Consider the following 81,907-nt stretch of genomic DNA (forward strand, 5'->3'; position numbering starts at 1 on the left):
ACAAGCGTCCAACACGAAACTTGCATTCTTGTAGTCTTGGGGTATGTCAGTGCGCGGGGGTCTTTTTCAAGCATGGTGTGTTTGCAGTTTTTCAGGCGAAATATGCGTTACTCAGCAATCCGGCTCGGATTGAACGCAATTGCCTTTTCACGCCTGGACAAATTGGTTCCGTCTGCTGGCGGGCGAGGCGTAGTCTTTACACTGCATCACGTTGGCCCAGACCAGACCGATAAATTTCGGCCCAATTCCTTTTTGTCCATTACACCTGAATTTCTTACAGAGACAATTCAAACGGTGCTTGAAGCTGGTTTGACGCCCGTTCACGTGCATGATTTACCGGCACTACTCGCAAATAGCTCGGATAATCGAAAGTTTGTCGCTTTCACATTCGACGATGGTTATCGAAACAACATAACGGCTGCTGCCCCAATTTTCCGTAAGTTTGGTATTCCATTTACGGTTTTTCCGACCATGGGCTTTATCGACCGAACACACACAATCTGGTGGGAAACGGCTGCGGCACTTTTAAAGAATACGCAGCAGATCAGGTTCGATTTCGGCAAAGGGTTGGAGAAAATGCGTACTGAAACGGTTGCGCAAAAATATGCTGCATTCGACCGGTTGACTACGTTCGTGCGTAACGGTGAAGAAGATGACGCTGTCCGTCGCATCAACGAACTTGCAACCACGCAGTGCAGTGTTGATCCTCGTGCCATTGTTGACGAACTGGTGATGGACTACGCACAGCTACAATCCTTGGCGAGCGATCCGCTCGTTCATATTGGCGGACACACAATCACACATGTTAATCTTCGCCGCGTGAACGAAGAGCGTCTTGCCCTCGAAATAGATGGATCGACAGCTGCAATCGAGCGCTGTGTCGGTTATCGTCCCAAATCATTCTCATATCCCTACGGATGGTGCTCGGCCGTCGGCGAGCGTGAGATAGAGATGACAGCAAAGGCTGGCTTTCTGGCCGCCGTCACGACCCGGCCAGCTGCACTGCAGCGATCAGACGCTTTGAAGCCTACCGCTATAAAGCGTATATCGCTCAATGGTAACTTTCAAAAACAGCGTTATGTCAAAGCCCTGATTTCAGGCCTTGGATTCAGGTTTCTATAGGTTCGACTTGGATTCGAGCAATTCCATGCACAAAGCCTTACTCGTGGCCGAATTATCGGGATTAGAACGCATCCCGAAAAGTGTGAAACGGTTTTCGGAAAAAGATGCGCGTTAAAACAAATATTTAGAGCGCCGATCTGATCCAATCAGATCGAAACGAGCTCTAAAAGCCAGCCAATAGCCCTTCTTGCTTGTGCGCGTATCCGCCAGACCGAGAAACGCTGGGATCATGAGCTTTACGATAGTCAGGCGCGGCACCATGTGGTTTATCCAGCACTTCGCAACGGTGCGTATTATCCGTGGGATTATCAACCGCTACAGAAGGCATCGGAGTGCTATATGGGCAATCATTGGGTTTGAATATTGTTGAACAAAATCAGTGCTTTCTGCGTTAATTCTAATAAAAAGGCTGATCAAAGATCAGCCTTTTTATTTAACGGAGAATGTCTGAAAGGCGCTTCTGTTCTTTTTCCATGCGATCAAGATTGAGACCTGCGAGCAGGTCCAGAATATGCGTCTTCATCAAGGATTCCGCTTCCTCAATCTTATGCTGCTCAATAGCATCAACAAGCGCATTATGTGCATGGCTTTCACAAGTCGTTTCCCGGCGCTGCCAATAAAGCGCGATGATCAGCGATGAGCGCGGCAACAGTTCGGCGACAAAGCCCGCCAGAATGGAATGTCCTGCAATCTCTGCAAGATCGAGGTGAAAGCGAGCCGAAAGCCTGATCGCATCGCTGTCGCGACCGGCATGAAGTGCGGCATGTTCATCATCGAGATGCTTGCGAAGCCTGGCAATGTCGTCCGCTGTTGCCACCTTGGCTGCAAGGGCTGCGACTTCGGGCTCAATCAGGGTGCGAGCCTCAAACACTTCTCGTGCTTCTTCCCGCGAGGGTTCGGCAACAAATGCGCCGCGGTTGGGTTCTAGGCGTGCAAGCCGATCATGCGATAGTGCCTGTAAGGCTGATCGCACAACTGCGCGGCTGACGGAATAGATCGTTGCCAGCTCATCTTCCGGCAGTTTGGTGCCAGGCAGCAACTGATGGCTGACGATTGCATCACGCAAGCCCTGATAAACGGAATGCCAGCGTGCCGCCCCATTATTATTGCCGTTTTCAGCCGTGTCTGGTGCGTTAGAGCCAAAAAAAATCATTTGTATCCGGATGCCAGGTTATTCAGATCACAGGACGCCCTGCAAACATGCAGGGCCTTCAGAGCTTTTCATGTACATATCGAACTCACCTCAATAATTGTCAACAAATTCGGCAATTTGATCTACAACATGGGTTCAATACATCACCTTTATGCTCAACTCACCGCCCTGGTGAATATGGTTCAAACATCCCTTCAAAGGTCTTTGTCCGCGGTGGCAGATATCCGCCTCTTTTGGATGTTTTCAAACCCAGACTTACCAGCCCTTCGCAGAGTTTGACCGCAGCCGTCACGCCATCGATCACCGGCAAACCATGTTCCTGCGATAAGGAAGCAGCGAGATCAGCCATGCCCGCACAGCCAAGCACAATCGCCTCCGCATGATCATCGCGGATCGCACGCGCTATCTCATCTGATATACGTTTTCGTGCATCAGAACCGGGAATTTCGAGTTCCAATACTGCAACATCGCTGGCTCTTACACGAGCACAACGTGTCGCCAACCCGTAGCGTACCAGATTATGCTCGATAGCGGGCACAGAGCGGGAGAGGGTGGTTACCACACTGAACTTGCCTGAAATCAGGCTCGCCATGTGGAAAGCAGCCTCACCAATGCCAATCACAGGCATTGTGCTGGCACAGCGTGCAGCATCCAATCCCGTATCGTCGAAACAAGCTATCATGCAAGCATCGGCTGACGAGTGCTTCTGCATTTCGCCGATCATGCCAGGAATTGCAAAAACCTCATCGAAGTAACCTTCTATGCTGGGTGGGCCGTCTTTGGGATTAACGGCTATGATATTGGTATCGGCCATTGCTACGCTTCGCGCGGCTTCGCCGATTTTACGCGTCATAGAAGCGGTCGTATTCGGGTTGACGACAAGTATGTCCATTTCCTCAAACCATCTTTTTTTATCGTTGTTGATGGCTTAAAGCGCGTTGCCCTTGTAATATTCACTTCGCGCTTCAAGTTATTGTTTTCAAGCAGAAATCCTGATCTCGATTTCTAAAAATTCTTTAGGCATAGTAATGCCTCAAAGCAGAATTCAAGCAGCCGTGCCTTGCCCCCACGACACGGCTGCTGATCCGGTGTCGCAACTTAGATTTCGCCCCCCAGATAAAGTTTCTTCACGCGTTCATCCGAGATGAGTTCTTCTGAATTGCCGGAGAGCACAATCTTACCGGTGGTGAGGGCATAAGCCCGCTGCGAGATACGAAGTGCCATGCGCGAGTTTTGCTCGACGAGCAGAACACTCACTTTTTCATCGCGGTTGATGGCTACAATCGAACGCGCAATATCCTGCACAAGCTTTGGTGCGACGCCGAGCGATGGTTCATCGAGAAGCAACAATTTGGGTTTTGCCATAAGCGCGCGCCCGATAACCAGCATCTGCTGTTCACCGCCACTCATAGTGCCTGCTGCCTGCGAATAGCGCTCTTTCAGACGTGGGAAGCGGCCCATCACCATTTCCAGCGTATTGGCAATTTCTGCCTTGCTGGAGCGGGTAAAGGCTCCCATCAGGAGATTGTCGCGCACGCTCATATATGGAAAGACACGGCGTCCCTCGGGCACCATCGCAATACCCATCTCAACAATCGTATCCGAACGCGTGCCATCAAGGCGACGTCCCTCAAAATAGATCTCGCCTTTGCGCAATTTGTTCAGCCCTGTAATCGCTCGCAGAATTGAGGATTTTCCAGCGCCGTTTGCACCAATGAGAGCGACGGTCTCGCCTTCATTGACCGTCAGCGAAACGCCTTTAAGGGCATAGACGTGATCATAATAGAGTTCGGCATCGTTGACTTTCAGAAGCTCTGTCATGATCAGTATCCAATCGTTTCGTCTTCTGCGCCGAGATAGGCTTCGATGACTTTCTCGTTCTCCTGAATCTCTTTGGGTGTGCCTTCCGCAATCTTCTGACCGAAATTGATGACAACGATCCGATCAGAGATATTCATGACGGCTGGCATATCATGTTCAACGAGAAGAACTGTGACACCGCGATCCCGCACGGCACGCACCATTTCCACTGCTTTGACGGTCTCATCGTGGTTCATGCCCGCAAAAGGTTCATCAAGCAGCAGGATTTTAGGCTCCGTGGCCAGTCCAATCGCAATACCAAGTGCGCGAAGATGACCATGAGGAAGGGTCTGGGCAATTTCATTGCGCTGACTGCCAAGCCCCAGAAAGTCCAGAATTTCGTCGGCAGAACGGCCAAATTCCTCCTGATCTTGTCGAGCCAGCCCCGTGCCGACATAACATCCGAGGAAACTTGCCTTGGCGCGCAGATGATGAGCGACAATCACATTGTCACGTACCGTCATGCCTTTGAAGATAGTCGTTTCCTGAAACGTGCGAACCACGCCTTTACGGGCAACAATATGTGGAGCAAGCCCCGATATACGTTCACCCTTAAAGCGCACTTCACCGGTCGTGGGTGTGATGAAGGATGCGATTAGCTTGAAAAGTGTCGACTTTCCGGCCCCGTTCGGCCCGATCACTGATAGAATTTCCTTTTCCTTGACCGAGAAGGAAACGTCGTTGACTGCCACAAGCCCGCCAAAACGCTTGGTCAGCCCTTTGACTTCGAGAAGTGCACTCATGATCTCGATCCTTTCTTGCCAGTCAGTCGAAGGCTGAGCAGGCCGTTAGGCAGGAACAGCATCAGAATGATCAACAGGCTTGAGAAGATAAGGAGCTGGAATTTTCCGGTCTGAAACAGGAAATCCCAACCGAAATAGAGGACAAAAGTGCCGATGATTGGCCCGAAAACATAGCCAAGCCCACCAAGGAAGCAGTTGAGCATGAAGTTGACGGAGTCCGTAACAGTGAAACTCGAAGGATAGATGGACTGCGAGATTGCCACAAACATCGCACCGCCAAGACCACCAAGAAAAGAGGAAATGGCATAGGCCAGTACGCGCAGATATGTAATGTTGACGCCAATTGAGGAGGCGAGTTCTTCGTTCTGTTGCAGCGACTGGCAAAGCCCGCCGATGCGCGAATGAATAAGCCGGTAAAGTCCAGCGAAGCAGAGCACCATCAGCACGACCGACACGTAATAGAAAGCTGCACGAGGGTTCTGTAGTGTTGCGAAATCCGGCAGGATAGTCACACCGAATATCGATATGCCGCCGGGCATCGGAATGCTGACCATGCCCTTCGCACCATTGGTGATTGGCAAGGCCATTGCCAGCAATCGCGCAACTTCCGTGAGCACCAGTGTGACCATAGCGAAGTAAACACCGCGAAGCCTCAGGATTGGTATGCCGATAAGGATGCTGGCGAAGGCACAGAACAGACCAGCCAATGGCAATGTCAGCCAGAAAGAAAAGCCATATTTGACCATCAGAATGGCCGAAACATAGCCCCCCATCAGCGCATAGGCGCCCTGGCCGATATTGATGCGGCCAATGTAGAAGGTAAGCCACACACCACCGCTGACGATAGATAACAAGGCCACCGAAGTCAGTGTATAATAAAGGTCGTTGCGTCCGGTTACTTCAATGAGCAGCGGAATGCCGATCAGCACGAGTGCGAGAAAGGCAACGACGCCAAGGAGTTTTGTTGTCTTTGTCATGATTGCCCCCATCAGCCCCAAGGTTTGCCCATAAGCCCATTCGGGCGGAGACTGAGGAAGACCATCAGCCCGGCAAAGATGACGAGATAGGTGATATCACCATAAGGACGCAGCACAGTGAGGCCGACCGACTCCAGCATGCCTAGGATGAAGCCGCCCGCAATTGCGCCGCTGACGACACCTGCGCCACCAATCATCACCATCATGAAAGCCTTGATGGAAATTGCTCCACCGATACCTGAATTAACACCGGTAATGGCAACCAGCAGACCACCGACGAGGCCTGCCAGCATAGCTCCCATTGCGAAGCCGATCATGGAGTAGCGGTCAACATTCACCCCCATCAGTTGCGCAGCCACGCGGTCCTGGGCGAGCGCGCGCATTGCACGGCCGGGTTTCGTAAACTGCATAAAGAGAACAAAAGCAGCGATGAAGATGACGGCGAGTGCGCCGATCAACATGCGGTCATAAGGCATTATCAGCCAATCAGAAACGAAGACACCGTTTATGATTTTTGGCACGCCGCGCTGCTTTTCGCCAAAAAGCAGAAGAATGATCGCATCGAGAAAGAAAGCGACCGCTGCCGCAAGCAGCATGGTACTTTCATCTCTCAGACTTCGCTTGATGACCGGCCTGAACAACAGCTTTTCAACCAATGCGCCGACAATCATCAATGTGACTGCAGACGCGAGCAAGGCGACGACAAACGGCAAGCCGAGCTGACCGTAGACTGTGTACGTGACGAAGCCGCCGAGCACATACATCTGGCCGTGTGCGAAATTGAGGACGTTCATCAGTGCGAAGATCAGCGTCAATCCTAACGCGATCAGTGCATATTGCGCACCGAGATATAGCCCATTCGCTATAACTTGTTCCATGAAGGCAGACTCCCCCTGCGGAGACAGGGCCAAGCCAAAGCCTCCGTGACAGTTCTTTACGGTTGGGAGGCCTGACGCGGACTATATCAACGCCGCATCAGGCTATTGCTTGAGTGCAGTTCGTTTAGAGCGCATCCTGAAAAGTGTGAAACAGTTTTCGGAAAAAGATGCGCGTTAAAACAAATATTTAGAGCGTCAATCTGATCCAATCAGATCGAAGCGCGCTCTAATCGACCTTCGCCACGAACAGCGTTTCAAACTTGCCGTCCTTGTACTCTGTCACAACCATCGGAATGCCGATCTGGCGCTTCTGGCCAAACGACGTCGTGCCAACATAAGTCAACTTCGCATCGTCCCCCTTCACGAAAGGGTTCTTTGCGGAGAATGTATCCATGGTCTTCATGAATTCTTTGACATTATCGATTGCAGCAGGATTGGCTTTGATCGTTTCGATAATATAGTCGAGCGCATAAACCTTGGTGTTGGACTCGTCATTATACTCGCCGTAGGCCTTCGTGTAGCGATCAACGAATTCCTTCATGGTGTCAGACGCGATTTCCGGCGTCGAAGCACCACCTACAGAAATGAAGCCATTCGCAAGTTCACCGGCACCTTCTTCAAGAACTTTAGCATCCTGTGCGGTTTCAGTCGAAATGAAACCTTCATAACCGAGTTCACGCGCGGCGCGGATGAGAAGTGGTGCATTGCCTGGTGCGACACCTGAAAGAACCAGAAGATCGGGCTTCTGCATGATGATAGGTGTCAAAACAGGCGTAAAATCGCGGGTGTCGTTCTGGTAGGCATCGCTGGTAGAGACGACTTCAAGGCCAAGAGCCTTGGCAGCCTCGATGCCGCTATCGCGCTGGCTCAGCGGATCGGATTCATTGGCGGCAACGAATGCGACGCTCTTAATGCCCTTATTGTCCTTGAGGTATTTATAGATGGCCGGACCGGACTGATAGTTCGCGATCATGCCCAGAACAGCGTTGGATGCTGGGGGCGTATAAAGCTCTTTCGGAAATGAATAAGGGAAGTAGATGATCCCTTTGGATTCGGCCACCGGTCGCACGGCAGCGGCACCGTCATCAACATTTGGCCCTACGACGTAATGCACACCTTCCTGAGCCATTTTTTCCATACCGGCAATGGCACGCTTGGGATCTTTCTGATCATCGAATGTGACGATGTTGATCTTGTAAGTATCATCGCCGATCTTTACGCCACCGGACTCATTAAGCCAGTCTGCACGTACCTGCATCGAACGAACGTTAGAAGTGCCCCATGCCGCAGCGGGCCCGCTGGTTACACCGACAAAACCGATTTTGAGTTCTTTGTCTGCTGCTTGGGAGGCATTGGCGGACATGAGCGCAAAAAGTGAAACGGCGCCCAGCGCCGCAGTTTTGATAACTGCGCGTCTGTTAAACATTTTTATTCCCCTTGTTTAAATCACCCCTCTCTCGTTTGATGGAGAAGAGCATGATGGATTGAACGTCACATCTAAAAAATTGTCAACAATATTAATTATCATCATAAACAAAACGGTGGCAACGTGATCACAATGCTTATTAGCAAGGGATAAAACACTTCATTTCTAATGGCTTACGTCCAACCATCGCCTGTGAAAAATACAGGCTCAGTCAGGAGACAATTTCATCCAATATTGAATCGTTGAATTCACTCTATTTGTTTGTGTAACCTATTTGTCTTCCACGAAACCGCTTCGCACTTCTGGCTCAAATGCTTTAGGGTTTGCTGGATGCGAAATGAATTGCAGTCACGTTTGATAAAAACTCCAGACCAAAGAGATCTCATGTCAATCCAGCGCGTAAGTTTCTATATTCTTCTGGCTCTGGTCACTATCGCCTTCACGTGGCTGCTTATTCCTTATTATTCTGCAGTTCTTTGGGGCGTTATCCTCGCGGTCATTTTCTATCCAGTTCAACAATGGCTGTTGCGGATTCTGCGTGGGCGACGCAATGTTGCCGCGCTGCTGTCAGTGTTGATGTGCATTTGTTTGGTGATCATTCCGACGCTTTTGATCTTTGGATCGCTGGTTCAGGAAGGCAACTCGCTCTATCAGCGACTGAGCACCCGTGAGTTCGATCTGAACAGCTACATAACCAGCATTCTGGGAGCGTTACCCGACTCCCTTGAAGAATGGATGGTCCGTTTTGAGCTTGGTAGTTTTGCGGAATGGCGTTCGCGCATTTCATCCGCCATTTTGCAAGGCAGTCAAATCTTCGCAGGCCAGTTGGTCAGCTTTGGTCAGAATACGCTTCAGTTCTTCATCAGCTTCGGCATCATGATCTATCTGCTGTTTTTCCTGTTCCGCGATGGCGCAGAGCTGGGCGCCAAAATTCGTCAGGCTATTCCTCTTACAGATGAATATACAGGCCAGATTCTGGAAAAGTTTACCGCAGTCATCCGCGCCACTGTTAAAGGCAACATCATCATAGCGCTTATTCAAGGAACGCTTGGCGGCTTGACCTTCTGGTTTCTTGGCATTGAGGCTGCATTGCTTTGGGGGGTGATGATGACGATCTTTTCGCTGCTTCCTGTTGTCGGCGCTTCTCTCGTATGGGGACCGGCAGCCATCTGGTTTATGGTCAACGGCATCTGGATAAAGGCGGCGATCCTTGTGTTCGTAGGTGTTTTCGTAATCGGCCTGATCGACAACTTCTTGCGCCCGCCGCTGGTCGGCAAAGGCACACGTATGCCCGATTTTGTCGTACTCATCTCGACGATCGGTGGCATTTCGCTGGTGGGAATTAATGGCTTTGTGGTCGGCCCGATGATCGCCGCCATGTTTATCGCTGGCTGGTCACTCCTCGCACAAGAACAGAAGAAAGAGATCGCTCCAGAGAAGCGAGCTGACTGACAAAACACTCGGGAAATGCAGGGGCTTAAAAACAAGAAAGCCCGCTGCACTGGGAGGAGGAGTGTGCAACGGGCTGATCTGGAAAGCGCGACTGGGAGGAGGAGTGTCGCGCTTCGCGTTCAGTTTCTGGGAGGAGGAGTGAAACTGAACAAGCCCAAGATAGGAGCGGGACCCGCCACTTACAAGAGGCGATGCTGCAAGGCAGTTATGCATTTATGAATAGCTTAAAAAAGAAACCGCCCCGCAGCGATATACGCGCTGGGGCGGCTCTATCCTCCTCCAAGTGGAGCCGACAATAACGGCAAGAGATCAAAAAGCAACCCCTTAATATTCAACTCTAATTTTCAGAAATTACTGAAATTAATGTAGGTGTGAACACTGCTATAAAATAGCTATGAAGTTCTACTTTCGAAGTCTTCATTACCAATCTAGCATTTAGTAATTTTTTAATTGGCATGTAAAAAATTTCACTGATCATCCCGAAGCCCTATCTTCATCCGTGAAATTAATGCTCCATTCTTTAATCGATTAAACCTGCACGACGCCTAGCATTTTACAACCAATGCATACTCCTTCTCCACATTTGCATAATTAAAGTTGACTAATAATATCATGATTAATATAGCCTCCAATTAATATGAGTCTTTTTATCATCTTAATGGCATGACGGTGAAAGCCAATTCGGGGGTTGCAATGAAAATGAAGTCGAGATGCAGCAGCTATCTGTTGGAAACAACAGTTTTGGGCGGAGCAATTGGCTTGAGTCTTCTGGCGGCGATGCCCGCTTTTGGACAAACTTTTCAGAATCAAAAAGCAGCAGAGGCGGATCAGCTGACTCAAAAGAAAGAGCAGGCACTCCAGCTCGATACAATTACCATTTCCCCAAATATTCAGAACCAGGCTGCCATTGATGCCATGGCATCCACGAGTGTCATCACGCAGCAGCAGCTTGATCGCATTCAGGCAACGACGGCCGCTGACATTTTCCGTTCGACACCCGGCGTGCATGCGTCCTTGAACGGAGACGACCCCGCGACATCGATCAATATTCGCGGTCTTCAGGAGTATGGTCGTGTTGCAGTAACGATTGACGGCGCACGTCAGGACTATTGGCGTGTCGGTCACGGCTCAGGTTCATTCTATATCGACCCGGAAATGCTTAAGCAGGTAACCGTTATTCGCGGACCTGTTTCCAATGCATACGGTTCTGGTGGTATCGGCGGTCTCGTCGCTTTTGAAACCAAGGATGCGGGTGATTTCCTGCGCGACGACGAAACCTGGGCGCTGAGCGAAAAGCTGCGTTACGAAAGTAACGGAAATGGCTGGATGACCAGCACAGTCGGCGCCTATCGCCTCAATCCGAACTTCGATGTGATTGGCAACATCAACTATCGTGATAGCGATGCCTATAAGAATGGTGACGGCGATGTCGTGCGCTGGACTGGTGAACGTGTCGTCAGTGGCCTTGGTAAAATTACAATCCGACCGGCAGACGGTCACGAGGTAAAACTCGGTTTCCAGCGCCAGAAATATAACGACATCATGACGGGCAGCAGCGGATCTACCTCCAGCACACTGTCTCGCTATAATGCTGAAACGAATGTCAGCACCTATACCGGCAACTACACCTATAAGCCTGACGATAATCCATTCTGGGATCTGTCGGTTAATGCCTATTACAGCGATACCGACAATGACCAGTATCAGGTCTGGACCAAGGCCAACATAGGCAAGACCCGTTACTACGATGTTTCGACAGCTGGTTTCCGTGCCTATAACAGTTCACGCTTTGAAACGGCGGCCATGAGCCATACGCTCACTTATGGCGTGGACTATTATAAGATGCGCGGTGAATCTGACACCGACAACTTCGGCAACGGTGAACAGCAGGCTTATGGCGGCGTTATCCAGTGGCAGGGTGATTATCAGAAGTGGCTCGAACTGATCGGTGCCCTGCGTTACGATGGCTACCGTCTCGACGGCACGACCAAGGCCACCAATGTTCTGCCTTCGGAAGATGTCAGCGTCGATGGCAATCGCGTTTCGCCGCGTTTCAGCGTCGGTGTGACGCCGTGGGATGGTGTTCAGTTTTACGGCCTTTATTCGCAAGGATATCGTGTTCCTCACATGCAGGACATGTTCAGACAGAACGGAGCGCACGGTTCAGGATATGAACCGAACCTGCTTCTCAAGCCGGAAGTGGCAACTTCGTATGAATTGGGTGTCAATCTGCGTCAGGATGGCATTCTGGACACGGGCGATCAAGTCCGTGCCAAGCTCAACTTCTTCCATACCGACGTCGAGAATTACATCAACACCGTCAAGACCGGCAGTGTGACGACGTCTGAGAATGTCGGCGATGCACGTCTGCGCGGGGTCGAGCTGGAAGGCACCTATGACAATTGGTGGGGCTACGTGAACCTCGCGGCTTCTTATACCAACGCGGAAATGAAGGATGGTGTTTACAAGGGCGAAAGCCTGAGCAACACGCCGCTCAACAATCTCAGTGCAACGTTGGGCCTGAAGGCCTTTGAAGAAAAGCTGGTTTACGGTGTCGAATATGAAAGCATCGGCAAGGTCAATCGTGCGCTTACAACGGGTGGCGTCAAAGTCTATCCGCGCGTCGATCTCGTAAACGTCTTCGCCAACTGGCAGATTACTGACAGTGTGAAGCTCGACTTCGGCGTCGATAACCTCTTCAACAAAGCCTATACCGATGCACAGACCGGTTGGGCCACAAGCACGGACATCGAGCAGGCAAAGGGGCGCACTTTTAAGGTCGCCATCACTGGTCGCATCGGCGGCTGATTTTGCAGTGGGCGAGGCGGCTATTTACGTCGCCCGCCACCTCCGATTAGAACAACAAAACTTTTCCAGAACACTCAACTTTATGCTAGTAAGATTCTGGAAAACACAGATTGAGATTAGCCGTGTCCAAGACGTCATCAGAACTGACAGCCAGGCTGACAAGCCACTCCCATATTAGCCTTCAGAAAGGCGAAGCTTATCTCCCGAACATTATTGACCGGCTGAATTCCTATCAGGCTCAGTATGATAGCCATGAAGGTCGCCATGCTTTCGGTTACGATTTCGGTCGGATAGAAATTGATGCCGCTGATAACGGTTATCGCGTTTCTCTTTTTGCTGATGAGGATATCGGCCTGCATCGTCTCAAGGACCTCGCAGCCGTCGCCATCAAGCTTTACACCAAAGAAGAAGCACCGGAGATTGTGTGGCAGGGCGACCGTGCCGGTGAACAGGTTCTGCCGCAGTTTCGGCTGATGCGCGTTTTATCGACGAGCCTTTTCACACCGCATATGTTGCGCGTGCGGCTTGCCGGAGAAGACCTGAAGCGCTTTTCACTCTTTGGAGCGATGCATGTTCGCTTGCTACTTCCGACAGAAGAGGTGCCTCAGCCAGTCTGGCCTATCATGGGACCAAATGGCCTGCCATTCTGGCCCGATGAAGCACGCAAACCGGCATCGCGTGCCTATACGATCCGCGGCCTTGATATCGATGCTGGCTGGCTTGAAATCGACTTCTATCTGCATGAAGTCGAAGGCTTGGCCTGCAAATGGGCTAAAGGCGCGCAGATCGGCGACACTGTTGGCCTGATGGGACCAGTGGGACGTCCGCTGCGCCAGGCGAGTCGTTACCTGATCGGAGCCGACGCCACCGGATTGCCAGCTATAGGACGTATGTTGGAGGAGTTTTCCCCGGACGTAACAGGCCGTGTTATCATCGCTGTCGATAGTGAGAAAGACGTACAGCCGTTGCAGCATCCGCAAGGTATTTCCGTCGACTGGATTATCGATTCAGATCAGAAGCGTGCCGCAGAAACATTGACGCAAATTCTCTGCGAAGCCGAATGGCCAGAAGGTCCGGATAGTTTCGGCTGGTTTGCGGGCGAGGCGGATCAGGCCAAGATTGTTCGACAATATTGGCGGCAGACACTCGGCAAGAGCCGAGAGAGTACACTTGTTGCCGGATATTGGCACAAGGATGCAGTGGGTTTCATGGCCGGTTAATGCAGGCTGAAGCTAGAGCGCATCCCGAAAAATGTGAAACAGTTTTCGGGCAAAGATGCGCGTTAAAATAAATATTTAGAGCGCCGATCTGATCCAATCAGATCGAAATGCGCTCTAAAACGAGCGGTTTGGGCACATTTATGTGCCTCCGCTTGATTGAAAAGTTGTTTCCAAAAAATGCTGACTTCGGAAGTCATAATAACCTTTCGCTTGCAAACGGAATGCGTTAGGCACCCTATTAATTGTGAATAGAAGGAGCTGGGCCGTGGCCGATTTGTTGAAACGCTTTGCCAGCTACTACCGACCGCATCGCGGTTTGTTTCTGCTGGACTTTTCAAGCGCTGTGGCAGCCGGTCTTCTGGAGCTTGCCTTTCCGATTGCAGTAACACTCTTCATCGACCGGCTGCTGCCAACGGGCCAACTTGGCATTATTTCACTGGCAGCCATCGGTTTGCTTGGGATCTATGTGCTCAATGCTTTCCTGCAGGTTATCGTAACCTATTGGGGCCACATGCTCGGCATCAATATCGAGACCGAGATGCGCCGCAAGGCTTTCGATCATTTGCAAAAGCTGTCCTTCGGCTTCTTCGATAATCAGAAAACTGGCCATCTGGTTGCCAGATTGACCAAGGACCTTGAAGAGATTGGCGAGGTCGCCCACCACGGACCGGAAGATCTGTTTATTGCCATCATGACACTGATCGGCGCGTTCTGTCTCATGATGTGGGTTCATGTTCCATTGGCCCTGATAACGGCTGTGATTGTGCCGCTTTGTGCCTACGTGACGCTGCGCTATGGCGGCCGCATGACAACAACATGGCACGCGCTCTATCGCCGCGTCGGTGACTTCAATGCCCGTATTGAAGAAAATGTCGGTGGTATCCGCGTTGTTCAGGCCTTCACCAATGAAGACCATGAACGCAAGCTCTTTGCCGAAAGCAACGAGAACTATCAGAAGACAAAGCTCGCCGCCTACAAGATCATGGCAGCCTCTATGTCGCTATCTTATCTCTCGATGCGCTTTGTGCAGGTCGTGGTTATGCTTGCAGGTGCCTGGTTTGTCGTGCGCGGTGAACTGACTGCGGGGGGCTTTGTCGGCTTCCTGTTGCTCGTCAACGTCTTCTTCCGCCCAATCGATAAGATCAATTCGGTTATCGAAACCTATCCGAAGGGTATTGCCGGTTTTCAACGCTATATCCAGTTTCTCGATACACGCCCTGATATTGCTGATCGTCCGAATGCAAAATCGGTTGCACGCCTCAAAGGCGATATCGAATACCGCGATGTCAGCTTTGGTTATAATTCCGAGCGACCAATCTTCGATGGCCTGAACATGACAATCAATGCGGGCGAAACAATCGCTTTTGTTGGCTCGTCGGGGGCGGGCAAGACGACGATCTGCTCGTTGTTGCCACGTTTTTACGAAGTTAACGGCGGGGCCATTCTGGTTGACGGTATGGATATTCGCGACATGACGCTGAAATCGCTGCGTTCCAACATCGGAATTGTCAGTCAGGATGTCTTTCTGTTCGCAGGAACTATCCGCGAGAATATTGCCTATGGTCGTTTGGACGCAAGTGATCAGGAAATTGCCGATGCCGCCCGCCGTGCCCGCCTCGATACAGTCATTGCTGCAATGCCAGAAGGTTATGACACGATTATCGGTGAGCGGGGCGTCAAGCTTTCCGGCGGGCAGAAGCAACGCCTCGCTATTGCGCGTATTTTCTTACGCAACCCACCGATCCTGATCCTCGATGAAGCCACCTCTGCTCTCGATACGGAAACCGAGCGCGCGATCCAGCAGTCTTTGTCGGAGCTTTCAGTTGGCCGCACGACACTGGTAATTGCACATCGCCTTGCAACCATCATCAATGCGGACCGAATTATGGTTGTCGAGGATGGCCAGATTGTCGAGCAGGGCAACCATGCCGAACTCCTGTCTGTAAAGAATGGACGCTACAAGCGCCTCCATGCGGTACAGGCAGGCTCGTCAGGCGACGGGCTGTTTTCAGCCGCCGGATGATGATTTCGGGCTTTGCCCTGAATGCATCAAGAGTTATTGTTTCCTGAAGCCATTCAGGAAACAACGTCATGACCACGATCAGCATCAAGCGGATTTATGAGGCACCACAATCCGATGACGGATTTCGTGTTTTGGTTGATCGTATATGGCCACGTGGCATGACCAAAGAGAAAGCAGCACTCGATCTTTGGGCCAAAGACATTGCTCCTTCGTCAGCGCTTCGCAAATGGTTCAACCATGATATCTCCAAATGGAGCGAGTTCGAGAACAGATATCGCAGCGAGCTGATAAACAATGAGGCCGCAATAGTTGAACTTATGCAAAAGGCGGCTCAGCGACATGTGACACTGCTTTATGGGGCCAAAGACGAGCAACACAATCAGGCTGTCGTCCTGCGAGATTTCATTCAATCTCTTTCCTAAATTATTCTCATAAGAAACATAATTATTGTCGAACAGATTGGTCACATTGAGGTCAATTCAGGCACCTTGTATTCAACAAAGATCGAAGCCTGCTGTTCGGATAGCAAATATGTCAGCAAACCTGACAGCATTTATCGGACACATCAGATCGGGAAAGTCCCGGCATTATGGTGCCTGAACATCTAGAAATTTACGGCATTCAGATGGACGTCATGCGACATGCATCAACAGACCACCTGATCGCCGCACCCCGATAAAGGCGGCAATTCAGCTTTCGGATTTATAATCCGCCCGGTTTATCCCGTGGCGCTGCATCTTATCGTAAAAGGTTTTGCGTGGGATACCGAGGGCTTCAAGCGTTTGCTGAACATCACCATTGTTCGTTGCAAGCGTCTCCCGAATAAGTGTCGCTTCATAAAGCTCAACTCGCTTTGGTAGCGTTGTTTGCTCATCGAAGACCGACACAGGTTTGGCGGGATCAGTGACGCCTAGCGAAAACCTCTCCGCGAAATGCACGAGTTCACGCACATTGCCCGGCCAGTTATGCTCCATGAGATGCCGGTGTGTGGCGGCATCAAGTGCAGGAATATCCCTATTGAAGCGCCGGGCAGCGCGCGCAAGAAAATGCGCGAAGAGCAGGGGAATATCGTCACGCCGTTCGCGCAAAGGCGGAATCGTCAGTGTGACGACATTCAAACGGTAATAAAGGTCTTCGCGAAAATCACCGCGCTGTTCGGGATTGCCAAGATCAATCTTGGCTGCCGCCACCACGCGCAGATCAACTGGCCGGATTTCGTTGGTTCCAAGTGGCGTAATCTCGCGCATTTCCAAAACACGCAGAAGCTTCACCTGTGTTGCCGCTGGCATGCTTTCAATCTCGTCAAGAAACAGCGTGCCACCACTTGCATGCTCAATGCGTCCGACCCGCTTTTTTTGAGCGCCGGTAAAGGCTCCCGGCTCATGACCGAACAATTCACTTTCGATCACCGTTTCAGGCAATGCGCCGCAGTTGAGCGCAACGAAATTGCCTTTTCGCCGTCTTCCCCAATCGTGAAGCAGTTGAGCCACAACTTCCTTGCCGCTGCCGGTTTCGCCTGCAATCAACACGTCGACATCTGTATCGGCAATATCGCGTATTGTACGGCGAAGATTTTCAATCGCAGGCGTTTGGCCTATCAACGGCATATTATTCTGTGCTTCATCGGCCATCTGACGCAGGCTGCGGTTTTCCAGAACAAGCTTGCGCCGCTCGCCAGCTCTCAGAACGCTGTGAACCAGCCTGTCAGTCGCAAACGGCTTGGCTATGAAATCATATGCGCCATCCTGGATAGCCCGAACCGCCATCGGAATGTCGCCATGACCAGTGATCAGGATAACCGGCAAATCCACATCTATTTCACGAATGCGGGCGAAAAGCTCAAGCCCATCGATCTGTGGCATACGCACATCTGTAACGATCACACCTTCGAATGAGGTGCTGATGACGGTCAGGGCTTCATTGGCACTTGCAAAATCCAACACCTCATAACCTGCAAGTTCCAGTGTCTGTCTGGTTGCGTGACGTAGTGCTTTGTCGTCATCGACGAGTATAACTGGAATATTCATCATGCTTTCTTGAATTCCACGCGGAATTGAGTGCCATCAGCGCTGCTTTTCACTGAAATCTTGCCGCCGTAATCGGTCAGAATTTCCTTGGCGATCACCAGGCCAAGCCCAAGGCCTCGTTCCTTAGATGTGTTGAACGGCGTAAAAAGATTATCCAGAATGTGTTTTGGAATGCCGGAGCCATTATCGGAAACTGTCACCACAACGCTCTTCGAGAGAGCTTTCGTACGCACTTCAATATGCCCTTCATTTCCTTTATTTTCAACAGCTTCCAGAGCATTTTGAAACAGGTTTATAAGCACTTGCTCAAGTCGAATTGAATGTCCGGTTACGCAGAGGTCAGGCGCAGGCAGTTCGATATTGAGCTGATCCATGCTGCCCGCAAACCGGCTGCGCAGTAGCACCAATGCGCCTGAAATCACTTGCGCAAGCGGCACGGGCTCTGAAGCACGATGACCTTTGCGCGCGAAAGCGCGTAAATCGCCGGTAATCGTTCCGATACGTTCCGTGAGCGATGCAATTTCCGCCAGATTATCCGCCGCCGCATCCAATCGCTTTCGATCGATGAAGGTGCGGGCATTGTCCGCATAAGCACGAATTGTCGCGACTGGCTGGTTGATCTCATGCGCTACACCTGCCGCGACTTGCCCCATGATCGCCAAACGGTTTGCATGAACGAGGTCTTGTTGCACACCTTGCAGCATGCTCTCGGTTTTATGGTGATCACTTATTTCGGATTCCAGACGATCACGCGCTGTAATGAGATCGCTGGTGCGCTCGGCCACGCGCTGCTCGAGTTCAATCTGCCTGCGTTGAGCGTCGGCAATTCGCGCGGCAACGCGCTGGCGACGACGCAACAGGATTCCAGCAACAGTGGCGATACTCGCAAGCAGAATGAAGGCAATCAGCCGTGCTTCACGTATGGCCGCTTCGACAGGCTGTCTGATGGGCGCGAGGCTATACATCAACCATGGTGTACTCGGCACATGGGAGCGAATGGCCAAAAAGTCCGTGCTACGTGCCGAGCCGGGCAGAATGGCATCGACCAGAACCATATCGTCTCCAGCCACGGGCTTTAGCGACAGTGGCAATGGCTTCAAAGGCGCATCGCCAAACTGGAGGCTATTGCGGATGGTTTCAACATTCTGAGGCTGTATTTCACCAATCGTCATGAACCGCCAGGACGGCATAGTCGTGATCAATACGATATTTCGATTATCGGTCACGAAAGTCGGGCGACCAGTTTCGTTCCAGTCGCTTTCGAGCTGATCGAACGACAGTTTCACCACAACAACGCCAAGCGGTCCATTTGGCCCATCGACACGGCGCGAAATATAAAGACCCGGACGACGGCTTACATTACCGAGTGCAAAATACTCGGCATTGGTATTTTTCAAAGCGTCGTTGAAGTAAGGACGAAACTTATAGTCGTTGCCGACAAAGCTGTCAGGCTCGCTCCAGTTGCTGGCCGATATCGCATAGCCGTGAAGGCCGACAAGATAGATCACGGCTGCTTGCGTACCTTCAGCGAGCGCCTCCAGCTTACGGTTCAGCTGATCGATAGCCACCGCACTCGGCATTGCGAGCGCATCCGCCAGTTCCTTGTCTTTGGAAAGGACCAATGGAAGTGCACGCTGTTTCTCCAGAACCGTACGGAGGAGGGCCGTGTTCAGATTAGCATCAATCCGCGTCTGTTCACCCAGCGAGAGCAAAGCGCGCTCGCGCGCAGCATCGCCAACAATCCAGAAAGCCATTGCGAAAATGCCAGCGCAAATCACGCCAAATATCCACCAAGTGCGGCGATTATTGGCGGGTGGCGAGCTTGTTTCGACTACGGAGCCGGTGACTTCTTTCATGGAGCCTATTGTGCATTATTCCACACTAACTGAAAAGATGAATGTGCGATAATTCGCACAAGTGAAAGGAAGTACTCGGCATGAAATAAAAAATATCATTATATTTCAGTATATTAATCTACGCAAAGGAAACTGGCACAGACCTTGCAATTCATGATGTGAGCGGCGGCGAGGGCCGCTGAACAAGAGGACGAAAGGCTCGGGAGGCTGGACGGGGTCCAGACAGAGCCGAACGGAGGACATCATGATTGCCGTACCGAATGGCGCTGTGGCCGAACCACGCCGCCCAATCCCGTTTTACAAGCAGCTTTATGTGCAGGTTCTGTTTGCAATTGCCGCAGGTATTCTGCTTGGACATTTCTATCCTGAGCTCGGCACGTCTTTGAAGCCTTTGGGCGATGCCTTCATCAAGCTCGTGAAGATGATTATCGCTCCGGTGATCTTCCTGACAGTTGCAACCGGCATTGCCGGCATGACCGATATAAAAAAAGTCGGGCGTGTGGCTGGTAAAGCCATGATCTACTTCCTGACATTTTCCACGCTGGCACTTATCATTGGCCTCATCGTTGCGAATGTCGTGCAACCAGGCGCCGGCATGCATATCGACCCTGCCTCGCTTGATCCAAGTGCCGTCGCAAACTACACCGAAAAGGCACATGAGCAGTCGATCACAGGCTTCCTGTCCAACATCATCCCAACCACAATCGTTGGTGCATTCGCTTCAGGCGACATCCTTCAGGTTCTGTTCTTCTCGGTCCTGTTCGGCGTATCTCTTGCCATGGTTGGCGATAAAGGCAAGCCAGTTACAGACTTTCTGCAGATGCTGACGACACCTGTTTTCAAGCTGGTTTCGATCCTGATGAAAGCTGCACCAATCGGTGCTTTCGGCGCAATGGCGTTCACAATCGGCAAATATGGCATCGGGTCGATTGCCAATCTGGCAATGCTCATCGCGACGTTCTACATCACGGCATTGTTGTTCGTGCTTGTGGTCCTGGGTGCTGTTGCCCGCTACAATGGTTTCTCGATCATTGCGCTCATTCGCTACATCAAGGAAGAGCTGCTGCTGGTTTTGGGTACATCTTCCTCGGAAGCTGCGCTGCCCAGCCTCATGGACAAAATGGAAAAGGCAGGTTGCAAGCGCTCCGTCGTTGGCCTCGTTATTCCAACTGGCTACTCATTCAACCTTGATGGCACGAATATTTACATGACGCTTGCCGCGCTCTTTATCGCGCAGGCAACGGACATTCCATTGTCCCTCACCGATCAGATTCTGCTGCTTCTGGTGGCTATGCTGAGCTCGAAGGGCGCGGCAGGTATTACTGGTGCAGGCTTCATTACGCTGGCCGCCACGCTTTCAGTTGTTCCTGCGGTTCCAGTTGCCGGTATGGCGCTAATCCTCGGTATCGACCGCTTCATGTCGGAATGTCGTGCATTGACCAATCTGGTCGGCAATGCAGTGGCAACCATCGTCGTTGCGCGTTGGGAAAACGAGCTTGATGTCGAACGCTTGAATGCAGCTATGAATGGTAAACCAATAGTCATAGAACCGGAGCCAGTGGGCGAACTGGTTTTGCAACCCGCAGAGTAATATCTCAGGCAACAGAAACGGCCCGCTTTTAGCGGGCCGTTTTGCTTTACTTATTGTCCTCTGCGGCTTTGCCTTGCGTAATCAGGCGCGCACTGTGCTGGCCTGATATGAAGGTCCAGAGCCAGCTCCAGGCAACAGCTGCGCGACTACGCGTACCGATCAGGAAAAAGATATGGGCAATCCCCCATACCCACCAGGCAATAGCGCCTTTTAGCTTGATGCGTCCCATATCAACCACAGCCGCACCCCGACCGATGGTCGCGAGATTGCCCTGATGGCGATAGCGGAATGGTGCCGGGATGGCCTTACCGGACGTGCGGCTGCGAATAACCTTCGCAACATAGGCTCCTTGTTGCTTGGCCGCCGGCGCAATACCGGGCACGGGCTTTCCATCTGGCCCTTCAACCAAAGCTGTATCGCCGATCACGAAGATGTTCTCATGGCCAGCGACAGTCAGATTGGGAAGGACACGAACCCGGCCAGCGCGGTCGCTTTCAGCCCCCAGCCACGCCGCTGCAGGTGATGCAGCAACACCAGCAGCCCAAATGGTAGTTTTGCAAGGAATGAATTCCTCACCAACAGTCACGCCATCCTCTGTGATTTCCTTGACCGGCACGCCGAGGCGAACTTCAACGCCAATCTTCTCCAAAGCATTTTGCGCGTAGTTTGATAGATCTTCCGGAAATGCTGCCAGAATACGTGGGCCCGCCTCAACGAGCAGAATGCGTGCCTGCCGCGTATCGATATTGCGGAATTCCGGCCACATGGTCTGCTTGGCCAGTTCTGCAATAATGCCCGCCAATTCCACGCCGGTCGGCCCCCCACCGACCACCGAGAATGTGAGCAAGGCCTGTTGTTTTGCAGGATCGGTTTCGCGCTCCGCACGTTCAAATGCAAGAAGCAAACGGCGGCGAATGGTCGTGGCGTCCTCCAACGCTTTCAGACCAGGAGCAACTTTTTCCCAACGATCATTGCCAAAATATGCGTGGCGCGCACCCGTTGCGAGCACCAGCGTGTCATAGGCAATCTCCTCACCGTTTTCGAGCCGCACCTTTTGGGCAGCAGTATCCACTCCGACAACCGTTCCAAGCAAGGTCGAGACATCCTTGCGATCACGAAAGAGGTGGCGGATCGGCCAGGCAATTTCAGAAGTGGCGAGAATTGTCGTCGCAACCTGATAAAGCAGTGGCTGAAAAAGATGATGATTGCGTTGATCGACGAGCGTAATGCGAACATTCGCGCCTTTCAGATCATGGATGAATTGCAGGCCGCCAAAGCCTGCGCCGACGACAAGGATATGGGGGGTATCCGGTCCGTTCATGGAAATTACACACCTGCGTTTGGCGTGATGTCGTGTCACGCTCGTCAAAAGATAGATACGCTTTGCAGACTAACGCTATCAGGTGGATGGTAAAGAGCCTAGAACATTTGAACCAAAAGTGCGAAACAGTTTTACGCCAGATAATTAGTAAATACAGATAGTTAGAAATTTTCCAACGATTCAGTCCGAAATCCAGCCGCTCTAGCGGCAAAGTGACAATAACTCCCGGCGAAACAACTCAAGGTTATAGCCGGGAAATGTGCTTTCAAGTTTTGCATGCGCTGCCATCCAGATAGGAACGGCAGAAGAAAGTACCGACTGACCTTCAGATGTCAAAACAAGCAGCCGCTCGCGGCGATCCTTCGGATTAACAATGACTTCAACCCAGCCATTACGCTGCAAGGGTTTCAGTGCTGCGGTGAGGGTGGTCTGATCCATGGCGAGAAGCTCAGCCACCGGTTTCATGGGCGGTGGGCTAGGGCGGTTGAGCGACATGAGCAATGAGAATTGTCCATTATTCAGGCCCGATGGGCGCAACTCCTCATCAAAATAGCGCGCAAGAGCACGCGCCGCACGCTGAACATGCAGACATAAACAGGTGTCACGCACAAGAAGCGTGGTTTCAAACGGGACGTCGCGAACTTCTGGCATTGCCTAGTAATGTTGATATCAATCTAATTCGTCAAGCCAGTTGGTTAGCTTCGTCACTAAAGGCACGCCTAAAAATCATCACCGTGATGCATATGGCGAAGATAGGCGAAAGCTGTCCCCGCCAGAATAGGCAGAATAACAAGCGCCATCCAGAAAATAATATTGCTCATGTTTCCCTCCCTTTTTCCGCCAGTTTAACATATCTGCCGGATAAAGGAAAAACGCATGAAATGGCAGCTTGTTCCCGAAACATATCAATTGCGAAGCTTCCGCTCGGAAGTGCTTACCCACTTTGAAAGACAGCCCATTTCGTCTTCGACCTGTAAGCGCAATCTGACCGCTTCCATCATGCTAATAATTAGAATGAAATTCCACTTCGTTGAATCGATGGATGTTTAATCACTATTGCCAGCACGCATCAGTTTGAGTAGAACTGTCATCACATCAAGAGTTGGGGCGACGCCCAACGCCAACCTGCCTTTCCGGGCAAGGTGGTACTTCCTAAAAAGGAAGGATGTGGCCAACCGGCAAATATACGGATGAAGCCACGCGCGTCTGCTCTGATACAACGAAGGACCGACGCGATATGCCTATTAAAATTCCTGACGATCTGCCCGCAACCAGTGTTCTCGAAGCCGAGGGCGTTATGGTCATGCGTGAGGCGGATGCTATCCGTCAGGATATCAGGCCGCTAAAGATTGGCCTTCTCAATCTGATGCCGAATAAAGCGACGACGGAAACGCAGATTGCGCGGTTATTGGGTGCAACCCCGCTGCAGCTCGAATTAACACTCGTACGCATTACCAATCATGTCGCACGTCATACGTCAGCCGATCATATGCTCTCCTTCTATCGTCCATGGGAAGAGGTGCGTGATGAGCGCTTTGATGGCTTTGTCATTACGGGCGCGCCGGTTGAACGCATGCCATTTGAGGAGGTCACCTATTGGGATGAAATGCAGCGCGTTTTCGACTGGACGCAGACGCATGTTCATCGCACGCTGAATATCTGCTGGGCGGCACAGGCGGCAGTGCATCATTTTCACGGCATGGGCAAATATGATCTGCCCGGTAAAGCCTCTGGCGTTTACAGCCAACAAAATTTGGCACCGTCTTCGCCCTATCTGCGTGGCTTCTCCGATGATTTTGCAATTCCGGTCTCTCGCTGGACAGAAGTGCGCAAGGAAGACATTCCAACAGATAGCAGCCTGAAGGTTCTGGTTGATAGTCCGGAGAGTGGCCTGTGCCTGTTGGAAGATCCGCAGCATCGCGCGCTGCATATGTTCAACCATGTTGAATATGATACGACATCGCTTGCAGATGAATATTTCCGGGATATCCAGCTTCAGCCCGAAACGCCGCCGCCTGCCAACTATTTTCCGAATGACGACGTAAGCCGCAAACCGCAAAATTGCTGGCGCGGCCATGCACATCTGCTTTTTGGCAACTGGATCAATGAGATGTACCAGTCTACGCCTTACGATCTCGAAAATATCGGCAAATCGTGATCCGATGAATGAGCTAATCCCCAAAAGGGGATTAGCATTCTAAACATCAGGATTGACTGGCAAAACGGTCAACCCATTTGTGCCATTGCTCTTCGCTTCCGTGGAATACGTTCAGGTCAATCTTACCATTGACACCCTGAGACAGGCCCGAGCCAGAATACTGCCAGAAAACCCAGCGACGACCTGGATAAACCTTGGATGGGTGCTGAGCCACGGCACGCAGCCAGAACGGATAATCCGTGAACGCGCCCTTGAGGTTGTCATCATAGAAATCCGGGGCCGTGTAGATAACCGGACGCTTGCCATAATGGCGTTCAAGCGCATCCATGAACACCTGCATCTTTTCGCGCACCTGTGCCGGCGATGGGCGACGCTTACAAGATGAATCGCCATTCCATTCCACATCGATCACAGGTGGAAGTGCGTCAGGATCAACGGGCACATTACGGATAAACCAATCGGCTTGCTGGCTTGCTACACGGCACCAATAGAAGAAGTGATAAGCACCACGTTTCAAGCCCGCAGCCTTTGCATCGCGCCAATTCTTGCGGAACATCGGATCAAGATGGTCGCCACCGTCTGTCGCCTTGATATAGGCGAAATTTGCCCCGTTCTTGCGAAGGGTTGCCCAGTCGATATTTCCCTGCCAACGCGAGACATCGACACCATGAACGGCGTGTCTGCGTGGAGATACGCTGCCGAAATTGATTGGTTTCGCATCACGGAAGCGCTGGCTGTAAACCCGCGAACGCTCTTGCGGTGCAAGACGCACAGGCGGATAGGCCGCGACTTCCGGCTTGGGAACGGAGATAGGCGCAGCCACCCTTTGTTCGGGGGGCCGGGTCAAAGGAGCAGGAGGTTCAGCTTTAAAAGGTCCTGCATCCGGAACTGGTCCCGCCCAGGCCAGAACTTCTTCCTGCGGTGCGGTGGGCATCGATTGCGGTGCCCTCACGGTTTCCATTACGGGCGTAGATGGCCGGACCACAGAGCTGGTCAGCTCAGCGGATGGCTGTGGCATAAGACCGTCGATGCCGGAACTTGACGTACAGCCCGCCAGAGCGGTGCAGGCAAGGGCAATTGCTGACACAATTGAAAAACGCATGATACCCGTACACAAAACTCAGGCGCTCTACAGCCAAACAAAAAAGGTTGCAGAAATGCCATCAACCAACACTCGCAACGCTCCTCCCGAGCAAATTGCTAACCAAAGATTACCGCATAAAGCTGAATCCAAAGTTTACGAAAGGCTTAAAGACCGTCGAATACAGGGGTGAGGCACAATCAATCACTATGACGTAAAAACAATATGTTATATGTCTAAATTAACACTCTGCATTAAATACCAAAACTGTAGCAATTGAATGCCGCATAAATTTTTTCGAGTTTTACGGAGGTGTCAGGCATTCTTTACGCTGCGATCTAAATCCTGCTCAAAGATTTGCTCTGCATATGGCTTTGGCTTCACGCTTTCGACCCGGATCATGAGATCGGCGATTTTCTGAGGATCTGAAATACCACATTCATAAATCTGGATGATCTCAAGCGCCATTTCATCCTTCTGAGGGGAGGTTATGGGGCAACGCCCCAGACGCTGGCACGTCTCCATGAAAGCCGCCTGCAACTGTTCGAGTTCAGCGGGCTTGAAACGCTTAAAATAATAATCTCTTGAGAACGGCATATCAATTCATTCGCAGTCTGGTCGTGATTGACCGAATTTCATTACCTGGACGATAGCTTAAGAGCACTTATCGATCTGATTGCACCAGATAGGCGCTCTATTTCTTTGTCTTAACGTACATCTTGTCCGAAAACCGCTTCAAATTTATCGGGATGCAATCTAAAGGCATGTCCTTAGTAAATCTGGATGCACTACTACCATACATGTTGATAGTTTACATTCAGTAACTGGTTTCAACTGCGCATAAGTTCTACTCGCGCTGCGATTGCAGCAATCTTCTCTGGGTCGCACTCACCGGACTGAAACGTCCTGATAATGGCGCGTGCGAGATCGTCTTTGGCCTCATGCGTCGTTGGACAACGCTCCAACAAAGCACAGCTTCGGTTATAAGCGGCTTGCATCAACTGCAAGTCCTCGGGCGTGAACGTTCCGTAATATTGGCTGCCTCTGAATGGCATAGTGTTCTCCCCCTGAATTATTTGATTGAAGCTCTAATTTCAAAGGAAAGCAACAGCATTTTAAAATGCGCCTGATAAACTGCTGTTGCGATATATCCGCTTGGGCCCCAAACCTTCACAAGCCTTAGCGGCAGCTATATAAGCCAAGCCAAAAGTGCAATGAAAAGGATACGATAGTGAAAATCGGCGTCGTTACAGTTTCTGACCGTGCAAGCCGCGGCGAATACGAAGATTTGAGCGGTCCAGCAATCGAATCCTGGCTTAAAAGCGCGATTGTAACGCCGTACGAAATCGTCAAACGCATCATTCCTGACGGGATGGAATCCGTGCGCGATACACTGATGGATCTCGCAGACAATGTCGGATGCGATTTAATCCTGACCACAGGCGGTACAGGCCCGAGCCCACGTGATGAAACACCCGAAGCGATGAAGGCCGTTTTACATAAAGAATTGCCTGGGTTTGGCGAACAGATGCGCCGCGCAAGCCTCGAGCAAACACCGACGGCAATCCTCTCTCGTCAGACTGCGGGCAGTCGCGGCAAAAGCTTCATACTCAATTTGCCGGGCAAACCCGTATCCATCGCGATGACCTTACAGGCCATTTTCCCGGCTGTGCCTTATTGCCTCGACTTAATCGGAGCAGGCCGCATTGAAACCAATCCGACAGTTGTCAAAGTCCATCGTCCGGGCTGAAAATTGCAACCGAATATCAGTTGCGCGGAATTAGAAACTATTACCAAATCGCTGTCGCGACGAAATTGCGCAACCCAGCCTTGCGCTTTTGCATGATATGCACACTTGCATTTCCCTGATTTGAAGCTGAATATTAGCGAAAAGAAGGGGAATTAAGTGAAGCCATTTGATGAGATGCTCAATCATGGCGGGAGTGTCCGCCAACCATACGAATTTCTCAAGCAGTGGCTCGACCAGCAGGATCAACACAAACTTCTGCAGAAAACGCAGGATGCCGAGAGCGTCTTTCGCAAGACGGGTATTACTTTTGCTGTTTATGGCGATGAAAACGCGGCGGAGCGGCTGATCCCGTTCGACATCATTCCACGTATTATTTCAGGTCAGGAATGGCGACGGCTTTCACAAGGTATCGAGCAACGCGTCATGGCGCTCAATGCTTTTCTGGACGATATCTATCATCGACAGGAGATTGTCAGAGCAGGGCGTATCCCCAAGGAACTCATTACCAATAATGAGGCTTTCCTGCCGGAAATGATCGGGTTTCGTCCACCCGGCAATGTCTATACGCACATCATTGGCGTCGATATTGTGCGCACAGCTGAAAACCAGTTCTATGTGCTCGAAGACAATGCCCGCACACCTTCCGGTGTGTCTTATATGCTGGAAAACCGGGAAACCATGATGCAGCTCTTCCCGGAGTTGTTTCAGAATGTGAAGGTTCGCCCCGTCGAGAACTATCCGCAATTGCTGCGCCAATCACTGGCGAGTGTTGCACCGCCCGGAACACAAGGCGTACCAACGGTGGCAGTGCTGACGCCCGGCATCTACAACTCAGCCTATTTCGAACATGCCTTCCTGGCGGATCAAATGGGCGTGGAACTTGTTGAGGGGAGTGACTTGCGCGTCGTGGATGGGCGTGTCGCCATGCGCACAACGAAGGGCTATCGCGCGATTGATGTGCTTTATCGCCGTGTCGATGATGATTTCCTTGATCCACTGACATTCAGACCGGATTCAACACTGGGCGTCCCGGGCATCATGGATGTCTATCGGGCAGGCAATATCACAATTGCCAATGCCCCCGGGACCGGCATTGCGGATGACAAGGCGATCTATTCCTACATGCCGGAGATCGTGGAGTTCTATACGGGCCGCAAGGCCATTCTTGAAAACGTGCCGACCTGGCGCTGTTCGGAGCCGGACAGCTTGGCCTATGTGCTCGATAATCTTGCCGATCTCGTCGTCAAGGAAGTGCATGGTTCCGGCGGCTATGGGATGTTGGTCGGCCCAGCAGCGACCAAGGCCGAACGCGATAGTTTTGCGGAGAAGCTGAAAGCGCGCCCTCGCAACTATATTGCGCAACCGACATTGGCACTTTCAACGACACCGATCTTCACCGAATGCGGTCTTGCGCCACGCCACGTTGATTTAAGACCGTTCGTACTGGTTTCGGACCGCATTCGTATTACACCCGGCGGATTGACGCGTGTGGCGCTGAAGGAAGGTTCTCTCGTTGTAAATTCCAGTCAGGGTGGTGGCACGAAGGATACTTGGGTACTCGACGATTAAAGCGCGTCTCCCAAAAGTGGGAACCGGTTTTGAGAAAAGACATGCTTTAAGGACAGTTTTTGGAATTACGCATCAAAACCGGCGATAAGACCGGAGCGTGTGGAAGGGGAATGAATTTATGCTTCTTGGCCGTACGGCAAACGGGCTTTACTGGATGTTCCGCTATATCGAGCGCGCTGAAAACATGGCGCGTCTGGTGGATGCGGGGCTGCGTATGGCACTTACAAAAACATCGGATGCGCCGGAAGAGTGGTCTTCTGTGGTGGTATCGGCTGGCGCGAGCCAGACATTTTCAGAAAAATATCAAACATTTAATGCAGCCAACGTCGCCGACTTTTTGCTGCGTGACATGGACAATCCGTCAAGTGTGATGTCTTGCATGGAAACAGCACGTTCCAACGGGCGGATGGTGCGAACAGCGCTAACCCGTGAAGCATGGGAAAGTGTCAATGAAGCGTGGATGGTGCTTAAAAAATCGCTCTGCAAGCCACTGAAAGAAGCTGATTTGCCACCACTTCTCGATCAGATAAAACGCGAGACAGCGCTGATCCGGGGTGCCTTTCACGGTACGATGTTGCGCAACGAGATCTTCGATTTTGCGGGGCTCGGAACCTTTATTGAACGTGCGGACAATACGGCACGCATTCTCGATGTGAAATATTATGTGCTTCTGCCGGCGGTTTCTTATGTGGGAACCACGCTCGACAATTATCAGTGGGAGTCGATCTTACGGTCAGTTTCGGCGCACCGGTCTTATCGCTGGGTTTATGACGGCGACTATCGTCCTGCGCATGTCGCTGATTATCTGATCCTTAACGGGCGTATGCCGCGATCACTCAACTATTGCTATCAGAGCATCAATGGTCATTTAAACTATCTGGCGAAGGATTATGGCGATAGCGATGTCTGTCACCAGACCGGCGAGAAAATCTATGCCACGCTGCAAAATCAGGACATTGGTGCTATCTTCGATGTGGGCTTGCATGAATTCCTGACTGATTTCATTTCCCGCAACAACCGGCTCGGCAACGAGATCGCTGAAACCTATAATTTTTATTGAGGTGATTGCTTGTTGCTCAATATCCGCCACGTTTCACATTATCGATATGAAAACCCGGTTCCTTATGCGGTTCAGCGGTTGCGTCTACGCCCGCCAACATTGCCCGGCCAGTTGATTAAACATTGGGAACTGAAGGTCGAAGGTGGTGAGCCGGAGGTTTCCTATATTGATGGCTTTGGCAACAAGACTGATCTTGTCCAGCACGCGCGCAATGTGAATGAGATAATCATTACCGCAAGTGGCAGTGTTGAAGTGGAAGATCGTGTTGGCGTTCTGGGTCCGGTCTATGGCTATGCGCCATTGTGGCTGTTTGAACGCGAAACACATCTGACTACACCGGGCGAACGTATCCGGGCACTGATTGGCGATCTGGCGAAAGATCAGGATCGCCTTGCATTGCTGCATGAACTGATGAATTCTGTTCACACAGCGGTTAACTATATGCCCGGCACCACAAGTGTTGCAACCAACGCGGAAAGCGCACTTGAGGAGGGCAAGGGCGTTTGTCAGGATCACAGCCATATCTTTCTGTCGGCAGCACGACTGCTTAAAATTCCGGCCCGCTACGTTTCCGGCTATCTGCTAATGGAAGGCACCGAGGAGCAGACCGCAAGCCATGCCTGGGCGGAAGCGCATATCGATGGACTTGGCTGGGTAGGATTTGATGCTGCAAACAATGTCTGTCCCAATGATCGCTATGTTCGTCTGGCGACCGGGCTTGATTATCGTGATGCAGCACCAATTTCCGGGGTAAGGCTTGGCGGCGCTGTCGAAAGTCTTGCGGTTCACATCAATGTAGGACAGTGATTGTTTAAGATTGTAAAGTGCCTGCCGGAAACTGCTAATGACTTACTGCGTTGGAATGAAAATTGATCGCGGCCTCGTGTTTATGTCCGATACACGGACAAATGCAGGTCTCGATAACATCTCGACATTCTCGAAAATGCGGAGCTGGAACAAAGCTGGCGAACGCGTGATCGTACTTTTATCAGCTGGTAATCTCGCCACCACGCAAGCAGTTGCCAGCTTGCTTGAAGAGCGCATGAAGGCTCCGGAAGACAGGCACCCGTCGGTGTTCGATGCACCATCCATGTTTCAGGTGGCGCGCCTCATCGGCGATACGGTCAAGGAAGTGATTGCGAACTCGGCAACGGGCGGGCAAAGCGCAGACGCATTCGGCGCATCGTTCATTCTGGGTGGACAGATCAAAGGTGGTCAGCCAAGGCTCTTCTATATCTATCCTGAAGGCAATTTCATCGAAAGCTCAACTGATACGCCGTTTTTCCAGATTGGCGAGAATAAATACGGCAAGCCAATTCTGGTGCGCGCCTATCAGGAGACGATGAACTTCGAGGACGCCGTCAAGCTTCTTCTCGTTTCTTTTGACTCGACGCTAAAGGCAAATCTTTCAGTCGGCCTGCCACTTGATATGCAGATTTACGAGACTGACAGCCTCGAGCTCGGCGAACACAGGCGCTTTGAAGCAAGCGACCCTTACTATCAGACAGTTTCGGAAAGCTGGTCAGAGGCACTGAAGTCGGCGCTCGAGCAATTGCCACCTTTCAGCTTTGATAAATAGAAAAGCTGGGTGTTAGAGCGCATCCCGAAAAGTGTGAAACGGTTTTAGGAACTGATGCGTGTCGGAGTGCCGATCTGATTGAATCGGATCGGCACTCTAAATCACTCTTTTTTCTACTTTAGTCCTTGGTTACAGTCGCAACATAGTTCGCATCAGCTACCATGTCGAAATTGTGAACGTTGGATGCTGTCACAGCCGTTTCGATCTGCTGATAAATGACCGTGATCGGACTGTCTTCCTGAAACTTCTTTTGAAGATCATGGTACATGGCTTCGCGCTTGGCAGTATCGCGTTCCTCCGCCGCCGCCATGGTTTCCGCTGTCAGTTCAGGAATATCCCATGAAGCTTGCCAGGCGGTTGTGCGCAGATTCACTTCATCACCATTATTTGGGTTGTTGGTGAATGTGACGGCATTAGTGTGTGGGTCCCAATAATCCGGCCCCCAGATACCCAAAGCGAGCTGATGCTTGCGCGCACGAACCTTGGTGGTGGTGAGCTTGCCATCGCCTTGCAGGATTTCAACATTGATCCCGGCCTTGGCCATGGTTTGCTGGATACTTTCAGCAATTCCGACATATGGCTGGTTGTTACGAACATCAAGCGTTATGCTCAGTCCATCTTTTAGCCCTGCCTTTTCAAGCAGTTCTTTTGCTTTCTCAACATCATACTTGAAAGGCTTGTCATCGACCGCACCAAACATGCCGACCGGCAGGAAGGATTGATGTGTGCGGCCAATGCCTTTGATCAGGGTCGCTTCAATCGTGTCGTAATCGATCAGATACTTCAGTGCCTGACGCACTTCTGGTTTAGCCAGCTCCGGCACATTTTGGTTCGCGCTCAGATAATAAATACGACCCTTCGGCGCATTGATCACGCTGAACTTGGCATCTTTGCCCAGCTCTTCAATGTCACCGGGTTCGAGATTGCGGGCAATGTCGATATCCCCGGCCTGAAGCAGCAGCCGTTGCGATACACCTTCCTTCACGTGACGATAAATGACACGCTTCATGGCTGGCTTGGGGTCAGCATAGTTCTCATTGCGTTCGAGAAGCATAACTTCATTGGCACGCCACTGTTTCAAAGCGAACGGACCGGAACCGGCGTAATTGTTTTTCAGCCACTCGTATCCGAAGTCGGTGCCATAAGCATAAGTGTCCGTCTTCTCGGTCTTCTGCTCGTGTTCCTTCACCAGTTTGCTGTCGACAATCGATGCAACGCTGGACGTCAGGCAGTTCATGACGAAACTTGGTGCGAACGCCTTGCCGGTGGTGAAAACGAATGTCTTGTCATCGGTTGCAACGACATTCTGATCAACATTCTCAGCTGTGATGCCAAACTGGCTCAGAATGAATGCAGGGCTTTTGTCGAGCTTGATTGCGCGCTGGAGCGAATAAGCAGCATCATGCGCCGTAATTGGGTTGCCGGAGGCAAACTTAAGACCATCACGAATTTTGAACGTGATCGATTTGCCGTCGTCGGAGAAACTCCAGCTCTCAGCAATCTGTGGAATAATCTTGGTTGGGTCTTTCGTGTCTGTCGTCACAAGGCGTTCATAAGTGCTGGTCAGCATTTCAGACGTCGTGATTTCAAAGATTTCTGCCGGATCGAGCGAAATGATATCGTCAATACTCATTGCAATCACGAGCGTATCGGATGGCGTGGCGGCTTCGACGGCTTTTGGTGATGCTGACAGGCAAAGCGCAAACGCCAGTGCCGCAGGAATGGACGCGCGCTTCAGTCTTGTGGTGAGCGTTCCGCGCTGCAAAGCAATAACGGGTAGTGCAGTTCCGAATTTCATGTGTTTTCCCCTGGAGATCACGCCCATCCCCGGACGTTCTCATCAACTCTCTGTTCGTTCCGGTGACGACTCTCCTGAACGCGGAAGTATTAGATTCCGTTTTTATAGGGGACACAATGGTGGGAGATACTTAGCCGCAAATAAAAAAACGGCTGGAAAATTCCAGCCGTTTCACAAAGCAATAGCAAAGGATTATGCGAAGATTTTGAACCGTTCGGTGTCATCCATGAACACCTTATCGCCAAAAGCCTGCTCGTTCGAACCAAATGGCATCTGGGCGCGCAATTTCCACGACGATGGAATGTTCCAGGCTTTGGCGACTTCAGCATCGATCAGTGGATTATAGTGTTGAAGGCTTGCACCAATATCTTCATTAGCAAGCGCCGACCAAACCGAAAGCTGTGCCATGCCACCGGCCTGTTCTGACCAGACAGGGAAATTGTCTGCATAGAGTGCAAAGTTTTCCTGCAAGCCCTTAACAACATTCTGGTCTTCAAAAAACAGCACAGTGCCTGCACCGGCAGCAAAACTGTCGATCTTGGCTTCGGTCTGCTCGAAAGCATCGGCAGGAACGATCTTGCGGAGTTCTTCCTTGGCGATATTCCAGAGCTTTTCGCTCTCAGCACCAAAAAGAACAATAGCGCGTGAGCTTTGCGAATTGAAAGAGGATGGCGAATGCTTGATTGCTTCGCGGATCAGTTCGGCGGTCGCATCCTGGGAGAGGGGAAGATTCTTGCCGAGTGCGTATTGTGTACGACGCTTCTTGAGAGCGGCGATATAACTGTTGCTCATCATCATTGTCCTGTTTTTGCAGCGATTCTGTGCTGCGAACTTATTGCAGCGCCTGGGAAAATCTCGTGCAAAATATTGTGATTTTAAAGCAGGGCGCCAGCCTGTATTTCTGAAACACACTGTCAACAGATGACGCGTTTGTCCGTCAGATTGTTTCAATTTTTTTGAACGGAACGGCGGGGATTTTAGAGATAGTTTAGCTTTTGCCTTTCGCTTCCAATCAAAATCTGACAAAATTTATCGGAATATGGGAACGTAAAAGAAAAAATTGGTGTGAACCGCCGGTTCAAAACTGACTAAAAGTTACGAGGTCACAATCATTTGAAGTCATTTATAATTATCGGAGGCGGTGCGAGCGGTGTTCTCATGGCCGCACAATTGCTTGGCCAATCGGCTGAAACCACAGTCCGTATTTTCGAGCGCTCAGGTAGCTTAGGCGCAGGGATCGCTTATTCTACACAAAATCCCAACCATCTGTTGAATGTCCGCGCCAGCAATATGAGTGCGTTTCCAGATCAACCCGAACATTTTCTCCACTGGCTTCAAAACAATTCTCACGCCGTGACAAAAGGCGAGTGGCAACCCCAATCCTTCGCACCACGCGCTTTCTATCGGCTCTACCTCAATGATTTGCTCAAGCCATATTTCGCGAGTGATAAGCCACGTATTTTCATTGAAAACACAGACGTTTCCGACGTTTCGTATGACGGCATCAAACCGCAGGTAACGAGTTCTGAGGGAGAATGCTTTCCGGCCGATGCTGTGATTGTTGCCACGGGCAATGAAGCCGCAATTGCTACGTCCGGCAGCCATGTCACAGAATACTGGTCCAGCAACGGTTATTTCGACATTCCGTCAGATCATTCAATTGCAATTTTTGGCACAGGGCTATCGATGATCGACAGCGTGATTTCGCTGCTCGATCAGGGACATAAGGGGAAGATCCATACAATTTCGCGGCGCGGTCTGCTGCCTGCACGCCATGCATCGGCTGAACCATTCCCAATCAATGCGGATGCGTTGCCGGTTGCCGATGGGTTGCCTTCACTCTTGTATATTGTTCGTAAGATAATTGAACAATGCGAAGCAGAAGGCAAAAGCTGGCGCAGCGTCATTGACGGATTGCGACCTCACACGAAAAATATCTGGAACAGATTGCCATTGAGGCAACGCCAGAGCTTTTTGCGCCATCTGCGACCGTGGTGGGACGTTCATCGTCATCGCATGGCCCCGGAAATCGCTGATCGTATTGAATCCGCACAGCAATCAGGACAGCTTACAATCACTGCTGCCCATCTCGCTTCTGTTAAAAGCAAGGCTGAGAACATCGCAATTCGCTACCGTAAACGGCGGGGCGAGGGACTTGAGGAGCTTGATGTCCAAACGATTATCGATTGTCGTGGCGGAAGCTCGCGATTTTCAACGACCCGCAATCCTGCACTGATAAGCCTGATGGAGCACGGACTTGCAAAGCCAGATGCCATTGATCTTGGCCTTGATGTTACGAACGATCTGCAGATCTTGAATGCGCGCGGTGAACCGTCGGGGCCAATCTTTGCCATTGGACCGGTCACAAAAGGCAGCTTCTGGGAAGTGACGGCAGTGCCGGATATTCGGGTTCAGGCAGAAAAACTCGCCAGGACAGTTATTGAAGGTTAGGAATCGCTAATTCAATCAGCCGACGCGCACGGAGTAACCGTCATTCGACTGCAAAAATTACACGTCAATATGCCCGACAAAGTGTGGTTGTGTGGAAACCTGGTCCCAAGGAAGCCTTTTTCGCACGCATTTGCAGACTGAAATGATTCAAAATATCGCGATAAGCCATTGAAAGCTATTGCCATAATAACCTCTAGCCCGTCATAATAAAGACATCGGAACATATGATTCCTCTCGACATCTTACCGGAGCATTCCTGTTGCTGTTTTCATGAGCGGTGTCTGCTTCGGATCAACCTTGATTACGGAATGGAGGCCTGTGGCGCATGACGATGGACGGCAGAATGCTCTTTTTGCTCGTCCTTTTACCGTTTCTTGGCAGCGCTATCACAGGTCTATTCAAAGGGGTTGATCGCACAGGATCGGCATGGTTCACAGCAGCCATCGCGCTTGTAGCCTTTGTCATCACAGCAAGCCTTTATCCTATCGTAGCCGATGGTGGTGTTGTTCGCGGATCAATTGACTGGCTTCCAAATTACGGCCTGAATGTAACATTTCGAATGGATGGTTTCGCCTGGCTTTTTGCCATGTTGATTACCGGCATTGGCCTGTTGGTTGTCATTTACGCGCGTTATTACATGTCACCGGAAGACCCGGTCCCACGTTTTTTCTCGTTCCTGCTATCCTTCATGGGTTCGATGCTCGGCGTTGTGCTATCGGGTAATATTGTTCTGCTCGCCGTTTTCTGGGAGCTGACCAGCATCTTCTCGTTCCTGCTCATTGGCTACTGGTATCACAACGCCAGCGCACGTGATGGCGCACGTATGGCTTTGACAGTAACCGGTATCGGCGGCTTCTGTTTGCTTGCAGGCGTGCTTTTGCTCGGCCACATTGTCGGCAGCTACGATCTGGACAAGGTTCTCGAAGCAGGAAACGTCGTTCGCGCCCACCCACTTTATACGGTCGCGCTTGTCCTCATTCTGATAGCGGCTTTCACCAAGTCAGCGCAGTTCCCCTTCCATTTCTGGCTACCCAATGCGATGGCGGCGCCAACACCGGTTTCCGCCTATCTGCATTCTGCAACAATGGTGAAAGCGGGTGTTTTCCTGCTCGCGCGCTTGTGGCCGATCTTTGCCGGCACCGAAGAATGGTTCTGGATTTTGGGCCTTGCCGGTCTGACGACCTTGCTGATCGGCAGCTTCTTTGCGGTATTCCAGCAGGACCTCAAAGGTTTGCTGGCTTATTCAACCATCAGCAACCTTGGGCTTATTACGGTTCTGTTGAGCCTTGGCAGTCCGCTTGCTGCCGTCGCAGCGATCTTCCACATGGTCAATCACGCCATCTTCAAAGCATCTTTGTTCATGGCAGCAGGTATCATCGACCACGAAACCGGCACACGTGACATGCGCAAGCTGAGCGGTCTTGCGCGCGCCATGCCTTATACTGCAACGCTTGCCATGGTTGCGAGCGCGTCCATGGCTGGTGTTCCGCTGCTCAATGGCTTCCTCTCCAAGGAAATGTTTTTTGCCGAAGCTGTTGAAACACATATGGCTTCGTCGTTGGATACGCTCACGCCATATATCGCAACGCTGGCGGGTGTATTCACAGTCGCTTATTCGGTGCGTTTCATTTATTCAACATTCTTCGGTCCTGCACCCCACGATCTGCCGAAACAACCGCATGAACCGCCGCACTGGATGCGTCGTCCGATCGAACTTCTGGTCTTGCTCTGCCTGTTGATCGGCATCATTCCAAATATCGCAATCGGACCTTTCCTGCACTCGGCTGTGGTTTCAGTACTTGGAGATGCGACACCACAATATAGCCTCTCAGTCTGGCATGGATTTAATCTTCCGTTGATGATGAGTATTGTGGCGATGATTGGCGGTATCATTCTGCATTGGGCGCTGAAAAATTATCTTGCGACCAGTGAAGACGGGCCCCCATTCTTCCGTCATTTGCAGGGACAACGTATTTTCGAGCGCGTGCTCGTCACCGTTTCCTGGAACTGGGCACGTAAGGCTGAAAGTTTCTTCAGCACGCGTCGCCTTCAGCCGCAGCTTCGCATTGTTGTAACCGTTGCACTCGTCGCTGCGGCATGGCCAATTTTGGAAGATGGTATCCATGCGGGTATGCTTGGCGTTCAGCCTGTCGATCCGATCTTTGCTGGTCTTTGGATTTTGGGTGGAGCCTGTGCGATTGGCGCTGCTTATCAGGCAAAATATCACCGTCTTGCAGCGTTGATTTTGCTCGGCGGGGCAGGGCTTATCACCTGTATTACATTTGTCTGGCTTTCTGCACCCGATCTCGCTGTGACGCAGTTGCTGGTGGAAATCGTGACCACCGTTCTGCTTTTGCTTGGCCTGCGCTGGCTGCCCAAGCGCTGGGAAGATCCAGATCCTATTCCAGTGAAGTTCGGCCCAAGACTGCGCCGCTATCGCGATTTCGCGCTGGCCATTGGCACTGGCGTCGGTGTGTTTATTATCTCTTACGCAATGATGACCCGCCCATCGCCGGTTAGTATTGGCGATTACTTTCTGCAGAATGCCTATTTGGGTGGCGGCGGCAAGAATGTCGTGAACGTCATTCTGGTTGATTTCCGCGCCTTCGATACTTTTGGTGAGATCGCGGTTCTCGGCATCGTAGGCCTGACGGTCTTTGCGCTGTTGCGTCGTTTCCGCCCTGCACCTGACAGCACCGGTTCGACTGCACAGCAGAAGATTCAGGACGCTTATGATGAAGCCATGGAAGACCGCGAGAAGGGCGAAACGCTCACCGACTATCTGGCGGTGCCTTCTGTAATCATGCAGTGGCTGTTCCCGGTCATTATTGTACTCGCGGTTCATCTGATCCTGCGCGGACACGACCTGCCCGGCGGTGGCTTTGCGGCCGGCATCACCTTGGCGATTGCGTTCATTCTGCAATATCTTGCCGCTGGTACGCGTTGGGTGGAAGATCATCTGCGTATCCTGCCTGTACGCTGGATAGGCATAGGGCTGCTTGTCGCTGCTGTGACAGGGGCGGGCGCATGGATATTCGGGTATCCGTTCCTCACATCCTTCTTCCAGTATGCCGATATACCGAACATCGGAAAAATGCCCCTTGCGAGTGCACTCTTGTTTGATATCGGCGTCTTCACTCTGGTCGTGGGTGCTACCGTTCTGATTTTGATTGCACTGGCCCACCAGTCGATCCGTAAACATCGTGTTGAAAAACTTGCCGCTGCGAAGGAGGAGAACTGATGGAACTGGTTCTCGCTATAGCAATCGGTGTGTTGATGTCATCCGGTGTCTGGCTGATCCTGCGTCCGCGCACATTTCAGGTCGCCATTGGACTGGCACTTGTGTCTTATGCGGTTAATCTGTTCATCTTCTCGATGGGCCGTTTGCGCACCAACGCACCGCCTGTGCTTGACTCCGGCATCAATGTTCAGGCTGCGCAATATACCGACCCTGTGCCTCAGGCGCTGGTTCTGACCGCTATCGTAATCGGCTTTGCAATGACCGCGCTTTTCCTTGTCGTGTTGCTCGCTTCGCGCGGAATGACACGTACCGACCATGTCGACGGCAAGGAGAATTGATGATGGATTGGAAATCGCACCTCATCGTCGCACCCATTATCTTGCCGCTTGTAACGGCTGCATTGTTGTTGTTGTTCGATGAACGCAAGCGCAAGCTCAAAATGGCGATCAATACGATTTCCATCATGGGCTTGATCTACATCGCGTACACGCTACTCGGAATTGCCAGCGAAACGGCACCGGAAGCTTCAGTTTACCTGATCGGCAACTGGCCTGCACCATTCGGCATTGTGCTGGTTCTCGACAGGCTTGCTGCATTGATGCTGATGCTGACCAGTGTGCTTGCTCTGGCCGCTCTCAGCTTTGCGCTTGCTCATTGGCACAAGGCGAGCCCGAATTTTCATACGATCTTCCAGCTCCTGCTGATGGGCCTGAATGGCGCATTTCTGACGGGCGATCTCTTCAATCTCTTCGTGTTCTTCGAAGTTATGCTCGCAGCATCTTACGGCCTGGCACTCCATGGTTCAGGACCGGCGCGCGTCAAGGCGGGCATGCATTATATCGCGGTCAATCTGGTTGCGTCGTCACTATTCCTAATCGGCGTCAGTCTGATTTACGGTGTGACGGGTACGCTTAATATGGCAGATCTCGCACAGAAGATTTCGCAAGTAACGCCGGAAGATCGCATGCTTCTTGAAGCAGGCGCCGCCATTCTCGCGGTCGCCTTCCTGGTGAAAGCAGGCATGTGGCCGCTCAATTTTTGGCTGGTGCCTGCTTATACGGCAGCGGCCGCTCCAATTGCGGCTATTTTCGCGATTATGAGTAAGGTCGGCATATACGTCCTTTTGCGTCTTTCGCCGCTCATGTTCGGTATAGGTGCTGGCGAATCCTATGGCTTTGGTAATGACTGGCTTTATTATGGCGGCATGGTCACGCTGGCTTTCGGCCTGATCGGCGTGGTTGCATCGCAGGCTATGGGGCGTCTGGCGAGCTACAGCATTTTGGTGTCATCCGGTACATTGCTTGCAGCCATCGGCAGTGGCAATACCGCAATGACTGGTGCAGCACTCTTCTACATGGTCAGCTCAACGCTGACGATTGCTGCTTTCTTCCTTCTGATCGAACTTGTCGAACGCGGTCAGGATGCAGCGGCAAACGTTCTTGCGGTCACGATGGAAGCCTATGGCGACGACGAGGAAGAAGAAGAGGAAGAGGAAGTTGGCGTCGTTCTGCCTGCGACCCTTGCCATTCTCGGCACCTGCTTTGCCATAGTAGCAATTCTTCTGATTGGCTTGCCGCCATTCTCGGGCTTCATTGCCAAGTTCCTGATCCTTGCAGCCGTTTTCAACGGCGATGGAGCAGCCCCGACATTAGCTATGCCCGTCAGCCCTGCAAGTTGGGCACTGATAGCGCTTATCCTGCTTTCAGGCCTTTCAGCGCTGATTGCGATGACCCGCACAGGCATTCGCACATTCTGGGCCTCGCTTGAGGGCAATGTTCCACGTGTTCTGGTTCGCGAAGTGGTGCCGATTGCCGGTCTTCTGGCCGTCTGTCTGGCGCTGACCATCGCAGCAGGTCCGGCCATGGGATATATGGATGCGACAGCTCGTTCGCTGCACAATCCAAAAGACTACATCAACAGTGTCCTTAAAGCGCCGCGGGTGGGCGGAGAAACGGTGGAGGTAAAATGAGAAAAATTCTACCTTTCCCGCTGCTCTTCTTATCTTTGATTGTGTTCTGGCTTTTGCTGAACGGGTTTACACGTGCGCAGCTAATCTTGGGTATCATTATTGCGCTCTTTGCTTGCCTTGCGATGACAGCGCTTCAGCCGCAGAAAAATCATCTGCGCTCACTCCCGACCATGTTGTGGCTGTTCGGCGCCGTCAGCATCGACATTCTCACATCAAATATTGCGGTTGTGAAGCTGATCCTGTCGCCGCGTAAGGAGCGTCACCCGGGCTTCGTGGTCATTCCACTCGATCTTGAAAACCGGACAGGACTGGCGGTCCTTGCTTGCATCATCACCACAACGCCGGGAACTGCCTGGGTTGATTACAACGTTGCCCGCAAGGCGCTGACGATCCATGTTCTTGATCTGGAAGACGCAAAAACCTGGCGAACGACAATCAAGCAGCGCTATGAACAGCCTCTTATTCGTATATTCGGAGCGCGAGACATAGTGAAAGAGGAGCAATCGGCATGAGCGCAGTTATTCTTTTCTGGTCGCTGCTCGCTGCACAGGTCATGCTCATAGCAGCTATGGGCTGTGTGGTTTATCGCTTGCTCATCGGACCACGCGCGCAAGATCGCGTGCTGGCGACCGACGCTCTCTATCTCAACGCACTTCTGTTGCTGCTTACTTTTGGCATGCGCACGGGCAGCGTCATCTATTTTGAAGCCGCACTTATCATTTCGCTGCTTGGGTTTGTCGCCACTGTGGCACTTGCCAAATTTCTGATGCGCGGGGAGGTGATCGAATGATCGGAGCCGCTGATCTGCCCGTCTGGGCCGCCATCGTCATTTCATTTTTTCTAGTCTCCGGTGCTTTCCTGACGCTCGTCGGTTGCATTGGACTTGTTCGTTTCAAGAGTTTTTATGAACGCATTCACGCGCCGACAATTGGTTCTTCGTTCGGCGCCGGTGGAATCTTGATCGCTTCCATCATGTTTTTCTCCATCTTGCAATCCAAGCCGATTCTGCATGAAGTGTTGATTACCGTCTTTGTGGTCATCACAACGCCGGTAACGCTCATGTTGCTGAGCCGTGCAGTGATTCATCGTGATCAGACGCAGGACAGCAAAGAGCTTCCTTCATCTTCCGACCAGAAATGATGGTTGGAAGCATCGGCTTGAGGCATTTGGAGGAGTGCTGAAGGCTGCGGCCAATTGTCCATATGCACCTTGCATCCAGACATGCGGATTGAAGGTCGAGACCATTTGAATTATCTGAATTTCAGTAATTTCTGAAAATTCAGAATTTACGGGAGAGAGAGCTTGGAATTATCGCCAATTGTTCAGTCGTTTGTACTCCACTTCGGAGAGATGGGTAGCCGCTGGGGTATCAACCGTACGGTTGGACAGATTTATGCGCTGCTCTATCTATCGTCTGAACCCTTGTGTGCGGATGATATCGTTGATGCGCTTGGTGTTTCGCGCTCCAACGTTTCGATGGGCATCCGCGAGTTACAGGGCTGGAATCTTGTGCTGCTGAAGCACATACCCGGTGATCGTCGCGACTTTTTCACGACTCCGGGCGACGTATGGCTGATTTTGCGAACGCTTGCGGAAGAACGCAAGAAGCGCGAAATCGATCCGACTTTGTCGGTGCTTCGCGAAGTTCTGATGGAGCAACCGGAAGGCGACAGCGACCGTTTTGCGCAAGATCGCATGAAGGACATGTACGCGCTCATCGAGCGACTGACCAATTGGTACGACGACGTCAAGAAACTCGATACCGACAGATTGACCAGCCTTCTGGCGCTTGGCGCCAAGGTAACCCGCTTTCTGGAAACCACGGACAAGATCGTGGCGCTGGGACGCGGGAGAGCATCGGCCAAAAAGGAGCCTAAACGAGAGTGAAACCCGTTGTCCCCCGAACGGAAGAAACGGCACAACAAGACGGCGAAACACCAGACGGCAAGCGTCGTCCGCATCGGCGTCCAGTTCCGTCTCTGCTGAAAACGGGGGCAAGGATTCAGGCCTTGGCGGCCCTTTTATGGCTGCCACAGGCCGCACTTCTCGCCTATGGCGTGGGCTATTTAGCCAATACAGGCTTTGATGCCACAATCTATTATCTTGCTGCCGGGCTTTTTCTTATAGGCTGTTTGCGCAGCCTTCTGGACGCACATGGCGCGACCAAGGCTTTCGATGCAGCAAGAAATGAATTAGCCAAGCTCCGGGAAAAAGCTGTAGCTGCGCTATCGCAGCGCTCACCCCTTGATACATCGCGTCCATCTTCCGGAGAGGCCGCAAGCATACTCACTGAGCAGGCAGAGATGGTGGTTCCTTATCTCTCTCGCTTTGTGCCGGTTCGCATTCGCGTCATGCTGGTTCCGTTGGCAATTCTTGCAGTCGTCCTGTGGTTTTCCTGGGTAGCAGCCCTGATCCTGCTGATAGCGGCACCTTTGATCCCGATTTTCATGGCGCTGATCGGCTGGCGTGCAAAAGCCGCCAGTGAAAAGCAACTCATTGCTTTGGGCGACATGAACGGTTTTCTGCTCGATCGTCTGCGGGGCCTTGCAACAATTCGCAGTTTTAATGCTGTCGATATGACCGCAACACGTCTCCGCGATAATGCCGAGACGTTGCGCAGCAAGACAATGATTGTTCTGCGTATCGCTTTTCTCTCATCTGCCGTTCTGGAGCTTTTCGCAGCCCTTGGCGTCGCTATGGTAGCGGTTTATATCGGCTTTCATCTGCTTGGGCCTCTGGGCTTTGGTGCATGGGGGCATAAGTTGAGCCTCGCTGAAGGCCTGTTCATTCTCTTGCTTGCACCCTCATTCTTTGAACCTCTGCGCGATCTCTCAGCCGTTTGGCATGACAGGGCGTCAGGTGAAGCTGCCATTGACGCGCTGGAAGAGCTTGCAAAACACGAAATGCCAGTAGTCGGTGGCATCAAGGCTACGGAAACGGTCAGGAACGCACCTTCGCTGATGCTTCGGAATATCCGCTTTCGGTATTCCACAGGCGAAGATGTATTCGCCCACTTCAATCTGGATATTGAGCCGGGTGAACATGTGGCGCTTCTCGCACCGAGTGGTTATGGCAAGTCGACATTGCTCGCCTTGATTGCTGGATTGGCAGCCCCCCAAGAAGGCGAAATCCGTATTGGCGGTGTTGTACTTCACGATGAAACGACCACAAGTCTCCGGGCGAGAATGCGATGGGTCGGTCAGAAGCCACATATTTTTGCAGGAAGTGCCCGGCATAATATAACCCTTGGCCGTAATGCCGATGCAGATAAGACCGCGTCAATAATCGACCAGATGGCCCTGAGTCATGTGGCAGGCATTACCGGAACCGGTGTGATCGGCGAAAATGGTGCAGGGCTTTCTGGTGGTGAAGCACTTCGATTGGCCTTGGCACGCATCGCTGTCGATCAAGACGCCGATATTATTCTCGCAGACGAGCCAACTGCACATCTTGACCACGAAACGGCGAACCACATCGCCGACACTCTGATCAGCCTCGCTAAAGGCAAGACGCTCATCATTTCGACGCATGATGAGAAACTCGCAAGCCGTATGGATCGCATTGTTCGGCTCGATGATTTGAGTGGCGAAGCCCAAGTCTGGCAGACGAGGGCAGCAGAATGAACGGACTTCAATCGCTCCGCCCAATCCTGCAACTTTTCTTCCGCACAAAAGGGCTGATGCTTTACGCGGGCATTGCAGCTGCAACAGCGACGGTTCTCACAGGCATTGCTCTGCTCGGCCTTTCCGGGTGGTTTATCACGGCCACCGCTATCGCCGGTTTGAGTGTTGCAACAGCCATGGTCTTCGATGTTTTTGCACCAGCCGCCGGTATTCGTCTTCTTGCAGTTTTACGCACAGGCGCACGCTATCTGGAACGCCTTGTAACGCATGATGCGACGCTCGCCATTCTCGCAGCGCTGCGCGAAAAGCTGTTCCGCAGCTGGGCCCGCCCGACGGCAGCGAATGCATTGCTCAAACGACCAGCACGGCTTCTATTTCGACTAACCGCGGATATCGATGCGCTTGATTCACTCTATCTACGCGTCCTTGTGCCAGCAGGTGCGGCGCTTGCAACCGCACTCATTGCTGGTGTGGCGCTTGGCCTGATGCATCCGCTTTTTGGTTTGATCATTGCGTTGACGCTGCTTTGTGTCGGACTGGGACTGCCGCTTGTTGCAGCCAAACGCGCTGAAAAGCCGATGCGTCAGCGCGCCAAAGGCACCGAAGCGCTGCGTGCACGGACAGTCGATCTGGTCGCAGGGCAGACTGAACTCATCATGGCTGGACGGATGGACAGTCAGAATGCAAGTATCATGCGAGCCGATAGCTACATTGCATCAAGCGACCGCGTTCTCAATCGCATTGAAATTTCGACTGGTGCCGGTCTTGGCATTCTCCATGCGGGGCTCCTGGCAGGTGGACTGATTGGCGCCGGGCTTCTTATGCAAGCTGGATTGATCAATGCCCCTGTAGCTGCTCTCGCGCTGCTGATTATCCTTGGCGCAATGGAACCATTTGCGGCACTGCGTCGTGGCGCATTGGAACTCGGCCGCACAATACTTGCTGCACGCCGCATCACTCCAGCACTTGAAGCATCGGACGCGATCCAGTCGTTGCCATCGCCCGCAAAGGGCAGTGCGGTGACCCTCGAACAGGTCGGCCTTCGTCATGAAGGTTCTATAACGAAAGCTCTTGATGCGTTTGATCTGAACATTGTCGCGGGTGATCGCGTAGCGATCATCGGCTCCAGCGGCGCTGGTAAGTCTACACTTTTCAATCTGCTGGCAGGTGAGATCAGCGCCGAAAATGGCACTGTCCGAGTTTTACCAGCACGACTTCTGACGCAACGAACTGAGCTTTTCAAAGACAGTCTTCGTAACAATCTCAAGCTCGCGAAGTCAGATGCAAATGATGCGGAATTGAATGCCGCATTGGAAGCCGCCGGTTTGGGCGACTTCATGGAAGCCCAGACCGAGGGACTGGATACGGTTCTGGGCGAGGGAGGACTTGGGCTTTCTGGTGGTCAGGCCAGACGCCTAGCTTTAGCCAGGCTGTTTCTGACAGATGCTCCTTTATGGCTCCTTGATGAGCCCACTGAAGGGCTCGATCAGGCTACTGCCGAGGATGTGCTTTACCGCCTTGATGAACAGGCCAAAGACCGAACCTTGTTGATAGCGACGCATATTCAACGCGAAGCACGCATCTGTGATCGTGCGATTGTTTTGGAACAAGGCGCGCTCGTTAACTCGATGACCAAAGGAGAACCCTCTTTCGAAGAAGCCCTCAAATCCTTGAGGTAAAATTTAAGTAGGGGGGCTGTGAGCCGACCATCGTCGGTAACAGCTCATAACATCAGGAGGGCCGGATTTGCCGGCTTAAAGAGATGGAATTCGATATTGTCTCCCTGTCGAGATTGCAGTTTGCAATCACGGCACTTTATCACTTCCTCTTCGTACCTCTGACATTGGGTCTATCCGTGCTGCTTGCCATCATGGAAACCGTTTATGTCATGACCGGAAGGCTCATCTGGCGGCAGATGACCAAGTTCTGGGGTACGCTGTTTGGTATCAACTTCGCCATGGGCGTCGCTACCGGCGTTGTGATGGAGTTCCAGTTCGGTATGAACTGGAGTTATTACAGCCATTATGTAGGCGATATTTTCGGAGCTCCTCTGGCGATCGAAGGCCTGATGGCCTTCTTCCTTGAAGCAACATTCGTGGGTCTGTTCTTCTTCGGTTGGGATCGCCTTTCCAAGATCGGGCACCTTATGGTGACCTATGCCATTGCTGCCGCTTCAAATTTCTCCGCACTCTGGATTTTGATAGCGAATGGCTGGATGCAGAACCCGGTCGGCTCAGCTTTCAATCCAGAAACCATGCGCATGGAAATCACCGATTTCTTTGCGGTTCTCATGAACCCTGTCGCACAAGCGAAGTTCGTTCATACAGTTTCGGCTGGCTATGTAATCGCTTCGGTTTTCGTACTCGGCATTTCTGCCTGGTATCTGCTAAAGGGGCGCTCAACCGAGCTTGCCAAGCGGTCGATGACCGTTGCGGCATCTTTCGGCCTTGCGGCTTCTCTCTCCGTGGTGGTTCTCGGCGATGAAAGCGGTTATCTCGCCAACGAGCATCAAAAGATGAAAATCGCGGCCATCGAAGCCATGTGGGAAACAGAGCCAGCTCCGGCTTCCTTCACACTCTTCGGTTTTCCAGATCAGGAAGCGCGTGAAACCCATTATGCCGTGCATATTCCCTGGGTCATGGGCCTGATCGGTACACGCTCGCTCACAACGCCGATTGAAGGCATCGAACAGCTTGTCGAAAACGCGCAAGGACATATCCGCAAGGGCATCCTCGCCTATGACGCGCTTCAGAAAATCCGTGCTGCAGGCGATACAAACGCTGTGCCACAGGATGTTAAGGACGTTTTCGCCGACAACAGCCAGTGGATGGGCTATGCGCTGCTTTTGAAGCGCTATGTCGATGATCCGCGTCAGGCGACAGATGCACAGATCACGCAGGCGGCCAACGATACGGTTCCGGGCGTTCTGCCGCTGTTCTGGGCATTCCGCATCATGGTCGGTATTGGCTTCTTCATGATCCTGTTGACGGGCACATTCTTTGTGTTGTCAGCGCGACGCAAGCTGGATCGTTATCCGTTCCTGCTGAAAGTTGCAGTATTCGCAATCCCACTTCCCTGGATCGCCGCTGAGATGGGCTGGATCGTTGCCGAATTCGGACGGCAACCATGGATTATTGAAGGCATTCTGCCGACAGCGGTTGCAGTCTCCAATCTTGGTGCCTCGACGGTTCTTTTGACCATCGCTGGATTTGTCGCGATCTATACGGTCCTCTTCATCATCGAAATGGGCCTCATGTTCCGCGCGATCAAAGCTGGACCAGCACCCGACAGCAAACCTGAAGCAAAGCTTGCACCTGTAAGCATTGCGCCAGCGGAGTAAAGATCATGATACTCAGCGATTTATTGGACTATGAAACACTTCGCATCATCTGGTGGGTGCTGCTCGGTGTATTGCTGATCGCCTTTGCCGCGATGGACGGCTTCGATCTCGGTGTCGGTATATTGTTGCCGTTCGTGGGCAGAACCGATGTGGAACGCCGCGTTGTCATCAATACGATCGGTCCGGTATGGGAAGGCAATCAGGTGTGGCTGATCGTTGGCGGTGGCTCTGTCTTCGCAGCCTGGCCGCTGCTTTATGCTGTGTCCTTCTCAGGCTTCTATCTGGCAATGTTCATCATATTGTTTGCCCTGATCCTGCGTCCGGTTGGCTTCAAATTTCGCTCCAAGCGCGATAGCGTCGTTTGGCGTACGAGTTGGGACTGGGCACTGTTCATTGGCGGCTTTGTGCCTGCGTTGATCTTCGGCGTTGCTATGGGAAACGTATTGCAGGGTGTGCCATTCCGCTTCAACAATGATCTCCAGATCTTCTATGAAGGGACTTTCTTCGGCTTGCTCAATCCGTTTGCACTTCTTTGCGGCGTCCTTTCTGTTACGATGCTGATTATGCTGGGAGCAAGCTGGCTGGTGCTGAAGACCACTGATGAGGTGCAGGCACGGGCGCGTTCATATGGCAGCATTGCTGCGCTGCTGACGACCGTACTCTACGTGGTGGCAGGTATCATCAACTGGTCCTGGGTGTCGGGATATGCCATCACAAGCGCTGTGGTGACGGATGGGCCATCCAACCCGCTACGCAAGGCTGTTGAGCTCGATCATAGTGCCTGGTTCGTCAATTATGCGAACTACCCGGTACTGCTGATCGCGCCCGCGCTCGGTATTCTTGCTCCGTTGCTGCTCTTCATCACGCTTCGAACTAAACGAGAGGTGGCGCCGATACTTATCGGGCAACTATCTGTCTTCGGCATCATAGCCTCCGTCGGCGTTTCGATGTTCCCGTTCATTCTGCCATCTTCGAGCGATCCACGCTCGAGCCTGACAGTATGGGATGCTTCGTCAAGCCACATGACTTTGTTCATCATGCTGGTGGTGTCGTTGATCTTCCTTCCGCTTATCGTCGCCTATACCTCATGGGTCTACAAAGTCCTGTGGGGCAAGGTTGATAAGGAAATGATCGAAGACGAAAGCAACCACGCTTATTAGAGCGCCCGATAAATCCAAACTGAGAAAGGAAGAGCAAAATGTGGTATTTTTCCTGGCTTCTGGGCCTGCCGCTTGCCGTCGCTTTCGCCGTATTAAACGCCATGTGGTATGAGTTGATGGATGATAGGGCGCGCAAGCGCCTCGCTGGCGACCCAACCGCTGATCTGGCTCGCGAAGGCACCAAGCATCATTGAGTTACAAAAAGAAATGGTCCGGAAACGGGCCATTTCTTTATTTGTCGTCAAAACCAAATCGATTCCTGGAATCCGGCAACCAAAACGGCTGCTGGACCTGTGGACAAAATGCCTCACATGTCAGAAGAGCCAATAATTTTCCTTCCGCCCATATCGTAATCGTACCAATTGGTACTGACGTATTCGTCAACGTAAAGAAATAATATTGCGCATCGTAGACCCCATTCTTATCATAAGAAACGTATATGAAATCAGCTGTATAAGCTTGTTTCGATCAAGAGATTCAACGGCCTTTATTTTCCTTCGGAACCAGAAAGCGTTTTCTGGAACACGGTCGATGAAGAATAATCTTGCTTTATTTTGAAAGCCGTTCCACCCTGAATGAAGTGAAATCGGAGGAGGAAAACCGACTTCACGTCGCATGGGAGGAATGAAGCCAGTCTGTTTGGGGTTGGCTATCGGTCGGGCGCAGATGCTTTGCCGGAACAAAATCGAAATCCACCCGTTCGACATTTTGTGCCAATTTGCGAGGTATGCCCGCATGAGCGACGATGTCGTCCTTTCCCTGCATGTTCCTGAACCGGAATGGCGGCCCGGCGATGTGCCGGATTTCTCCCATGTCAAAATCCCACGTGCAGGCAGCGTCCGCCGTCCCGAAATAGATGAAAAGCCGGAAGCCATGCGCGATCTGGCGTTCAGCATCATCCGGGTGCTCAATCGAGAAGGTGAGGCTGTTGGTCCCTGGGCGGGCACCCTTACAGATGATGAGCTGAAAGAGGGGCTGCGTCATATGATGATACTGCGTGCCTATGATGCGCGCATGATGATGGCCCAGCGTCAGGGCAAGACCTCGTTCTATATGCAGCATCTGGGCGAAGAAGCCGTCAGCTGCGCTTTCCGTAAGGCGTTGCGCAAGGGCGACATGAATTTCCCGACTTATCGACAGGCGGGATTACTCATTGCTGACGATTATCCACTCGTCACGATGATGAACCAGATTTTCTCCAACGAGCAGGATCCGTTGAAGGGCCGCCAGCTTCCGGTGATGTATTCGTCAAAGGAGCATGGCTTCTTTACCATCTCCGGCAATCTTGCCACGCAATATACGCAGGCTGTCGGCTGGGCCATGGCTTCTGCCATCAGCCATGACACGAAGATTGCCGCCGCATGGATTGGCGATGGTTCGACGGCAGAAAGTGATTTTCACGCAGCACTTGTTTTTGCTTCGACCTACAAGGCGCCTGTGGTGATGAACATCGTCAACAACCAGTGGGCGATTTCAACATTTCAGGGTATCGCTCGTGGCGGTTCCGGTACGTTCGCGGCGCGCGGCCATGGCTTCGGCATTCCGGCCCTACGGGTTGACGGCAACGATTATCTGGCTGTTCATGTCGTGGCCAAATGGGCAGTCGAACGCGCGAGACGCAATCTGGGCCCGACAATCATTGAATATGTGACTTATCGCGCCGGTGGGCATTCAACATCCGACGATCCATCCGCCTATCGCCCCAAGGCCGAAAGCGATGCATGGCCCTTGGGTGATCCAGTTTTGCGATTGAAGAACCATCTCATTTTGCGCGGTGTGTGGAGTGATGAGCGTCACAAGCAGGCCGAAGCGGAAGTGATGGACATGGTTGTGGCGGCCCAGCGCGAAGCAGAGGCCATCGGCACATTGCATGACGGGCGCAAGCCTTCCATGCGCGACATGTTTGAAGATGTCTACGCCGAGACGCCACCGCATTTGATCCGCCAGCGCCATGAAGCGGGGTTCTGAGACATGATCAAGACGACAAAAATGACGATGATCGAGGCCATTCAGAACGCCCATGACATTGCCATGGAGCGCGATCAGAAGGTTGTCGTGTTCGGTGAGGATGTTGGCTACTTTGGCGGCGTGTTTCGGTGCACCGCCGGTTTGCAGAAAAAATACGGCAAAGAGCGCTGCTTCGACGCGCCGATCAGTGAGCTCGGTATTGTCGGTACAGCCATCGGCATGGCGACTTATGGCTTGCGCCCCTGTATCGAAGTGCAATTTGCGGACTATGTTTATCCGGCCTATGACCAGATCGTCTCGGAAGCAGCGCGCTTGCGCTATCGCTCGGCGGGCGAGTTTACATGCCCTCTGGTGATCCGTATGCCGTCAGGCGGCGGCATCTATGGCGGGCAGACACACAGCCAGAGCCCGGAGGCACTTTTCACTCATGTTTCGGGCTTGAAAACAGTGATGCCTTCGACACCTGCCGATGCGAAAGGCCTGCTGCTGGCAGCCATCGAAGACCCCGATCCCGTCATCATGTTTGAGCCGAAGCGGCTTTATAACGGACCTTTCGATGGTCACCATGATAAGCCGGTCACGTCCTGGAAAAAGCATGATCTGGGTGATGTGCCTGAAGGCTATTACACCGTACCACTCGGCAAGGCTGCGATCCGTCGCGAAGGTAATGATGTGACCGTGCTGGCATACGGCACCATGGTTCATGTGGCTCTCGCAGCCGCAGAAGAGACAGGCGTCGATGCTGAAATCATCGATCTACGCACGCTACTGCCGCTGGATACCGAAACCATCATGGCGTCTGTCAAAAAGACCGGACGCTGTGTGATCGTGCATGAAGCAACACTTACCTGTGGCTATGGAGCGGAGCTTGCAGCCCTCGTGCAGCGTGATTGTTTCTATCATCTCGAGGCGCCGATCGTTCGTGTGACCGGCTGGGACACGCCATATCCCCATGCGCAGGAATGGGCCTATTTCCCTGGTCCTGACCGGGTCGGCCGCGCGCTCACATCGATCATGGAAGCCTGAGGGGAGAGAAACATGGCTCATTTTACAATCAAACTCCCCGATGTTGGCGAAGGCGTTGCAGAGGCCGAACTTGTCGAATGGCATGTGAAGGTTGGCGATATCGTGCGCGAAGATGATCTTCTTGCCGCCGTCATGACCGATAAGGCGACAGTAGAAATTCCCTCATCGCGCGGCGGCAAGGTCATCGCCGTCAATGGCGAAGTTGGTGAAAAGATCGCTGTCGGATCCGAACTGGTCCGTCTGGAGATAGAGGGCGGTACGACTGAAGAAAAGCCTGTCGAAAAAATCGAGGAAAATCCGGCTCCTGCGACTGTGGAAACGGTCAAACCGCAAGCAGCAGCAGCTCCTGAAACACCCGTTCTGTTGCAGACGCCGGTTCCTCCGAAGCCCGCTGCGCCGAAGCGTGAAAGTGCAGGTCGACCATTCACCGGCGCTGGTCCAGTACGCGGTGAGGGCGAAAAGCCGCTGGCAACACCATCCGTCAGACTGCGCGCCCGCGATGCAGGCGTCGATTTGCGTCGTGTTCGCGGCACGGGTCCGGCGGGACGTATCACGCATGAAGATCTCGACCTCTTTTTCCAGCAGGAAACTGACGGGGCACCGGCTCTGTCCGGTTACGCAGCCGATAGTTCGGTCAACGAGATCAAGGTTATCGGCCTTCGCCGCAAGATTGCCGAACGCATGGCCGAGGCGAAGCGCCATATTCCGCATATTACCATCGTTGAAGAAGTGGACGTGACACAGCTTGAAGAACTGCGTGCGGGTCTTAACAATGAGAAGAAGGAAGGGCGTCCGCGGTTGACGCTGCTGCCTTTCGTCATCCGCACAATCGTCAAGGCTGTGAAAGAGCAGCCGGGACTGAATGCGCATTTTGACGACGAAGCCGACATTATCCGTCAGTTCGGCGGCGTGCATGTTGGCATTGCCACACAGACGCCGAATGGGCTGATCGTTCCGGTCGTACGCCATGCTGAAAGCATGAGTGTGTTTGCAGCTGCAACCGAGCTTATGCGCGTCACAGAAGCTGCACGCAACGGCACTGCAAAGCGCGAAGAACTGTCCGGCTCCACAATCACAATCACATCGCTGGGGCCACTTGGCGCGATTGCTACGACACCGATCATCAATCGACCGGAAGTTGCGATTGTCGGTATTAACAAGATGGCCGTCCGCCCGATGTGGGACGGCACACAATTTGTGCCGCGCAAAATGATGAACCTTTCGTGCAGCTTCGACCATCGTGTGATTGATGGCTGGGACGCTGCTGTTTTTGTACAGAAACTAAAAAGCCTGCTCGAAACACCTGCGATGATCTTTGTGGAAGGCTAGGGGCTCGGTCCAAGTGTGGTGAAATGAGGCGCAACGCGGGTAGTAAAGGACAAGATAAATGACCGGCGATGACTGGGTTTTTTCTCTTGCTGACGTAATAACACAACTTCCCACGGAGTCTGCCGATACAATGCGGTTTCACTACGCACTGAAACACGGCACCATGAAACTAGGATTATATGGACCGCTGCAAATCGACACCCAAACGCCCCACAAACAAGATGAGCTTTATGTAATTGCCTCAGGATCTGGCCATTTTACTAAAAACGGAAATCGAAGAAGTTTCGGTCCCAACGATGTCATCTTTGTTGAAGCAGGTGCTGAACATCGGTTCGAGGATTTTACCAAAGACTTTCTGACGTGGGTGATCTTCTGGGGACGTGAAGGTGGTGAGTGCTGATGATTGCTGCATTCCAAAAATTAACTTTGCACAAGGCTTGATGATATGAGTGAAATTTCCTGCAAGCTTTTGATCATCGGTGGTGGTCCCGGCGGCTATGTCTGCGGCATCCGCGCAGGTCAGCTTGGTGTTGATACCGTACTCGTCGAAAAGAAGCGTCTCGGCGGTACATGTCTGAACGTCGGCTGTATTCCGTCGAAGGCGCTGATCCATGCCGCAGACGAGTTCCATCGTCTCACAACATTCGCAAACAAGGGTTCTCTTGGCATTACGGCGCAGAGCCCCGCGATTGATTTTGCCAAAACCCTTGAGTGGAAAGACGGTATCGTCAACCGCCTCAATAGCGGCGTGGCAGGGCTTCTGAAACGCTCTCATGTGCGCATGTTTCAGGGGCAGGCCCGGTTCGTCGATGGAAAGACCGTGCTGGTCGACACCGATACCGGACGCCAGACAATCCACGCAGAAAATATCGTTATTGCGACGGGCTCTGTGCCGGTCGAAATCACCTCATTGCCGTTTGGTGGCAATATCATTTCATCGACCGAAGCACTGGCTCTCGAAAAGATACCCGAAAAACTGGCAATCGTTGGGGGCGGATATATCGGGCTCGAAATTGGCACCGCCTTTGCCAAACTCGGCTCGAAAGTCACGATCGTTGAAGCAACTGACCGGATTTTACCACAGTACGATGTGGAACTGACGCGACCAATCATGGCACGATTGAAACAGCTAGGTGTTGAGGTGCTCACCAATACCTCTGCCAAAGGTATGAAATCGGACGGCAAAGCGTTGGAAGTCACCACATCTGATGGCGCGACCCGTTCTATCGATGCGGACAAGGTTCTCGTCACGGTCGGCCGCAAGCCGCAGACCGATGGCTGGGGGCTCAGCGAAATCCGGCTTGATATGGAAGGGCGTTTTATCCGCATTGACGATAAATGCCGCACATCCATGCGCGGTGTTTATGCAATTGGTGATGTGACCGGCGAACCGATGCTTGCTCACAGGGCTATGGTTCAAGGTGAAATGGTGGCCGAGATTATTGCGGGCGGCAAACAGGTCTGGGACAAACGCTGCATTCCTGCAGTCTGCTTTACCGATCCTGAAATCGTGACAGTGGGCTTATCTCCTGATGAAGCCCGCAAGGCCGGATACAATATTCAGACCGGTATTTTCCCATTCCAAGCCAATGGTCGCGCAATGACCATCGAGAGGGAGGACGGCATGATCCGCGTTGTGGCGCGGGCTGACAATCACGTCATCCTTGGTATTCAGGCGGTCGGGGTCGGCATTTCGGAATTGTCAGCGGCTTTCGCTCAAGCGGTCGAAATGGGCGCGCGTCTGGAAGATATCGCAGGTACGATCCATGCCCACCCGACACTCAGCGAAGGCTTTGCCGAAGCCAGCATGAAGGCACTCGGCCACGCGCTCCACGTTTAATCTTTTGGCTTGCGCTCGTGCCGCCAGACAAAAATGGCGGCACCGGCAACCATTGCTGCAAGTGCAAACCATGTAATCGCATAAGAAAGATGGTTGTTGCGGAAAGTGACAACAGTCAGACCACCAATTGGCACGTTGCCCGGATTTGACTGTGCGTCAGCGTCGATGAAATAGGGCGCTACAGTGCCAAGACCTTCCTTGGTTGCAAAAGCCATCACATCGCGTGAGTTCCATTCATTACGGTCGGGGTCATTGGGGCGAAGGAAAAAGCCATCCGGCTCAGGCATGCGCAGAAGACCAGTCACGGTCGTCTCACCTGCAATCTGTGTTTCGACCCGCGTTGCAGGATCGCGCCTGGCGTCCGGTATAAAGCCACGATTGATAAATGTCAGAGCACCATCATCCGAGCGCATGGGGGTAAGGACCCAAAAACCTGATCCGCGTTCGGTCAGTGCACGGACGAGTATTTCCTTGTCGTTAAGATAGGTTCCGGTCAGCGCGACATGCCTGTATTCATCTTCAGCCTGATTGACATTGGCCCAGTCATCACGCCCCGGCGCTGCAACTGGTTCTGCATGCACGCGAGCATCAACCCGCGCAATGAGATCAAGTTTCCATTGCAACCGCTCCACCTGCCAAATCCCCAAACCAAGAAACAAGGCAAAGAAACCCAGAGCCAGAACTGACAAAAAGCCGAGGAAGAAGCGCGATTTCTTCTGAGGAGCTTCATTCGTTTCGGCCGGGACGGACATCGCAATTTCCTGATCTTGGGGGGAGGGATAGGCTGCCCTCAGATACCTCAGAAGACACATTTAAGAAAGTGCAGCACACGGCAAAAGAATGTTACTGAAAAGCGATCTTAGCCAAAAAAACAGCGCCGTATGTCCTCTGGGCGGACATGGCGCTGGCATTTATCAATTCGGTTATGCGCTTTTATGAACTCTGCGTCTGCGATGCGAATAACCACCTTTTGAAAGGCGCAAAACATTGCAAACCTGTGTCCGATCTTCGGACGGCTTTTCCATCTGGGATTTTATGTTTATCAATGCCTGCTGTGTGACCACTCGATCTCTGTCGCTAGGTCCAACAATTATGCTTTTCATCGATCATTCTCCCTGTTTTTGGGCGCGGCGACAGTTTCGAAAACTACGCCGACCGGTAGTCAAGAATGTACGAATGAACCAATTATTAACCTAAATGGGTAGCTTGACAAGCGCCGTTTTGCAACTTTGCGTAAGCCCTTGTCCATACGCATGAAAAAGCCGGAACGCCCATGCGCCCCGGCTTTCTGACACCGTTATCTCAACCGATCAGTCGCGATTGCCACTCAGAATTTCGCGTTTTCCGACATGATTGGCAGCACCAACCAGACCTTCCTGTTCCATACGTTCAACGAGCGAAGCAGCACGGTTATAGCCGATACCCAAACGGCGCTGGATATAGGAGGTCGAGCATTTCTTGTCACGCATCACAACCTTGACGGCCTGCTCATAGACATCGTCGCCATCTTCCGAATCCATCGCAGAGTTGTCAAAAACCGCGACATCCTGCGCTGTGTCTTCTTCTTCCTCATCTTCGGTCACAGTTGCCAGATAGTCTGGACGACCTTGTTCCTTCAGATGATTGACGACCTTCTCGACTTCTTCATCTGAAACGAACGGCCCATGGACGCGGACGATACGGCCACCACCGGCCATATGAAGCATATCGCCCTGGCCGAGGAGTTGTTCTGCGCCCATTTCGCCAAGGATCGTACGGCTGTCGATCTTGGACGTCACCTGGAACGAGATACGGGTCGGGAAGTTGGCCTTGATGGTGCCGGTGATAACGTCGACCGAAGGGCGCTGCGTTGCCATGATGAGGTGAATACCAGCCGCACGAGCCATCTGTGCGAGACGCTGTACGGCACCTTCGATGTCCTTGCCAGCAACCATCATCAGGTCGGCCATTTCGTCGATAATAACGACGATATACGGCATCGGCGTCAGGTCGAGTTCTTCCTGAACGTAAGTTGGCTCGCCTGTTTCCTTGTCAAAGCCGGACTGCACCGTGCACATTACGGTTTCGCCCTTGCCCTTGGCAGAAGCTGCGCGCTGATTGAAACCTTCGATGTTACGCACGCCCAGACGTGCCATCTTGCGATAGCGGTCTTCCATTTCGCGCACGGCCCATTTCAGAGCCACAACGGCCTTCTTCGGGTCGGTAACGACTGGCGTCAGAAGGTGCGGAATACCATCATAGATGGAGAGCTCCAGCATCTTTGGATCGACCATGATCAGGCGGCATTCTTCCGGTTTGAAGCGGTAGAGCAGCGACAGGATCATCGTGTTGATGGCGACCGACTTACCGGAACCGGTGGTGCCGGCAACGAGCAGGTGAGGCATCTTTGCCAGTTCTGCGATGATCGGCTCGCCACCGATGCCTTTACCGAGGCAAAGTGGCAGACGATAATTTGAAGACTCGAACGTACGAGAGTCGATCATCTCACGGAGATAAACCGTTTCGCGATTGGCATTCGGCAGTTCAATACCGATGACATTGCGACCCGGAACGACGGCGACGCGAGCCGACAATGCCGACATCGAACGGGCAATATCATCAGCAAGACCAATGACACGGGAAGACTTCACACCCGGTGCAGGTTCAAATTCATAGAGCGTAACGACCGGGCCGGGGCGAACATGAATGATCTCGCCACGCACGCCAAAATCTTCCAGCACGCTTTCGAGAAGACCAGCACTGCGTTCAAGCATTTCCTGCGTGATCACATTGCCTTCAAGCGATGGCGGCTCCTGAAGCAGATCACGCGGCGGAAACTCATAGTCGCCATGCATAACGATCGCCTCTGTCCGGGGGAGGGGCTGAGGCTGATAAAGCGCAATAGAAGGTGCTGCTTTCGCTGGAACAGGAGCAGCAACTGGCGCTGGTTGTTCTGCTTCTTCAACAATCTGCTCTTCGACAACATTGAGAACCACATCGGCTTCGACAGGTTCTTCAACTGCCGCTACGACTTCCTCAATCTTCGGTGCCGCCGCTTCAACGGCTGGTGTCGCAGGCGCTTCGATCTGAACGGCAACAGATTCCGGTATAATCGGTGCTTCAACCTTTACCTCTGCTACAGGCGCAACAACAGGCTGTGGCGCAGGTTCGGTGACGACTGGCTGCGCGACCGCAGCAACTGGTGCATCTTCAACTTTCTGCTTGTTCCACTCGACAGTGCGGAACTGCGCAATGATGGATTCAACCGTTGGAACAGGACGCTTTGGTGTCTCTGCGACGACAGCGGCAACTGGCTGCGCCGGGGCTGAATCGAAATCGAAGCTTTCCCAGAATGCGAAATCCGACAGATGGGCAAATGCGGAAACAGCTGCATTACTGATCGGTTCAGCATGCACCGTTACTGCAACCTGCACGGGTGCAACTTCAATCGACTGCACAACGGGCGGCTGCGCGATGGGGGCAACAGCGGCGGCCGTCACAACTGGTGGCACAGGTGCGACAGGCGTACGAACCATATTTTGTGAGACGGATTGCTGTAGAGCTGCAACAGCCATCGGCTGAGATTCAGCGGCTTTCGCAACTTCGGCAGAAGAAGTTTCTGGAGCGACTACCTTCGTGCGACCGTTGATATCCGGCAGATCTTCGCCGCGGCGGCGAACGAGTTCAACCTCCGGCGTACGGGTAAAGCGTACATTTGCCCCCAGCGAGAAATGCGCCTTCCACGCTCCGTCCGAATCCGGTGAATGCGCTCCCAACGGGTCGCGTTGCTGCTTCTGCTCAGAAGCAGATTCTGCACGATTACCATTATTATGGGGAAAATTTTCTCTCAAATTACGCATGATACCTGAACCATAGATATGTCGCCCGAATGAGCCTTAGTAATAAAAAATGAAGGTTAACAACCCCCTTCACAAATCACTCAAAACCGACAAATTTCTTGGAGGGGATAAGCCGCAAGGTAATCATGGAATCCATAGATTAAAGAGCATTATTAATAAATAACATATATTTATGTATATTTATTAATTTGAATTATTAGAACAAAGCCAGTGCACGATAAGGTTTACAGTTGCGATGGCGATTGAATGTGCACTCCGCCCCGAGACTCATCGTGCCACCACCTGTTCGAGTCGCTTGTCGGTAAGCAGCATCCACTTCTGAAAAGCGTGCCGAGCTGGAAGCTGCGTCCCGCATCGAAGCGCTTTGAGAGTGTCATGAAAGCCGCACCGGCCCATTACTTATGCTCACTTTAAGCAAAAGTGCGGATTTTTCTCAGGGCTCTCATTGACAGATGCCATTCGGAGGCGCAGCAAAAGCACCGTAGAATTTCGGCCGGAAAGAGGGGATCAGCGCGGCATGAAAGTTACTATCGAACAAACGCTCGATCAGGCCGGAGCAGGCTCCTTCCAGCGTAACCTTCTCGGCGTATTCGGACTGGTCTGGGCTGCGGATGCCATGCAGGTATTGGCTGTAGGTTTCACCGCCGCTTCGATCGCCATGACTTTCGACTTAACCGTCCCGCAAGCCCTGCAGACCGGAACCCTGTTCTTTCTGGGCATGTTGATAGGTGCAGCGCTTTTCGGCCGGCTCGCTGATAAATATGGTCGTCGTCGCGTGCTTCTCATCACCGTTGCCTGCGATGCCGTGTTCGGGCTGCTGTCAGCTTTCTCTCCCAATTTTGCCATTCTGCTTGGCTTGCGCTTTCTGACAGGCATCGCGGTTGGTGGTACCTTACCTGTCGATTATGCGATGATGGCAGAATTCCTTCCCTCCAAGAACCGTGGCCACTGGCTGGTGATGCTTGAAGGTTTCTGGGCTGTCGGCACCGTCATCATTGCGCTGGCCGCATGGGCCGCAAGCCTTGCAGGCGTGGCGGATGCCTGGCGCTATATCTTTGTCGTGACTGCGGCACCGGCTTTGATTGGCATCTGGTTGCGTTTCTGGGTGCCGGAATCGCCGATGCATCTGCTCAAAACGGGCCAGGCCAAAGAAGCAAAGGCCGTTATGAATCGCGTCCTTCGCAAGAACGGCAAATCTGAACTGCCACCGAAGGCGATGCTTGAAGCACCGCTTCTCGTGACCAACGAAAGGCTGTTATCGCCCAACTTGCGTCAGCGCACGCTAACCACGTTGGCGATCTGGTTTCTGGTGTCGGTCTCCTATTACGGCATTTTCACATGGATCCCGGCGAAGCTTGCCGGTGACGGCTTCGGTTTTGTGCGCGGATATGGTTTTCTGGTTATCGTCGCTCTGGCGCAATTGCCGGGCTATGCGCTTGCGGCCTATGGCGTCGAAGCATGGGGGCGCAAGAAGACGCTGATCGGCTTTCTCTTCATCAGTGCGGCGGCATGCGCGCTCTTCACAGTTGCTGGCAGTTCGACCCTGGTTGGCGCTTCAATCCTGATCATGAGCTTTGCTCTGCTTGGGACCTGGGGCGCACTTTATGCCTTTACGCCTGAGCTTTATCCAACAGCCCTGCGTGCAAGCGGGATGGGTGCGGCAGGCGCTATGGCTCGCCTTGGTGGCCTACTCGCACCATCTGCCCTCGCTTTGGTCATCAGCCAAAGCTTCAATATGGCAGTAGCAATGTTTGCTGGATTGCTGGCATTGGCCGGAATCATTGCATTTTTCATCAATGTGGAAACGCGTGACAAGGCACTGAACTGATAAAAAAGCCCGGATTTCATACTTGAAATCCGGGCTTTCTTTAACAAATTTATTAACTAGACAGACTTAACCATTGTTTTTTATAATTTTTATATCGATCATTATCCGCTGAATATCTTTGATTGTGCATCACGGGAATTGTGGCTCCGGCTAATAGTGCTGCACCTGATGCCGTTCCAGTCGACCCCGAAACAGCAATCACTTCCCGCTCTGAAAAGCCAGCCAGTGCTGAGAGATAGAAACTGTTTGCTGCAAATGGTCCTTCAACAATAATTGGTCCGTCGGCACCCAACAGATCAAGACATGCTTCCGTCATCAGCGCTGCATAAAGGCAAGCGGCCACATAACGCGCTTCCGAGCTGGCGCCTTCTGCATTAACCCAGCGCAGACTTCTATCCGGGTAAGGACCGCAGCTGGGCACAGCCGACGGCAGTGCCATGATGCCACGGTTCAGAACCTCATCAAGTATTCCGGTACGCTTACTCAATGAAGGCGCCTCAAGACCGTCTGTCATCAGGTCGAATTCCCGCCCGCCCATATAACGTGCAGATGGAACCGCACGGCCATAGGCATCAACATTGGCCAGTGTATCGCGTTTTGGGTCGAGGCCATTCAGATCACCGCCCACCGCAAAGCTCACCACCCAGGTGCCGGTGGAGACGACCGAAAACGGTGGCTTACGATCCAAGAGGTGCGCCAGCAGCGACGCATTGGAATCGTGAATACCGCAGTGAACCTGCACACAACTCGACAATCCTATTTCATCGGCGAGCTCTGGACACAGCGCCCCGAGCGCATCAAATGCAGATCTTAAAGGGGGAAATTTGCCTTCAAGGCCCAGATTTTCGACCAGCGATGAATAGGTGCCGCTCTTTGGACACCACAGATCGGTGTGGCAACCAAGCGATGTAACTTCAACGGAAGCAATGCCGGTAAGCCGATACGCCCAATATTGCGGATAGGTCAGAATGAGGTGCACGTCGGCAAAATTATCGGGAAACTCGGTTTTCAGATAATGAAGCTGTGCGCCGACATTGAGCCCAAGCGATAGTGTCGATGAGAAGGTTTCATCAAAAGGTGGTTTGATACGCGCATAAGCTGCGCGAATTTCAGGCCCGTAGTCATGCTCGTAATCGAGCACAGGCATGGCGAGTTCGCCATTCTTGTCTAGCAGGGCAACACTCGCACCGTGGGTCGTTATCGATATGGCGTCAAAGCCCGGTTCTTTCGCAAAGGCTTTCAGACTATGGAGGAAAAAGCTCCACAAGGCCTCAATGTTATAATGCGGATAGGGGCCATCGCGTCGTACTGTGTTTGGTGTACGATGAACGGCGATCTCTTCTCCCGTTTTGGCGTTCAAAAGAACGGTCTTGGCATTGGTTTTGCCAATATCAAGAATGGCAATGCGCTTCATGGCATATGAAATACGGGTTTGAGGTCTGAGGAAATCGGCGAATTATCTGGATTGGTTTCCATGATGTCCGCCATATGCGCCCACCACTTTTTCATCACGGAATGATCGGGCAGGGCGGCCATGCCATGCAGCTTCGTGCGCGTGAGAACCCCAAATAGGATATGCGTTTGTTCATCCAGCCATATTGAATAATCAGACACGCCCGCCTCATGCAGAAGACCAACAAGTTCAGGCCAGATTTCGTCGTGGCGGCGTCGATACTCAGCCTCCATACCGGGATGAAGCTGCATACGAAAAGCATAACGTTCCGTTGTCATGTTCTGTGCCTCGCCTTGAATTTGCGCCCAAGGATGGGAAGTGAAATGGTGATGATCAGCAGAAGCCCGATGAAGATCGACATTACGATGCCCGGCACATTGAGAAGCCCAAGCCCGAAGGTCACAAGTCCCATCACGAAGGCTGCGATCACCACACCGATAATGCTTCCGGCACCGCCCAGGATCGACACGCCGCCAAGAACCACCATTGTCACCACCTCAAGTTCCCATCCCTGCGCGATAGAAGGGCGGGTAGAGCCAAGGCGGGACGTAAGACAGACAGCTGCAATGCCGCTCATGACGCCGGTCAGCAAAAACAGAGTGAATTTCATCCGCTCTACCGGAATGCCGGAAAAGCGCGCTGCAAACTCATTATTGCCGATGGCATAAATCCGGCGACCAAAGCTGGTGCAATGGAGAAGCACGCCGAAAATAATGGCGGCAACAATGAACAGCACAAATTCAAATGAGAAAACCCAGAAGACGTAGCCCTGTCCGAAATAGGCAAAGCTTGCCGGGTAGCCGCCATAGGCTTTATCACCAAGCACAATATAGGAAATGCCGCGAAAGAGGCTCATGGTGCCGATGGTGACGACAATGGAAGGGAGTTTCAGCCCCGCAACAAGACCGCCATTGATCGCTCCGCAGACAAGGCCTGTACCAATACCGATAAACACCAATCCGGGCGTGCCGACGCCTGCTTGTGCTGCAGCTCCCATCGCTGTGGAGGCCAGTGCGATAATCGCCGCTACCGACAGATCAATCTCGCCAGAGATGATCAATAGCGTCATGGCAAAAGCGATGAGTGCTTTTTCCGTGAAATTGAAAGTCGCGTCCGACAGGTTCCACGCATTGAGGAAAAACGGCGAGGCAAACGCATTTGCAATGAAGATCGCAATCGCAACACCAAGCAGCAGCATTTCCCAACTGGCGAACAGGCGGGTATAGGAGGTTCCCAGCCGATCGGGGATTTGGCGGCGTTCGGTTATGTCGCTCACGCTGCTGGCTCCTCATAAGTTTTTGCGGCTTTCTCACGCAAAATTATGCGTCCACCGCGCTTTTCCTGTCGTGCATTGAAGATTACGGCTGCGATGATCACCGCGCCGGAAATTGCCATCTGCCAGAATGGGGAAATGTTGATGACGGGCAGGGCGTTCTTGATGACGCCAAGAAACAAAGCCCCAAGCACCGCACCAACTGCTGTACCGATGCCGCCCACAATGGAAATACCGCCAATGACACAGGCTGCGACACTGTCGAGTTCAAACCCGTTGGCGATATCGACATAGGCAACCGCATAGCGCGAGACCCAGAGGTATCCGCACAGCCCGGCCAGCGAACCAGAGAGTACAAAAGCCAGAAAGCGTGTGCGCCCGACATCAATTCCCGCATAGACTGCTGCTGTAGGATTACCGCCGGATGCATAAAGCGCGCGCCCGAAGAAACTGCGTGTCAGCAGCACAAAGACCAGCGCAACAATTATGATGGCTGTCCAGCCAAGCAGAGGCAGACCAAGGACGACTGTGCGCGGTGTATTCAGAAACGGTGCCGTCATCTGATGAGCATTCACCCATGCCCCCCCAGAAAGCACAAAGGCCATGCCGCGATAGATTGTGAGTGTGCCAAGCGTGACAACAATCGCCGGAATATCGAGTTTCCAGACGAGGATACCGTTGATTGCGCCGAGGATCGCACCGACACCAATCGCGGTTATGATCAACAGGATCAGCGGCAGATCCGGGAAGTTGGCATTGAGCATTGCCACAGCCATGCCGGTAAAAGCGAGATTGGCCGCCACGGATAGATCAATGGACTTGGTGAGGATGACCGACATCTGACCCAGCGCCAGAATGATCAGAATCGATGTGTCATTGAAGATATTCGCGAGATTGCTCGGGGACGCAAAACCTGGCGCGCGCAGCGAGAACAGCCCGATCATGATCGCAATAATGAACAGGAGCAGGAGTTCGCGCTGTTTGAGAAGCTGTTTCATGTTCACTCCGCATTTCCCGTGGCAGCACGCACCAGCACTTCCGCATCCAGCCCTGCACGATCAAAAATGCCTTCTACCAGACCTTCGCGCATGACCATGACGCGATCCGACATGCCAATGATTTCAGGCAGTTCTGATGAAATCATGATAATGCTGAGACCTTCGGCAGCAAGCTCGCTGATAAATTCATGAACGGCGGCCTTGGAGCCAATATCGATGCCTTTGGTCGGCTCATCGAGAATGATGACCTTTGGATTGGTGGCAAGCCATTTGCCAATAACGACCTTCTGCTGATTGCCACCCGAAAGCGTTCCGACAGGTACGGAAAGTGCCGCAGCGCGAAGATCAAAACGTTCGGCATATTTACGCGCAAGCTTGAACTCTTCTGCCATGCGCAGAAACCCATGACGCGAAGTGCGTCCAAGCGAGGGTAGGGAAACATTCTGGAAAATCGGCATCTGCAAAACCGCACCATGCCGCCCGCGTTCTTCAGGAACATAAACAATGCCATGCGCGATGGCTTCACCGGAGCGGCGTATTCTGATTTCCTTGTCCTCCAAGGCAACCCGCCCTTCAGATGGCGTCGTCATACCGAACAATGATTGCGCGAACTCTGAGCGGCCGGCACCGACAAGTCCGTAAATGCCAAGTATCTCGCCGCGTCGCAGTTCAAAGGATATGTCGCGAAACTCGGTCGGATGGGAATAATGTTCCACTTTCAGCACCGTGTCGCCGAGCACAACATCCTGCTTGGGAAAAGCTTTCTCCACGGCACGTCCAACCATCAGCCGGACGATTTCTTTCTCATTCATTTCTGAGAGAAGTCCATGCCCAACCGCACAGCCGTCACGGAAGACCGCATAATGATCGGCGATCTCATAAACTTCATCAAACTTGTGACTGATGAACAGGATCGCTTTGCCCTGTGTCTTCAAACGCTCGACGATCCTAAAGAGATCGTCGACTTCCTTGCGTGAAAGTGCTGCCGTTGGCTCGTCCATGATAACGATCTGCGCATCAACGGAAAGGGCGCGCGCGATGGCCACCAGATGCCGCTGCGCAATCGAAAGCTCTTTGAGCTTGATGCGTGCGTCAACAGTGATTTCCAGTGAGGAGAGCAGGGCCTGTGCCCGCGCATAGACGGCTTTCCAATTCACAAAACCAAGCTTTGTGCGCGGCGCATGACCGAGATAGATATTTTCACCGACGGATAACTCGTCGAAAAGTACGGTTTCCTGATGAATTGCTGTTACGCCTGCATTGGTTGCATCCTGTGCGGTCGCAAAATGCAGTGCTTTGCCGCCGATAAATATCTCGCCTTCATCGGGCTGGTAGATCCCTGTCAGGATTTTAACGAGGGTGGATTTGCCTGCACCGTTTTCGCCAATGAGTGCAGTTACCTTGCCGGGGTAAAGGGCAATATTGACATTATCGAGTGCGCGGACGCCGGGAAATGTCTTGGCAATGCCACGCATTTCCAGCAACGGTTGAACCGTTCCGTCAGCAGGCCCCGCAGACAAGGTCGACTGCCCGCTTTTTTGCAAAGCTGCATTCATCGGAAATACCTGAAATGAAAATCGGAAGATGATGGCGGTGTTGGGCGCTCCCCTACACCGCCAGCCTCATTCAAAGTCCCAATCTGAAATCAGAAGACCTTGGAGAACTCGTCGATGTTCGAGGCGTCATAAACAAAGGGATCGCTCATTGCCGCTTCGCCATTTTCGCCGATCTTGATCTTGCCCATGCGTCCGGCTTCGATTTCCGAGCCCGGCTTGCCATCGGCATCACCCTTTACGAGGTGATAGGCAATCTGCGTGGCCGAATAGCCAAGGTCGATCGGGTTCCAGATCGCAAATTCCTTGGTCGCGCCCGACTTGATGGCACCAGCCATTTCGGACGGAAGACCAAGGCCGGTCACATAGACATCGCCGATCTTGCCAGCATCCTTGACTGCCTGCGAGGCTGCGAGCACGCCAACGGTGGTCGGAGCGACAATCACCTTCACATTCGGATTGGAGGTGAGGAGCCCCTGCGCTTCGCGATAGCTCTTATCGGCAAGATCATCGCCGTAAACAGTGGTTACGAGATTGAGGCCCGGAAAATCCTTGAGCTGCTTCTTCATCTCGTCAATCCAGATGTTCTGGTTGGTCGAGGTGGTCGTGGCCGACAGGATTGCGAAATCGCCCTTGCCATCTGGCAGATGGTGCGCCGCAAGCGTCAGACACATCTTGCCGATCAGATCATTGGACGAGGGATTAAGATGGACAATGCGGCCTTCCGCTGCGACACCGGAATCCCACGAGATAACCTTGATGCCGCGCTGTGCCGCTTTCTTGAGCGCTGGAACAACTGCATCCGGATCGTTGGCAGAGATGGCAATTGCATCGACACCTTGAGCGATCAGCGAATTGATGACTTCGATCTGACCTTCAGCTGTGGTTGTAGTCGGACCTGTATAGATAACTTCAACGCCACCCAGTTCCTTGGCTGCTTCCTGTGCGCCTTTATTGGCAGCTTCAAAAAAGCCGTTACCAAGCGATTTCGCAACAAGTGCGATCTTCATATCGGCAGCCTGAGCGGCTGTCGCCATGAAGGCAACGGCCAGCGCTGTGCCCATTGCCAGTTTCTTGAAAAGTTTCATGTCCTATTCCTCCCGATTAAGAACATTAAGATTGATAAATCCGGTTCAGGCGACTTCTGTGGCTTCCCCCCGTTCGCTACCCTTACCAACATTGGCAGAAACCTGAGCTACGATGAGCTTAATGCCTGCATTTTCAACCATCCGCCGCGCCTCATCCGAAATGCCGTCATCGGTGATCAGCGTGCTGATACGGTCGAGAGGACAAAGAATGAGACTGGAGCGACGGATGAATTTCGATGAATCGACCATCAGAACAATATCATCTGCCTGACCCATCAGTTTTTGTTCACTCTGAATGATCAGTGCGTCCGATTCCATTACGCCGAGAGGGCTAACGCCCTGACAGCCCATGAACATGCGCCGACCGTAGAAATTACGGATCACATCATTATCGAAGGGCGAGAGAATAAGGCTCTGATCGCGATAAATGGCTCCGCCAGGTACGATAACTGTGCTTTTGGACTGGCGCAGAAGATGTTCCGCAATGGCAAAGGAATTGGTCAGTACCTGCAACCGGCGCGCGGCAAGATAATGCACCATCTGAAAAGTGGTTGAACCACCATTGATGATAATGCTGTCACCTTCCTCACAAAGCGATACGGCCTCACGAGCGATTGCACGCTTGCGGTCGGTATTTTCCGTCTCCGATACTTTAAAAGGTCTGCCAGCAAGACTGCCAAGCTGCGGTGGATGAATGGCCTCCGCGCCACCACGCACCCGCTTGATGCGGCCCTGCATATGAAGCGATGCAATGTCGCGCCGAAGGGTCGCTTCCGACGCCTCCGTCAATTCCACCAGATCCTGAATGGTAATCACCGGCTTTTCCTGAACTGCGCTCAGGATAATACGGTGGCGCTCTCTTTCGTGCATGGCTCCTCCTCTTTCTTGTATCAAACACAAATGCGGTCAGTGTCAATCACAAACAATCAACTTTATGCAAAATAAGAACACTAATGCTCATTTATGATTGTTTGTGATTGACATTAATTTCCACATTACGCCATATCTGTCATCAACATGATCGTTTGTGCGTGAAAAAGAAAGCGCGCAATCAGGTCTTCACCATAAAACGGGAGGATGACATGGTGGCCCAAAGCAGGCTTTTGGATAACCGGTGGGATAATGCCAAAGCAGCGATGCTGGATGAACCGGGCAAACTGCTCTATCGCTCCAATCTCCTCGGCTCCGACAAGCGCATCACCAATTACGGTGGCGGCAATACGTCTGCAAAGGTTGAGGAAATTGATCCGCTGACAGGTCAGAAGGTTCAGGTTCTCTGGGTCAAAGGCTCAGGTGGCGACGTCGGCACGATCAAGCTTGATGGCTTTGCCACGCTTTATCAAGACAAGCTCAATGCACTGAAAGGGATTTACAAAGGCGTTGACGATGAAGACCGCATGGTCGGCTTTCTTCCGCATTGTACCTTCAACCTCAATCCGCGCGCAGCGTCCATCGATACCCCACTGCATGGTTTCGTACCATTCACCCATGTCGATCACATGCATCCAGATGCGATCATCGCGATCGCCGCTTCGAAAAACTCCCGCGAACTGACGGCCGAGATTTTTGGCGATGACATTGGCTGGCTGCCATGGCGTCGTCCCGGCTTTCAGCTGGGTCTCGACCTCGAAGCCTTTGTGAAGTCAAATCCGAAGGCAAGGGGCGTAGTCCTTGAAAGTCATGGGCTTTTCACCTGGGCCAATGATGCAAAGACTTGTTATGAGACAACCCTTGCAATCATCAACAAGGCTATAGAATGGCTTGACCAGAAGACGAATGGCAAGGCTGCATTCGGCGGAGCTGTTGCGCAAAGCCTTGATGCATTGGAACGTCGCGCCATTGCGGCGCGTCTTATGCCGGAGATTCGCGGATTGATCAGCAAAGACGAGCGTAAGCTTGGCCATTTCGATGATCAGGATGCCGTGCTTGAATTCGTAAATGCGAAAGATCTGCAGCCGCTGGCCCGCCTCGGCACGTCTTGTCCAGATCACTTCCTGCGTACGAAAATTCGCCCGCTCGTGATCGATTTCAATCCGGCCAAGCCGGATATTGACGGCATCGTTGCCGGACTTGAAGCATCACTTGAAGCCTATCGCGCTGATTACACGCGCTATTATGAGAGCTGCAAGCACGACAACTCACCCAAAATGCGCGATCCCAACCCGGTGATTTTCCTCATTCCCGGCGTTGGAATGCTGTCATTTGCACGCGACAAGGCCACCGCACGCATTGCTGGCGAGTTCTACGTCAACGCGATCAACGTTATGCGCGGCGCGTCTGCCGTGTCCGAATATCAGGGTTTGCCTGAACAGGAAGCCTTCGACATCGAATATTGGTTGCTTGAGGAAGCCAAACTTCAGCGTATGCCGAAGCCTAAAAGCCTTGCAGGTCGAATTGCATTCATCACCGGTGGAGCAGGCGGTATCGGTTATGCGACCGCAGAACGCCTTGCAGGCGAGGGCGCTTGCGTGGTTTTGGCAGATATTGATGCAGGATCGCTCAAATCCGCTCACGATAACCTATCGAAACGCTTCGGCTCGGATCAGGTACGCAGCGTCGAGCTGAATGTGACTGATGAAAAGGCGGTGATAAACGCCTTCACTGAGGCCAGCGCCGAACTCGGCGGCATCGATATTCTCGTGTCCAATGCAGGCATTGCATCGTCGGCACCGATCGAGACGACAGAATTTTCGATGTGGAACCGCAATATAGATATTCTGGCAACGGGCTATTTCCTCGTTTCACGCGAGGCGTTCCGCTTGTTTCGACGTCAGAAGATTGGCGGCAATGTTGTCTTCGTTGCCTCAAAGAACGGCCTTGCCGCGTCACCCGGCGCATCTGCCTATTGCACGGCAAAGGCAGCTGAAATTCATCTGGCACGTTGTCTGGCGCTTGAAGGTGCAGAGGCGGGCATCCGGGTGAATGTCGTCAACCCTGATGCGGTTTTGCGTGGCTCGAAAATCTGGGACGGTGAGTGGCGTGAGCAGCGTGCGGCATCTTCCAAAATCGATGTCACGGAACTGGAAGAGCATTATCGCAAGCGCTCGCTGTTAAAGCTCAATGTGCTGCCGGAAGATATTGCGGAAGCGATCTACTTCCTTGCGAGTGATGCTTCGGCCAAATCCACCGGCAATATCATCAATGTGGATGCAGGAAACCAGCAGAGCTTTCCGCGCTGATCATTGAAAAGGCGGGCAAGGCGATCTTGCCTTCCTGCCTTTTATCCAGGAAATTGAGGACATTCTGGGAGGAACCATGTCCGAACAACGTATTGCAGCCGATTTCATCGCTGAGCATAACTTCGGTTACGAAGACGCATTGAAGAGCGACTATCAGGCCCTTGGCGAGCAGCTTGCACGTCGCGGCATTGAAATCGAAAAGATTACAGAAAAAGTGGCGAAATATTTCGTTGCCGTGCCTTCATGGGGTACAGGTACCGGGGGCACACGCTTCGGTCGCTTCCCCGGTCGCGGTGAACCACGCGGTATTTTCGACAAGCTCAATGATTGTGCCGTCATCAACGAGCTCTCCCGCGCAACACCAAATGTCTCGCTACATATTCCATGGGACAAAGCCGATCCAAAAAAGCTGATCGCACATGCCACTGCCTTGGGACTTGGTTTTGACGCGATGAATTCCAACACGTTCGCGGATTCAGCCGATCAGCAGCATTCCTATAAATATGGCTCGCTTACGCATGTGGATGCGGCTGTCCGCGCGCAGGCTGTAGACCATAATATTGAGTGCATCGAAATCGGAGATGCCATTGGTTCAAAAGCGTTGACCGTTTGGCTTGCTGACGGCTCCAACTTTCCGGGACAGCAGAATTTCACTCGCGCTTTCGAGCGCTATCTGCATTCGATGGGCGAGATTTATAAGGCACTACCGGACGATTGGCGGCTGTTTTCCGAACATAAAATGTACGAGCCAGCCTTCTATTCCACCGTCGTACAGGACTGGGGCACCAATTATCTCATAGCGACCACGCTCGGTCCGAAAGCACAATGTCTCGTTGATCTCGGTCACCATGCGCCCAACACCAATATCGAAATGATCGTTGCGCGACTGATGCAGTTCGGAAAACTTGGCGGCTTCCACTTCAACGACAGTAAATATGGCGACGACGATCTCGATGCAGGATCTATCGATCCTTATCGCCTGTTCCTCGTTTTCAATGAGTTGGTTGATGCGGACTATCGCGGTGTGAAGGATTTTCATCCCGCCCACATGATCGATCAGTCGCACAATGTAACCGATCCACTGGAAAGTCTTATCTCTTCAGCCAATGAAATCCGCCGCGCCTATGCGCAAGCGCTATTGGTGGATCGCGAAGCGCTGGAAACCTATCAGCAGGAAAATGATGCACTGATGGCGTCAGACACGTTGAAACGTGCTTATCGCACAGATGTAGAACCGATATTGGCCGAAGCACGTCGCCGAACAGGCGGAGCGATTGAGCCGATTTCAGCTTATCGCGCGAGTGGCTATCGTGAGAAAGTTGCCAAAGAGCGCCCGGAAAGCAGAAGTGACGGCGGCGCTTTCAACTAAGGCAAGTCTCAATAGGAGAACGTCCTTATAAGAACGTTCTCCGTTTCTTTTGGTCTAGAGCATGTCTCCCAAAAGTGGGAACCGGTTTTGGGATAAAGACATGCGTAAAAACAAATGGATAGAGCATTTCCAATGACTCAAGCAAAACAGGAAATGCTCTATTGAGCTTTTCTGAATGTCAGATTGTATCGATAGCGTCCCAACTGCGGGTGTTCCCCGTCTTTAAGCGCCAGAATACCATGATAGAACAGCCGTGAAGGGCCACCCCAGACGACCACGTCGCCATGATGCAGCACAAATTTGCGCACAGGGTCGTTGCGCTGCAAACCACCGAACTGAAATGTCGCGGGAATGCCAAGCGATACGGATACAATCGGATTGGTGAAATCCTTCTCGTCCTTGTCCTGATGCAGCGACATCTTCGCGCCCGGCTCATAGCGATTAATCAGGCACGCATCGGGTGAAAAACCGGCATAGCCAGATTCCTGTGCAGCAGTTTCCGCAAGGCTACGCAAAGCATCCGGCATCGGAGGCCAAGGCCGGTCAGTCTCCGGATCAATCGGACTGTAACGATAGCCGCGTCGATCCGTGACCCAACCGTATTTGCCACAATTGGTCATCGCCACTGACATGCGAAAACCGCCCGGGGTCGTCATGTGGCGAAACGGTGCTTCACCAGCAACACCTTCTAGGGCACTGATAATATTTCTGTCCTTCGCAAGAGCAAAGCCGCGCAAAAGCACGGCGCCGTCCGCCAGTTTTTCGCGTGTCTCGAGGCTGGAAAAGAGATCGTTCATCAAGCGATCTTAGCACAAAGCCTTGCCGCCGCTTCCCGAAAATTGCTTCCAAATTTCGTGCTCTTGACAATGTTCAAGACTCGTAACATATAAAGTTACATGAAAAGAGATAGCAAATTATCGGGCGTTCTACACGTCCTCCTTCACATGGCAGAATATCAGAAGCCGGTGACTTCTGAGGTGCTGGCTAAAGCGATGGGCACCAATCCTGTTGTTGTCCGCCGTGTTATGGGCGGCCTGCGTGAGCAGGGTTATGTTCGTTCCGAAAAAGGACACCGTGGTGGCTGGGAGATCGCCTGTGATCTATCGAAGGTCACGTTGCGAGACATCTATAATGCCATCGGTAAACCTTCGCTGCTTGCCGTGAGCAACCGTACCGAAATGCCGGGATGCATTGTTGAGCAGGCAGTGAATGCTTCTCTGAACAAAGCGTTTCACGATGCTGAGGAACTCTTGTTGAAACGCTTTGATGAAGTGTCACTCGCCATGTTGAGCGAGGATTTTCATCAACGCGCCCTCGAACGCGGCGCGACATTCGATCTGGAGACAGCGCATGACGCATCATGATGCAATCATTATCGGCGGAAGCTTTGCCGGGCTCACAGCCGCAACTTACATCGCACGCGGCAGACGATCTGTCCGCGTGATCGACACAGGCAAGCCCCGCAATCGCTTTGCTGAGCATTCGCATGGCTTCTTCGCACAGGATGGAAGCAATCCGGCAGCCATGCTCGAAACGGCAAGGGCTCAGGTGCAAACCTATCCAAGTGTCGCCTTAACCCGAGGGAAGGCGATAGGTGGGGTCGGCGAGATTGATAATTTTTCAGTACAGCTCGATTCTGGCGAGACGGTGCGCGGACGCAGACTCATTTTTGCCTTTGGTATCTCGGACGAATTACCGGATGTTTCGGGGCTTGCGGAACGATGGGGCAATTCGGTTATCCACTGTCCATATTGCCACGGCTATGAGTTCAGCGGCAGAAAACTTGGTGTGCTGAATCTATCACCGATGTCTGTCCATCAGGCCATGCTTATCGCAGAATGGGGACCGACAACATTCTATTTAAATGGTGGCGATGAACCGGATGCTGCGACACTCACAGAGCTGGAAAGGCGTGGCATCAATATAGAACCTGCCAAAGTGGTCCATTTACGCGGCGAGGGCACTTCTCTGTCGGAGATTGAATTGGTTGACGGTCGGATGTCTTCTGCGGAAGCTCTGTATATAGCTCCCCGCAATCGGCTCAATAGTTCCATTGCCGAGCAGTTCGGCTGCACGCTCGAGGACATGCCGCTCGGTAAAACTATCAAGACCGACGAGATGAAAGCGACAAGTGTTGTGGGTATTTATGCAGCGGGCGACGTTTCACGCGGCGCGCATAGTGTTGCCTGGTCGGTTTCAGATGGCGTTACCGCAGGCGTTTCGGCTCACCGCTCGCTAGTCTTCTAAAGCTATACTTCATTACAAAAAAACGGGGCTAATGCCCCGTTTTTTATATAATTTCGAGCTAAGCATCAGTGCCGAAACGCTCTTCGCTGAGTGCCGCCGCCATCAGCGCTTTGGTATATTCCTCACGCGGATTATCGAAGACCTGCTCCGTATCGCCTTGCTCTACGATCTTTCCGTTCTTCATAACGATTACATAATCCGATACCGCACGGACCACTGCCATATCATGGCTGATGAAGAGGTAAGAAAGCCCATGATCCTTTTGCAAATCGCGCAAGAGGGTGACGATCTGCTTCTGGACCGAGCGATCAAGCGCACTTGTCGGTTCGTCAAGCACGATCACCTTTGGCTTCAGGATCATGGTGCGCGCAATGGCGATGCGCTGACGCTGACCGCCTGAGAACTCATGCGGATAGCGATTACGCATGGCCGGGTCCATGTCGACTTCCTTGAGGGCTTCACATGCACGACGATCACGTTCTTTGGCCGAAAGGTTCGGCTCATGGATGAGAAGCCCTTCGGTGATGATGCGTCCCACGGTCATGCGCGGGCTGAGCGAGCCAAAAGGGTCCTGAAAAACGAGCTGCAATTCGCGCCGCTTCGGACGCATCGCCTGCGATTCCGTCGGTAATTCCTTGCCAAGGTAAGCGATGCGGCCTTCTGATGGGAGAAGACGCAGAATAGCACGGCCCAGTGTCGATTTTCCGGAACCGGATTCACCCACGATGCCGATGGTCTGGCCCTGTTTGAGAGTCAGAGAAACATCATTGACGGCTGCAAGATAAGTTGCAGCGCCCAGCCATGGCTTGTTGATAAGGAAATTGACCTTCACATTATCAGCGCGGATGAGCACCGGCGCTTCATCAGGCGGTGAGAGTTTTTCACCTTCCGGTTCAGCATCCAGCAGCATCTTCGTATAGGGATGCTCCGGTGCGGTGAAGAGCTTTTCCGTTTCGTTGGTTTCAACCACTTCGCCGGAGCGCATCACATAGACCCGGTCCGCAAAGCGCCGCACGATGCCAAGATCGTGCGTGATGAAGACCACCGCCATGCCGAGCCGCTTCTGCAGATCTGCCAGCAGGTCAAGTATCTGTGCTTGAATGGTAACGTCGAGCGCTGTCGTCAGCTCGTCAGCGATCAGAACATCCGGCTCGTTGGCGAGCGCCATGGCAATCATGACGCGCTGGCGCTGTCCGCCCGACAGCTCATAAGGGTAGCTGTCGATGCGGCGCTCCGGTTCTGGAATACCAACCAGTTTGAGCAGTTCAAGAATACGCGGACGCGCTTCCTTTTTGCTCATGCCACGATGATACCGTAGCGGTTCGGCCAACTGATCGCCAATGCGATAAAGCGGGTCGAGCGAGGTCATCGGCTCCTGAAAGATCATCGTAATCTTCGCACCGCGTATCTTATTGAGTGCCTTATCAGTCATGCCGATCAGATCCTGACCACGATAGAGCGCCTGGCCGGTTGCCTTGCCGTTTTGGGCCAGAAGACCCATCATCGCCATGGTCGTCTGGCTCTTGCCGGAACCGGACTCGCCGACAATGGCGATGGTTTCACCGGCTTTGACATCAAGATTGATGCCGCGCACCGCCTCTACCGGACCGTCATGCGTGTCGAATGTGACCTTCAGGTCGCGCACGCTCAGAATGTTTTCACTCGTCATCTCAGCGATCCTTCGGGTCAAGGCTGTCGCGCAGGCCGTCACCTAGGAAGTTCAGCGCAAACAGGATGATGGTCAGTGTTGCGGCAGGCCAGATCAATTGCCAGCTCGCGCCGCGCATGTTCTGGGCACCTTCGGAAATCAGCAGCCCCAGAGAGGTGAGGGGGTCCTGCACACCGAGACCGAGGAACGACAAGAGGCTTTCAAGAAGGATTGCCTTCGGCACCAGCAGCGTCACGAAAACGATGACGGGGCCGAGCGCATTCGGGATGATATGTCGTGTGATGACACCACGCCGTGTTGCGCCAAGTGCTTCCGCCGCCTGCACGAATTCCTGACGTTTGAGGCTCAATGTCTGTCCGCGCACGATGCGCGCCATATCCAGCCATTCCGTCGCGCCGATGGCGATGAAGATGATGAAAATGGATCGCCCGAAGAAGACGAGCATCAATATCACGAAGAAGATGAAAGGCAGCGAATAAAGGATGTCGACAAGTCGCATCATAATGTTGTCGGCACGTCCGCCGAGGTAGCCCGATATCGCACCATATCCAACACCAAGCACCAAAGCCATTGCCGAAGCCAACAGACCGATGGCAAGCGACATACGAACGCCAATGAAGATGCGTGTCATCAGATCGCGACCGAGATTATCAGTACCAAGTACGAAATAATTACGCGCGACATTCAATGTAAGCTTACCCGACAGTCCATCAGCAGCGAGTTCGATCTTAGGATTGCTAAACAGGTCAGAGCGCTGGAAATAGCGCAACACCCGCTCATCCGTCGGACGCTGTGCGGTGAAGTCAACTACGATATTGTTGCCCGTCAGCTCCGGCTCCGCGGACGCATTCAGGCGGGCGCGGGCAAGCTCGCGTTCCAATCCGGGCATGATCGTATCAGCACGCGGATAAGCCTCCAGACTTGGAGCCACGCGCACGAACTGCGGATAGATTTTGTCGTAAGGATGCGGGCTGACCATAGGGCCAAAAATGCCGACAAGTGCCAATATGATCAGGACGATTGCACTTGTTACTGCTGCCTTGTTCTTGCGCAGGCGCAACCAGGCATCCTGCCAGAGCGAACGGCTTGCGACAGCTGCAAGCTTTTCTGTTTCTGTCGGTACGGTAAGGTCAGTCATAGCGAACCCTCGGATCAAGCCATGCATAAAGAAGGTCGACGATGAGATTGAACACCACGACGAAAACGGAAATCACAACCACGGTGCCCATAACCATCGTGTAATCGCGGCTCAGCGCGCCTTGCACAAAGTAACGACCGATACCGGGAATACCGAAGATGGTTTCAACAACAACTGAGCCTGTGAGAAGTGCTGCAGCTGTTGGTCCGAGATAGGAAACTGCGGGCAGCATGGCAGCACGCAAGGCATGTACCCCAACCACAACACGCGACGGCAAACCATAGGCGCGAGCGGTGCGAACATGATTGGCGCGCAATGCTTCAATCGTTGCACCGCGCACAAGACGGGCGATCACGCCAACTTGCGGTAAAGCCAGTGTCAGTACCGGCAATATCCAGTACGTGATATTCGCGGAGGACCAGCCACCGGCTGGCACCCAACCGAGAATGACGCCAAAAAGCAGGCTGAGGAGAGGAGCAACAACGAAATTTGGCGTTGTAATGCCAAAAGTTGCCAGTGCGACGACAAAATAATCGATAGAAGAATTCTGTTTCAGGGCCGCAATTGTACCGAGAAATGTTCCGATAATTGCGGCGAGACTAAGCGCCAAAGTGCCCAGCATGATCGAAACCGGAAGGCCGGAAGCAAACAGGTCATTCACCGTAAAATCACGACGCGTGAAGCTTGGTCCAAGGTCGCCGTGCAGCAGATTGCCAAGATAAATGAGGTACTGCTGCCACAGCGGCGCATCCATATTGTAGGCTTTCTTGAGGTTTTCAAGGATCAGCGGATCGATCGGACGCTCCAGATCGAAAGGCCCGCCGGGTGCCAGCCTTATAAGGAAGAATGTCAAAGTCACTATTATAAAGATCGTGGGTATTGCACTACCCAATCGTCGGAGCGTGTAGCTCAGCATTTGTTATTTCCCTTCTTTGCCGGACCGCTTTGAAACGATCCGGCAAATCCCACTAAGGGCGTGTTTCAGTTTTGTTTTTAATTCTTTATCGATAACCAACGTGTGCCGTGCGAATTCATGAGGTTATCTTCGTAACCCTGAATCTTATCAGCAACCAATGCGGTAGAAGCATAATACATCAAAGGCACAACAGCCCCGTCGCTAAGTAGTATCTTCTCTGCTTCAGAGAGAATTTTCGCTCGTTCGGCGAGATCGGTCGCCGTGGCAGATTTAGCCATCAACGCGTCGTAGTCCTTGTTCGACCAATCGGCATAATTGAAGTAATTGCCGGTGGTAAACAGCTCTAAAAATGAATTCGGGTCGTTATAATCGCCGATCCAACCATCGCGCGTAATGTCAAACATCCCTTTTTCTTGAAGGAAATTAAAGTAAGTCGTGCCTTCGACTTCGTTCAACGTGGCATTAATACCTATGTTTTTCAGCATGCTAGCGACTGCTGCCATGGTATTTTTGTGATTTTCAGACGTGTTATAACGCAAGGTAACCGAGAGCATTCCGGGCTCAACGCCCGCTTCCTTCAACAACTCTTTCGCTTTATCCTCACGGTCGAGAATATCTTCATTACCAAAAGCCAGTTTCGGCGCATCGTTGATGTAGTTCGCAATACCGGGCGGAACCATGGAATAGGCTGGCAACATCACGCCGCGCCACACTTCTTCACCTATGAACTTACGATCTATAGCGAGTGAAATAGCCTCACGAACGCGCTTGTCGCGCAACTTTCCCGAAGGTTCACCCTTAATGTCAATGTAATAGATACCAAGATAGGGCGCATGTCGGAATTCCTTGCCGAAATGTTCTTTCACATAGTCCATCTGCTCAGCTGAGACATCGGAACAAACATCGATTTCCTTGGCCTCAAAACGTCTCATGCAGCTTGCCCGATCTTCGAACGGTATCCAGTTCACCGCATCGATCTTAACATTGGAAGCGTCCCAATAATTCGGGTTCTTCTTCATCGCGATCTTGTCATTGGGATTGAAACTGACAAGCGTGTACGCGCCATTGGTCACCATATTTCCGGGCAAGGTGAACTTGTCGCCAAACTTCTCGACAGCCTTCTTGTTGACCGGGAAACCGGTCTGATGGGTGAGAAGTTCGAGGAAATAAGGAGCAGGGTTCTTGAGAGTGATTTGCAGCGTCTTGTCGTCAAGCGCCTTCACGCCAAGCTGATCGACCGGCATCTTGCCGGTGGCAACTTTCTCGGCATTCTTGATGGCGTAAAGTACGCTGGCATAACCGGCAGCCGTCTTCGGATCCATGATGCGGCGGAAGGTAAATTCGAAATCGCCGGCGGTAACAGGATCACCGTTCGACCATTTGGCATTCTCACGCATATGGAAAGTGTAGGTGAGGCCGTCCTCGGAAATATCCCAGGAAGATGCCGCTCCGGGAACGGCCACGCCCTTCTCGTTTTGCGCCAGCAAACCTTCATAAAGATCACGCAGCACACGGTTTTCCGAAATAGTGGTTGTGTGTTGCTGGTCCAGCGTGGCGGGGTCGGTATCGTTGCCTCGGTTGAGTACTGTTTCTGCCGATGCGGCTCCAACTAGCGCCATCAGGCAAACGCCTGTCATCAAAAATCCACGAACCATTGAAAACTCCCATAAAACTTTAAAAATATCTGTCCCATGAAAAAGGGACCCTCCGAACTTCCCGAGATCGAAAGAAAAAGGGGCTGCGCCATTAGAACCTGTGCGTCCTTTCGGACGCACAAAGGGCGCTCTAACTCATTGAATCTACGCATCGTGCTTTTCAAAAATCGATTCCGATTTTTGGACCGATGCTGTAGGCGCAGCCCGGACTGAAAATTTATTGTTTGAACGAAAGCCAACGGGTCTTGTGGCTGTCCATAAGGTTGTCGTTCCATCCGTCGAGCTTGTCGGAAACAAGGGTGCGTGAGGAATAATAAAGGATTGGAATATTGCTCATATCATCGAGCTTGAGCTGTTCTGCTTCAGCCAGAACTTTGGCACGCGCGTCGAGATCAAGGATCTTCTCTGCCTCGGCCATCTTGGCATCATATTCCGGGTTTTTCACCTTGGAGTAATTGAAGCTGACATCGCTCTGGCTGATGTAAAGGAAGTTCTGTGGATCGTTATAATCGCCGATCCAGCCAGCGCGTGCGATATCGAACGGGCCATCTTCACGCAAGAAGTTGAAGTAAGTAGCACCTTCGGTTTCGTTGAGCGTCGCTTTCACGCCGATATTGCCAAGCTGATCAGCGATTGCCGCCATGGTATTCTTGTTGTTTTCAGACGTGTTGTAGAGCAGCTCAATCGAAAGCGTGTTTGGCTCAACACCTGCTTCTTTCAACAGCTCCTTGGCCTTGTCTTCACGATCCAGCATGTCGTCGGAATAGTTGAGCTTCGGCGCATCCTTGACATAGTGATTGATGCCCGGAGGGACCATTGAGTAACCCGGCAACATCGTACCTTGCCAGACCTGATTGGCGATGAAATCACGGTCGATAGCCATGGAAATTGCCTGACGGACGCGAGGGTCCTTCAGCTTGCTGTCTGCGGTCTTGCCCTTTACCGGTAGATAATAAACGCCAAGATAAGGTGCCAGACGGAATTCGTTGGCGAGGTTCTTCTTCACATAGTCCATCTGTTCAGCTGGAACATCAGAGCAAACCTGTACTTCCTTGGCTTCGAAACGGCGCATACAGCTGGCGCGATCTTCGAATGGGATCCAGTTGATCGTATCGATCTTCACCTGATCCGCTTCGTAGTAATTCGGGTTCTTCTTCATGACGATCTTGTCGTTCGGCGTGAAGCTGACAAGTTCATAAGCGCCATTCGTCACCATCTTACCAGGTGTCGTAAACTTGTCGCCATTTTCCTCAACGCTCTTCTGATGCAACGGGAAACCCGTCTGGTGTGTCAGAAGTTCAAGGAAATACGGAGCAGGGGTGTTCAGAGTAACCTTCAGCGTGTGATCGTCAACGGCTTCGACGCCAAGCTCATTGACAGGCTTTTTGCCACCAGCAACATCTTCGGCGTTCTTGATAACAAATAGCATGCTGGCATAGCCCGCAGCGGTCTTCGGGTCCATCAGACGGCGGAAAGCAAACTGAAAGTCGCCAGCCGTGACCGGGTCGCCGTTCGACCATTTGGCGTTATCGCGCAGGTGAAAAGTGTATGAAATACCATCTTCGGAAATATCCCAAGACTTCGCGACACCCGGGATAGCTTCGCCATCTGCATTCTGAATGGTCAGGCCGTCGTAAAGATCACGAAGCACATTGCCTTCCGAAACAGTGGATGTCCGATGATGATCAAGCGTTGCGGGATCAGTGTCGTTGCCACGATTGAGAACAGTCTCAGCCGATGCTGCCCCCATCAATGCCAGAAGACACACGCTTGTCAGTAAAGTTTTGCGAAACACGAAGAACCCCTCCTTGGTAATTTTCGAAATGTCGTGCATCTTATGGATAAGATTGACACTTGCAAGAGAAGTTATCAACACATTGAATTTATTATAATATTGGCGACCATAAGGCTAATTTAGAAGATAAAATTTTGGTACGCAGAAGCGGTTCAACGGCCAATTTACGCTCAATATAGGACCCATAAAAATCACGAAAACTCCCTATTTTTCGGACTTTTTCGCTACTGTTGTCAGCAGTTTCACTCGGTTCAAATATGCGATTCGCCCAGTTTTTGATCAACGACTTCGAGTTGTGAAAACACCCATTGTAAGACGAGTTCGACAGCCGGTCATGAGGGCATCATATTAAATCCGCCGTGAATGTTTTATCCCAATAAGATGCCGATTGTTTACTCGCATCTTTGTTCCATAACATACGTTATGTGATCAATATTTATAACAGGGGGCATTCTATTTTAAACTGCAACATGCCAATGAATTCATGTGGTTAGCCATGGAGGAAATT

General features: G+C 52.3%; 69 protein-coding genes, 3 pseudogenes and 1 riboswitch (1 of these 73 only partly in view). Of the genes and pseudogenes, 39 read left to right on the forward strand and 33 right to left on the reverse strand.

The features are described 5' to 3' along the window. The 3 genes and pseudogenes from CEV33_RS04160 to CEV33_RS24415 form a co-directional block, all read left to right on the forward strand. Positions 1-34 carry the final stretch of a LysR family transcriptional regulator gene (locus CEV33_RS04160; protein WP_094539173.1) on the forward strand. The gene continues 887 nt to the left of window position 1, outside the view, so only the last 34 of its 921 coding nucleotides appear in the window; its start codon lies beyond the left edge, outside the window; the stop codon is at positions 32-34. A gap of 68 nt (positions 35-102) precedes the next feature. Next, positions 103-1,122 carry a polysaccharide deacetylase family protein gene (locus CEV33_RS04165; protein WP_235818359.1) on the forward strand — a complete coding sequence of 340 codons (1,020 nt, stop codon included), beginning with the start codon at positions 103-105 and terminating at the stop codon, positions 1,120-1,122. 219 nt (positions 1,123-1,341) lie between these two features. Then, positions 1,342-1,517 (forward strand): annotated as a pseudogene (locus CEV33_RS24415) (choline-sulfatase); the annotation flags it as partial. A 38-nt stretch (positions 1,518-1,555) separates the two neighbouring features. Here the strand turns inward: CEV33_RS24415 and CEV33_RS04175 are convergent. The 7 genes from CEV33_RS04175 to CEV33_RS04205 form a co-directional block, all read right to left on the reverse strand. Further along, on the reverse strand, positions 1,556-2,275 hold the full coding sequence (locus CEV33_RS04175; protein WP_094539175.1) for a GntR family transcriptional regulator: 720 nt from the start codon (positions 2,273-2,275) through the stop codon (positions 1,556-1,558). A 160-nt stretch (positions 2,276-2,435) separates the two neighbouring features. Further along, on the reverse strand, positions 2,436-3,167 hold the full coding sequence (locus tag CEV33_RS04180; RefSeq protein ID WP_094539176.1) for an aspartate/glutamate racemase family protein: 732 nt from the start codon (positions 3,165-3,167) through the stop codon (positions 2,436-2,438). A gap of 206 nt (positions 3,168-3,373) precedes the next feature. Then, the gene (locus CEV33_RS04185) at positions 3,374-4,096 is read right to left on the reverse strand and encodes an ABC transporter ATP-binding protein (protein WP_024896233.1); all 723 of its coding nucleotides are present in this window, start codon (positions 4,094-4,096) and stop codon (positions 3,374-3,376) included. A 2-nt stretch (positions 4,097-4,098) separates the two neighbouring features. Next, complete coding sequence (locus tag CEV33_RS04190; protein WP_094539177.1) at positions 4,099-4,878, reverse strand: ABC transporter ATP-binding protein; 780 nt, start codon at positions 4,876-4,878, stop codon at positions 4,099-4,101. Further along, on the reverse strand, positions 4,875-5,855 hold the full coding sequence (locus tag CEV33_RS04195) for a branched-chain amino acid ABC transporter permease (protein ID WP_094539253.1): 981 nt from the start codon (positions 5,853-5,855) through the stop codon (positions 4,875-4,877). Before CEV33_RS04195 ends, CEV33_RS04190 begins: the two co-directional genes overlap by 4 nt. An 11-nt stretch (positions 5,856-5,866) precedes the next feature. Beyond that, positions 5,867-6,733, reverse strand: a complete 867-nt coding sequence (locus CEV33_RS04200; RefSeq protein ID WP_094539178.1) for a branched-chain amino acid ABC transporter permease — start codon at positions 6,731-6,733, stop codon at positions 5,867-5,869. A 226-nt stretch (positions 6,734-6,959) separates the two neighbouring features. Continuing rightward, entirely contained in the window at positions 6,960-8,159 is a 1,200-nt protein-coding gene (locus CEV33_RS04205) for an ABC transporter substrate-binding protein (RefSeq protein ID WP_024896229.1), read from the reverse strand. 384 nt (positions 8,160-8,543) lie between these two features. Here CEV33_RS04205 and CEV33_RS04210 point away from each other — a divergent pair, with 384 nt between their 5' ends. The 5 genes from CEV33_RS04210 (at position 8,544) to CEV33_RS04235 (ending at position 16,084) form a co-directional block, all read left to right on the forward strand. Continuing rightward, positions 8,544-9,611 (forward strand): AI-2E family transporter, encoded by a 1,068-nt coding sequence (locus CEV33_RS04210; protein WP_094539179.1) that lies wholly within the window; start codon positions 8,544-8,546, stop codon positions 9,609-9,611. A 759-nt stretch (positions 9,612-10,370) separates the two neighbouring features. After that, positions 10,371-12,419, forward strand: coding sequence for a TonB-dependent hemoglobin/transferrin/lactoferrin family receptor (locus CEV33_RS04220; RefSeq protein ID WP_235818360.1), 2,049 nt, complete (start codon positions 10,371-10,373; stop codon positions 12,417-12,419). Positions 12,420-12,541: 122 nt separating this feature from the next. Beyond that, the gene (locus CEV33_RS04225; protein ID WP_167388121.1) at positions 12,542-13,639 is read left to right on the forward strand and encodes a siderophore-interacting protein; all 1,098 of its coding nucleotides are present in this window, start codon (positions 12,542-12,544) and stop codon (positions 13,637-13,639) included. A 265-nt stretch (positions 13,640-13,904) separates the two neighbouring features. Beyond that, on the forward strand, positions 13,905-15,662 hold the full coding sequence (locus tag CEV33_RS04230; protein ID WP_094539181.1) for an ABC transporter ATP-binding protein: 1,758 nt from the start codon (positions 13,905-13,907) through the stop codon (positions 15,660-15,662). A gap of 68 nt (positions 15,663-15,730) precedes the next feature. Then, positions 15,731-16,084, forward strand: a complete 354-nt coding sequence (locus tag CEV33_RS04235) for a DUF488 domain-containing protein (RefSeq protein WP_094539182.1) — start codon at positions 15,731-15,733, stop codon at positions 16,082-16,084. A gap of 267 nt (positions 16,085-16,351) precedes the next feature. Here the strand turns inward: CEV33_RS04235 and CEV33_RS04245 are convergent, their stop codons facing one another. Then, positions 16,352-17,692, reverse strand: coding sequence for a sigma-54-dependent transcriptional regulator (locus CEV33_RS04245; protein ID WP_094539183.1), 1,341 nt, complete (start codon positions 17,690-17,692; stop codon positions 16,352-16,354). Next, on the reverse strand, positions 17,689-19,545 hold the full coding sequence (locus tag CEV33_RS04250) for a sensor histidine kinase (RefSeq protein WP_094539184.1): 1,857 nt from the start codon (positions 19,543-19,545) through the stop codon (positions 17,689-17,691). Before CEV33_RS04250 ends, CEV33_RS04245 begins: the two co-directional genes overlap by 4 nt. Before the next feature lie 244 nt (positions 19,546-19,789). Here CEV33_RS04250 and CEV33_RS04255 point away from each other — a divergent pair, with 244 nt between their 5' ends. Continuing rightward, complete coding sequence (locus tag CEV33_RS04255) at positions 19,790-21,136, forward strand: dicarboxylate/amino acid:cation symporter (protein WP_094539185.1); 1,347 nt, start codon at positions 19,790-19,792, stop codon at positions 21,134-21,136. A gap of 46 nt (positions 21,137-21,182) precedes the next feature. On the opposite strand, the gene CEV33_RS04260 is transcribed toward CEV33_RS04255, so the two are convergent. Next, complete coding sequence (locus CEV33_RS04260) at positions 21,183-22,457, reverse strand: NAD(P)/FAD-dependent oxidoreductase (RefSeq protein WP_094539186.1); 1,275 nt, start codon at positions 22,455-22,457, stop codon at positions 21,183-21,185. Between the two features lie 201 nt (positions 22,458-22,658). Then, positions 22,659-23,108 carry a MarR family winged helix-turn-helix transcriptional regulator gene (locus CEV33_RS04265; protein ID WP_094539187.1) on the reverse strand — a complete coding sequence of 150 codons (450 nt, stop codon included), beginning with the start codon at positions 23,106-23,108 and terminating at the stop codon, positions 22,659-22,661. A 436-nt stretch (positions 23,109-23,544) separates the two neighbouring features. Then, a riboswitch (SAM-I-IV-variant riboswitch) is annotated at positions 23,545-23,653 on the forward strand. Between the two features lie 41 nt (positions 23,654-23,694). Between CEV33_RS04265 and CEV33_RS04270 the strand changes: the two genes are divergently transcribed. Next, positions 23,695-24,615 carry a homoserine O-succinyltransferase gene (locus tag CEV33_RS04270; RefSeq protein ID WP_094539255.1) on the forward strand — a complete coding sequence of 307 codons (921 nt, stop codon included), beginning with the start codon at positions 23,695-23,697 and terminating at the stop codon, positions 24,613-24,615. Positions 24,616-24,661: 46 nt separating this feature from the next. Here the strand turns inward: CEV33_RS04270 and CEV33_RS04275 are convergent, their stop codons facing one another. After that, positions 24,662-25,717, reverse strand: a complete 1,056-nt coding sequence (locus CEV33_RS04275) for a glycoside hydrolase family 25 protein (RefSeq protein WP_094539188.1) — start codon at positions 25,715-25,717, stop codon at positions 24,662-24,664. On the opposite strand from CEV33_RS04275, the gene CEV33_RS23960 reads away from it, so the two are divergent. Beyond that, positions 25,644-25,889, forward strand: coding sequence for a hypothetical protein (locus CEV33_RS23960; RefSeq protein ID WP_167388113.1), 246 nt, complete (start codon positions 25,644-25,646; stop codon positions 25,887-25,889). The two genes, CEV33_RS04275 and CEV33_RS23960, sit on opposite strands and share 74 nt — an antisense overlap. A gap of 122 nt (positions 25,890-26,011) precedes the next feature. Here CEV33_RS23960 and CEV33_RS04280 read toward each other — a convergent pair whose 3' ends face one another. Together CEV33_RS04280 and CEV33_RS04285 are read right to left on the reverse strand one after the other, a co-directional pair. Next, entirely contained in the window at positions 26,012-26,293 is a 282-nt protein-coding gene (locus tag CEV33_RS04280; RefSeq protein WP_094539189.1) for a hypothetical protein, read from the reverse strand. 233 nt (positions 26,294-26,526) lie between these two features. Continuing rightward, entirely contained in the window at positions 26,527-26,751 is a 225-nt protein-coding gene (locus CEV33_RS04285) for a hypothetical protein (protein WP_094539190.1), read from the reverse strand. A 176-nt stretch (positions 26,752-26,927) separates the two neighbouring features. Here CEV33_RS04285 and mog point away from each other — a divergent pair, with 176 nt between their 5' ends. The 5 genes from mog to CEV33_RS04310 all read left to right on the forward strand — a co-directional run bounded on the left by mog (position 26,928) and on the right by CEV33_RS04310 (position 31,654). Next, positions 26,928-27,446, forward strand: coding sequence for a molybdopterin adenylyltransferase (gene mog, locus CEV33_RS04290; protein WP_094539191.1), 519 nt, complete (start codon positions 26,928-26,930; stop codon positions 27,444-27,446). Positions 27,447-27,602: 156 nt separating this feature from the next. Next, positions 27,603-29,015, forward strand: coding sequence for a circularly permuted type 2 ATP-grasp protein (locus CEV33_RS04295; protein ID WP_094539192.1), 1,413 nt, complete (start codon positions 27,603-27,605; stop codon positions 29,013-29,015). 118 nt (positions 29,016-29,133) lie between these two features. Beyond that, positions 29,134-30,075: an alpha-E domain-containing protein gene (locus CEV33_RS04300; RefSeq protein ID WP_094539193.1), complete on the forward strand. Its 942-nt coding sequence runs from the start codon at positions 29,134-29,136 to the stop codon at positions 30,073-30,075. A gap of 9 nt (positions 30,076-30,084) precedes the next feature. Next, positions 30,085-30,882, forward strand: coding sequence for a transglutaminase family protein (locus tag CEV33_RS04305; protein ID WP_094539194.1), 798 nt, complete (start codon positions 30,085-30,087; stop codon positions 30,880-30,882). Positions 30,883-30,919: 37 nt separating this feature from the next. Continuing rightward, positions 30,920-31,654, forward strand: a complete 735-nt coding sequence (locus CEV33_RS04310) for a proteasome-type protease (RefSeq protein ID WP_094539195.1) — start codon at positions 30,920-30,922, stop codon at positions 31,652-31,654. 118 nt (positions 31,655-31,772) lie between these two features. Here the strand turns inward: CEV33_RS04310 and CEV33_RS04315 are convergent, their stop codons facing one another. Together CEV33_RS04315 and CEV33_RS04320 are read right to left on the reverse strand one after the other, a co-directional pair. Then, complete coding sequence (locus CEV33_RS04315; RefSeq protein ID WP_094539196.1) at positions 31,773-33,452, reverse strand: ABC transporter substrate-binding protein; 1,680 nt, start codon at positions 33,450-33,452, stop codon at positions 31,773-31,775. A 192-nt stretch (positions 33,453-33,644) separates the two neighbouring features. Continuing rightward, complete coding sequence (locus CEV33_RS04320) at positions 33,645-34,244, reverse strand: nitroreductase family protein (protein ID WP_094539256.1); 600 nt, start codon at positions 34,242-34,244, stop codon at positions 33,645-33,647. A 321-nt stretch (positions 34,245-34,565) separates the two neighbouring features. On the opposite strand from CEV33_RS04320, the gene CEV33_RS04325 reads away from it, so the two are divergent. From CEV33_RS04325 to lpdA, 18 genes are all read left to right on the forward strand, one after another. Further along, a complete protein-coding gene (locus tag CEV33_RS04325; protein ID WP_094539197.1) occupies positions 34,566-35,903 on the forward strand; it encodes an FAD/NAD(P)-binding protein in 1,338 nt (445 codons plus the stop codon). A 325-nt stretch (positions 35,904-36,228) separates the two neighbouring features. After that, the gene (locus CEV33_RS04330) at positions 36,229-39,144 is read left to right on the forward strand and encodes a monovalent cation/H+ antiporter subunit A (protein ID WP_094539198.1); all 2,916 of its coding nucleotides are present in this window, start codon (positions 36,229-36,231) and stop codon (positions 39,142-39,144) included. After that, positions 39,144-39,482, forward strand: a complete 339-nt coding sequence (locus tag CEV33_RS04335) for a Na+/H+ antiporter subunit C (RefSeq protein ID WP_007879195.1) — start codon at positions 39,144-39,146, stop codon at positions 39,480-39,482. The genes CEV33_RS04330 and CEV33_RS04335 overlap by 1 nt, the downstream gene beginning before the upstream one ends. Positions 39,483-39,484: 2 nt before the next feature. Then, positions 39,485-41,113 carry a monovalent cation/H+ antiporter subunit D gene (locus tag CEV33_RS04340; protein WP_094539199.1) on the forward strand — a complete coding sequence of 543 codons (1,629 nt, stop codon included), beginning with the start codon at positions 39,485-39,487 and terminating at the stop codon, positions 41,111-41,113. Next, on the forward strand, positions 41,110-41,625 hold the full coding sequence (locus CEV33_RS04345) for a Na+/H+ antiporter subunit E (protein ID WP_094539200.1): 516 nt from the start codon (positions 41,110-41,112) through the stop codon (positions 41,623-41,625). Before CEV33_RS04340 ends, CEV33_RS04345 begins: the two co-directional genes overlap by 4 nt. Beyond that, a complete protein-coding gene (locus tag CEV33_RS04350) occupies positions 41,622-41,903 on the forward strand; it encodes a K+/H+ antiporter subunit F (protein WP_094539201.1) in 282 nt (93 codons plus the stop codon). Before CEV33_RS04345 ends, CEV33_RS04350 begins: the two co-directional genes overlap by 4 nt. Continuing rightward, positions 41,900-42,253: a monovalent cation/H(+) antiporter subunit G gene (gene mnhG, locus CEV33_RS04355; RefSeq protein ID WP_024897890.1), complete on the forward strand. Its 354-nt coding sequence runs from the start codon at positions 41,900-41,902 to the stop codon at positions 42,251-42,253. The genes CEV33_RS04350 and mnhG overlap by 4 nt, the downstream gene beginning before the upstream one ends. A 162-nt stretch (positions 42,254-42,415) precedes the next feature. Then, on the forward strand, positions 42,416-43,000 hold the full coding sequence (locus CEV33_RS04360; RefSeq protein ID WP_024897891.1) for a GbsR/MarR family transcriptional regulator: 585 nt from the start codon (positions 42,416-42,418) through the stop codon (positions 42,998-43,000). Further along, positions 42,997-44,736: a thiol reductant ABC exporter subunit CydD gene (cydD, locus tag CEV33_RS04365; RefSeq protein ID WP_094539202.1), complete on the forward strand. Its 1,740-nt coding sequence runs from the start codon at positions 42,997-42,999 to the stop codon at positions 44,734-44,736. The genes CEV33_RS04360 and cydD overlap by 4 nt, the downstream gene beginning before the upstream one ends. Beyond that, a complete protein-coding gene (gene cydC / locus CEV33_RS04370) occupies positions 44,733-46,415 on the forward strand; it encodes a thiol reductant ABC exporter subunit CydC (RefSeq protein ID WP_094539203.1) in 1,683 nt (560 codons plus the stop codon). Before cydD ends, cydC begins: the two co-directional genes overlap by 4 nt. An 83-nt stretch (positions 46,416-46,498) precedes the next feature. Beyond that, positions 46,499-48,076 carry a cytochrome ubiquinol oxidase subunit I gene (locus CEV33_RS04375; RefSeq protein ID WP_094539204.1) on the forward strand — a complete coding sequence of 526 codons (1,578 nt, stop codon included), beginning with the start codon at positions 46,499-46,501 and terminating at the stop codon, positions 48,074-48,076. Positions 48,077-48,081: 5 nt separating this feature from the next. Beyond that, positions 48,082-49,236 carry a cytochrome d ubiquinol oxidase subunit II gene (gene cydB, locus CEV33_RS04380; protein WP_094539205.1) on the forward strand — a complete coding sequence of 385 codons (1,155 nt, stop codon included), beginning with the start codon at positions 48,082-48,084 and terminating at the stop codon, positions 49,234-49,236. A 38-nt stretch (positions 49,237-49,274) separates the two neighbouring features. Next, the gene (gene cydX, locus CEV33_RS04385; protein WP_094539206.1) at positions 49,275-49,430 is read left to right on the forward strand and encodes a cytochrome bd-I oxidase subunit CydX; all 156 of its coding nucleotides are present in this window, start codon (positions 49,275-49,277) and stop codon (positions 49,428-49,430) included. A 541-nt stretch (positions 49,431-49,971) separates the two neighbouring features. After that, a complete protein-coding gene (locus CEV33_RS04395) occupies positions 49,972-51,204 on the forward strand; it encodes a 3-methyl-2-oxobutanoate dehydrogenase (2-methylpropanoyl-transferring) subunit alpha (protein WP_094539208.1) in 1,233 nt (410 codons plus the stop codon). A 3-nt stretch (positions 51,205-51,207) separates the two neighbouring features. Then, on the forward strand, positions 51,208-52,230 hold the full coding sequence (locus CEV33_RS04400) for an alpha-ketoacid dehydrogenase subunit beta (protein ID WP_094539209.1): 1,023 nt from the start codon (positions 51,208-51,210) through the stop codon (positions 52,228-52,230). 12 nt (positions 52,231-52,242) lie between these two features. Next, entirely contained in the window at positions 52,243-53,559 is a 1,317-nt protein-coding gene (locus CEV33_RS04405) for a dihydrolipoamide acetyltransferase family protein (RefSeq protein WP_094539210.1), read from the forward strand. A 58-nt stretch (positions 53,560-53,617) separates the two neighbouring features. After that, positions 53,618-53,959: a cupin domain-containing protein gene (locus CEV33_RS04410; RefSeq protein WP_094539211.1), complete on the forward strand. Its 342-nt coding sequence runs from the start codon at positions 53,618-53,620 to the stop codon at positions 53,957-53,959. Positions 53,960-54,004: 45 nt separating this feature from the next. Further along, positions 54,005-55,399, forward strand: a complete 1,395-nt coding sequence (gene lpdA, locus CEV33_RS04415) for a dihydrolipoyl dehydrogenase (RefSeq protein ID WP_094539212.1) — start codon at positions 54,005-54,007, stop codon at positions 55,397-55,399. Here lpdA and CEV33_RS04420 read toward each other — a convergent pair. The 4 genes and pseudogenes from CEV33_RS04420 to CEV33_RS24785 all read right to left on the reverse strand — a co-directional run. Beyond that, complete coding sequence (locus CEV33_RS04420) at positions 55,396-56,151, reverse strand: SURF1 family protein (RefSeq protein WP_094539213.1); 756 nt, start codon at positions 56,149-56,151, stop codon at positions 55,396-55,398. The two genes, lpdA and CEV33_RS04420, sit on opposite strands and share 4 nt — an antisense overlap. 171 nt (positions 56,152-56,322) lie before the next feature. Beyond that, positions 56,323-56,502, reverse strand: a complete 180-nt coding sequence (locus tag CEV33_RS04425) for a hypothetical protein (RefSeq protein ID WP_094539214.1) — start codon at positions 56,500-56,502, stop codon at positions 56,323-56,325. A gap of 207 nt (positions 56,503-56,709) precedes the next feature. Further along, positions 56,710-58,764: pseudogene (locus CEV33_RS04430) on the reverse strand (DNA translocase FtsK); the annotation flags it as partial. Between the two features lie 110 nt (positions 58,765-58,874). After that, positions 58,875-59,238 (reverse strand): annotated as a pseudogene (locus CEV33_RS24785) (DNA translocase FtsK); the annotation flags it as partial. Between the two features lie 517 nt (positions 59,239-59,755). On the opposite strand from CEV33_RS24785, the gene CEV33_RS04435 reads away from it, so the two are divergent. Next, entirely contained in the window at positions 59,756-61,066 is a 1,311-nt protein-coding gene (locus CEV33_RS04435) for an MFS transporter (protein ID WP_094539216.1), read from the forward strand. A gap of 52 nt (positions 61,067-61,118) precedes the next feature. On the opposite strand, the gene CEV33_RS04440 is transcribed toward CEV33_RS04435, so the two are convergent. The 7 genes from CEV33_RS04440 to CEV33_RS04470 form a co-directional block, all read right to left on the reverse strand. After that, complete coding sequence (locus tag CEV33_RS04440; protein ID WP_094539217.1) at positions 61,119-62,480, reverse strand: FGGY-family carbohydrate kinase; 1,362 nt, start codon at positions 62,478-62,480, stop codon at positions 61,119-61,121. Then, entirely contained in the window at positions 62,477-62,797 is a 321-nt protein-coding gene (rhaM, locus tag CEV33_RS04445; protein WP_094539218.1) for an L-rhamnose mutarotase, read from the reverse strand. Before rhaM ends, CEV33_RS04440 begins: the two co-directional genes overlap by 4 nt. Beyond that, a complete protein-coding gene (locus CEV33_RS04450; RefSeq protein WP_094539219.1) occupies positions 62,794-63,795 on the reverse strand; it encodes an ABC transporter permease in 1,002 nt (333 codons plus the stop codon). The genes rhaM and CEV33_RS04450 overlap by 4 nt, the downstream gene beginning before the upstream one ends. Continuing rightward, complete coding sequence (locus tag CEV33_RS04455; RefSeq protein ID WP_094539220.1) at positions 63,792-64,790, reverse strand: ABC transporter permease; 999 nt, start codon at positions 64,788-64,790, stop codon at positions 63,792-63,794. The genes CEV33_RS04450 and CEV33_RS04455 overlap by 4 nt, the downstream gene beginning before the upstream one ends. Positions 64,791-64,792: 2 nt before the next feature. After that, entirely contained in the window at positions 64,793-66,346 is a 1,554-nt protein-coding gene (locus tag CEV33_RS04460) for a sugar ABC transporter ATP-binding protein (protein WP_094539221.1), read from the reverse strand. A gap of 89 nt (positions 66,347-66,435) precedes the next feature. Continuing rightward, positions 66,436-67,431, reverse strand: coding sequence for a rhamnose ABC transporter substrate-binding protein (gene rhaS, locus CEV33_RS04465; RefSeq protein WP_024897909.1), 996 nt, complete (start codon positions 67,429-67,431; stop codon positions 66,436-66,438). Between the two features lie 45 nt (positions 67,432-67,476). Next, the gene (locus CEV33_RS04470) at positions 67,477-68,301 is read right to left on the reverse strand and encodes a DeoR/GlpR family DNA-binding transcription regulator (protein WP_094539222.1); all 825 of its coding nucleotides are present in this window, start codon (positions 68,299-68,301) and stop codon (positions 67,477-67,479) included. Between the two features lie 212 nt (positions 68,302-68,513). Here CEV33_RS04470 and CEV33_RS04475 point away from each other — a divergent pair, with 212 nt between their 5' ends. Together CEV33_RS04475 and rhaI are read left to right on the forward strand one after the other, a co-directional pair. Continuing rightward, positions 68,514-70,610, forward strand: a complete 2,097-nt coding sequence (locus CEV33_RS04475; RefSeq protein ID WP_094539223.1) for a bifunctional rhamnulose-1-phosphate aldolase/short-chain dehydrogenase — start codon at positions 68,514-68,516, stop codon at positions 70,608-70,610. A gap of 76 nt (positions 70,611-70,686) precedes the next feature. Then, positions 70,687-71,979, forward strand: a complete 1,293-nt coding sequence (rhaI, locus tag CEV33_RS04480) for an L-rhamnose catabolism isomerase (protein WP_094539224.1) — start codon at positions 70,687-70,689, stop codon at positions 71,977-71,979. 158 nt (positions 71,980-72,137) lie between these two features. Here rhaI and alkB read toward each other — a convergent pair whose 3' ends face one another. Then, entirely contained in the window at positions 72,138-72,776 is a 639-nt protein-coding gene (gene alkB, locus CEV33_RS04485; RefSeq protein WP_094539225.1) for a DNA oxidative demethylase AlkB, read from the reverse strand. Between the two features lie 99 nt (positions 72,777-72,875). Here alkB and CEV33_RS04490 point away from each other — a divergent pair, with 99 nt between their 5' ends. Then, positions 72,876-73,343 (forward strand): Rrf2 family transcriptional regulator, encoded by a 468-nt coding sequence (locus CEV33_RS04490; RefSeq protein ID WP_094539226.1) that lies wholly within the window; start codon positions 72,876-72,878, stop codon positions 73,341-73,343. After that, a complete protein-coding gene (locus tag CEV33_RS04495) occupies positions 73,330-74,226 on the forward strand; it encodes an NAD(P)/FAD-dependent oxidoreductase (protein ID WP_094539227.1) in 897 nt (298 codons plus the stop codon). The genes CEV33_RS04490 and CEV33_RS04495 overlap by 14 nt, the downstream gene beginning before the upstream one ends. A 58-nt stretch (positions 74,227-74,284) precedes the next feature. Here CEV33_RS04495 and CEV33_RS04500 read toward each other — a convergent pair whose 3' ends face one another. From CEV33_RS04500 to CEV33_RS04520, 5 genes are all read right to left on the reverse strand, one after another. Beyond that, entirely contained in the window at positions 74,285-75,895 is a 1,611-nt protein-coding gene (locus CEV33_RS04500; RefSeq protein WP_094539228.1) for an ABC transporter ATP-binding protein, read from the reverse strand. Position 75,896: 1 nt separating this feature from the next. Beyond that, positions 75,897-77,033 carry an ABC transporter permease gene (locus tag CEV33_RS04505; RefSeq protein ID WP_094539229.1) on the reverse strand — a complete coding sequence of 379 codons (1,137 nt, stop codon included), beginning with the start codon at positions 77,031-77,033 and terminating at the stop codon, positions 75,897-75,899. Further along, entirely contained in the window at positions 77,026-77,949 is a 924-nt protein-coding gene (locus CEV33_RS04510; protein ID WP_094539230.1) for an ABC transporter permease, read from the reverse strand. Before CEV33_RS04510 ends, CEV33_RS04505 begins: the two co-directional genes overlap by 8 nt. Positions 77,950-78,026: 77 nt before the next feature. After that, positions 78,027-79,604, reverse strand: a complete 1,578-nt coding sequence (locus tag CEV33_RS04515; RefSeq protein ID WP_094539231.1) for a peptide ABC transporter substrate-binding protein — start codon at positions 79,602-79,604, stop codon at positions 78,027-78,029. Between the two features lie 217 nt (positions 79,605-79,821). Further along, entirely contained in the window at positions 79,822-81,399 is a 1,578-nt protein-coding gene (locus CEV33_RS04520; RefSeq protein ID WP_094539257.1) for a peptide ABC transporter substrate-binding protein, read from the reverse strand. Positions 81,400-81,907 lie beyond the last annotated feature (508 nt).

Source organism: Brucella grignonensis, assembly GCF_002252505.1.
In the GTDB taxonomy this organism is placed as follows: Bacteria; Pseudomonadota; Alphaproteobacteria; order Rhizobiales; family Rhizobiaceae; genus Brucella; species Brucella grignonensis.

Bases quoted from the DNA above. Each gene is read 5' to 3' on its own strand.
- CEV33_RS04165 (WP_235818359.1), top strand. From the start codon at position 103: ATGCGTTACTCAGCAATCCGGCTCGGATTGAACGCAATTGCCTTTTCA.
- CEV33_RS04175 (WP_094539175.1), bottom strand. From the start codon at position 2,275: ATGATTTTTTTTGGCTCTAACGCACCAGACACGGCTGAAAACGGCAAT.
- CEV33_RS04180 (WP_094539176.1), bottom strand. From the start codon at position 3,167: ATGGACATACTTGTCGTCAACCCGAATACGACCGCTTCTATGACGCGT.
- CEV33_RS04185 (WP_024896233.1), bottom strand. From the start codon at position 4,096: ATGACAGAGCTTCTGAAAGTCAACGATGCCGAACTCTATTATGATCAC.
- CEV33_RS04190 (WP_094539177.1), bottom strand. From the start codon at position 4,878: ATGAGTGCACTTCTCGAAGTCAAAGGGCTGACCAAGCGTTTTGGCGGG.
- CEV33_RS04195 (WP_094539253.1), bottom strand. From the start codon at position 5,855: ATGACAAAGACAACAAAACTCCTTGGCGTCGTTGCCTTTCTCGCACTC.
- CEV33_RS04200 (WP_094539178.1), bottom strand. From the start codon at position 6,733: ATGGAACAAGTTATAGCGAATGGGCTATATCTCGGTGCGCAATATGCA.
- CEV33_RS04205 (WP_024896229.1), bottom strand. From the start codon at position 8,159: ATGTTTAACAGACGCGCAGTTATCAAAACTGCGGCGCTGGGCGCCGTT.
- CEV33_RS04210 (WP_094539179.1), top strand. From the start codon at position 8,544: ATGTCAATCCAGCGCGTAAGTTTCTATATTCTTCTGGCTCTGGTCACT.
- CEV33_RS04235 (WP_094539182.1), top strand. From the start codon at position 15,731: ATGACCACGATCAGCATCAAGCGGATTTATGAGGCACCACAATCCGAT.
- CEV33_RS04245 (WP_094539183.1), bottom strand. From the start codon at position 17,692: ATGATGAATATTCCAGTTATACTCGTCGATGACGACAAAGCACTACGT.
- CEV33_RS04250 (WP_094539184.1), bottom strand. From the start codon at position 19,545: ATGAAAGAAGTCACCGGCTCCGTAGTCGAAACAAGCTCGCCACCCGCC.
- CEV33_RS04255 (WP_094539185.1), top strand. From the start codon at position 19,790: ATGATTGCCGTACCGAATGGCGCTGTGGCCGAACCACGCCGCCCAATC.
- CEV33_RS04260 (WP_094539186.1), bottom strand. From the start codon at position 22,457: ATGAACGGACCGGATACCCCCCATATCCTTGTCGTCGGCGCAGGCTTT.
- CEV33_RS04265 (WP_094539187.1), bottom strand. From the start codon at position 23,108: ATGCCAGAAGTTCGCGACGTCCCGTTTGAAACCACGCTTCTTGTGCGT.
- CEV33_RS04270 (WP_094539255.1), top strand. From the start codon at position 23,695: ATGCCTATTAAAATTCCTGACGATCTGCCCGCAACCAGTGTTCTCGAA.
- CEV33_RS23960 (WP_167388113.1), top strand. From the start codon at position 25,644: ATGCCGGAACTTGACGTACAGCCCGCCAGAGCGGTGCAGGCAAGGGCA.
- CEV33_RS04275 (WP_094539188.1), bottom strand. From the start codon at position 25,717: ATGCGTTTTTCAATTGTGTCAGCAATTGCCCTTGCCTGCACCGCTCTG.
- CEV33_RS04280 (WP_094539189.1), bottom strand. From the start codon at position 26,293: ATGCCGTTCTCAAGAGATTATTATTTTAAGCGTTTCAAGCCCGCTGAA.
- CEV33_RS04285 (WP_094539190.1), bottom strand. From the start codon at position 26,751: ATGCCATTCAGAGGCAGCCAATATTACGGAACGTTCACGCCCGAGGAC.
- CEV33_RS04300 (WP_094539193.1), top strand. From the start codon at position 29,134: ATGCTTCTTGGCCGTACGGCAAACGGGCTTTACTGGATGTTCCGCTAT.
- CEV33_RS04310 (WP_094539195.1), top strand. From the start codon at position 30,920: ATGACTTACTGCGTTGGAATGAAAATTGATCGCGGCCTCGTGTTTATG.
- CEV33_RS04315 (WP_094539196.1), bottom strand. From the start codon at position 33,452: ATGAAATTCGGAACTGCACTACCCGTTATTGCTTTGCAGCGCGGAACG.
- CEV33_RS04320 (WP_094539256.1), bottom strand. From the start codon at position 34,244: ATGAGCAACAGTTATATCGCCGCTCTCAAGAAGCGTCGTACACAATAC.
- CEV33_RS04330 (WP_094539198.1), top strand. From the start codon at position 36,229: ATGACGATGGACGGCAGAATGCTCTTTTTGCTCGTCCTTTTACCGTTT.
- CEV33_RS04335 (WP_007879195.1), top strand. From the start codon at position 39,144: ATGGAACTGGTTCTCGCTATAGCAATCGGTGTGTTGATGTCATCCGGT.
- CEV33_RS04340 (WP_094539199.1), top strand. From the start codon at position 39,485: ATGGATTGGAAATCGCACCTCATCGTCGCACCCATTATCTTGCCGCTT.
- CEV33_RS04345 (WP_094539200.1), top strand. From the start codon at position 41,110: ATGAGAAAAATTCTACCTTTCCCGCTGCTCTTCTTATCTTTGATTGTG.
- CEV33_RS04350 (WP_094539201.1), top strand. From the start codon at position 41,622: ATGAGCGCAGTTATTCTTTTCTGGTCGCTGCTCGCTGCACAGGTCATG.
- mnhG (WP_024897890.1), top strand. From the start codon at position 41,900: ATGATCGGAGCCGCTGATCTGCCCGTCTGGGCCGCCATCGTCATTTCA.
- cydC (WP_094539203.1), top strand. From the start codon at position 44,733: ATGAACGGACTTCAATCGCTCCGCCCAATCCTGCAACTTTTCTTCCGC.
- CEV33_RS04375 (WP_094539204.1), top strand. From the start codon at position 46,499: ATGGAATTCGATATTGTCTCCCTGTCGAGATTGCAGTTTGCAATCACG.
- cydB (WP_094539205.1), top strand. From the start codon at position 48,082: ATGATACTCAGCGATTTATTGGACTATGAAACACTTCGCATCATCTGG.
- cydX (WP_094539206.1), top strand. From the start codon at position 49,275: ATGTGGTATTTTTCCTGGCTTCTGGGCCTGCCGCTTGCCGTCGCTTTC.
- CEV33_RS04395 (WP_094539208.1), top strand. From the start codon at position 49,972: ATGAGCGACGATGTCGTCCTTTCCCTGCATGTTCCTGAACCGGAATGG.
- CEV33_RS04400 (WP_094539209.1), top strand. From the start codon at position 51,208: ATGATCAAGACGACAAAAATGACGATGATCGAGGCCATTCAGAACGCC.
- CEV33_RS04405 (WP_094539210.1), top strand. From the start codon at position 52,243: ATGGCTCATTTTACAATCAAACTCCCCGATGTTGGCGAAGGCGTTGCA.
- CEV33_RS04410 (WP_094539211.1), top strand. From the start codon at position 53,618: ATGACCGGCGATGACTGGGTTTTTTCTCTTGCTGACGTAATAACACAA.
- lpdA (WP_094539212.1), top strand. From the start codon at position 54,005: ATGAGTGAAATTTCCTGCAAGCTTTTGATCATCGGTGGTGGTCCCGGC.
- CEV33_RS04420 (WP_094539213.1), bottom strand. From the start codon at position 56,151: ATGTCCGTCCCGGCCGAAACGAATGAAGCTCCTCAGAAGAAATCGCGC.
- CEV33_RS04425 (WP_094539214.1), bottom strand. From the start codon at position 56,502: ATGAAAAGCATAATTGTTGGACCTAGCGACAGAGATCGAGTGGTCACA.
- CEV33_RS04435 (WP_094539216.1), top strand. From the start codon at position 59,756: ATGAAAGTTACTATCGAACAAACGCTCGATCAGGCCGGAGCAGGCTCC.
- CEV33_RS04440 (WP_094539217.1), bottom strand. From the start codon at position 62,480: ATGAAGCGCATTGCCATTCTTGATATTGGCAAAACCAATGCCAAGACC.
- rhaM (WP_094539218.1), bottom strand. From the start codon at position 62,797: ATGACAACGGAACGTTATGCTTTTCGTATGCAGCTTCATCCCGGTATG.
- CEV33_RS04455 (WP_094539220.1), bottom strand. From the start codon at position 64,790: ATGAAACAGCTTCTCAAACAGCGCGAACTCCTGCTCCTGTTCATTATT.
- CEV33_RS04460 (WP_094539221.1), bottom strand. From the start codon at position 66,346: ATGAATGCAGCTTTGCAAAAAAGCGGGCAGTCGACCTTGTCTGCGGGG.
- rhaS (WP_024897909.1), bottom strand. From the start codon at position 67,431: ATGAAACTTTTCAAGAAACTGGCAATGGGCACAGCGCTGGCCGTTGCC.
- CEV33_RS04470 (WP_094539222.1), bottom strand. From the start codon at position 68,301: ATGCACGAAAGAGAGCGCCACCGTATTATCCTGAGCGCAGTTCAGGAA.
- CEV33_RS04475 (WP_094539223.1), top strand. From the start codon at position 68,514: ATGGTGGCCCAAAGCAGGCTTTTGGATAACCGGTGGGATAATGCCAAA.
- rhaI (WP_094539224.1), top strand. From the start codon at position 70,687: ATGTCCGAACAACGTATTGCAGCCGATTTCATCGCTGAGCATAACTTC.
- alkB (WP_094539225.1), bottom strand. From the start codon at position 72,776: ATGAACGATCTCTTTTCCAGCCTCGAGACACGCGAAAAACTGGCGGAC.
- CEV33_RS04490 (WP_094539226.1), top strand. From the start codon at position 72,876: ATGAAAAGAGATAGCAAATTATCGGGCGTTCTACACGTCCTCCTTCAC.
- CEV33_RS04495 (WP_094539227.1), top strand. From the start codon at position 73,330: ATGACGCATCATGATGCAATCATTATCGGCGGAAGCTTTGCCGGGCTC.
- CEV33_RS04500 (WP_094539228.1), bottom strand. From the start codon at position 75,895: ATGACGAGTGAAAACATTCTGAGCGTGCGCGACCTGAAGGTCACATTC.
- CEV33_RS04505 (WP_094539229.1), bottom strand. From the start codon at position 77,033: ATGACTGACCTTACCGTACCGACAGAAACAGAAAAGCTTGCAGCTGTC.
- CEV33_RS04510 (WP_094539230.1), bottom strand. From the start codon at position 77,949: ATGCTGAGCTACACGCTCCGACGATTGGGTAGTGCAATACCCACGATC.
- CEV33_RS04515 (WP_094539231.1), bottom strand. From the start codon at position 79,604: ATGGTTCGTGGATTTTTGATGACAGGCGTTTGCCTGATGGCGCTAGTT.